Annotated in this window: 77 protein-coding genes, 1 tRNA gene and 5 pseudogenes; 40 read left to right on the forward strand and 43 right to left on the reverse strand. The window is 71.6% G+C overall.

From position 1 onward, the window contains the following. Positions 1-78: 78 nt before the first annotated feature. Positions 79-984 (forward strand): SDR family oxidoreductase, encoded by a 906-nt coding sequence (locus ABVB68_RS11340; RefSeq protein WP_353600793.1) that lies wholly within the window; start codon positions 79-81, stop codon positions 982-984. Positions 985-1,250: 266 nt separating this feature from the next. Here the strand turns inward: ABVB68_RS11340 and ABVB68_RS11345 are convergent, their stop codons facing one another. Together ABVB68_RS11345 and ABVB68_RS11350 are read right to left on the reverse strand one after the other, a co-directional pair. Next, positions 1,251-2,132, reverse strand: coding sequence for a hypothetical protein (locus tag ABVB68_RS11345; protein WP_353600794.1), 882 nt, complete (start codon positions 2,130-2,132; stop codon positions 1,251-1,253). Positions 2,133-2,190: 58 nt separating this feature from the next. Continuing rightward, positions 2,191-2,604: pseudogene (locus tag ABVB68_RS11350) on the reverse strand (beta-galactosidase); the annotation flags it as partial. Positions 2,605-2,713: 109 nt separating this feature from the next. Here ABVB68_RS11350 and ABVB68_RS11355 point away from each other — a divergent pair. From ABVB68_RS11355 to ABVB68_RS11370, 4 genes are all read left to right on the forward strand, one after another. Continuing rightward, on the forward strand, positions 2,714-3,046 hold the full coding sequence (locus tag ABVB68_RS11355) for a chorismate mutase (RefSeq protein WP_353600795.1): 333 nt from the start codon (positions 2,714-2,716) through the stop codon (positions 3,044-3,046). Between the two features lie 107 nt (positions 3,047-3,153). After that, on the forward strand, positions 3,154-5,640 hold the full coding sequence (gene pepN / locus ABVB68_RS11360; RefSeq protein WP_353600796.1) for an aminopeptidase N: 2,487 nt from the start codon (positions 3,154-3,156) through the stop codon (positions 5,638-5,640). Between the two features lie 526 nt (positions 5,641-6,166). Next, positions 6,167-7,528, forward strand: coding sequence for a pyridoxal phosphate-dependent decarboxylase family protein (locus tag ABVB68_RS11365; RefSeq protein ID WP_353600797.1), 1,362 nt, complete (start codon positions 6,167-6,169; stop codon positions 7,526-7,528). Beyond that, positions 7,525-8,937, forward strand: coding sequence for a lysine N(6)-hydroxylase/L-ornithine N(5)-oxygenase family protein (locus ABVB68_RS11370; RefSeq protein WP_353600798.1), 1,413 nt, complete (start codon positions 7,525-7,527; stop codon positions 8,935-8,937). Before ABVB68_RS11365 ends, ABVB68_RS11370 begins: the two co-directional genes overlap by 4 nt. Before the next feature lie 32 nt (positions 8,938-8,969). On the opposite strand, the gene ABVB68_RS11375 is transcribed toward ABVB68_RS11370, so the two are convergent. Then, positions 8,970-10,775, reverse strand: a complete 1,806-nt coding sequence (locus ABVB68_RS11375; protein WP_353600799.1) for a bifunctional metallophosphatase/5'-nucleotidase — start codon at positions 10,773-10,775, stop codon at positions 8,970-8,972. Positions 10,776-10,981: 206 nt separating this feature from the next. On the opposite strand from ABVB68_RS11375, the gene pyk reads away from it, so the two are divergent. Next, entirely contained in the window at positions 10,982-12,418 is a 1,437-nt protein-coding gene (gene pyk / locus ABVB68_RS11380; RefSeq protein ID WP_353600800.1) for a pyruvate kinase, read from the forward strand. Positions 12,419-12,434: 16 nt separating this feature from the next. Here pyk and ABVB68_RS11385 read toward each other — a convergent pair whose 3' ends face one another. Both ABVB68_RS11385 and ABVB68_RS11390 read right to left on the reverse strand, forming a co-directional pair. After that, complete coding sequence (locus ABVB68_RS11385; RefSeq protein WP_353600875.1) at positions 12,435-13,232, reverse strand: helix-turn-helix domain-containing protein; 798 nt, start codon at positions 13,230-13,232, stop codon at positions 12,435-12,437. Between the two features lie 75 nt (positions 13,233-13,307). Further along, positions 13,308-13,382, reverse strand: a tRNA-Leu gene (locus ABVB68_RS11390). A 99-nt stretch (positions 13,383-13,481) separates the two neighbouring features. Between ABVB68_RS11390 and ABVB68_RS11395 the strand changes: the two genes are divergently transcribed. After that, positions 13,482-14,138, forward strand: coding sequence for an ANTAR domain-containing response regulator (locus tag ABVB68_RS11395; RefSeq protein WP_353600801.1), 657 nt, complete (start codon positions 13,482-13,484; stop codon positions 14,136-14,138). A 129-nt stretch (positions 14,139-14,267) separates the two neighbouring features. Here the strand turns inward: ABVB68_RS11395 and ABVB68_RS11400 are convergent, their stop codons facing one another. The 8 genes from ABVB68_RS11400 to ABVB68_RS11435 form a co-directional block, all read right to left on the reverse strand. Further along, positions 14,268-14,984, reverse strand: a complete 717-nt coding sequence (locus ABVB68_RS11400) for an ABC transporter ATP-binding protein (RefSeq protein WP_353600802.1) — start codon at positions 14,982-14,984, stop codon at positions 14,268-14,270. Then, positions 14,981-15,892, reverse strand: coding sequence for an ABC transporter ATP-binding protein (locus ABVB68_RS11405; RefSeq protein ID WP_353600803.1), 912 nt, complete (start codon positions 15,890-15,892; stop codon positions 14,981-14,983). Before ABVB68_RS11405 ends, ABVB68_RS11400 begins: the two co-directional genes overlap by 4 nt. 3 nt (positions 15,893-15,895) lie before the next feature. After that, positions 15,896-17,728: a branched-chain amino acid ABC transporter permease gene (locus ABVB68_RS11410; protein ID WP_353600804.1), complete on the reverse strand. Its 1,833-nt coding sequence runs from the start codon at positions 17,726-17,728 to the stop codon at positions 15,896-15,898. A gap of 5 nt (positions 17,729-17,733) precedes the next feature. After that, on the reverse strand, positions 17,734-18,666 hold the full coding sequence (locus ABVB68_RS11415) for a branched-chain amino acid ABC transporter permease (RefSeq protein ID WP_353600805.1): 933 nt from the start codon (positions 18,664-18,666) through the stop codon (positions 17,734-17,736). Between the two features lie 111 nt (positions 18,667-18,777). Beyond that, complete coding sequence (locus ABVB68_RS11420) at positions 18,778-20,013, reverse strand: branched-chain amino acid ABC transporter substrate-binding protein (protein WP_353600806.1); 1,236 nt, start codon at positions 20,011-20,013, stop codon at positions 18,778-18,780. 273 nt (positions 20,014-20,286) lie between these two features. Further along, positions 20,287-20,949 carry a Tat pathway signal sequence domain protein gene (locus ABVB68_RS11425; RefSeq protein WP_353600807.1) on the reverse strand — a complete coding sequence of 221 codons (663 nt, stop codon included), beginning with the start codon at positions 20,947-20,949 and terminating at the stop codon, positions 20,287-20,289. Positions 20,950-21,818: 869 nt separating this feature from the next. After that, positions 21,819-22,310 (reverse strand): PaaI family thioesterase, encoded by a 492-nt coding sequence (locus ABVB68_RS11430; RefSeq protein ID WP_353600808.1) that lies wholly within the window; start codon positions 22,308-22,310, stop codon positions 21,819-21,821. A gap of 46 nt (positions 22,311-22,356) precedes the next feature. Beyond that, complete coding sequence (locus ABVB68_RS11435) at positions 22,357-24,756, reverse strand: FdhF/YdeP family oxidoreductase (RefSeq protein ID WP_503006074.1); 2,400 nt, start codon at positions 24,754-24,756, stop codon at positions 22,357-22,359. A 230-nt stretch (positions 24,757-24,986) separates the two neighbouring features. On the opposite strand from ABVB68_RS11435, the gene polA reads away from it, so the two are divergent. Beyond that, complete coding sequence (gene polA / locus ABVB68_RS11440; protein ID WP_353600809.1) at positions 24,987-27,713, forward strand: DNA polymerase I; 2,727 nt, start codon at positions 24,987-24,989, stop codon at positions 27,711-27,713. 836 nt (positions 27,714-28,549) lie between these two features. On the opposite strand, the gene ABVB68_RS11445 is transcribed toward polA, so the two are convergent. Continuing rightward, on the reverse strand, positions 28,550-29,428 hold the full coding sequence (locus ABVB68_RS11445) for a DUF4184 family protein (RefSeq protein ID WP_353600810.1): 879 nt from the start codon (positions 29,426-29,428) through the stop codon (positions 28,550-28,552). Between the two features lie 314 nt (positions 29,429-29,742). Here ABVB68_RS11445 and ABVB68_RS11450 point away from each other — a divergent pair, with 314 nt between their 5' ends. The 3 genes from ABVB68_RS11450 (at position 29,743) to pgfA (ending at position 32,912) form a co-directional block, all read left to right on the forward strand. Further along, the gene (locus tag ABVB68_RS11450; RefSeq protein WP_353600811.1) at positions 29,743-31,494 is read left to right on the forward strand and encodes a lytic transglycosylase domain-containing protein; all 1,752 of its coding nucleotides are present in this window, start codon (positions 29,743-29,745) and stop codon (positions 31,492-31,494) included. Positions 31,495-31,757: 263 nt separating this feature from the next. After that, positions 31,758-31,892 carry an SPW_0924 family protein gene (locus tag ABVB68_RS11455; protein ID WP_353600812.1) on the forward strand — a complete coding sequence of 45 codons (135 nt, stop codon included), beginning with the start codon at positions 31,758-31,760 and terminating at the stop codon, positions 31,890-31,892. A 27-nt stretch (positions 31,893-31,919) separates the two neighbouring features. Next, positions 31,920-32,912 (forward strand): cell envelope lipid trafficking protein PgfA, encoded by a 993-nt coding sequence (gene pgfA, locus ABVB68_RS11460; RefSeq protein WP_353600813.1) that lies wholly within the window; start codon positions 31,920-31,922, stop codon positions 32,910-32,912. Here pgfA and hrpB read toward each other — a convergent pair. Next, on the reverse strand, positions 32,902-35,427 hold the full coding sequence (gene hrpB, locus ABVB68_RS11465; protein WP_353600814.1) for an ATP-dependent helicase HrpB: 2,526 nt from the start codon (positions 35,425-35,427) through the stop codon (positions 32,902-32,904). The genes pgfA and hrpB overlap by 11 nt on opposite strands. Before the next feature lie 298 nt (positions 35,428-35,725). Then, entirely contained in the window at positions 35,726-36,700 is a 975-nt protein-coding gene (locus ABVB68_RS11470; RefSeq protein WP_353600815.1) for a class I SAM-dependent methyltransferase, read from the reverse strand. 228 nt (positions 36,701-36,928) lie between these two features. On the opposite strand from ABVB68_RS11470, the gene rpsA reads away from it, so the two are divergent. Beyond that, positions 36,929-38,422: a 30S ribosomal protein S1 gene (gene rpsA, locus ABVB68_RS11475; RefSeq protein ID WP_353600816.1), complete on the forward strand. Its 1,494-nt coding sequence runs from the start codon at positions 36,929-36,931 to the stop codon at positions 38,420-38,422. Between the two features lie 299 nt (positions 38,423-38,721). Here the strand turns inward: rpsA and ABVB68_RS11480 are convergent, their stop codons facing one another. After that, complete coding sequence (locus ABVB68_RS11480; RefSeq protein ID WP_353600817.1) at positions 38,722-39,681, reverse strand: right-handed parallel beta-helix repeat-containing protein; 960 nt, start codon at positions 39,679-39,681, stop codon at positions 38,722-38,724. Between the two features lie 289 nt (positions 39,682-39,970). On the opposite strand from ABVB68_RS11480, the gene ABVB68_RS11485 reads away from it, so the two are divergent. The 3 genes from ABVB68_RS11485 (at position 39,971) to ABVB68_RS11495 (ending at position 42,220) form a co-directional block, all read left to right on the forward strand. Then, on the forward strand, positions 39,971-40,909 hold the full coding sequence (locus ABVB68_RS11485) for a PAC2 family protein (protein ID WP_353600818.1): 939 nt from the start codon (positions 39,971-39,973) through the stop codon (positions 40,907-40,909). Between the two features lie 166 nt (positions 40,910-41,075). Further along, positions 41,076-41,789, forward strand: a complete 714-nt coding sequence (coaE, locus tag ABVB68_RS11490) for a dephospho-CoA kinase (RefSeq protein ID WP_353600819.1) — start codon at positions 41,076-41,078, stop codon at positions 41,787-41,789. Between the two features lie 50 nt (positions 41,790-41,839). Continuing rightward, positions 41,840-42,220: a tetratricopeptide repeat protein gene (locus ABVB68_RS11495; RefSeq protein ID WP_353600820.1), complete on the forward strand. Its 381-nt coding sequence runs from the start codon at positions 41,840-41,842 to the stop codon at positions 42,218-42,220. 250 nt (positions 42,221-42,470) lie between these two features. Here ABVB68_RS11495 and ABVB68_RS11500 read toward each other — a convergent pair whose 3' ends face one another. Further along, on the reverse strand, positions 42,471-42,797 hold the full coding sequence (locus tag ABVB68_RS11500) for a DUF6343 family protein (RefSeq protein ID WP_353600821.1): 327 nt from the start codon (positions 42,795-42,797) through the stop codon (positions 42,471-42,473). A gap of 310 nt (positions 42,798-43,107) precedes the next feature. Here ABVB68_RS11500 and ABVB68_RS11505 point away from each other — a divergent pair, with 310 nt between their 5' ends. Next, a complete protein-coding gene (locus ABVB68_RS11505; protein ID WP_353600876.1) occupies positions 43,108-44,019 on the forward strand; it encodes an acyltransferase domain-containing protein in 912 nt (303 codons plus the stop codon). 74 nt (positions 44,020-44,093) lie between these two features. Continuing rightward, positions 44,094-44,774: a class I SAM-dependent methyltransferase gene (locus ABVB68_RS11510; protein WP_353600822.1), complete on the forward strand. Its 681-nt coding sequence runs from the start codon at positions 44,094-44,096 to the stop codon at positions 44,772-44,774. A gap of 349 nt (positions 44,775-45,123) precedes the next feature. On the opposite strand, the gene ABVB68_RS11515 is transcribed toward ABVB68_RS11510, so the two are convergent. Further along, positions 45,124-45,954, reverse strand: coding sequence for an RNA-binding S4 domain-containing protein (locus ABVB68_RS11515; RefSeq protein WP_353600823.1), 831 nt, complete (start codon positions 45,952-45,954; stop codon positions 45,124-45,126). A gap of 583 nt (positions 45,955-46,537) precedes the next feature. Between ABVB68_RS11515 and ABVB68_RS11520 the strand changes: the two genes are divergently transcribed. Next, complete coding sequence (locus ABVB68_RS11520; RefSeq protein ID WP_353600824.1) at positions 46,538-47,287, forward strand: uracil-DNA glycosylase; 750 nt, start codon at positions 46,538-46,540, stop codon at positions 47,285-47,287. 120 nt (positions 47,288-47,407) lie between these two features. Here ABVB68_RS11520 and ABVB68_RS11525 read toward each other — a convergent pair whose 3' ends face one another. Together ABVB68_RS11525 and ABVB68_RS11530 are read right to left on the reverse strand one after the other, a co-directional pair. Next, positions 47,408-47,863, reverse strand: coding sequence for a GNAT family N-acetyltransferase (locus tag ABVB68_RS11525; protein ID WP_353600825.1), 456 nt, complete (start codon positions 47,861-47,863; stop codon positions 47,408-47,410). Beyond that, positions 47,860-48,012, reverse strand: coding sequence for a hypothetical protein (locus tag ABVB68_RS11530; RefSeq protein WP_353600826.1), 153 nt, complete (start codon positions 48,010-48,012; stop codon positions 47,860-47,862). Before ABVB68_RS11530 ends, ABVB68_RS11525 begins: the two co-directional genes overlap by 4 nt. Positions 48,013-48,688: 676 nt before the next feature. Between ABVB68_RS11530 and ABVB68_RS11535 the strand changes: the two genes are divergently transcribed. The 5 genes and pseudogenes from ABVB68_RS11535 to ABVB68_RS11555 all read left to right on the forward strand — a co-directional run bounded on the left by ABVB68_RS11535 (position 48,689) and on the right by ABVB68_RS11555 (position 53,976). Continuing rightward, a complete protein-coding gene (locus ABVB68_RS11535) occupies positions 48,689-50,863 on the forward strand; it encodes an FUSC family protein (RefSeq protein WP_503006077.1) in 2,175 nt (724 codons plus the stop codon). Positions 50,864-51,029: 166 nt separating this feature from the next. Next, positions 51,030-51,440, forward strand: a pseudogene (locus ABVB68_RS11540) (integrase core domain-containing protein); the annotation flags it as partial. A 10-nt stretch (positions 51,441-51,450) separates the two neighbouring features. Then, positions 51,451-52,617, forward strand: coding sequence for a cytochrome P450 family protein (locus tag ABVB68_RS11545; RefSeq protein WP_353600828.1), 1,167 nt, complete (start codon positions 51,451-51,453; stop codon positions 52,615-52,617). Positions 52,618-52,980: 363 nt separating this feature from the next. After that, positions 52,981-53,622, forward strand: a complete 642-nt coding sequence (locus tag ABVB68_RS11550) for a DUF899 domain-containing protein (protein WP_353600829.1) — start codon at positions 52,981-52,983, stop codon at positions 53,620-53,622. Between the two features lie 177 nt (positions 53,623-53,799). Next, positions 53,800-53,976 carry a DUF8839 family protein gene (locus ABVB68_RS11555; RefSeq protein ID WP_353600830.1) on the forward strand — a complete coding sequence of 59 codons (177 nt, stop codon included), beginning with the start codon at positions 53,800-53,802 and terminating at the stop codon, positions 53,974-53,976. Positions 53,977-54,064: 88 nt separating this feature from the next. Here the strand turns inward: ABVB68_RS11555 and ABVB68_RS11560 are convergent, their stop codons facing one another. The 3 genes and pseudogenes from ABVB68_RS11560 to ABVB68_RS11570 all read right to left on the reverse strand — a co-directional run. Further along, complete coding sequence (locus ABVB68_RS11560) at positions 54,065-56,017, reverse strand: ABC transporter ATP-binding protein (RefSeq protein ID WP_353600831.1); 1,953 nt, start codon at positions 56,015-56,017, stop codon at positions 54,065-54,067. A 133-nt stretch (positions 56,018-56,150) separates the two neighbouring features. Beyond that, the gene (locus tag ABVB68_RS11565) at positions 56,151-56,549 is read right to left on the reverse strand and encodes a hypothetical protein (RefSeq protein ID WP_503006078.1); all 399 of its coding nucleotides are present in this window, start codon (positions 56,547-56,549) and stop codon (positions 56,151-56,153) included. 377 nt (positions 56,550-56,926) lie between these two features. After that, a pseudogene (locus ABVB68_RS11570) lies at positions 56,927-57,571 on the reverse strand (ATP-binding protein); the annotation flags it as partial. A gap of 185 nt (positions 57,572-57,756) precedes the next feature. Between ABVB68_RS11570 and ABVB68_RS11575 the strand changes: the two are divergent. Next, entirely contained in the window at positions 57,757-58,617 is an 861-nt protein-coding gene (locus ABVB68_RS11575) for a Sco1979 family transcriptional regulator (RefSeq protein ID WP_353600833.1), read from the forward strand. Further along, on the forward strand, positions 58,618-58,872 hold the full coding sequence (locus tag ABVB68_RS11580; protein ID WP_353600834.1) for a DUF397 domain-containing protein: 255 nt from the start codon (positions 58,618-58,620) through the stop codon (positions 58,870-58,872). It begins immediately after the preceding gene. Between the two features lie 197 nt (positions 58,873-59,069). Here the strand turns inward: ABVB68_RS11580 and ABVB68_RS11585 are convergent, their stop codons facing one another. Together ABVB68_RS11585 and ABVB68_RS11590 are read right to left on the reverse strand one after the other, a co-directional pair. Then, entirely contained in the window at positions 59,070-60,557 is a 1,488-nt protein-coding gene (locus tag ABVB68_RS11585; RefSeq protein WP_353600835.1) for a glutamate synthase subunit beta, read from the reverse strand. 172 nt (positions 60,558-60,729) lie between these two features. Next, entirely contained in the window at positions 60,730-61,443 is a 714-nt protein-coding gene (locus ABVB68_RS11590) for a DUF2293 domain-containing protein (RefSeq protein ID WP_353600836.1), read from the reverse strand. Between the two features lie 136 nt (positions 61,444-61,579). Here ABVB68_RS11590 and ABVB68_RS11595 point away from each other — a divergent pair, with 136 nt between their 5' ends. Next, a complete protein-coding gene (locus ABVB68_RS11595) occupies positions 61,580-62,212 on the forward strand; it encodes a nucleoside/nucleotide kinase family protein (RefSeq protein ID WP_353600837.1) in 633 nt (210 codons plus the stop codon). 51 nt (positions 62,213-62,263) lie between these two features. On the opposite strand, the gene ABVB68_RS11600 is transcribed toward ABVB68_RS11595, so the two are convergent. Beyond that, on the reverse strand, positions 62,264-63,391 hold the full coding sequence (locus ABVB68_RS11600) for a magnesium and cobalt transport protein CorA (protein WP_353600838.1): 1,128 nt from the start codon (positions 63,389-63,391) through the stop codon (positions 62,264-62,266). Positions 63,392-63,588: 197 nt separating this feature from the next. On the opposite strand from ABVB68_RS11600, the gene ABVB68_RS11605 reads away from it, so the two are divergent. Continuing rightward, positions 63,589-64,383, forward strand: a complete 795-nt coding sequence (locus tag ABVB68_RS11605; RefSeq protein WP_353600839.1) for a methyltransferase domain-containing protein — start codon at positions 63,589-63,591, stop codon at positions 64,381-64,383. A gap of 308 nt (positions 64,384-64,691) precedes the next feature. On the opposite strand, the gene ABVB68_RS11610 is transcribed toward ABVB68_RS11605, so the two are convergent. Next, entirely contained in the window at positions 64,692-65,666 is a 975-nt protein-coding gene (locus ABVB68_RS11610; RefSeq protein ID WP_353600840.1) for a carbohydrate kinase family protein, read from the reverse strand. Then, entirely contained in the window at positions 65,651-66,559 is a 909-nt protein-coding gene (locus tag ABVB68_RS11615) for a pseudouridine-5'-phosphate glycosidase (protein WP_353600841.1), read from the reverse strand. The genes ABVB68_RS11610 and ABVB68_RS11615 overlap by 16 nt, the downstream gene beginning before the upstream one ends. 97 nt (positions 66,560-66,656) lie before the next feature. On the opposite strand from ABVB68_RS11615, the gene ABVB68_RS11620 reads away from it, so the two are divergent. Further along, positions 66,657-67,088, forward strand: coding sequence for a VOC family protein (locus ABVB68_RS11620; RefSeq protein WP_353600842.1), 432 nt, complete (start codon positions 66,657-66,659; stop codon positions 67,086-67,088). Positions 67,089-67,103: 15 nt separating this feature from the next. On the opposite strand, the gene ABVB68_RS11625 is transcribed toward ABVB68_RS11620, so the two are convergent. Both ABVB68_RS11625 and ABVB68_RS11630 read right to left on the reverse strand, forming a co-directional pair. Further along, positions 67,104-67,658 carry a methylated-DNA--[protein]-cysteine S-methyltransferase gene (locus tag ABVB68_RS11625; protein WP_353600843.1) on the reverse strand — a complete coding sequence of 185 codons (555 nt, stop codon included), beginning with the start codon at positions 67,656-67,658 and terminating at the stop codon, positions 67,104-67,106. Between the two features lie 41 nt (positions 67,659-67,699). Continuing rightward, positions 67,700-68,581, reverse strand: coding sequence for a glycerophosphodiester phosphodiesterase (locus ABVB68_RS11630; RefSeq protein ID WP_353600844.1), 882 nt, complete (start codon positions 68,579-68,581; stop codon positions 67,700-67,702). Between the two features lie 279 nt (positions 68,582-68,860). Here ABVB68_RS11630 and ABVB68_RS11635 point away from each other — a divergent pair, with 279 nt between their 5' ends. From ABVB68_RS11635 to ABVB68_RS11660, 6 genes are all read left to right on the forward strand, one after another. Next, a complete protein-coding gene (locus ABVB68_RS11635) occupies positions 68,861-69,739 on the forward strand; it encodes an MHYT domain-containing protein (protein WP_353600845.1) in 879 nt (292 codons plus the stop codon). Positions 69,740-69,779: 40 nt separating this feature from the next. After that, positions 69,780-71,927 (forward strand): excinuclease ABC subunit UvrB, encoded by a 2,148-nt coding sequence (gene uvrB / locus ABVB68_RS11640; protein WP_353600846.1) that lies wholly within the window; start codon positions 69,780-69,782, stop codon positions 71,925-71,927. A 157-nt stretch (positions 71,928-72,084) separates the two neighbouring features. Then, positions 72,085-72,663: a TerD family protein gene (locus ABVB68_RS11645; protein ID WP_353600847.1), complete on the forward strand. Its 579-nt coding sequence runs from the start codon at positions 72,085-72,087 to the stop codon at positions 72,661-72,663. 67 nt (positions 72,664-72,730) lie between these two features. Continuing rightward, the gene (locus ABVB68_RS11650; protein ID WP_353600848.1) at positions 72,731-74,776 is read left to right on the forward strand and encodes a TerD family protein; all 2,046 of its coding nucleotides are present in this window, start codon (positions 72,731-72,733) and stop codon (positions 74,774-74,776) included. A 235-nt stretch (positions 74,777-75,011) separates the two neighbouring features. Further along, positions 75,012-75,998, forward strand: coding sequence for a TerC family protein (locus ABVB68_RS11655; RefSeq protein ID WP_503006079.1), 987 nt, complete (start codon positions 75,012-75,014; stop codon positions 75,996-75,998). Positions 75,999-76,114: 116 nt separating this feature from the next. Continuing rightward, positions 76,115-77,215 (forward strand): calcium:cation antiporter, encoded by a 1,101-nt coding sequence (locus ABVB68_RS11660; protein WP_353600849.1) that lies wholly within the window; start codon positions 76,115-76,117, stop codon positions 77,213-77,215. A 115-nt stretch (positions 77,216-77,330) separates the two neighbouring features. Here ABVB68_RS11660 and ABVB68_RS11665 read toward each other — a convergent pair whose 3' ends face one another. Beyond that, entirely contained in the window at positions 77,331-78,602 is a 1,272-nt protein-coding gene (locus tag ABVB68_RS11665; RefSeq protein ID WP_353600850.1) for an MFS transporter, read from the reverse strand. A gap of 209 nt (positions 78,603-78,811) precedes the next feature. Between ABVB68_RS11665 and aroQ the strand changes: the two genes are divergently transcribed. Continuing rightward, positions 78,812-79,285: a type II 3-dehydroquinate dehydratase gene (gene aroQ / locus ABVB68_RS11670; protein ID WP_353600851.1), complete on the forward strand. Its 474-nt coding sequence runs from the start codon at positions 78,812-78,814 to the stop codon at positions 79,283-79,285. Positions 79,286-79,294: 9 nt separating this feature from the next. Here the strand turns inward: aroQ and ABVB68_RS11675 are convergent, their stop codons facing one another. The 8 genes from ABVB68_RS11675 to ABVB68_RS11710 form a co-directional block, all read right to left on the reverse strand. Beyond that, positions 79,295-80,047: an amino acid ABC transporter ATP-binding protein gene (locus tag ABVB68_RS11675; RefSeq protein WP_353600852.1), complete on the reverse strand. Its 753-nt coding sequence runs from the start codon at positions 80,045-80,047 to the stop codon at positions 79,295-79,297. Next, entirely contained in the window at positions 80,044-80,979 is a 936-nt protein-coding gene (locus ABVB68_RS11680) for an amino acid ABC transporter permease (protein ID WP_353600853.1), read from the reverse strand. Before ABVB68_RS11680 ends, ABVB68_RS11675 begins: the two co-directional genes overlap by 4 nt. Continuing rightward, on the reverse strand, positions 80,976-81,857 hold the full coding sequence (locus tag ABVB68_RS11685) for an ABC transporter substrate-binding protein (RefSeq protein WP_353600854.1): 882 nt from the start codon (positions 81,855-81,857) through the stop codon (positions 80,976-80,978). Before ABVB68_RS11685 ends, ABVB68_RS11680 begins: the two co-directional genes overlap by 4 nt. Before the next feature lie 244 nt (positions 81,858-82,101). Continuing rightward, positions 82,102-83,223 (reverse strand): ABC transporter ATP-binding protein, encoded by a 1,122-nt coding sequence (locus tag ABVB68_RS11690; RefSeq protein WP_353600855.1) that lies wholly within the window; start codon positions 83,221-83,223, stop codon positions 82,102-82,104. A 4-nt stretch (positions 83,224-83,227) separates the two neighbouring features. Further along, positions 83,228-84,064, reverse strand: coding sequence for an ABC transporter permease (locus ABVB68_RS11695; RefSeq protein WP_353600856.1), 837 nt, complete (start codon positions 84,062-84,064; stop codon positions 83,228-83,230). Beyond that, positions 84,051-84,920, reverse strand: a complete 870-nt coding sequence (locus ABVB68_RS11700; protein WP_353600857.1) for an ABC transporter permease — start codon at positions 84,918-84,920, stop codon at positions 84,051-84,053. The genes ABVB68_RS11695 and ABVB68_RS11700 overlap by 14 nt, the downstream gene beginning before the upstream one ends. Positions 84,921-84,922: 2 nt before the next feature. Further along, a complete protein-coding gene (locus tag ABVB68_RS11705) occupies positions 84,923-86,008 on the reverse strand; it encodes an extracellular solute-binding protein (protein ID WP_353600858.1) in 1,086 nt (361 codons plus the stop codon). A gap of 387 nt (positions 86,009-86,395) precedes the next feature. Next, positions 86,396-88,069, reverse strand: a complete 1,674-nt coding sequence (locus ABVB68_RS11710; RefSeq protein WP_353600859.1) for a PucR family transcriptional regulator — start codon at positions 88,067-88,069, stop codon at positions 86,396-86,398. Positions 88,070-88,429: 360 nt separating this feature from the next. Between ABVB68_RS11710 and ABVB68_RS11715 the strand changes: the two genes are divergently transcribed. From ABVB68_RS11715 to ABVB68_RS11730, 4 genes and pseudogenes are all read left to right on the forward strand, one after another. Further along, entirely contained in the window at positions 88,430-89,896 is a 1,467-nt protein-coding gene (locus tag ABVB68_RS11715; RefSeq protein WP_353600860.1) for a sodium:solute symporter family protein, read from the forward strand. Positions 89,897-89,964: 68 nt separating this feature from the next. Next, positions 89,965-90,099 (forward strand): annotated as a pseudogene (locus ABVB68_RS11720) (agmatinase); the annotation flags it as partial. Then, complete coding sequence (locus ABVB68_RS11725; RefSeq protein ID WP_353600861.1) at positions 90,096-91,727, forward strand: thiamine pyrophosphate-binding protein; 1,632 nt, start codon at positions 90,096-90,098, stop codon at positions 91,725-91,727. The pseudogene ABVB68_RS11720 and the gene ABVB68_RS11725, both read left to right, overlap by 4 nt. A 138-nt stretch (positions 91,728-91,865) precedes the next feature. After that, a complete protein-coding gene (locus tag ABVB68_RS11730) occupies positions 91,866-93,317 on the forward strand; it encodes a gamma-aminobutyraldehyde dehydrogenase (RefSeq protein WP_353600862.1) in 1,452 nt (483 codons plus the stop codon). A gap of 206 nt (positions 93,318-93,523) precedes the next feature. On the opposite strand, the pseudogene ABVB68_RS11735 reads toward ABVB68_RS11730, so the two are convergent. From ABVB68_RS11735 to ABVB68_RS11745, 3 genes and pseudogenes are all read right to left on the reverse strand, one after another. Continuing rightward, a pseudogene (locus ABVB68_RS11735) lies at positions 93,524-93,636 on the reverse strand (IS5/IS1182 family transposase); the annotation flags it as partial. Between the two features lie 82 nt (positions 93,637-93,718). Continuing rightward, a complete protein-coding gene (locus tag ABVB68_RS11740) occupies positions 93,719-94,375 on the reverse strand; it encodes an MBL fold metallo-hydrolase (protein ID WP_353600863.1) in 657 nt (218 codons plus the stop codon). Positions 94,376-94,471: 96 nt separating this feature from the next. Continuing rightward, on the reverse strand, positions 94,472-95,158 hold the full coding sequence (locus tag ABVB68_RS11745) for a maleylpyruvate isomerase family mycothiol-dependent enzyme (protein ID WP_353600864.1): 687 nt from the start codon (positions 95,156-95,158) through the stop codon (positions 94,472-94,474). A gap of 226 nt (positions 95,159-95,384) precedes the next feature. Between ABVB68_RS11745 and uvrA the strand changes: the two genes are divergently transcribed. Next, positions 95,385-98,411: an excinuclease ABC subunit UvrA gene (uvrA, locus tag ABVB68_RS11750; protein WP_353600866.1), complete on the forward strand. Its 3,027-nt coding sequence runs from the start codon at positions 95,385-95,387 to the stop codon at positions 98,409-98,411. Positions 98,412-98,612 lie beyond the last annotated feature (201 nt).

Here is a 98,612-nt window from a genome sequence, read left to right on the forward strand (position 1 = left end):
AGGGGAGCTGACCGGTGTCTGTCCGCCCCGCCGTGGGGGGAGCCGACAAGTGTCCGATCGCCCGTCAAGGGAGCTGAGATGAGCGGAATCTGCGACGGCCGGGTGGTCGTCGTCACCGGAGCCGGCCGTGGGCTCGGGCGCGCCCACGCCCTCGCCTTCGCCGCCGAGGGGGCACGGGTCGTCGTCAACGATCTCGGTGTCGCGCTGGACGGCGCACCGGGCGCGGAGAACCCCGCGGACGCCGTCGCGGCCGAGATCGTCGCCCTCGGCGGTGAGGCGGTCGCGCACGGCGGTGACATCGCCACCGGGGAGGGTGCCGCGTCCTTGATCCGGGCCGCCGTGGAGGGGTACGGCCGGCTCGACACCCTCGTCAGCAACGCCGGCTTCCTGCGCGACCGGATGCTGGTCAACCTCGACGAACACGACTGGGACGCGGTGATCCGCGTCCACCTCAAGGGCCACTTCCTGCCCCTGAAGCACGCGGCCGCGCACTGGCGGGCCGAGACCAAGGCGCGGCGCACCCCGGCGGCCCGGGTCGTCCACACCAGCAGCGGGGCCGGTCTGCTGGGCTCGGTCGGGCAGGGCAACTACAGCGCGGCCAAGGCCGGGATCCTCGGCCTCACCCTGGTCGCGGCGGCCGAACTGGCCCGCTACGGCGTGCAGGTCAACGCCGTCGCCCCCGCCGCGCGTACGCGCATGACGGAACGGGCCTTCGCCGGCACGATGGCGGCGCCGGCCGCCGGATTCGACGCCATGGCACCCGAGAACGTCTCCCCGCTCGTGGTCTGGCTCGGCTCGGCCGCCAGCGCCGGCGTGACCGGGCGGGTGTTCGAGGCGGAGGGCGGCCGGATCACCGTCATGGAGGGCTGGCGGCCCGGCCCCACCGCCGGCAAGGGAACACGGTGGTCACCCGCCGAGGCGGGGGAGGCGGCCCGGGAACTGCTGGCGGCCGCGGAGCCTCCCGGCGCGGTCTACGGCGCCTGACCCGGACTGCTTCGGCCGCCGGTATCCGAACCTGCTTCGGCCGCCGGTGCCCGACTCCCCTTCGGCCACCGGTGGCCGGGTCCGCCTCGGCTTCCGCGACCGGTGGCCGGGTCCGCCTCCGCCGTCGGTGTCCGAGGCCGCCGCCGTGCCCGGTGTCGGAAGCCGGCTTGCGCCACCGGTCCCCCGGTCCACCTGTGCCGTCAGTACCCGAGTCCGCCTCTGCCGCCGGTGCACGGGCCGGCCGGCCGGAGGATGCGGGCCGGAAGCTAGGTGTCGCACTCCAGTACCGTGCGGCACAGCCCGCACCGCGCGCGCACGCGTCCCCGTACCGGCACCCTGATCCGCTGGTGGCAGGTCGGGCAGGGGAAAGAGACACGGAGGTCGCCGGAGGGGCCGGGAGCGAAGGCGTAGGGGGCCGCCGGCCGGCCGTCGGACGCGTGCCGCCGGTCGTGGGCGTAGCGGCGCCGGCCCGCCCGGCCGGCCGCGGTCAGCGGCGGCTGCCGCTCGTCCTGCCGGGCCTTGGCCAAGCCCATGGTGTAGGCGGTGTAGGCCTGCGGGCTGGTGAACCAGACGGAGGGGTCCTCGTCGAAGAGCAGCGCCCGTTTGGCCAGGACGTAGCCGAACTCCTCCGGGGTGAGGTAGCCGAACTTCTGCGAGGAGACCTCGTCCTGCCGGAAGGCGTCCAGCAGCAGCCAGCCCGCGCCGAGGTAGGTCGTCACCGTGTCGGTGAGGATCTCGTTCGCCGCCGTGCCGGGGAAGGCCAGGTCCAGGCGGTGCAGATAGACGTGGGCGACCTCGTGGGCGAGCGCCGCGCCGATGTCGCGGCGATGGCTGCGGAACCGGTCGTTCAGCTCGACGAAGTACTCGGGGCCCGCCGTCAGTTCGACGTTCGCCGCATGGGTCATCTCCCGGAAGCCGACGACGAGCCGCGCATCCGGCAGCCGGAAGTGCCGCACGATCTCGCGGGCCACCCGCTGCGCGCCCAGATGCAGGTCGTCGGTGTCGCAGAACGCCACGTCGGCCGGGGCGAGGCTGGTCGCGAACGTCAGGACCGTGTCGCAGGACAGGCGCTTGTAGAGCGCGGTGACGGCCGCCCGCACCGTCTCCAGGTGCGGGTAGCCGTGCTCGACGGGTTTGCCGTTCGCCACGAACGCACCCCCTGAGACGTCGAAACCCCTCTCCACTGTAAGCGGGGGACGCGGCCGGTCACAGGGGCAGCAGCCGGGGTCCCGGCCCGTCCGGGCCGGTCCGCTCCAGCTCCAGCAGCCACAGCTCGTTCGCGCCCTCCCGCAGCACCGGCCCGGGGACGTACAGGGACTGCTGGGGACCGGCCGACCAGTAGCGGCCCAGGCCGAAGCCGTTGATCCAGGCGAAGCCGCGCGTCCAGCCGGGCAGTGCGAGCCGGGCGTCCCCGGACGCGCCGACGGCGAGCGTGCCCCGGTACAGCCCCGGTGCGCCCTCCTCGGGCAGCGCGCCGAAGGGCACCCGGGCCACACCCCCGGCGAAGGCGTCCAGGTCCAGTCCACGCGCGCGTACGCCGTGCAGGTACTGCCGCTCCTGCAGGATGCCCCCGGTGATGCCCTTCGCCTCGCCGGAGCGCGCGCCCAGCAGGGCCGCGCCGTCCCCGGTGGCTGGAGCGACCGCGTCCCCGACCCCGGCGACCCGCCTGTCATCCACTCTCCGGACACCCCCGTAGCCGGCTCCCGGCGACCCCCTAGGGTGGACCCCCATGACCACCAGCAACACCGGCAGCGGTGACGTGGCCCCCGAGGTCCGCCAGGAACTGGACCGGCTGCGCGACAGCATCGACAACATCGACGCGGCCGTCGTCCACATGCTCGCCGAACGCTTCAAGGCCACCCAGCAGGTCGGCAGGCTCAAGGCGGTGCACCAGCTGCCGCCCGCCGACCCGGCGCGCGAGGCCCGGCAGATCGAGCGGCTGCGCCGGCTCGCCGAGAGCGCCAAGCTCGACCCGGCGTTCGCCGAGAAGTTCCTGACCTTCATCATCGGCGAGGTGATCCGCCACCACGAGCGCATCGCGGAGGACACCAACGGGCACTGAGCCGCCGCGCAACAGGACGATGAGCGTGGAAGTGGGGCGGGACGGACAAAAGGCGTGTACCGATCCGCCCCTGTGCCCTGCCGGTCCCATCAGGCAGCATGGCCTGCATGTCCGTACTCACGCGCGATGAGGCGCAGCACCGAGCACAGTTCCTCGACGTCCACCGCTACACGGTCGAACTGGACCTCACCACCGGTGAGGAGACCTTCGGCTCCCGCACCGTCATCCGGTTCACCGCACGGTCCGACGGGGACACGTTCGTCGAGCTGAAGCCCGTCGAACTGCGCGGGGTCACGCTCGACGGGCAGCCCCTCGACCCGGAGACGCTGGACGAGGGCCGGCTGCCGCTGCGGAACCTCACCGCGGGCGAGCACGAACTGCGCGTCGACGCGGTCATGCGCTACTCCCGCACCGGCGAGGGCATGCACCGCTTCACCGACCCCAGCGACGGCGAGACGTACGTGTACTCGCAGATGTTCATGGACGACGTCCAGCGCATCTTCGCCGCCTTCGACCAGCCGGACCTGAAGGCCGTCTTCGAGGTCTCCGTGAAGGCGCCCGACGGCTGGACCGTCCTCGCCAACGGCATCACCGAGCGGCAGGGCGACGGCGTGTGGCAGGCCGCGGCCACCCCGCTGATCTCCACCTACCTCGTCGCCGTCGCCGCCGGCCCCTGGCACTCGGTGCGGTCCGAACACCGCGGACTGCCCTTCGCCCTGCACTGCCGCCGCTCGCTCGCGCCGTACCTCGACGCCGACGCCGACGAGATCCTCGACATCACGCGCGCGTGCTTCGACCGCTACCACGAGACGTTCGAGGAGCCGTACCCCTTCGACTCCTACGACCAGGCGTTCGTCCCCGAGTTCAACGCCGGCGCCATGGAGAACCCCGGCCTGGTCACCTTCCGCGACGACTTCGTCTACCGCTCCGCCGTCACCGACACCGAGCGGCAGACCCGCGCCATGGTCATCGCGCACGAGATGGCCCACATGTGGTTCGGCGACCTCGTCACCCTCAAGTGGTGGGACGATATCTGGCTGAACGAGTCCTTCGCCGAGTACATGGGCTACCGGACCACCGCGGAGGCCACCCGGTTCACCGGCCCCTGGACCGAGTTCGGCGTCACCCGCAAGGCCTGGGGCTACGACGCCGACCAGCGGCCCACCACCCACCCGGTCGCCCCCGAGAACGTCGACGACACGGCCTCCGCGCTGCTCAACTTCGACGGCATCTCCTACGCCAAGGGCGCCTCCGCGCTGCGCCAGCTGGCCACCTGGCTCGGCGAGAAGGACTTCCTCGCCGGGATCAACACCCACTTCGCCCGGCACAAGTTCGGCAACGCCACCCTCGCCGACTTCATCGACTCCCTCGCCTCGGCCACCGACCGGGACGTGCACGCCTGGGCGGACGCCTGGCTGCGCACCACCGGCGTCGACACCCTCACGCCCGTGATCTCCGCCGACGCGGGCGCCTGCACCCTGACCGTCGACCGCGCGGGCAGCCGGCCGCACCGCCTCGTCGCCGGACTGTACGACCACGACATCACCGACGAGGGCCGGCTGGTGCTGCGCGAGCGCCTGGATCTCGACGTCCCGCACACCGCCCCGCAGCCCGTCGGCAAGCGCCCCGCCCTGCTGCTGCTCAACGACGGCGACCTGACGTACGCCAAGGTCCGCTTCGACGACGGCTCCTTCGAGGCGATCCGCACCGCCCTGTCCGGCCTGCCCGACCCGCTCAACCGGGCGGTCGTCTGGAACGCCCTCAGGGACGCCGTGCGCGACGGCGAACTCCCGCCCGCCGCCTACCTGGAGACGGCCCGCGCCCATCTGCCGCGCGAGACCGACCTGGCCGTCGTCCAGGGCGTCCTCGCCTTCGCCTCCGGGCACATCGCCGACCAGTACCTGCGCGCCGAGGAGCGCCCGGCCGCCCTGGCCACGCTCACCTCCCTCTGCCGCGATCTGCTGCGGCGCACCGAGGACGGCGACAACCCCGGCCTGCGCCTGATCGCCGTACGGCATCTGATCGGCGTGGCCGCCCACCCCGACGCCATCGCCGCCTGGCTCGCCGACGGCACGGTCCCCGGCGGGCCGGAACTCGACCCCGAACTGCGCTGGCGCATCCTCGGCCGGCTCGCCGTGCTCGGCGCCACCGACGAGGCCGCCATCGCCGCCGAACTGGAGCGCGACCCGAGCGCCACCGGCCAGGAGGGCGCCGCCCGCTGCCGTGCCGCCCTGCCCGACCCGGAGACCAAGCGGGCCGCCTGGGAGGCCATGTTCGCCGGCGACGAGCTGTCCAACTACCTCTTCACGGCCACCGCCCAGGGCTTCTGGCAGCCCGAACAGGCCGAGCTGGTACGGGAGTACGTGCCGCGCTACTACGCGGACGCCGTCGCCGTGGCCGCCCGCCGGGGCCCCGCCATCGGGGTCGCCGCAGGCCGCTGGGCCTTCCCGTCCCACGCCGTGGACGGCGAGAACCTGCGCCTTGGCGAGGCCTGCGTGCGCGAGGCGGACCTCACTCCGGCCCTGCGCCGCACCCTCGCCGACCGCCTCGACGACCTGTCCCGCGCTCTGCGCGTACGCGACGAACAGGCGTAGAGCGGAGCCCGGCAGGACGGGACGGGGGGAGGGGAGGGGAGGGGAGGGGACGAGGGGACGGGGGGAGGTGAAGAGGGGCCGCGGGTGCAGGGCGCTCGCGGCACCTACGCCTGACGGCCGGCCCCGTCCCGCCCGCCAACGTCCCGCCCGGCCCGGTCCCGTCCGCCAACCTCCCGCCCGGCCCCGTCCGCCAACCTCCCGCCCGGCCCCGTCCGCCAACCTCCTGCCCGGCCCCGTCCCGTCCGTCAACGTCCTGCCCGGCCCCCGCCGCGGCCTGCCCCGCCCCGCCCCGGGCCGGTCCGGCCCGCCGCGCGCGGCCGTCCGGGCAGGGCAGGTTTTCCGTCGGCACGGGCGGGTACCGCTGGGATCCAACACGTTTTCCCCGTACGGCAGTACCCACTTTCGGGTACTGATCCCCGCTCTTTCGGGACGCGAGGGCCGCTTCCCGTACAAGCTGGAAGTCCCCGGACGGAAACGTGCGTACAAGCAGCCTCCGGCACCGTCCTCGCGCCCCGGAGGAGAGCCCATGAGCACGCAGCCGCCCCTCGCCTCGGGACCGGACGGCCCGGACGCCCTGCGGCCGCTGCTCGGTACCGTCCTCGACGCGCTCGCGGCCGGCGGCCGGGCGCGCGGCGGACCGCTGCCCGCCGGCGGACCGGAGGCCGTGGCCGCGCGCGTCGCCGACACCGTCGGGGACGTCCTGCCGGACGACGGCGACCCCGGCGCCCTGCAAGCCCTGGTGCAGGTCCTCGCCGAGGGCGCCGCCGACCCCGCCGACCCGCTGTGCGCGGCCCATCTGCACTGCCCGCCGCTCGCCGTCGCCACCGCCGCCGACCTCGCCGCGAGCGCCCTCAACCCCTCCATGGACTCCTGGGACCAGGCCCCGGCCGCCGCCGCCCTCGAGGCCGTGGTCACCCGCGCCCTCGCCCACGCGGCCGGCCTCGCCGACGCCCTGGTCACCACCGGCGGCACCGAGTCCAACCAGCTCGCCCTGCTGCTCGCGCGGGAGACCCAGGGCGCCGGCGTCCGGCTGGTCTGCGGCGCCAACGCCCACCACTCCCTGCCACGTGCCGCATGGTTGCTCGGCCTGCCCGACCCGGTCGTCGTCCCGGCGCCGCGCGGCATCCTCGATCCGGCCGCCCTGCACGAGACCCTCACTGCCGCACCCGGCCCCCTGCTGGTCGCCGCCACCGCGGGCACCACCGACGCCGGCCTCATCGACCCGCTGCCCGAGATCGCCGGGCTGTGCGCCGCCCACGGCGCGCGCCTGCACGTCGACGCCGCCTACGGCGCGGGCCTTCTCTTCAGCGACCGGCACCACGACCGGCTCGCCGGACTCGAGGCGGCCCACACCGTCACCCTCGACCTGCACAAGCTCGGCTGGCAGCCGGTCGCCGCCGGCCTCCTCGCCGTCGCCCGCCCGCGGGAACTCGCCGTACTGAACCAGCGCGCCGACTATCTCAACGCCGACGACGACACCGAGGCCGGACTCCCCGATCTGCTCGGCCGCTCCCTGCGCACCAGCCGCCGCCCCGACATCCTCAAGATCGCGGTCACCCTGAAGACCGTGGGACGCCGCGGCCTCGGCGCCCTCGTCGACCAGGTCTGCGCCCGCGCCCGGGAATTCGCCGCGCTGGTCCGGGACCACCCCGACTTCGAGCTGTACGCCCCGCCCGTCATCAGCACGGTGCTCTTCCGGCCCGCCGCGGCCGACGACGCCGCCGTGGCCGCCGTACGCCGCAGGCTGCTGCACGAGGGCCGGGCCGTCCTCGGCCGCGCCCGGCTGGACGGCCGCCTCTGGCTCAAGGCCACCCTCCTCAACCCCCAGGCCGGGCCGGACGACCTGGCCCAGCTCCTGAAACTCGCAGAAGGAACCACCCCCACATGACCATCCCCCCACGCCACGAGCCCGCATCCCCACGCGACCTGGTCGGCATCGGCATCGGACCGTGCAACCTCTCCCTCGCCGCCCTCGCCCACCCGCTCGCCGAACTCGACGCCGTCTTCTACGAGCAGCGCCCCGGCTTCGACTGGCACCCGGGCCTGCTCATCGACGGGGCCACCGTCCAGGTGCCCTTCCTCGCCGACCTGGTGACCCTCGCCGACCCCACCAGCGCCTGGACCTTCCTGAACTACCTCAGGGCCCGTGACCGGCTCTTCCCCTTCTACTTCTCCGAGCACTTCCACATCCAGCGCGCCGAGTACGACGCCTACTGCCGCTGGGTCGCGCAGAGCCTGCCGGGGCTGCACTTCCGCCATCAGGTCGACGCCGTCCGCTGGAATCCCGAGCGGGACGTGTTCGAGGTCGACTTCACCCAGCTCGACGCCGACGGCGAGGCCGAGGCCCTGGGCCGCACCTACACCAACAACATCGTCCTCGGAGTCGGCACCGTCCCCCATGTGCCCGACCCGCTGCGGCCCCTCGTGGACATGCCCGGTGTGCCCGTCCTGCACGCCGCCGACTACCTGGCCCACCGCGACACCGTCCTCGCCGCCGGGCACGTGACCGTCGTCGGCTCCGGGCAGACCGGTGCCGAGATCTTCCTCGACCTGCTGCGCCACCGCCCCGCCGGCCGTGAGCAGCTGCACTGGATCGGCCGCACGGAGGCGTTCGCCCCGATGGAGTACTCCAAGCTCGGCCTGGAGCACTTCACACCCGACTACACCCGCTACTTCCACGCCCTCGCCGAACCGGTCCGCGACCGGCTGGTCTCCGCCCAGTGGCAGCTGCACAAGGGCATCGACGCCGGCACGCTCGCGGCGATCCACGACGAGCTGTACCGGCGCACCCTGGACGGCGGCTGGCCCGACGCCGTCCTCACCCCCGGTGTCAGTGTCCGCACGGCCGGCCGGGTCGCCACCACCCACGTGGAACTGCATCTGGACCACCTCCAGCAGGGCAGCCGCTCCCGGCTCACCACCGGCGCGGTCGTCCTCGCCACCGGCTACCGGGAGCGCCCCCTCGGCCGCATCCTCGCCGGGCTCGACCCCTATCTGCGCCGCGACAGCAGCGACCGGCCCCGCATCGACGAGAACTTCCGGCTGGTCCTCGACCCGTCGGTCACCGGTTCGGTGTACGTCCAGAACGCCGAGCTGCACACCCACGGCGTCGGCGCCCCCGACCTCGGCCTCGCCGCCTGGCGCAGCGCCACCATCCTGAACTCGCTCACCGGGAAGGACCCCTACCCGCTGCCGGTCCGGACGGCCTTCACCACCTTCGGGCTGGAAGACGACCGGTCCCGGATGCCACAGGCCCGGCAGGTGCAACGGCTGACCCCGCTCGTCGAAGGCAGGTGACGAACGGGGCCGGTGAACGGGGCGGAGCGGCTCTAGAACACGGGGGTGCCGTTCCGCGTGAGCTTCCAGTCCACCGAGGCGAAGTCCTTCGGGTCGAGGACGCCCTTGGCGGTCACCCACTCCGCGATCCTGGTGCGGATCTCCGTCGACTCCGACCACAGCTCCTTCGCCGTGGCGACGTGCGGGAACGCGCCGCCGCCGTTGGCCCGGTAGTTGTTCACCGCGAGCACGAACTGCCGGGTGTCGTCGAGCGGAACCCCGCCGAAGGACAGGTTCCGGATCCGCGAACCGGCCGGCTGGGCGATGTCGATGTCGTACGTCAGGCCCGAGACGTAGTCGTAGTTGTAGTCCGGGCGGCCGCCCGCGTTGGTCAGCTTCTCGACGTCCACCGGCGCACCCTCGGGCGTCTGCGCGTAGTACTCCGCCGAGTACTCCAGGTACGCGCGCACCTGGGCGCCCGTCAGCAACTTGGCGACCAGCGTGTTGTCGTAGACGTACAGGCTCGACAGGTCCCGGACGGTCACGTCGCCTGCCGGGATCTGGGAGGTCCGGGAGAACGGCGAGGCCTGGGCGATCACCGGCAGCGAGGCGTACTCGGTGCCCGCGAGTGCCGCCTTGACCACGTCCTCCTGGACCTTGGTGATCAGGTCGATGATCGGGGCGTCCTTGTAGCGGGCCTCGACGGTGGTCAGCGTCTCGGTCGCCCTGCCCACGACCTGGTTGACGTACGCGACGACCTTCCGGTGCTCGTCGGTGAGCAGCTTGGTGATCCTCGGGTCGTCGGCGACCGTGTTGGAGTTGCGCAGCGAGGCGGAGACCGACTCCACCTCCCACTTCCCCCTGGCGAAGACCAGCTCGATGTCGAAGAGGGTGAGCCGCTCGGCGTAGCACAGCGGCTCGGAGAGCACGACCGTCCTGCCGGTCTGGTCGTTGACGACCTTCAACTCCGGGATCTCCACGTGCGCGTGGCCGACCAGGATCGCGTCGATGCCGGGGACCTGCCTGGCGACGTTCACCGCCGCGTTCTCCACGTACGGCACCTGGTCACCGTACGACGACGTGCCCGACGTACCCGAGTGCGCGGAGACCACCACCACGTCGGCGCCCATCGACCTGAGCCTCGGCACCCACTTCGCGGCCTGCTCCTCCAGGCCCTCGAACTTCAGCTTGCCCTGCACATAGGCCTTGTCCCAGATGGCGATGCCGGGGTTGGTCAGGCCGAGCACGGCGACCTTGACCGGCTTGGCGCCGGGCACGTGGAACGTCTTGAAGAAGTAGGGCGGGAAGGCCGGCCTGAGCGTCCGGGCGTCGACCGCGTTGGCGCCGAGCAGCGGGAAGTCCAGCTGGTCCTCGAACCTGCGCAGGGTCTCGATGCCGTAGTTGAACTCGTGGTTGCCGAGCGCCGCCGCGTCGTACCCGATCGCGTTCATCGCCTGCGCCATCGGGTGCACCGGGCCGCCCTTGGCGGTGATCGGGTCGACCTTGGCGTAGTAGTACGCCAGCGGGGTGCCCTGGATGGTGTCACCGGCGTCCAGCAGCAGCGTGTTGCAGCGGCCCTTCTCCTTGCGCACCTGGTCGACCAGGGTGGAGATCCGCGCCAGGCCCAACGCGTTGCCGGCCTTGTCGGAGTACTCGGCGTCCTTGAAGTAGTCCCAGTTGAAGACGTTGCCGTGCAGGTCGGTCGTGCCCATCACGGTCAGGGAGTACCGCTTCGCGTGGTGTCCCGGCCGCTCGGGCTCCGCAGCCTCGGCCGCCGGAGCCGCCGCCGCGCCGGCGACCGCCACCCCCGCCCCGGTGGCGGCGGACTTCTTCAGGAACTTCCGGCGGTTCAACGGCATCTCTCTGTCTCCTCGGTGCTGATTGACGACGCGCGTAGATTCTGACCTGAGCATGACCCGATGCGCCAGGCTCCGAGGGCAGAAATTCGCTCATCGGAGCGATGGGTCGCACAATTCAACACTTGTCAATAAGGCTTCACGTAAAGGTTGTTGAGTCGACATGCGACCCGGATTCTCTACCGACGGGTAAGGCCTAGGCTCGAACCATGCGCCGAGCAAAGATCGTTTGTACATTGGGGCCCGCCACCGACTCGTACGACCAGATCAAGGCACTGGTCGAGGCCGGAATGGACGTCGCCCGCTTCAACCTCAGCCACGGCACGCACGCCGAACACGAGGAGCGTTACCAGCGGGTGCGGAAAGCCGCCGACGAGACCGGCCGCAGCGTCGGAGTCCTCGCCGATCTTCAAGGCCCGAAGATCCGCCTCGAACGCTTCGCCGAAGGACCGGTACTCCTTGAACGCGGCGACACCTTCACCATCACCGTGGAAGAGGGCGCCGAAGGCGACCGGCACGGGTGCGGCACCACCTACGCCGGTCTCGCCGCCGACGTCACCCCCGGCGAACGCGTCCTCGTCGACGACGGCAAGGTCTGCCTGGAGGTGACCGCCGTCGACGGCCCCCGCGTCCACACCCGGGTGGTCGAGGGCGGCATGGTCTCCGACCACAAGGGCCTGAACCTCCCCGGTGTCGCCGTCTCGGTCCCCGCCCTGTCCAAGAAGGACGAGGACGACCTGCGCTGGGCGCTGCGCACCGGCTTCGACGTCGTCGCCCTCTCCTTCGTGCGCAGCGGCGACGACGTCAGGGACGTGCACCGGATCATGGCCGAGGAGGGCCGCCGCCTCCCGCTGATCGCCAAGGTCGAGAAGCCGCAGGCGGTCCAGAACATCGACGGCATCGTGGCCGCCTTCGACGGCATCATGGTCGCGCGCGGCGACCTGGGCGTGGAGATGCCGCTGGAGCAGGTCCCGATCGTCCAGAAGCGCGCCATCAAGCTCGCCAAGCGCAACGCCAAGCCGGTCATCGTGGCCACCCAGATGCTGGACTCGATGATCGAGAACTCGCGCCCGACCCGCGCCGAGGCCTCCGACGTGGCCAACGCCGTCATCGACGGCACGGACGCGGTGATGCTCTCCGGTGAGACCAGCGTCGGCAAGCACCCGATCGAGACCGTGCGCACCATGGCGAAGATCGTCGAGGCGGCCGAGGAGGACATCCTGGCGGGGGGCCTGCCGCCGCTGACCGAGCGGAACAAGCCGCGCACCCAGGGCGGCGCGGTCGCCCGGGCCGCCGCCGAGATGGGCGACTTCCTCGGCGCGAAGTTCCTGGTGGCGTTCACCCAGTCGGGAGACACGGCCCGCCGGCTCTCCCGCTACCGCTCGCCGATCCCGCTGCTGGCGTTCACCCCCGAGCCGGCCACCCGCTCCCAGCTCAGCCTCACCTGGGGCGCCGAGACCTTCCTCGGCCCGCACGTGGACTCCACGGACGCCATGGTCGACCAGGTCGACGAACTGCTGCTGAAGTACGGCCGCTGCGCCAAGGGGGACATCGTGGTGATCACGGCCGGCTCTCCGCCCGGGGTCTCCGGTTCGACCAACATGGTCCGCGTCCACCACATCGGCGAGGACGACAGCCCGAAGTGACGGCCGGCGGACCTTTTCAGTGCTTGGGGCCGACGTGGGTGTCCATGAGGGCCACGTCGGCCTTTCGGGCGACGGAGATGGTGAACGGGACGCCGCCGCGGGTGCAGTGCGTCCACTCGACACCGAGCCGGTCGAGGGTGTCGGTGTAAAGGGCCCGGATGTCGTCGGACTTGTTGGTGAAGAAGTACCGCGGATACTCGTACCGCTTCCGCTCACCGGCGACGAGGCGCGTCGTCCAGTTGGTGATGCGGCAGCCGTCGGAGTGGATGAGACCGCGGACGAAGTCCCAGGGGTGGGCGTCGACGACGGCTTGCTGCCAGGCTTCGAGGACGATCGCACGCTCGTGCTTCTTGCCGGGGCCGTGCTGGGGGAAGAGGCAGGGCCAGTGTTTGCTGGTGCTGGTGACCACGACACAACCCTCTCTCCGGACGCGGGAGGCGCTGTTCTCGGGGCGCACCGCGCGAAGTGCCTCCTCACACGCATCGATGATCCCCGGCCACGCGGCGTCCAAGGTGACGCGCATGAAATAGACGCCTCTGTGATGAGCGCTGATGCAGCCGTCACCGAGGTACAGCCCGAGAAGGTAGGCATAAGCGGCAGGGTCCTCAGGCGGAGAGGGGACCTCTTGGCAGCGGGGACAGGGCCTACCGACGCGATGGACGGGCTCGACGCGTGTCTGCCACGAGCGGATCGCGTAGCGGGATATCCCCGTCTCCCTGCTCACGGAGCTGAGACTGCGCCCCTGTGCCACCAGCGAGAGTGCTCGCTTGCGCGTGCCGATGTCGTGACCACTCTGGGTGGCTGACTCGCGCAACGCGCAGCAAAAAGCGGAGAACCACACGAACGTGATCCTCCGCTTAGATGAGCGACCTTTGAATCAAAGGAAAAGTGCCCCGGGTCGGACTCGAACCGACACTGTATGGGTTTTGAATCCATTGCCTGCTGCCAATTGGGCTACCGGGGCTCGCAGAATCAAAGGTTTCCCTGACCCTCCGCGCGTACACCATACCGTAGCTAGGTAGGCTCTTGTCAGCAGTACCCCTGCCCTGAACGAGGAGCCCCCGTGACCGCCGAGTCGCCCCAGCCCGTAGACGCGCCCGACGACGACAAGTCGCACGTGCCTCCGCTGACGACCCGTGTCGTCATCGCCGAGGACGAGGCCCTGATCCGGCTCGACCTCAAAGAGATGCTCGAGGAGGAGGGGTACACCGTCGTCGGCGAGGCCGGGGACGGTGAGCAGGCCGTCGAGCTGGCCCGTGAGCACAAGCCGGACCTGGTCATCCTGGACGTGAAGATGCCCAAGCTCGACGGCATCTCCGCGGCCGAGAAGATCGCCGAGGAGTCCATCGCCCCGGTCCTGATGCTCACCGCCTTCTCGCAGCGCGACCTGGTGGAGCGGGCCCGGGACGCCGGTGCCATGGCCTACCTGGTCAAGCCGTTCAGCAAGAGCGACGTCGTCCCGGCGATCGAGATGGCCGTCTCCCGCTTCACCGAGCTGAAGCAGCTGGAGCAGGAGGTCGCCGACCTCACCCTGCGGCTGGAGACCCGCAAGCTGGTCGACCGCGCCAAGTCCGTCCTGCAGACCGAGTACGGCCTGACCGAGCCGGCCGCCTTCCGCTGGATCCAGAAGACCTCCATGGACCGCCGCATGTCGATGCAGCAGGTCGCCGAGGCCGTCATCGCGGACAGCGAGGAGAAGAAGACCGGCAAGAAGGACTGAGCCCCGCACGCCGGGCACTCCCGCGGTGCCGGGCAGGGCGATCGGCTGCGTGCCGAGCACGTGCACGACGAGGCCCGCGCCCCGGAGAAGAGGGCGCGGGCCTCGCCGCGGTCCGGCCGGCGGGACCGGTCAGTCCTCGCCGAGATAGGCCTTGCGCACGGACTCGTCGTGCAGCAGGTCCTGCCCCGTGCCGGACAGCACGATGGAGCCCACCTCCATGACATGGCCCTGGTCGGCCAGCGAGAGCGCCGCCTGGGCGTTCTGCTCGACCAGCAGGATGGTGGTGCCCTGGGACTTCAGCTCGGCGATCGTCGCCATGATCTTCTGCATCATGATCGGTGACAGGCCCATGGACGGCTCGTCCAGCATCAGCAGCTTCGGCTGGGACATCAGGGCGCGGCCCATCGCCAGCATCTGCTGCTCACCGCCCGAGAGGGTGCCCGCGGCCTGCTTCCTGCGCTCCCCGAGGATGGGGAAGAGGTCGTAGGCGCGCTGGATGTCCTTCTCGATGCCCGGCTTGTCGTTGCGCAGGAACGCGCCGAGGCGCAGGTTGTCCTCGATGGTCATGCGCGGGAAGATGTGCCGCCCCTCGGGGGAGTGGGCGAGGCCCAGCGCGACCACGTCGTGGGCCGGGATCTTCTTCAGCGACCTGCCGTTGAACCGGATCTGCCCGCCGACCGGCTTGAGCAGACCGGACAGCGTGCGCAGCGTGGTGGTCTTGCCGGCGCCGTTGGTGCCGATGAGGGTGACCACCTGACCGGCCTCGACCTTGAAGGAGATGCCCTTGACGGCCTCGATCTTGCCGTAGGCGACCCGCAGGTCCTCCACTTCGAGCAGTGCGGTCATCGGTCGTTCTCCTTGCCGGGCGCGGCGTCCGTCGTGGTCTCGGCGTGCGCCTCGGCCGCCTCGACCTCGGCGACCTCCTCGTCGCCGGGAGCGTCCTCGTAGGGCTCGCCGAGGTAGGCGGCGACGACGCGTTCGTCGCCCTGCACGGTCGCGCTGTCGCCCTCGACGAGCTTCTCGCCCTGCACCAGGACGGCGACGCGGTCACAGAGGTTGAAGATGAAGCGCATGTCGTGCTCGATGACGAGTACGGCGATGCCCCGGTCCCGGATGGCGAAGACCAGTTCCTCGGTGGCCCGGGTCTCCTGCGGGTTCATGCCGGCGGTCGGCTCGTCCAGGAGCAGCAGGCCGGGCTCGCTCGCCATCGCCCGGGCGATCTCCAGCTTGCGCTGCTCGCCGTAGGGCAGGTTGCGGGCCAGGTGCTCCGCCTTGTTCTCCAGGCCGACGAACTCCAGGAGTTCCATGGCCCGCGCCCGGGAGGCGGCCTCGGCCCGGTGGAAGCCCGGGCCGCGCAGCAGGGCGGACCACAGGCCCTCTCTGGTGCGGGTGTGACGGCCGACGAGCACGTTCTCCAGGACCGTCATGTTGGCGAACAGACGGATGTTCTGGAAGGTCCGGGCGACGCCGGCCGCGGTGACCTTGAAGGATTTCGGCGGCAGGAGGGCGCCCTTGTAGCGGACCTCGCCCTCGGTGGGGATGTACAGGCCGGTCAGGCAGTTGAAGAAGGTCGTCTTGCCGGCGCCGTTGGGGCCGATCAGGCCGACGATCTCGCCGCTGTTGACCGTGAGGTCGACATTGCGTACGGCGGTCAGGCCGCCGAAGCGCATGGTGACGCCGCGGGCGTCGAGCACGACCTCTTCGGGTGCGGAGGCGCCGGGGGCGGCGTCCTTGATGGTGGTGTCGGTGGTCATCGGTCAGGCCCCTGCCTTGCTGAGGACGGCGGGCGCTTCGGCCTCTTCGTGGAATTCGAGTTGGCGGCGCCGGTTGGGGATGATGCCCTCGGGGCGGAAGCGCATCAGCAGCACGAGCGCGACGCCGAAGGCGAAGAGCTGGTAGTCGCCCAGGAACTGGAGCTTGGCCGGGATCAGGTAGAGCAGGGCCGCGCCGACCAGCGGGCCGGCGATCGTGCCCATGCCGCCGAGGACCACGGCGGCCAGCAGGAAGGCCGAGTTGGGCGGGACGACGTGGGCGAACTGGTACTGCTCCGGCGTCACGGTGTAGGTGACGTGGGCCTGCACGGAGCCGGCGAGGCCGGCCAGGCAGGCGCCGAGCGCGAACGCGATGAGCTTGACGCGGAACCCGTTGATGCCCATGGCCAGCGCGGCGGTCTCGTCCTCGCGGATGGCGATCCAGGCGCGGCCGATGCGGGAGTCGCTGCTGCGCCGGAACACCACGACGACCAGCAGCGTGACGAGCAGCATCAGCAGGAAGTAGTTCGCGAACCGGCCGATGGTGGCGCCGAACAGCTGGTGCTCCTGGCCGAAGTCGAACCCGAGGATGTCGAGGTTCGGGATGGAGGAGATGCCGTTGGAGCCGTTGGTGACGTCCGGGCCGGACGTGCCGTCCATGTTGAGGACGGTGATGCGGAAGATCTCACCGAAGCCGAGGGTGACGATGGCCAGGTAGTCGCCGCGCAGCCGCAGGGTCGGGGCGCCGATGAGGACGCCGAACACCATGGCGACGACCGCGCCGAGCACCGCGGAGGCCCAGAACGGCCAGTGCACGTGCAGGGGCGAGGACGGCGAGCCGGAGACCAGGGCCGCGGTGTAGGCGCCGACACCGAGGAAGGCGACGTAACCGAGGTCGAGGAGGCCGGCGAGGCCGACGACGATGTTCAGGCCGAGGGCGACCGTGGCGAAGATCAGGATGTAGACGCCGATCGTCGCGTACTGGTCGTCGGACTGGGTGAACGGGAAGGCGGCCGCGGCGACGAAGGCGCCGGTCATGGTGATGACGCGGTGGCGGGCGGTGATCTCCGAGACCCGGGCCACGAGCCCGGCCTTGGCGATGGCGCCGAAGCCGCAGCCTGCGGTGATGAGGAAGCCGACGAACAGCTCGTCGTACTCGGTGCCGATGCCGTAGGTGAAGACGATCAGGCCGAGGGCCATGACCGCGGCGATGACGAGGATGTCGGCGTACGCGGGCAGCTTGGCGGCCGGAGCCGGGGTGCGGGAGGCGAAGGCCGCCTTGAAGACGTTCCAGTTGTGCCGCCGGCTGTGGCGGAACTGCTCCCAGGCGGTGTCGTCCGGGTCGATGGGATCCGGGGCCGGCCGCTCGAAGGGCAGGGCCAGCGCGCCGATCAGGGCCGCCAGCGTGGTGAGGGCGACGACGAAGCCGCCGGGCTCCAGGTTCACCACGCCGCCGAGCCTGGCGGCGATCGCGATGACCGTGAACCAGGCGGTGGCGAAGGTGCCGAGCGCGGACAGCTTGAGCGCGCCGTCGGCGCTGCCCGGGGTGAGCCATCCGAGGCCCTTGACGCCGTAGGAGGAGAGGCCGAGGAGGGCGGTGAGGACACCGCCGATGAGGACGAGGACCTGCAGGCCGCCCGGGTAGCCGTAGACGGTGAGGTCGCCGGGGAACCTGGCGGTCCAGGTCCAGGCGAGGAACGTCGAGACGACGGTGAGCGCGCTGCCGCCGGTGGCGAGGGCCCGCCCGAGCGGGGCGGGGAGGCCGATGAGACCGGACTGCGCGGCCGTGGGGGCGTCCGGGGTCTCCGGGGTCTCGGATGCGGTGGTCTGTGTGGTCATCGGTGTCACGCCCTGTCCGCCACGCGCTCGCCGAGCAGGCCCTGTGGCCTGAACAGCAGCACGAGGATGAGGAGTACGAACGCCCAGACGTCTGCCCAGGACTGGCTGCCGAACTTGTCCATGCCGGGGATGTCCGCGATGTAGGCGGTGGACAGTGCCTCGGCGACTCCGAGGACGAGGCCGCCGAGCATGGCGCCGTAGATGTTGCCGATGCCGCCGAGGACGGCCGCGGTGAAGGCCTTCAGGCCGAGGATGAAGCCCATGCGGAAGTCGATCTGGCCGTACTTCAGGCCGTAGGCGACCGAGCCGACGGCGGCGAAGGTGGCGCCGAGGGCGAAGGCGACCACGATGATGCGGTCGGTGTTGACGCCCATCAGCTTCGCGGTGTCCGGGTCCTGGGCGGTGGCCTGCATGCCGCGTCCGGTGCGGGTGCGCATCACGAAGTAGGCGAGGAAGGCCATGGAGAGGGGGGCGGCGGCGACCAGGAAGACGTCACCGGTCTGGACGGTGACGTTGCCGATCTCGAAGGGGCCGCCCGGGATGCTCGGGAAGGTGCGGGCGGACTTGGCCCCGGGGTACCAGGCCCACACCGCCTGCTGGAGCGCGAGGGAGAGGCCGATGGCGGTGATCAGGGGCGCGAGGCGGGGCGCGGTGCGCAGCGGACGGTAGGCGAACCGTTCCGCCCCCACGGCGATGGTGACGGCGACCACGATGGCGCCGACGAGCATGAGCGGCAGGGCCACCCACATCGAGGTGCCGTCGGGAAGGACGTACGCGTAGACCGTGAGCGCACCGAAGGCTCCGGTCATGAATATCTCGCCGTGGGCGAAGTTGATGAGCTGGACGATGCCGTAGACCATTGTGTAGCCGATGGCGACCAGCCCGTACATGGATCCTAGTAGCAGGCCGTTGACCAGCTGCTGCGGCAGTTCGTTCACCGCATGTCCTCCGAGACTTTCGGACGTTCGACGGATGAGGCCGGATGCGAGTCCGCGCGGGACGCCAGTGGAACAGCGCCCCGCGCGGCTCTGGTGGTGCGGGTGTGTGGGTCAGCTGCCGTTGTAGGTGCCGGACTCCACGGCCTTCCAGGCGGTGCCCGTGACGGAGTAGACGGTGAGCTGCTTGTTGGTCGCGTCACCGAACTCGTCGAAGGAGACCTTGCCGGTCACACCGTCGAAGGAGACGTTCTGCATGGCCTCGGTGACCTTCGCGCGGGCGTCGTCCGGCAGCTTGCCGCCGTTGCCGTCCACGACCTTCTTGACGGCCTCGATGATCGACCAGGCCGAGTCGTAGGAGTAACCGCCGTACGCGGCGTAGGCCTCCTTGTAGCCGGCCGCCTTGTAGTTGGCGACGAACTCCTTGGCGGAGGGCAGGGTCTCGACCGGGGCGCCGACCGAGGTGGCCAGGTCGCCGCCGCCCGAGGCGCCGGCCAGCTTGATGAAGTCGTCGGCGTAGATGCCGTCGCCGCCGACCAGCGGCACCTTGGCGCCGGCGGCCTTGATCTGCTTGCTGAGCGGTCCGGCCTGCGGGTACTCGCCGCCGTAGTAGACCACCTGGGCGCCGGAGTTCTTCACCTTGGTGGCGACGGCGGAGAAGTCCTTGGTGTCGGGGTTGATGTGCTCGGTGCCCACCACCTTGCCGCCGAGCTTCTTGAACTCCTCGGTGAAGGTGGCGGCGAGACCGGCGCCGTAGGTCTTCTTGTCGTCGATGACGAAGACCTTGGTCTTCTTGGCCTTGTTGTAGACGTACTGGGCGGCGAACGGGCCCTGGATGGCGTCCGTGGTCGCGGTGCGGAAGTACGACTTGTACTGCCGGGCCTTCGACTTCTGCCAGTTGTCGCCCTGCGTCAGCGCGGGGTTGGTGTTGGCCGGCGACACCTGGACCAGCTTGGCGTCGTCGAAGACCTTCTGCATCGACTGGGCCACGGAGGAGTTCAGCGGGCCCACGACGCCGAGGACGTCCTTGTTGCCGACGAACTTGGTGGCGTTGGCCTGGCCGGAGGAGGGCTGCGCCTGGTCGTCGGTGGCTTCGACCTTGAAGGTGACGCCCTTGACGTAGTTCTTCTTGTTGGCCTGCCTGGCCGCGAGGTCCACCGAGTTCCGGATGCCCAGGCCGAGCGCGGACAGGTCGCCGGTCAGCGGGGCGTCGATGCCGATGACGACGGTGGTGCCGCCGTTGCCGGAGTCCGAGCCCTTGTCGCCGCTGTCGCGCGAGCCGCAGGCGGTGAGGGTGAGCGCTCCCGACGCCAGAGCGGCGGTGATGGCGATGAGCGAACGTTGACGCACGATCAGTCCTTTCCCCTGGACGACCGCATCCCCGTGGAGACGGTCGAGCCGCGCGCCTGGCCGAAGTGTGACGGGCCGGAGTGAGAATCCGACGGCGCGGTGACTGGCCGTGACTCTAAGCGTGTGCAGGGAACGTGGAGGAGAGTCTGACCGATGCTGTGACGCTCTTGTTATGACACGAGGTAATGCAGAGCGGTACGGCGTGGGGGGAACGGCGGAATTCCGGCCGTTTCGCCCTGTCCGCATGGTGAGAACTCGCAGGACCCACCTTGATCAGTCCAGGCGTCTCAAGGGTTTTGGTGATGACGTAACACTGTTGCTGCAGGCGACTTTCAGGGCCTGGGAGAGGTGCTGTGCGTAGCGGGAACCGAGGATGAAACTGTGATTCTGTATTGCGCGCGTATTACGCAGAGTTACGTCCAGGAAAGGAAGTCCGGCGTCCATCGGTACTTTCCGGCATTGCGTCACGTGCATCGTCACGGTGATCCTCCGGGCCGTACCCGCTCTCGTCCGGAAGGGCGCCGGGGGGTCCGTCGTCAGGGTCAGCCCCGCGTACGGCTGGGTCACGCCGGTCACGGTGACCGGCGGCCCCGACTCCACGTTCAGCAGCACCTCGAAGCTGAAGCTCCGGGGCGGGGCGCCCGCCGCGGTGGTCCGGCCGGCGAGGTACGTCACGCCCACCGCCTGTGCCGGGTACGGCACTTCGGCCGGGGGAGTCGGGTCGTGCGGCGGCTGCCGCGGCCGGGTGGCGAAGAGATACCCACCGCCGCCGAGCAGAACGGCCAGCGCGAGGAGGGCGCGGGCGGCGCGCCGGTGCCGCCGGTACCACGAGACGAGCGCCGTACGCGTGCGTCCGGCCGAACGAGCGTTCCGCGCAGCCGGGTTGTCCCGGGCGCCGGTGCCCTCGCCGGGCTCCACGGGGCCGATGCCGCTCATCGCCAGGGGGCTCCGTTCATCGCCGGGGACTTCCGCTCATCGCCGGGGACTTCCGCTCATCGCCATGGATCTCCGCCGGGGGCGCCGTGACGGTAGCGCTCGGTACACGCCCGGCGCGCCTGACGGCCGATCAACTCCTCCGCCGCCGCCGTCCCTTGGCGCCGTTTCACGTCCCGCGCCGCGTCCACGACGCTCCGGAGGATCTCGTATTGCCCATTGGACAGCCCTGTCGACTGGTAGTCGCCGTAGGTGCCGCTGTCGAGCACCTCGCGCGACCAGTGCGCGACGAGCCTTGTGCACAGACCGACGTCGGACGCCGGGGAGCCGGAACGTGGTGACCCGGCCGCCGGCGAACTGGCCGACGGTGACCCGGACGTCGCTGCCCCGGCCGTCGGCGAAGTGACCGTCGGCGAAGTGACCGTCGGTGATCCGGACGTCGGTGATCCGGAGGCCGGGGTGTGTGCGGGGGCGGCGTGCGGTGGGCCGCCGGACCGGTCGCAGCCCGTCGCGCACAGCAGCGCCGGCAGCGCGAGTCCGGCCGCCAGCACTCCCGCCCCCGCCCGGGGGCCGCCTCGCCGTCCCATGTGCCGAAGCTAAGGGGAGGGGCGGCGAGGGGCAACGGCCGGGCGGGGAGCAGTAGGCGGAGCGCGGTGGGGGCAACGGCCCGGCCGGGCGGGGCCGGGGCGCGGTGGGGGGCAACGCCCCTGCCGGGTGGGGCCGGGGCGCGGAGTGGGGGGCGGTGCCGTGGCGCGATGTGTGTGTGGGGCGACGGACGGCCGGGGGTGACGGCCGGCCGGGGCATCGGGCCCGTGGGGGCAGTGGCCGGAGCCTGAGCCCGGCGGGAAGACGACGCCCCGGTGGGGGTCGGGTCAGCCGCCGACGGGGCGCGCGTGGGCCTCGTCGCCCGGCTTCACGTCCCGCAACAGGCAGGTCAGCCGGGCGGTGCACACCCGGCGGTCCTCCTCGTCCGTGATCACGATCTCGTACGTCGCCGTCGAGCGGCCCCGGTGCACGGGCGTGGCCACACCGGTCACCAGGCCGGAACGGGCCCCGCGGTGGTGGGTGCAGTTCAGGTCCACACCGACCGCGATCTTCGAGCTGCCGCCGTGGAGCATGGAGCCGACCGAGCCGAGCGTCTCCGCCAGCACCGCCGACGCGCCCCCGTGCAGCAGGCCGTACGGCTGGGTGTTGCCCTCCACCGGCATGGTCCCGACGACCTTCTCCGCCGAGGCCTCCAGGATCTCGACACCCATTCGCGTGCCGAGGTGTCCCGCCGAGAACAGGGCCGGCAGATCCACACCGAGCGCCGCGTACTCGTCGATGATCTCCTGCGGGAACTCCACTCGCTGCTGCTCGCCCATCGGCCGGCTCCGTTCGTCGTGCACGTGTCCTTGGCTGAGCAAACGCTCAGTCGGTCGCCGATTGTTCCAGACGGTCGCCGGCGCGGTCCCGGGCCGGGTCCCCGTCCTGGTCCTCGGCGCCGTCCCGGACGTCTTCCCGGGCGCCGCCACCGGCATGTGCCCGGGCGTCGTCCCGGACGCGCGTCTCGAGGCGTACGACGACGGACTTGCTGGCCGGGGTGTTGCTGGTGTCGGCGGTGGCGTCCAGCGGGACGAGCACGTTCGTCTCGGGGTAGTAGGCCGCCGCGCAGCGGCGCGCCGTCGGATAGAGCACGACCCGGAAACCGGGCGCCCGCCGCTCCACCCCGTCCCTCCACTCGCTCACCAGATCCACGTACGACCCCTCTTCCACCCCGAGTGCGCGCGCGTCGTCCGCATTGACCAGCACCACCCGGCGCCCGCCCGTGATGCCCCGGTAGCGGTCGTCGAGCCCGTAGATCGTGGTGTTGTACTGGTCGTGCGAGCGCAGCGTCTGCAGCAGCAGCCGGCCCTCGGGCAGCGCGGGGTACTCCACCGGCGCCGCCGTGAAGTTCGCCTTGCCCGTGGCGGTCGGGAAGCGGCGCTCGTCGCGCGGGGCGTGCGGCAGCGTGAAGCCACCCGGCCGGGCCACGCGCGCGTTGAAGTCCTGGAAGCCGGGGACCACGCGCGCGATGCGGTCGCGGATCGTCCCGTAGTCCTTCTCGAACTCCTCCCACGGCACGACGCTCTTCTCGCCGAGCACCCGGCGCGCGAGGCCGCAGATGATGGCCGGCTCGGACTTGAGCCGGGGACCCGCCGGGGCGAGGCGCCCGCGCGAGGCGTGCACCATGCCCATGGAGTCCTCCACCGTCACGAACTGCTCACCACTGCCCTGCAGATCGCGTTCCGTCCGCCCCAGCGTCGGCAGGATCAGCGCCCGCGCGCCCGTGACGACGTGCGAGCGGTTCAGCTTGGTCGACACGTGCACGGTCAGCCGGGCGCGCCGCATCGCCGCCTCGGTCACCTCGGTGTCCGGGGACGCCGACACGAAGTTGCCGCCCATCGCGAAGAACACCTTCGCCTCGCCGTCCCGCAGCGCGCGGATGGCCCGGACCACGTCGAAGCCGTGCTCGCGCGGCGGCGCGAACCCGAACTCCTTCTCCAGCGCGTCCAGGAAGGCCGGCGCCGGCCGCTCGAAGATGCCCATCGTGCGGTCGCCCTGCACGTTGGAGTGGCCGCGCACCGGACACACGCCCGCGCCCGGACGGCCGATGTTGCCGCGCAGCAGCAGGAAGTTGACCACCTCGCGGATGGTCGGCACCGAGTGCTTGTGCTGGGTGAGGCCCATGGCCCAGCAGACGATGGTCCGCTTCGACGCGAGGACCATGCCGAGGGCCTCCTCGATCTCCGCACGCGTGAGACCGGTGGCCGCGAGCGTCCCGGCCCAGTCGGCGGCCCGGGCGGCCTCGGCGAACTCCTCGTACCCGTGGGTGTGTTCGCGGACGAACTCCTCGTCGACCGCGCCCTCCGTCTCCAGGATCAGCTTGTTCAGGAGACGGAACAGCGCCTGGTCGCCGCCGATGCGGATCTGCAGGAACAGATCGGTGAGCGCGGCACCCCGGAGCATGCCCTGCGCGGTCTGCGGGTTCTTGAAGCGCTCCAGGCCCGCCTCGGGCAGCGGGTTGACGCTGATGACCCGCGCGCCGTTCGCCTTCGCCTTCTCCAGTGCGGAGAGCATGCGCGGGTGGTTCGTCCCCGGGTTCTGCCCGGCGACGATGATCAGATCGGCCTGGTACAGGTCCTCCAGCAGGACGCTGCCCTTCCCGATGCCGATGGTCTCGGTCAGTGCCGAGCCCGACGACTCGTGGCACATGTTCGAGCAGTCCGGCAGGTTGTTCGTGCCCAGCTCGCGCGCGAAGAGCTGGTACAGGAACGCCGCCTCGTTGCTGGTGCGGCCCGAGGTGTAGAAGACGGCCTCGTCGGGGGAGCCGAGGGCGTCGATCTCCTCGGCGATGATGTCGAAGGCGCGCTCCCAGCCGACCGGCTCGTAGTGCTCGCCCCCTTCGGGGAGGTACATGGGGTGCGTGAGCCGCCCCTGCTGGCCCAGCCAGTAGCCGCTTCTGGTGGCCAGGTCCGCGACGGAGTGCGCGGCGAAGAACTCGGGTGTCACCCGGCGCAGGGTGGCCTCCTCGGCGACCGCCTTCGCGCCGTTCTCGCAGAACTCCGCCGTGTGCCGGTGTTCCGGCTCGGGCCAGGCGCAGCCCGGGCAGTCGAAACCGTTCTTCTGGTTCACCCGCAGCAGGGTCAGCGCGGTGCGCTTCACGCCCATCTGCTGCTGGGCGATGCGCAGGGTGTGCCCGATGGCCGGCAGTCCCGCGGCCGCGTGCTTCGGCTCCGCGACCTGCGGTGCGTCCTGGACCGGATCACCCTTGGGCGGCTTCGTCGCCATCGCACGCTCCCCTTCGACTGCGTGTGAGATGTACCTCGACCGTGTGTGTGAAGTACGCCGCCGATCCTCCCACGACGACCGACGACGCCGCCGCCCCCCTTCGCCGCTGCCGCCGTGCCCGTCCTCTCCCCTCCCCTGGGCGGCTGCCCGGGGCGGAGACCGCCGTCCCGGTCGCGGCCGCCGGGGGCGAGCGGCCCGCGGTGTCAGTGCGGCGTGGCAGGATCGGGGGCGTGGCGAAGACAGCATCGAAGAAGACCGACAAGACCCCCGGCGGGACCCGTCCGCGGCTGATGCTCATGGACGGGCACTCGCTGGCCTACCGCGCGTTCTTCGCGCTGCCCGCGGAGAACTTCACGACCGCGACCGGCCAGCCGACGAACGCGATCTACGGTTTCGCGTCGATGCTGGCCAACACCCTGCGTGACGAGGAGCCCACGCACTTCGCGGTGGCCTTCGACGTCTCGCGCAAGACCTGGCGCTCCGAGCAGTTCACGGAGTACAAGGCGAACCGCTCCAAGACGCCGGACGAGTTCAAGGGCCAGGTCGAGCTGATCGGCGAGCTGCTCGACGCGATGCACGCCCCGCGCTTCGCCGTCGCGGGCTTCGAGGCGGACGACGTGATCGCCACGCTCGCCACCCAGGCCGAGGCCGCGGGCTTCGAGGTGCTGATCGTCACCGGTGACCGCGACTCCTTCCAGCTGGTCAGCGAGCACACCACCGTGCTCTACCCCACGAAGGGCGTCTCGGAGCTGACCCGGTTCACCCCGGAGAAGGTTTTCGAGAAGTACGGCTTGACGCCCGCGCAGTACCCGGACTTCGCGGCCCTGCGCGGCGACCCGTCCGACAACCTCCCCGGCATCCCGGGCGTCGGTGAGAAGACCGCCGCGAAGTGGATCAACCAGTTCGGCTCGTTCGCGGAGCTGGTCGAGCGGGTCGACGAGGTCAAGGGCAAGGCCGGGCAGAACCTCCGCGACCACCTGGAGTCGGTCAAGCTCAACCGCGTCCTCACCGAGCTGGAGCGCCAGGTCGAGCTGGAGCGGACGGTCGCCGACCTGGAGCGGTCCCCGTACGACCGCAAGGCCGTCGCGATGATCCTGGACACCCTGGAGATCCGCAATCCGTCCCTGCGCGAGCGCCTCTTCGCCGTCGATCCCGGTGGGGAGGAGGCCGAGAGCACTCCGGTCGCCACGGACGGCGTGGAGATCGACGGCACGATCCTGCGCACCGGCGAGCTGGCCCCCTGGCTGGCCGGGCACGGCGACCAGGGCCTGGGCGTGGCCACCGTCGACACCTGGGCGCTGGGCGCCGGCTCGGTCGCCGAGGTCGCCCTGGCGGCGCCCGGGGGAGCGGCCGCCTGGTTCGACCCCGCCGAGCTGGACGAGGCCGACGAGAACGCGTTCAGGGCCTGGCTGGCCGACGCCGACCGCCCCAAGGTGTTCCACAACGCCAAGGGCGCCATGCGCGTCTTCGCCGAGCACGGCTGGAGCATCGAGGGCGTTCGCATGGACACCGCGCTCGCCGCCTACCTGGTCAAGCCGGGCCGCCGCTCCTTCGACCTGGACGCGCTGTCGCTGGAGTACCTGCACCGCGAGCTGGGCCCCGCCGCCGCGGCCGACGGCCAGCTGGCGTTCGGCGCGGACGAGGGCGCCGAGGCCGAGGCCCTGATGATCCAGGCCCGCACCGTCCTGGACCTCGGCGAGGTCTTCACGGACCGCCTCGAGGAGGTGGGCGCCGCGGATCTGCTGCGGGACATGGAACTGCCGACCTCCGCCCTGCTCGCCGGCATGGAGCGGCAGGGCATCGCGGCCGACCGCGCGCACCTCGAAGCGATGGAGCAGACGTTCGCGGGCGCCGTGCAGCAGGCCGTGAAGGAGGCGCACGCGGCGGCCGGCCACGAGTTCAACCTGGGCTCGCCCAAGCAGCTCCAGGAGGTCCTCTTCGGCGAGCTGGCCCTGCCCAAGACCAAGAAGACCAAGACCGGCTACACGACCGACGCCGACGCGCTGGCCTGGCTCGCCGCCCAGACCGACAACGAACTTCCGGTGATCATGCTCAGGCACCGGGAGCAGGCGAAGCTGCGCGTCACCGTCGAGGGCCTGATCAAGACCATCGCGGGTGACGGCCGTATCCACACCACCTTCAACCAGACGGTGGCCGCGACCGGCCGGCTCTCCTCCACGGACCCGAACCTGCAGAACATCCCGGTCCGCACCGACGAGGGCCGGGCGATCCGCCGCGGCTTCGTCGTCGGTGAGGGCTTCGAGTCCCTGATGACCGCCGACTACAGCCAGATCGAGCTGCGCGTGATGGCCCACCTCTCGGAGGACGAGGGCCTGATCCGGGCGTTCACCTCCGGCGAGGACCTGCACACCACGGCCGCCTCCCAGGTCTTCGGCGTCGAGCCCACCGCGGTGGACGCGGAGATGCGCCGCAAGATCAAGGCCATGTCCTACGGCCTGGCGTACGGTCTGTCGGCGTTCGGCCTCTCCCAGCAGCTGAACATCGAGGCGGCGGAGGCGCGTGCCCTCATGGACGCGTACTTCGAGCGCTTCGGCGGGGTCCGCGACTACCTGCGCCGAGCGGTCGACGAGGCCCGGGCGACGGGCTACACGGCGACGCTCTTCGGGCGCCGCCGCTACCTGCCCGACCTCAACAGCGACAACCGGCAGCGCCGGGAGGCGGCCGAGCGCATGGCCCTCAACGCGCCCATCCAGGGCACGGCGGCCGACATCGTCAAGATCGCCATGCTCAAGGTGGGCGACGCGCTGCGGGCGGCGGGCCTCAAGTCCCGCATGCTCCTGCAGGTCCACGACGAAATCGTCCTGGAGATCGCACCCGGCGAGCGGGCGGCCACCGAGGAGATCGTCCGCCGCGAGATGACGAACGCCGTCCAGCTCCGCGCCCCCCTGGACGTCTCGGTGGGTGTGGGCCCGGACTGGGAATCCGCAGCGCACTAGCCCGCGTCGCGTCAGCGGGGGTGCCCTGCGCCCGGCACCCCCGCTCCCGGCACGCTGCCGCACCCCACGGCGCCCCGGCACGGCCGCATCCCGCGACGCCCGGCTTCCGGCAGCGTGTCTCACGGCGTCCCCGCCTCCGGCGCCGCGTCGGCGCCGCGTCGCATCCCATGGCGCCCGGCTTCGGCGAGCGGGTCCCCACTGCATTCCGCTCCCGGCACCGTGCCGCGCCCCAGGGCCCCGACTCCCGGCCCCTGGCTCCCGCCCCCGTGTCTCACCCCCGCGGCGCCCCGTCCCCCCACCACCACCGGCGCAACCGACCGCCCACGGCCCCTGGCTACTTCCGCCCCCGTGTCTCAGCCCACGGCGCCCCGCCCTCGCCCCGTCCCCCCACCAGCGCAACCGACTGCCCCCGGGCAATCAAGTCGGCGGAACCCCCGGAGGGGCCGTCACTCACGTGGCCCCCGCCAAAACGCCCCCCGGCCCCCGGAGGCGCAAAACTGCGGGCATGGGTATACGCATGCTTCACCGCCGGACGCCCGAGGCAGCCCCCCGGGTCTGGGCGGACACCGCTTCCGTGCAGGCCCTGCCTGCCTCGCCGGTCCCGGCCCTCGCGGCCGACGCAAGCACCGCCCGCATCCCGGCCGATCTGGCCACGACCGTCCGCAGGGCCGCCGACCGTCTCCGGCGCGGATTCGCCGGTCTGACCGCCCGCGCGGGCCACGTCCCGGACTGGCGCGCATGGATGGACCTGGCCCGCGGCTACCTCGACCTCGCGCTCACCCTGACCCCGAGGTCGCGCCGCCCCCGGCACACCGTCACCGTCTTCGTCGCGTCCCTCACCGAGAGACCGGCCGCCCCCGGCTCGCCCCGACCGGGCCACCGGCGCCCACCGCAGTCTCAGAGCCGTCCGGAACCGGGCCCGGACGCCACACCCTGACGCCGACGGCGTACAGCAGCAGCCCCAGAACTCCTCCGGCGCCCACTCCGAAGCACAGGGTGGGCAGCAGCTCCCACGGCCGCCCCGGCGCGCCCTGCCGCCCCGACCACCCCGCGACCCGCTGCACCGCCCCGGCCAGCACACAGCCGCCGATCACCGCCAGCGCCCACCACCGGTCCCGCACGGACAGCGCCGGCACTCCGGCCGGTTCCCCGCCGGGCGTCCGGCGCAACGCTCGCACCAGGAAGAACACGATCACCACGGCACCCACCGCGGACGAGCCGTACTGCAGCCACGAGTACAGCGGCACGCCCGCCGGACGGTCCCGCCCGATGGCCGGAATCAGCCGCGTCCCCCACCGGTCGTGGTGGGTGAACGCGTCCCACACCACATGGGTCAGCGCGCCCAGCACCGCCGAGACGTACCACCACCCCACCGCGGCGCCCCGCACGCGCGCGTGCGGGGCGCCACAGCGCAGCAGACTGGCCGGCCGCCCCTGCCGGGCGCGCGGCAGCAGTGCCACGGACGGTTCCCGCACGAGCAGCCACAGGCCCGTCAGCGCCCAGGCGATGAGGACGTCCACCGTGGCGACGCCGGCGAACGAGTGGGTGAACGCGCCGAATTCCATGGCACCCGGCACAAGACTCGCCGCGTAGAAGGTCAGATCGGGCGCGAAGGAACCGGCGACGAGCACCACGGGCACCAGCCGGCCGCGGCGGCTTCCGTCACCCCGGATCGTCGGCAGCACGGCCGCCGCGTGGCTGAGAGTGAACGGCAACGGGGCCTCCGTCAGGTCGTCGGCCAGGGCGCCGGAACGGTGATCACGCCCGTCCAGTATGCGCGACCGAGCTCGGACAGCCCGCGCCCCAACGAAAGTTGGCCAACCGGTGAAAACCGGGCGTGGGCCTGCCCGCGCAAAGCAAGTTGTCGTAGGGTCACCTGGGTCACCGTGCCGGGCGTACGGCCGAACGCGCTTCGCACTTGCGGCAAAAGCGGCACAGGGGCAACCACAGCACCGGTTCGACCGTCACACCAGGGCGAGGCAGACAGACGGAGAGGGCGCCCCGGGCGTCCACGGGAGGGGTTCACTCTATGGCGGCGCATTTCGGCAGGCGGCTGCGCAAGGGAGCGGCGACCACCGCCGTGGCCGCGGTGGCGGTCGCGGCTCTCTCCGCGTCCCAGGCTCCGGGAGCGACCGGCGAGGACCAGGGCAGACACGAAGCGGCCGGCGCCGCCACGCCCGCACCCGACACGGCCACCGGCGGCGACGCCACCGGCAGCTCGCCGTACTACACGGACCTGCCGCCGCTGAACAGCCCCAACCCCAGCCCCTCGTCGGCCATCGGCACCCCCGTCTCCCGGGGCGAGGCCGAGGCCGGTATCCCCGCGACGGTCCTCGACGCCTACAAGAAGGCCGAGACCGAACTGCGCGCCGCCAAGCCCGGCTGCAACCTGCCCTGGCAGCTGCTCGCCGCCATCGGCAAGGTCGAGTCGGGCCAGGCCCGCGGCGGCCGGGTCGACGCGAACGGCACCACGCTGGGCCGGATCCTCGGGCCGCAGCTCGACGGCAACGGCTTCGCCCTCATCCCGGACACCGACCACGGCGCGTACGACGGCAACAGCCGGTACGACCAGGCCGTCGGCCCCCTCCAGTTCATCCCGTCCACCTGGGCCTGGGCGGGCCGCGACGGAAACGCCGACGGCAAGAAGGACCCGAACAACGTCTACGACGCCGCCCTGGCCGCCGGCCACTATCTGTGCCGCAACGACTGGGACATGTCCACCGACCACGGGCTGCACAGCGCGATCCTCAGCTACAACAACTCCCAGGACTACCTGAACCTGGTCCTGAACTGGCTGCAGTACTACCGCAAGGGCTCCCACTCCGTACCCGACGGCACCGGCACCGTGCCGTCCCACCGCAGCGACCACGGCGACCGGGGCACCCGGCCCGGCCGCACCCCGACGCCCTCGGAGCCGCCGAGGACCACGCCTCACTCCGAGCCGCGCCCGAACCCCGGGCACCCCGGCGGCGGAGGCGAGAGTCCGCGCCCGACCCCGCCGAAGCCCCCCACGCCGACGCCGCCCGTCCCGCCGACGCCGCCGCCGACGAACACCGACATCGTGGACCACCTCGAGGACGCCGGCACGGCCGACCTCACGACGATGGCCGGCCACGCCTTCACCGAGCGGATCGGCACCCGCGCCGAGACCAAGGCCGGCAAGTCCGTCGGCAAGGTCAGGGTGAGGTTCACCATCACCGGGGACACCGACGCCACCTTCACCGGCGGCGAGACCGTCGCCACGGTCGCCACGGACGCCAAGGGCCTCGCTCTCGCCCCGGCGCTCCAGGCCGGCGAGAAGACCGGCGACTTCAAGGTGACCGCGGCCGTCGTGGGGCGTCCGGTCAAGGGCGTCGACTACACGGCCACGGTCACCGCGCGCGCCGCCGACACCCTGGTCCGCACCGGCGACACCCCGCTGACCTGCGCCCCGGGTGCCGAGTTCGCCGACCAGGTGGAGGTCAAGGCGACCTACAAGGCCGCCGTGGCGGACAAGGTCGCGGCCACCGCCACCCTGATCAAGTCCGCCACCGACGCCACCGAGAACGACAAGGGCCCCTACTTCAAGGACGCCGACGGCAAGCCCGTACGCACGCTCACGGGCCTCCTGACCGACGACAAGGGCCTGCTGAAGCTGCCGAAGCTGTACGCGGACGACACCTCCGGCACCTTCCTGCTCCGCATCACCACCACGGGCGGCGCGACGCTCACCGTGGAGCTGAAGGTGGCCGTCCCCGCCGCACCCTCGGACAGCCCGTCCCCGAGCGGGTCCGCCTCCTAGGGGCCCACGCGCCACGACAGGGCGCCCTTCCCGCTCCGGCGGGGAGGGCGCCCTCGTTCGTGCGTGCAGCGCTGTTCTCATCTCGCCCTGCCGTTGCTACCGTGCCGGACCTGACGGCCCATCAGACTTCGGGCGGCCCATCAGGACTCCCGCGGCCCCGCAGGGGTGCCCGGCGGCCTTCACGGACCCCGGTGGCCCGTAGGGCGTGCCCGACGAGCCGTCAGAGTGCAGCCAGGACACCGACCGTCCGCCGGGAGGCCCGCATGCGCGCCCTGATCGCCGCCGCGACCGGTCTCGCCCTCGCGCTCGCCCTGGTTCTCACGATCAGCGCGACGGGCTCACCGTCGGGCCGGACGTCCCCCGAGCCGCTGCTGACGACGGTGCCCTCGCACCCGTAGCCGCACCCGTCCGGCAAGGAGGCCGCGATGCGCCGCAAGGCAAGCCTGATCCTGCTCGCCTGTGCCGTGTTCTGCGCGGCCCTGGCCCCGCTGCTGCGCTGGTACGCCTTTCCCCGCCTGGCCCGCATCCCCGCGAACCAGTACCAGGACATGGTCCTGGTGGCCAAGGGCGCCACCCTCCTCGACTACGGCACCATGCGGGCGGAAAAGGTCTCCCAGGTCACCATCGTGCAGACCCTCAAGGGCGACGTGGAGGCCGCGCGGAGCATCGAGCGGACGGCGGGGCGGCCGGTCGTCGTCTGGGACGGCCTGTCCTACGTCCAGGGCCCCGACGGCAGGATGGTCTCCCGCGTCCCGGAGCGCTACATCTTCGACGCCCACAGCCAGGACCCCGTCCACGCGACCGGTGAGTCCGTCGACGGCGATCCGGTCCGGCGCGACGGCATCGAGTTCAAGTGGCCCTTCCTCACCCGGAAACGGGACTACCGGTACTTCGACGCGCAGACCCGCACCACCAGCCCCATCCACTACAAGGGCACCCGGACCTTCCGTGGTCTGAAGGTCTACTACTTCGAGCAGACCGTCCCCTGGACCGAAGTCCCGATGCCCAAGACCATGCCCGTCCGGGGTATCACGCCGGAATCGGTCGCCAGGACGGGCACCACCCGCTGGTACACCACCGTCCGGAGGTTCTGGGTGGAACCGGTCACCGGCGCCCCCGTCTACGGCGAGGAGAGCCACCGGGAGGAACTGCGCGGCGGCACCCTGCTCGGCGGCCGCCCCAAGGTCACCGCCTTCGCCGGACACGTGAAGATGCGCGAGGACTACATCGAGCACACGGTCGCCCTCGTCAGGCACAACCGCACCCTGGTCCTGGCGCTCACCTCCTACGCACCCCGCGGCTCCCTGGCCCTCGGCCCGCTGCTCCTCGCGCTCTCCCTCTGGCTGGAGGCCCGCTCCCGCCGCCCACGGGACCCCGCGCCCACGCGGCCGCAGGAGCCGGAGCCGGTCAGCGCCTGAGCCGCGCGTTGGTGTGACGCGTGGGCTCGGCGGTCGCCGGGTTCTCCGGCCAGGGGTGCTTCGGATAGCGCCCGCGCAGCTCCGCCCGTACGCCCTTGTAGCCGCCCGCCCAGAAGGAGGCGAGGTCGGCCGTCACGGCGGCGGGACGTCCGGCGGGGGAGAGCAGATGCACCAGCAGCGGCACCCCCGCCACCGCTGGCGTCCGCCGCAGCCCGAACATCTCCTGCAACTTGACCGCGAGGACCGGCCGCTCGGGGTCCCCGTAGTCGATCCGGATCCTGGACCCGCTGGGCACGGTGATCCGCTCCGGCGCCAGCTCGTCCAGCCGCGCCGCATCCCCGCTCGCCCAGGGCAGCAGCCGCGCGAGCGCCTGTCCGGCGTCGATCCGGGCCAGGTCGGCCCGCCGCCGGGCCCTGCTCAGCTCCGGCTCCAGCCACTCCTCCACGCGCGCGTGCAGCGCCTCGTCCGACACGTCGGGCCACGGCTCGCCGAGGTGCGCGCGCAGGAACGCCAGCCGCTGCCGCAGTGCCCGCGCGTCCTGGGACCAGCGCAGCAGCCCGAACCCTTCCTGGCGCAGCCCTTCGAGCAGGGCGGCCCGTACGAGGGCCGGGTCGGCACGTTCGAGAGGCTGTACGGCCAGTTCCACCGCGCCCAGCCGTGCCACCCGCCGGGCCACGACCTCCCCGTCGGACCAGTGCACCTCGTCCGCCTCCGCCAGGAGCGCCCCGGCCGCGGCCCGCGCGACGTCCTCGCGCACCGCGGCCCCGAGCCGCACGCGCGCGTGCCCCTTCCCGGCGGGCCGGTCGGCGACGGCGACGACGATCCACGGCGCCCCGCGCAGCGCCGACCCGTCCGCCACCTCGGCCCGGGTGCCGGACGCCATGAGATACGAGCCACCGTCGAACCTTGCGACCCGCTCCGGAAAGGCGAGAGCCGCGACGGTCCCGGCGAGCTCGTCGTCCCCGGTGAGCGGTCCGCCCCGGGCGCTCTCTCCCGGCCGGGGCCGCGGGGCGGGCGCACGGGAAGGCTCCGACGCCACGGCCCGCAGCCGCCGCACCTCGGCGGCCCACCGCGCCGCGTAGGCGTCACCCCCACGCCGTGCGCGGCGCAGGGCACCGGCCAGATCGTCGCCGTACTCCCGAGGCACCTCCTCGGAGAGCAGAGCGACGACCGGGGCCCCGTCGCCGGCCGTGTCCAGCAGAGCCCGCCCCAGCCGGGGGTGCACCCCCAGCCGGGCCAGCCGTGCGCCGACCTCCGTAGGCCGCCCGGCGGCGTCCACCGCTCCCACGGCGGACAGCACGTCCCGGGCCGCCGCCATCGCCCCGCCCGGCGGAGGATCGAGCAAGGCGAGGCCGGAGGCGTCAGGATCGCCCCAGCAGGCGGCCTGGAGGGCGAACGCGGTCAGGTCGGCCACCTTGATCTCCGGCGCCGGAAACGCCGGCAGACGGACGTCCTCGGCCTCGGTCCAGCACCGGTACACCACGCCGGGCGCCTCACGCCCGGCCCGCCCCGCCCGCTGCCGCCCGGCCGCCCGTGACGCCCGTACGGTCGTGAGGCCGCTCAGCCCCCGCGCGTGATCCACCCGGGGCTCACGCGCGAGCCCCGCGTCCACCACCACCCGGACCCCGGGCACGGTCAGCGACGACTCCGCCACGGACGTGGCCAGCACCACCCGGCGCCGTGCACCGGGCGCGAGCACCGCGTCCTGCACGGCCGCCGGCGCCCGCCCGTGCACCTGGAGCACGTCGACCTCACCGAGATCCCCGAGCCCGCCGGCCACCCGCGCGATCTCGCCCACACCGGGCAGGAAGCACAGCACGTCGCCCTCCCGCTCGGACAGCGCCCGCCGTACCACCGACGCCACGTGCGCGAGCAGTGCGGGATCGACGCGCATGCCGTGCGGCGGACGTACCGGGCGGGCCGGAGCGGCCCACACCACCTCCACCGGATGCGCGATGCCCGCGGCCTCGACCACCGGTGCCCCGCCCAGCAGCCGCGCCCACCCCTGCGCGTCGGTGGTCGCCGACGCGGCCACCAGCCGCAGCTCCGGACGCAGCGCCTGCCGTACGTCCCACAGGAACGCGGCCACCGTGTCGGCGTCCAGATGCCGTTCGTGGCATTCGTCGAGGACGACGGCGTCGACGCCGGCCAGCTCCTGGTCGCGCTGCAGCCGCTGCAGCAGCACCCCGGTCGTGACGACCTCCACGCGCGTGTGGCGGCCCACCACGCGCTCGCCGCGCACCGTGAAGCCCACGCTCTCGCCGGGCTTCTCGCCCAGCAGCCAGGCCATCCGCCGGGCCGCCGCCCGCGCCGCGATCCGCCGCGGCTCGGCCACCACGACCCGCCGCGCGGGCCCGCCCCCGACGAGCCCCGCCAGTACCAGCGGCACCAGCGTCGTCTTGCCGGTGCCCGGCGGCGCCACGAGCACCGCCGTGCCGCCCGTCTCCAGGGCGTCGGTCAGGGCGGGCAGGGCGGAGCGCACGGGCAGCGCGTCCAGGGCGTCGTAGCGGATCACCCACCTAGTGTCGTACGGCGCCGGGAACGACCCCACGCGCGCGTACCCGGGGCGCCCGCAGCCGGGGCGGTGCAGAGGCGCGCGTGCGCACATGCACGGGCGTGGGCCCACGGCCGCGAGCACGCCCCGCGCGGCAAGCAGCACACGTGCGCAGGCGGGCGCGGGGACGCGCGCAGGCGAGCGCATACGCGCGCGGGGGCACAACGGACAGGCCGGCGCATACGCACGCGGACACACACGCAGGGCGGCGCGTACGCACGCGGGCGCGCACGCACGCGGCGACAGATGACGAAGCGTGTCAGTCCCGCTCGCACACGAAGATCGCCGTTCCCGGGATCAGATTGCCGCGCAGCGGTGACCAGCCGCCCCACTCGGAGCTGTTCCAGGACGGCCACTCCGGCTCCACCAGGTCCACCAGACGGAAGCCCGAGGCCACGACGTCCCGCACCCGGTCGCCGACCGTCCTGTGGTGTTCCACGTAGACCGCGCGGCCCTCCTCGTCCTGCTCGACGTAGGGCGTGCGGTCGAAGTAGGAGGAGGACACCGACAGGCCCTCCGGACCCGGCTCGTCCGGGAACGCCCAGCGGATCGGATGCGTCACCGAGAAGACGAACCGGCGGCCCGGCCGCAGCACCCGCCGCACCTCGCGCAGCACCAGCCGCGGGTCGGCCACGAACGGCAGCGCTCCGTACGCGGAGCACGCGAGGTCGAAGGAGGCGTCCGCGAAGGGCAGGGCGCCGGCGTCGGCGCAGACGAGGGGAAACGATCCGCCGATCCGCAGCGAGTGCTGCAGCTGGCGGTGCGAGAGGTCGAGGGCCACCGGGCGGGCCCCCTGGCCGGCCAGCCACCGCGAGCACTGCGCCGCACCGGCGCCGATCTCCAGGACGTCCTTGCCCTTCAGGTCCTCAGGCGGGCCCAGCAGCTCGGCCTCCACCTCGTCCAGGCCCTCCGGGCCCCAGACGAAGCGGTCGTCCCCGAGGAACGTGCCGTGATCGATCTGGTACTCGTCCGCGTTGCGGTCCCACCAGCGCCGGTTCGCCCGGGCACTCTCCGCGACCCCCGCGTCACGCCGGGTCGCCTCCGGGTCGGGGTCTTCGGGACCGCCGGTCTCGTACGTCTCCGGCTCTTGGATGATCGGCTCCCTCGTCGTACTCTTCCGTCCAAGCCGCAGGGGGTGGTCGCGGAAGCGCTGCCACAGGCCCTGCGTGGCCTCCTGGGACGTTTCTTCTGCCGGGAATGCGGGGATCCGCCCCGGGTGTGCGCCTTCGCGCATTGACCCTTCCCGGCTGCCCCCGTATGCTACAAGTTGCGCTGCGGGCCTGCGCACCTCAGACGTAGCAGGCTGCGCTCGCATCTGTTGTATGTCCCCTCGGTTGTCGAGGCGTCACCGGTTGAGTTTTTGGGTGACGCTTCCTTGGCTGTCCGGCTTCTTCAGAGCGATACGGGCTCCCGGCGTAGCAGTACCTACGACTTCAATGTCCGTACCGGAGCCCTTTCCCACATGACGAGCAGCACCGAGACCACCGCAACCACCCCGCAGGTAGCGGTCAACGACATCGGTAACGAGGAAGCCTTCCTCGCCGCGATCGACGAGACGATCAAGTACTTCAACGACGGCGACATCGTCGACGGCGTCATCGTGAAGGTCGACCGGGACGAGGTCCTGCTCGACATCGGTTACAAGACCGAAGGCGTTATCCCGAGCCGCGAACTCTCGATCAAGCACGACGTCGACCCCAACGAGGTCGTCGCCGTCGGTGACGAGATCGAAGCCCTTGTTCTCCAGAAGGAGGACAAGGAAGGCCGCCTGATCCTCTCGAAGAAGCGCGCCCAGTACGAGCGTGCCTGGGGCACCATCGAGAAGATCAAGGAAGAGGACGGGATCGTCACCGGCACCGTCATCGAGGTCGTCAAGGGTGGTCTCATCCTCGACATCGGCCTCCGCGGCTTCCTCCCGGCCTCCCTGGTCGAGATGCGTCGTGTTCGCGACCTCCAGCCCTACGTGGGCAAGGAGCTCGAGGCCAAGATCATCGAGCTGGACAAGAACCGCAACAACGTGGTCCTGTCCCGCCGTGCCTGGCTGGAGCAGACCCAGTCCGAGGTCCGCCAGACGTTCCTCACGACCCTCCAGAAGGGTCAGGTCCGTTCCGGCGTCGTCTCCTCGATCGTCAACTTCGGTGCCTTCGTGGACCTGGGTGGCGTCGACGGTCTGGTCCACGTCTCCGAGCTTTCCTGGAAGCACATCGACCACCCGTCCGAGGTTGTCGAGGTCGGCCAGGAAGTCACCGTCGAGGTCCTCGACGTCGACATGGACCGCGAGCGTGTCTCCCTGTCGCTGAAGGCGACCCAGGAAGACCCGTGGCAGCAGTTCGCCCGCACCCACCAGATCGGCCAGGTCGTGCCCGGTAAGGTCACGAAGCTGGTTCCGTTCGGTGCGTTCGTCCGCGTGGACGAGGGCATCGAGGGTCTGGTCCACATCTCCGAGCTGGCCGAGCGCCACGTGGAGATCCCGGAGCAGGTCGTCCAGGTCAACGACGAGATCTTCGTCAAGGTCATCGACATCGACCTCGAGCGTCGTCGCATCAGCCTCTCGCTGAAGCAGGCCAACGAGTCCTTCGGTTCCGACCCGGCCTCGGTCGAGTTCGACCCGACCCTCTACGGCATGGCCGCGTCCTACGACGACCAGGGCAACTACATCTACCCCGAGGGCTTCGACCCCGAGACCAACGACTGGCTCGAGGGCTACGAGACCCAGCGCGAGGCGTGGGAGCACCAGTACGCCGAGGCGCAGACCCGCTTCGAGCAGCACCAGCAGCAGGTCATCAAGTCCCGCGAGGCCGACGCCGCTGCTGTCGCCGAGGGCGGCGAGGCTGCCGCTCCGGCCGCGTCGGGTGGCGGTTCGTACTCCTCCGAGGGTGCGGACACCTCCGGTGCGCTGGCCTCGGACGAGGCGCTGGCCGCGCTTCGCGAGAAGCTGGCCGGTGGGCAGAGCTGAACGCTGCCGCTGAGGCTTAGCCGGTAGTCGGAGGGGCCGCACCCTGCAGGGTGCGGCCCCTCTCGTCTGCCCGGGTCCGCTCCTGCGCACGAGCTCAGGCCGCGTCGCCGGCCGGGCCCGGGTGCGTCATGCCCGGCCGTCGTCGCCGGGCCCGGGTTCGTCCTGGCCGGCCGCGCAGCGCCCATCGCCCCGCGCTCCTCAGGGGGGCGCGTGGCTCCCCGCGCCTCTCAGCGGGTCGCGTGGCTCCCGCACTTCAGGGGGGTCGCGCTCCCCGCGCTCCTCAGGGGCTCCCGCTCCCCTCAGGGGGGCACGGTGATGTTGGTCAGGGCCTTGCCGTCGGTCACCGTGTTGGAGCTGTAGACCGTCGTCCCGCAGCCGGTGCCGTAGTTGGTGACGTCGATCGCCAGCCGGGTCGAACCGGTCGCGCCCGTCAAAGTCGACTTGTTGCCCTTGAAGACCGTCCCGCAGCCCCAGCCGGACTGCTGGGTGTGGGTCTGGTAGCCGTCGTTCGTGGTGTTCTTGCCGGTGTTGTCCTGGACGAGGACGTCGTTGCCCTTCACGTCGACCCAGGAGTCGTCGTAGTTGGCGCCGGTCAGCCCGCTGCCGTCGAAGGTGTTCCCGATGATCCGCGCGCCGGTCGTCCCCTCCTTGATGTCGACGTTCTCGCCGCCCACGCCCGGGCCGATCGTGTTCCCCAGGATCTGGACGCGGTCGCTCTTGTCGGAGAGGGTGTTCGCGGTCCCCACGTACACGCCCTCGCCCATGCCCCTGCCGTCGCGCCCGGTGTCGTATATCCGCGAGTTCCTGATCACGCCGTCCGTGCTCGAGTCGCGGAAGTGCACGCCCTCCATGTCCAGCCCGTGCACCGTGACGCCGTCCACGACCACACCCTTGGCCGCGTCGATCACGATGCCCTTCTGCCCGCCGGTCACGGTCAGCCCGCTGACCGTCCAGTAGGAGGCGCCGTTCAGATGGAGGCCGTAGCCGCCCCCCGCGGTGAGCACGGCCTTCGGGGAGCCGGTGAGGGTGATGCGAGCCGTCGCGGCCGCCGGCGCGCCCGCCTTGAAGTTGCCGGTGTACGTGCCGTCCGCCAGGTGGATCGTGTCTCCCGGCTTCGCGTTGCCGAGTGCGGCCTTGAGCTGTGCCGCGGTGCCGACCTCGATGGTGGAGGCCGCGGCGGTGGGGCCGGCGGACAGGAGGAGGCCGCCGGTGGCGGCGGTCGCGGCGAGCAGGGAGGTGAGCAGCGTGCGCGTGCGCATGGGGGGTGCCTTCCTGTCGTACGGGCGAAGTCTCATGCGAAGTCTCGTGAGGGATCTCGCACGGGGTCTGGTGCGACGTTCCCCTCCGGCGTTCTCGTGCGAAGTCCGATGCGGAGTCTCATGCATGAATAGCAGATGCATACGTGAACGTCGCTTTCCCGCGAAGGTACGGACCAGTTGACGGGTCGTCAAGGGGTGCGGCAGGAGTTGCCTGATCAGGGGTCCGGGACGGGAATGCCCGCGCCCCAGGGCGCGTTGTCCATGACGGATATGAGGAGGAGCGGTCACAGTGCTTGATCCGCAGGGTTTGTACGCATGGGAGCCGAAGGGCCTCGCCGTTGTCGACATGGCGCTCGCCCAGGAGTCGGCCGGCCTTGTCATGCTCTACCACTTCGACGGATACATCGACGCGGGTGAGACCGGCGACCAGATCGCCGAGCGCCTGCTCGACTCACTGCCCCACCAGGTCGTGGCCCGTTTCGACCACGACCGGCTCGTCGACTACCGGGCCCGCAGGCCCCTGCTGACCTTCAAGCGCGACCGCTGGGAGGACTACGAGGTGCCGGCCATCGAGGTGCACCTCGTCCAGGACGCCACGGGCGCCCCCTTCCTGCTGCTGTCCGGTCCCGAGCCGGACGTGGAATGGGAGCGGTTCGCGGCCGCCGTCCGCCAGATCGTGGAGCGGCTGGGGGTCCGGCTGTCCGTGAACTTCCACGGCATCCCCATGGGCGTCCCGCACTCCCGCCCCGTGGGCCTGACCCCGCACGGCAACCGCACCGACCTCGTCCCCGGCCACCGCAGCCCCTTCGAGGAGGCCCAGGTGCCCGGCAGCGCCGAGTCACTGATCGAGTACCGCCTGATGGAGGCCGGACACGACGTCCTGGGCGTCGCCGCGCACGTCCCGCACTACATCGCCCGTTCCCCGTACCCGGACGCCGCCCTGACCGTCCTGGAGGCCATCACGGCCGCCACCGGACTGGTCCTGCCCGGTGTCGCGCACGCCCTGCGCGCGGACGCGCACCGCACGCAGACGGAGATCGACCGGCAGATCCAGGAGGGCGACGAGGAGCTGACCGCCCTCATCCAGGGTCTCGAGCACCAGTACGACGCGGCGGCGGGAGCTGAGAGCCGCGGCAACATGCTGGCCGAGCCGGTGGAGATCCCCTCGGCCGACGAGATCGGGCAGGAGTTCGAACGCTTTCTGGCCGAACGCGAAGGGGAAAACTAGCCGAACGCCAAGGCGGCAACCAGCCGGACGCGAAGGCGACAACCAGGGGCCGCGTGCCGGACCGGGGCAGCACGGGGGTGGACGGCTCTCCCGACGGAAGCTTAGGCCTGAACTGCCGCAGCCCCCGCACAGTGGGCCGCGGCAGTTCAGGCCTAAGCTTTCGTTCATGCTGAAAGTGGGCCTGACCGGCGGTATCGGTGCCGGCAAGAGCGAGGTGTCGCGGCTGCTCGTGGAGCACGGGGCCGTGCTGATCGACGCGGACCGCATCGCGCGCGAGGTGGTGGCGCCCGGTACTCCCGGCCTCGCGGCCGTGGTCGACGCCTTCGGCAAGGAGATCCTCGCCGCCGACGGCAGCCTGGACCGGCCACGGCTCGGCTCGGTGGTCTTCGCCGACCCCGACAGGCTCGCCGTCCTCAACTCGATCGTGCACCCCCTGGTGGGTGCCCGATCCCGCGAGCTGGAGGCCACCGCGGCCGACGACGCCGTCGTGATCCACGACGTTCCGCTCCTCACCGAGAACGGCCTCGCACCGCTCTACGACGTCGTGATCGTCGTGGACGCGAGCCCCGTCACCCAGCTCGACCGCCTGGTCCGGCTGCGCGGGATGACCGAGGAGGACGCACGCGCGCGTATGGCCGCGCAGGCGACCCGCGAGCAGCGCCGGGAGATCGCGGACCTCGTGATCGACAACGACGTGCCGCTCGACGCCCTGAGGAAACGCGTCACCGAAGTGTGGGACGAGCTGGTGCGACGGGCACGCGGGGGCGAGAAGGCGGTCGGCGGCGGTCCCGAGGGTGGCGGCGGCAACGGCGATTCCGTAGGCGGTCGCGGCGCGGAGGGCGGCGGCGAAGGCGCTCCCGTGGGCGGCGGCGCGGAATAACGGGTACGCGTGCGGGCGTTGAACCGGCGTAGTGAGGGAAGGACTCTGCCGTGCCCGAGATCAGCGGTTCCGCCGGACGTACTCCGGAGACGCATGTCATCGACTTCCGTGCCGCCGAACACCTGCTCAACGCACGGGACCCGCGGGGCGCGGTGAAGCTGCTCGACGGAGTCATCGCCGCGTACCCGGAGAACACGGCCGCCCGGCTGCTCCGCGCGCGTGCCTTCTTCGCCGCGGCGCAACTACGGCCCGCCGAGCTGGAGTTCACCATCGTGCTGGAGCGCGAACCGGACAACGCGTTCGCGCACTTCGCGCTCGCCCGCACCTATGAGCGCCAGGGCCGTCCGGATCAGGCCAAGCGCCACTTCCGGCTGGCCGCCGCGCTCGACCCGAACCCGGAGTACCTGAAGGCGGCCCACTTCGACGACTGAGCGGCGCCACTTCGACGACTGGGCGGCGCCACTTCGACGACTGGGCGGCGCCACTTCGACGACTGGGCGGCGCCACATCGACGACTGGGCGGCGCCACGTGGCGTTTCGGCGAGCGACCTGGGGGTGCTGCACCGACCTGCGGCGCGTGCTTCGGCGGGTGGCGGTGCGTGCACCGACTCCGTGAGCTAGGGCGGGCGTCCTGGTCGCGGACGCGGACGCCCGGTTGTGGAGTTGTGGGCAGGGGCCTCGTCACGGATGCCGGTGCCTGGGCGGTCCCGGGAGCGGGGGCCCGTCCTCCGGGGGCGGGTACGGCGGCGATTCGTCGTCCAGCGGCTGGTACGGCGGTACGTCGTGACCCGGCTGGTAGTGCGGACCCTGCCGCATGTGCCTGAGGATCATGACCATGTCCACGGTGACGACCAGCCACAGCACTCCGCAGGCCGCCGCCCATCCGGGGCGCCCGGCGAGAGCGAACGCCGCCGTGCCGAAGACCGCCCAGACCAGCCCCCACACGCTCAGCCAGAACCGCACGCGCAGCGCACTGCGCGCGGTCACCGGCTCACTGCCCGTACGCATCGGATCATCACTCCTCCTTGCAAAGTACTCTTCGACGACGAGGTGCATCAACGCGTGCCGGTGACGGTTGCCGGGGCCGGGCGCCGGGACGGTTTCAGGGACCGCCGCCGAACGTCGCGCGAGGGACGCCGGGGCCGAACGACGGGAGCGATCGCCGGGGCCGAGCGGCGGGCCCGAACGACGAGGCCCAGCGGCGAGGCCGAACGACGGGGCCGCTCGGTGCTCGGCGCCGGGTGTCCGGTTCCGGGATGGCCGACGCCGGCGGGCGCGGGTGCCGTGGACCATGCCGTACGTCGAAGGGGGACCCGTAGTGCTGCCGGACGCCGACGACCTGCCCGACCTGCTCCTTGACCTGGCCGTGCCGCACGAGGACATCAACGACCTGATCGCACTGCGTGCCAGGGTGGCCGGTGATCCGGGCACGATGAGGCTTCTGGAAGCGTGCGTCGAGGAACTGTTCCGGGGCCTGGACGAGCTGGGGCGCACCCCCGAACTGGGCGAGTTGTTCGACGCGGCGCCGGCCGAACTCACCGACACCTTTCCGCTCTACGTCTTCCTCGCCGCGCACCCGCACACCCTCGCCCACCACCGGGAACGCGGAATCCCCGCCGACGTCTCCCGGCGCACTCTGGCCGACCTGGGCCGTCACATCGCGGTGCACCGTCGGCGGCACGGCAGGGCCGGGGTCCGGTCGCGGCGCTGGCTGGTCCGCCACTTCCGGGGCGAGCTGTACCAACTCGGGCGGCTGCAGTTCGAGCGGTCCCGGATCGGGCGGCGCACGGCGCCGGCACTCGCCGCCGCCGGACTGGATGCGGCGCCGGGCGAACCCTGCCTGACCCTGCACATCCCCGATTACCACGGCCGGCTGACCCCGTCCGCCTGCGACCGCTCCCTGGCGCTGGCCCGCGAGTTCTTCGCCCTGCACTTTCCCGAGGAGCACCCTCGCGCCGTGCTGTGCCATTCCTGGCTGCTCGACCCGCAGTTGAGGTCCTACCTGCCCGCGGACTCCAACATCGTCCGCTTCCAGGACAGGTTCCGTATCGCCCGCGAGGACATCGAACCGGCCGACACCGAGCCCGTCCAGTTCGTCTTCGGCACGCCGGACCTGCCGGTGGCCGAACTGCCCCGCCGCACCTCGGTGGAACGCGCGGTGGGGGACCACCTGCGGTCGGGCGGCCACTGGTACATCGGGCACGGCTGGTTCCCGTTCCAGACGGGATGACTCGAACGAGTGAACCACGGCCGAACGGGAACGGGACTGCGGCGCTGGGCCGTTGACCGGGCATGACGGTCGAAATGCGTGAGGGATACGAGGGCACGGGCCCCGGTGCGATCACCCCGGACGGCTGCGCGGTCGAGCTGTACGAGCGGCTGCCGGTGGGCGACGAGCCGGACATCATCGCCGCGGCGGTACCGGCCGGGGCGCACATCCTGGAGCTGGGCAGCGGAGTGGGCCGGGTGACGCACCCCCTGGTGGAGCGCGGCTTCACGGTCACGGCGGTCGACGAGTCCGCCGACATGCTGGCCCGGGTCCACGGGGCGCGCACGATATGCGGCGCCGTCGAGGACCTGCACCTCGGTGAGAAGTTCGACGTGGTGATGCTCGCGTCGTTCCTCGTTCACAGCGGTGACGAGCAGGTGCGCAGGGGAATGCTGCGCACCTGCGCGGAGCATGTGGCGGAGGACGGCTGCGTGCTCCTCCAGCGGGAGGGCGAGGACTATCACACGAACGTCCCCAGAGAACGGGTCGATCCCAGCGGTTTCACCGTGCGGATCGTGTCGGCGGAGCCTGTCGGAGACGGGGTGGACTCGGTCCTGGCCGAGTATGTGTTCCCGGACGTGGTCTGGACCCAGAGATTCCTGTCCCGGCCCCTGACGAAGGAACAGTTCGAATCGGCACTGGCGGAGGCGGGACTGGAGGTGGACGCCTATCTCACACCGGACGAGATGTGGGTGAGGGCGGTACCGACGAGGTAGGCGACCGCGGCGCCCGTCGTGGGCGCGAAGAGATCACGCGGAGTGGTGGGCGACGGAAACCGCGCTCGGACCCTGCTCGCACCCGCCCAGCCGGTCCGGACGCGGCTGGGCGGACTCCGCCGGGCCGGGCTCCGCGGCTCCCGCGGAGGGCGATGAGGAGGCGTGGGGGACACCGCCGGACGGCCTCGGTGAAGCAACCGGACCGCTTCACCGGGCGCCGGCGCGGCCCTGAGGTCAACGCCCGCCGGATCGCCCCTCAGACCCCGCGCACCATTCGTTCCGCCGGACCCCGGCGCACCATTCGTTCCGCCCGCGGGTGCCTCCCGGTTCCGTAGGACCCGCGGGTGCCTCATGTTCCGCCCGACCCGCGGGTGCCTTCCGTCCCGCCGGACCCGGGTCTGTTTCCTCTTCCACCGGCCCTCGGGGAGCTGCCCCGCCCAGCGGAGCCACCGGGACCGGCTGAACCGCGGGAGCCACCCGAACCGCGGGAACCACCCCGCCCACCTGATCGATCTGCTCCACCCGACTTGGCTGCACCGTCTGACTTCGCTGCGCTGCCCGGCGCCCCTTGGGGCCCGGTGCCGCCTCGGCCGACAAGGCCGCCGGGACCGCCGAGCCCGGCGAAGCCGAACCCTCCGGTGCCGGCCGCACCGCCGAGGCTGCGGAGGCGTTCGATTTCGCGGCGGTCCCGCTTGGTGGGGCGGCCGGCGCCCCGATCGCGGATACCGGCTGGGGCGACGGCCTCGCGGGGCGGCGGCGGAGGGGAGTTGTCGATGTAGCACTGGGCGGCCACGGGGGCCCCGACCCGTTTGCGGATCAGGCGCTTGACGATCACGATCCGTTCGCGGCCCTCGTTCCGCAGACGCACCTCGTCGCCGATGCGCACGGAGTATGCGGGCTTCACCCGCTCGCCGTTCACGTGCACATGTCCGCCACGGCAGGCGGCGGCGCCCAGGGAACGCGTCTTGATCAGGCGTACGGCCCATATCCAGCTGTCGATGCGGACCGTTTCGCCGTTGGCCGGCCCCGCGGCCTCGGCGGCGGCCAGCGCAGCGGCGATCCCGGGATCGAGCGGTTGGCCGGCCGAGGCGCCGGTGCCCTCGGCACCCCGGGCGGGGTTCGTCTCGTCCGGCTCGCCGGTGCCATGGTTCAGGTTCTCGTCCGCGTCCTCGGCAACCATGCTCCGACCCTAACGCTCCGGGGCGCGGGCCCCGGCCGGAATTTCCCGGCGCCGCACACAGCGCCGCCGCCCACCGACATCCCGCCCACCCACATACCGCCCTCCTTGCACCTCCTTGCACCCCGGCGTCCTGGCACCCCGTCTCCCGTCCTCCCGGGTCCCCGTCCTCCCGGGTCCCCGTCCTCCCGGGCCTCCCGTCCTCCCGGGTCCCCACCCTCCCGGGCCCCCGTCCTCGCGGTCTCCCGGGCCCCCGTCGTCCCGGTCTCCCGGGCCCCGTCGTCCTGGTCTCCCGGCCCCCGGTCCTCCCGTCTCCCGTCTCCCGTCCTCCCCGCACCGCATCCCGGAACAGCCACCCTCACCCCTTCCCACTCCCACCCCCGTCCGCTCGCACCCTGCGCCCTCGGACCGCCCCGGGCGGCTGGTCCGGACCCGGCGTTCACGGCTGGACCAGACCCGGCCGCCCGGCGTTCACGGCTGGACCAGACCCCCCTGACGCGTCCTGAGCCCCTCACCTCGTCGCATTCGTCGGCCGGTCTCCCATGGAGCGCATCGGCTCGTGCAGGTCGGGGCATACGGTGGCGGTATGGACGACAGCAGCGCCCTCGCCCGGCTCGATCGGCGCGTCGCGGGCTGCCGGGCCTGTCCTCGGCTGGTCGAGTGGCGTGAGGAGGTGGCCCGAACGAAGCGGGCCGCGTTCGCGGACTGGACGTACTGGGGCCGGCCCGTACCCGGCTTCGGACCGGCCGACGCCCGGCTGGTGATCGTCGGGCTGGCCCCCGCCGCGCACGGCGGCAATCGCACCGGACGGATGTTCACCGGTGACCGGTCCGGAGACGTGCTCTACCAGGCGTTGTACGACGTGGGGCTCGCCTCGCGGCCCACTTCCGTGAGTATCGACGACGGCCTGGAGCTGTACGGCGTCCGTGTCACCGCCCCCGTGCACTGCGCCCCGCCCGCCAACAAGCCGACGCCCGGCGAACGCGACACCTGCCGCCCCTGGCTGCTCCAGGAGCTGAAGCTGCTGCGCCCGACGTTGCGAGCCGCGGTCGTCCTGGGTGCCTTCGGCTGGCAGGCGGCGTTGCCCGCGTTCGCGGAGGCGGGCTGGACCGTGCCCCGCCCCCGCCCGGCCTTCGCCCACGGCACCCGGGTCGCCCTGAAGGCCGCCGGCGGCTCGGACACCTCGGCCGGTTCGCAGGCCTCGGCCGCCTCGGGGGGCCTGGACGTGTTCGGCTGCTTTCACGTCAGCCAGCGCAACACCTTCACCGGCCGGCTCACCACCGAGATGCTGCGTGACGTACTGCGCACGGCGGCAGACGCGGCCGGCCTGGCGTAGGCCGCACGGCAGCCGAACCGCAGCCGCACCAGCCCCCGGCCGCACCGCACCAGCCCCCCAGCCGCACCGCACCAGCACCCCGGCTGGACCCGGCCCCGAAGGCGGATTCCGCCGGGGCCCTCAGGGTCGCCAGACGTAGCGCACGTCCGGCTCCCGCTCCTCGTTGCCGCTGCCGTCGGTGAACTCGACGGCGGCGAAGCCGTGGCGCTCGTAGAAGCGGTGGGCGGGCTTGTTGACCTGGAAGGTCCACAAGGTCAGTCCGCCCGGGCTGCGGTCCTTGGCCAGTGCGACGAATCGGTCCCCGAGGCCACGCCCCCGCCACCCGGGATCCAGGTACAGCTGCGACAGCATGTCGCCCGCGAGCACCATCAGGCCGACGATCCCGGCCCCGGACGCCTCCGCAACCCAGGTCTCCCGCATGGGCACCACGACGTCCCGGAAGTACTCCCGCACGTCGTCGTCGGTGCGCGGCCGGACCACCGTGGGCAGCGCGGCGGCGAACGAGCGCAGCCAGACGTCTGCGGCGGCACGGGCGTCGGCCGCGACGGCCCGGCGCAGTACGACAGCGTCCGTCACCGGTCGTCGTCCTTCATCGGCACCACGGCCGTCGCCGCGACCTCCACCGGCTGCCCGGCGTACGCAAGACGGGCAACGCCGAGAAGCGCGGGGGCGCGCGAGGAGGTGGGCGGCGGAAAGAACCTCGGTACGGTCAGACGCCGGATCATGGCGGCTCCTCGGTCGGTCGGGGAACAGGGTGTCAACTTGCCGATCCTCCAAGGTCCGTACCGCCGCGCGCACCTCGTTTTCCGACCGCCGTACGCACTTCGTCCTCGACGACCGTACGCACCTCGTTCTCCGACCGCCGTCGTACTTCGTCCTCGACGCCCCTACGCACCTCGTTCCTCGACGCCCCTACGGACCTCGTTCCCCGACGGCCGTACGTACTTCGCTTTCCGACGCGCGGCCCCACCCCAGGGCCCCACTCCCTGTTCCAGGCCGCCCGCCCCTTTCCCGCTCCCCACCCGCCGGAATCAAGTCGCCCCCGGCCGACCCGCCCTCCACGCTCCCTCCCCGCACCCCGACAGGAGGACCGCGTCAACACACCGACGCAGTTGCGGTCCGGAGACGGCGGCCCCCGGAAAACGGGTCGGCAGACGGTGGCCCCGAGAGACAGGACACGACACGTCACGGCGGTATCGAGACGGCGGAGTTGCGTTCATAAAGAAGGCGGCCGCTCAGGGCATCTTTCACCTCCCCGAAACATGATCGTCCCATTTGCCCGGGGAACGCGCCTTACGCTGGACAGCACACCCCACCGCACCACCCCGTGCTTCCCGTGGGGACACCGCCCGGCCACCGTCGTCCGAAGGCGCACCCTGCCCTCGTACGAACAGGAGCCCCGTGTCCCGGCCCGCCGTGCCCCCTTGGCTCGCCCATGCCCTCCGTGCCCAGCGAGGTCCCGTTCCCTGGAGCGCGGTGACCCGGGGCGGGCTAGCCGCCGGGCCGTTGCTGCTCGCCGGTGTGCTCGGCGGACGGACTCCCGACGGGGTGGTCGCCGCGGTCGCCGCGATGCTCGCCGGGATCATCGACCGGCCCGGCAGCCGACGTGCCTCCGTCAAGGGGCTCGGGGTCCCCGCCCTGGCCGGCGCCCTGGGGCTGCTGGTGGGCACGTATGCCGGGCAGGTGCTGACCGCCGTACCGCTGACCCTGGCGCTCACCGTGCTCGGACTGCTCGCCGGAGGCGTCAGCGCGGTCGGGCCCGTCGCCTCCGCGGCGAGCACACAGCTGCTCGTCACCGCCGCCCTCGGAGCCGGGATGCCGGCGGCCGAGAGCGGCTGGCAGCGGGCCCTCGCCTTCCTCGCCGGCGCCGGCTGGCTGATCCTGCTGCGGCTCGTCCTGCCCTCGCCCGGTTCGCTCACCGGGGACTTCCGCTTCGACGGCGAGCGGAAGGCGGTCGCCGACGTGTACGACGCGATCGCGGCCCTCCTCGACGCCGTGGGCGGTACGCGGGCCCCCGACCGGCGGGTCGCGCTGACCGCCGCCCTCGACCACGCCCAGGACGCCCTCGCCGGTCCGCGGCTGCGCCGGTTCGCCGGCTCCGCCGCCGAGCGCCGGCTGCGCGCCCAGTACGCCGCCGCGCTGCCGCTGGCCGAGGCCGCCACCGCCCTGTACTGGGCGGGGGAGCCCGTCGCGGCGCGCGCGGCGGAGGGGCCCCGGCGGCTCGCCGGCGCCGTCCGCGGCAACACGGGTACCGGACCGCTGCCCGCCCCGCAGCGGTCCGAGTCCGCGCTGCGCGCCCTCGACGACGCCCTGCTGCGTGCCGCCGAGGCCTTCGACCGCGGTGAGGACGCCCAGCGCCGGCCGCTCCTTGCCTTCGGCCGCGGTGAGGACGCCCAGTACCGGCCGTTCCTCGCCTTCGGCCGTGGTGAGGACGCCCAGCGCCGGCCGCTCCTTGCCTTCGGCCGCCGTGAGGATGCCCAGCGCCGGCCGTTCCTCGTCTTCGGCCGTGGTGATGACGCCCAGCGCCGGCCGCTCCTGCGCCGCCGCGATCCCCGCGACACCCGGCAGGGACCGCTCCTGAGCCCCCGTAGTCTCCACGGCGCCCGTCACCAGCCGTTCGCCCGCAGCCACGATCTTCGCGAGGCCCGCCACCGGCCGCTCCGGCGGCACCACGACTTCCGCGACGACCGTCACCGGCCGCTCGTCCGCCGGCGTGGTCTCCGTGACGCCGGGAGCGCCGCGTTCGGCGCCGGCGGACGCGAGTACGGACTGCGGGTCGCCCTCTGCTTCGGCGGCAGCGTGGCGATCGCCCAGGCCCTGCACCACACACGCTGGTACGGGCACCACGCCCACTGGTACTGGCTGCCCGCCACCGCCGTCTTCCTGGTCAAGCCCGACCTGGGACCGCTCGCCTCCCGCGTGCTGTGCCGGGCGGCCGGAACCGTGCTGGGCGCCCTGGTCTTCGCGGGTCTCGCCGCGCTGCTGCCCCACCCGGCGGGGCTCATCGCGCTGGTCGCGCTGTGCGGGGCGGCCCTCCCGGTCGCCACCCGGCACTTCGCCGCCCTGACCACCGTGATCACGGTCCTCGTACTCGCCCTGCTGATGACCGGCGGGGAGCCGCAGGCCTCCGTCAGCCGGATCGGCGAGACGCTGCTGGCCTGCGCGCTCGTCCTCGTCGTCGGGCATCTGCCGATGCCGGGGCAGCGCGGTGGCGGGGTGCGGGCCCGGTTGTCCGTGGCCGAGGGTGCCGCGCACGCCTATCTCTTGCACGTCCTCGGCGAGTCCGGCGACCGCACCGAGCGGTGGGGGCTGCGGCGTGCGGCGTACCGGGCCCTTGCCGAGGCCCGTGCCGCCATCGCGGTCGCCGCGGCCGAACTCCCCGCGCTCGCCCGGCACACCGAGGGCACGGACGCCGTCGCGGACGTCCTGGAGCGGCTCGTGGACACCACCACCGCCTGCGCCGTACACCTCGACGACGCCGGACGGCTCACCCCACGGCACGTCCGTCGGCTGCGGGAGGCACTGGGGGAGCTGGAGATGCGGGGTGTACGGGTGCCGTTGCCCCTGGCGGCGTAGAACGCCCGCCGGCCCCGCCGCTCCGCTGGCCCACCGGCTCACCGGCACACCGGTCTTACGCCCCCGGCCCACCTTGCGTCCCCGGGTCCTCCGACGGCACGGTGCTCCTCGTGCTTGCGCCCTCGGGGCCCCGAGGACACGGTGCTCGTCGTGCTGCGCCCCCGGGTCCCGGCCCGCGTACAGCGAGGTTCTGACCGACGAACGCAAAGAAACCGCGGCCTCCTTCTGGCAGCGCGCGAATACCCTCTTCGCCGAGCACGGCATCACCGTCGAGCGCGTCCTCACCGACAACGGCTCCTGCTGCAGATCCCGCCTGTTCGGCCAGACTCTCAGCGCCACCGGCATCGTCCATGAGCGCACGCGCCCCTATCGCCCGCAGACGAGCGGCAAGGTGGAGCGCCTGAATCGCACCCTGCTCGACGAATGGGCATACGTGCGCCCGTACTCCAGCAACGCCGAACGCACCGAAGCCCTGACGGACTTCCTCCACACCTACAACCACCACCGGTGCCACACCGCACTTGACGGCCAACCACGCATCAGCCGCGTCAACAATCCTGCGGGTCACTACAACTAGGCTTCCTGCCATGGACCTTGCGGACGGCCTCCTCGAACGCCCCTACGACGTCTACCGGCGACTGCGCGAAACCGCGCCCGTGCACCGCATCACGGGACCCGACGGCACCCCCGCCTGGCTGGTCACCCGGTACGACGACGTACGGGCCGCCCTCGCCGACCCACGCCTGTCGCTCGACAAGCGGCACGCCACGCCGGGCACCTACAAGGGCTTCTCCCTGCCGCCCGCCCTCGACGCCAACCTCCTCAACATGGATCCGCCGGACCACACCCGCATCCGGCGACTGGTCGGCCGCGCCTTCACCCCGCGCCGGGTCCGGCAACTGCGCGAGCCGATCCGCCGTACCGCCGACCGGCTCCTCGACGCCCTCCCGCCGCACGGCGCAACCGACCTGATCGCCTCCTACGCGGCTCCGCTGCCGATCACCGTCATCTGCGACCTGCTCGGCGTCCCGGAGGAGCACCGGCTGGACTTCCGGATCTGGACGGACACCCTGATCGCCCCCGACCCGGCCCGCCCGCAGGCCGCACGTGAATCCGTGGCCGCCATGCTCGGCTTCTTCACCCGCCTCCTCGCCGCCAAGCGGGCCGAGCCCGCCGACGACCTGCTCTCCGACCTGATCGCCGTACGCGACGAGGGCGACCGGCTGAGCGAGGACGAGCTGATGTCACTGGCCTTCCTCATCCTCTTCGCCGGGTACGAGAACACGGTCCAGCTCATCGGCAACTGCGTGCTCGCTCTGCTCCGGCACCCCGACCAGCTCGCGGAGCTGCGCAAGAGCCCGGAACGGATCCCGGCCGCGGTCGAGGAGTTGATGCGGTACGAGGGTCCCGCCCTGCTCGCCATCCGCCGCTTCGCGATCGAGGACGTGACCATCGCCGGGGTCACCGTCCCGGCCGGCGAGACGGTCTGGGTGTCCCCCTCGTCCGCCGACCGCGACCCCGCCCGGTTCCCCGCCCCCGACCGGCTCGACCTCTCCCGGGACGCCGCCGGCCACCTCGCCCTCGGCCACGGCATCCACTTCTGTCTCGGGGCCCCGCTGGCCCGCGCCGAGACGGAGATCGCCCTGGCGGCCCTGCTCGAACGGCTCCCCGAACTCGCGCTGGGCGAGGGGGAGCTGCGCTGGAGGCCGTCACTGCGCGCGCGGGGCCTGGCGGCGCTGCCGGTGACGTTCTGACCCCCCTGCTGCTCCCACGACCGCCTTCCGGCCGCCCGCCCGACTGCCTTTCGCTTCTCCTTCGACCACTCCGGCTGACCCCGGGGTTGTCTTCCGGCCGCTCCGGCTGACCCCGCCGCTGTTCTCCGGCCGCCGCTCCGGCTGACCCCGGGGTTGTCTTCCGGCCGCTGCTGCGGCTGCTCCGGCTGACCCCGCCGCTGTCTTCCGGCCGCTGCTCCGGCTGACCCCGCGGCCGAGGCGGCCGGAAAGTGGCGGAGGAGCAGCCCTCGGCGAAAGTGTCGAAAAAAAATCTCCGCGGACAGCGATGAGTTCCGTATCCGACGACGGTCACCACCGTGAACCGACCGTCGGACAGGAGGGCCCATGTCGCTACCGGAGATCGTCTCGCGCGAGCGGTGGCGCGCGGCGCGCGCGGAGTTGCTGCGCAAGGAGGAGGCGGTCAGAAGGGCACAGGAGGCACTGGGCGCCGAGCGGCGCGCGCTGCCCATGGTCGAGGTCGACCCGGAGTACCTCTTCGAGGGGGGCGACGGCAAGGCCACTCTCCTGGACCTCTTCGAGGGGCGGTCCCAACTCGTCGTCCACCACTTCATGTTCGCCCCGGAGTGGGAGGCCGGCTGCGCCTGTTGCGCGGCGTTCCTCGACCAGGTCGGCCACCTCGCCCATCTGCGCGCCCGGAACACCTCGTTCGCCGCCGTCTCCCGGGCGCCGTTCACCCGCATTCTGCCGTTCAAGGCGCGGATGGGCTGGGCGGTGCCCTGGTATTCCTCGGGGCACAGCGACTTCAACGCCGACTTCGGGGCCACCGTGGAATCCGGCGGGGAACCGGTCGAGCGGCCGGGTGTCAGCTGTTTCCTGCGCGACCGCGACCGCGTCTTCCACACCTATTCGGTGTACGACGACGCACTGGACGGACTCGGCACCCTCGGCGGGCTCCTCGACCTCACCGCGCTGGGCCGCAGCCCCCTGGGCAGCGACCAGTTGCGCCTTCACGACGAGTACGAATAATTACGGATGGTCACTCGTTCCGAACCGGAAGATGCACTTCGTGTCACCGTGTGAACGGACCCTCACGGTCCGCGCCGAACAGGTGTCGAGAATGTCTCAGTCCCGTCACTGAGCGAGCCCTTTCGCCTTTCCAGAGCGTTAACTCCTTACACGTACGACGCTTTCTGGAGGTGCGAGATGGTGAACGGGCGAACAGTGCTCGAACGCTTTTCCGCCGGTGGCCCGCGGGGATCCTGGCCCGCGGAGGAGTTCGCCCACGCGCGGCGGCTGGAAGGCCTGCCCGCGGAAGTCGTCATGGACCTCGCGACGGACACGTTCCTCGTGATCGTGCGCGGTGCGGACGTCGCCGAGTGATGCGCGGAGCCGGCTCCGGGTGCGCAGGCCGACGCCGTGAGGAGCGCGGCCGCCGGGTGAGATGGAGGGCGGGCGCGGGCCGGCCGGTTCAGGCCGGCTTCGGCGCCGGGATCTTCCGGACCTTCGTCGTGAACTGCTGAGCCTGGAGCGCGTACAGCTCGGCGTAGACCCCGCCCTTCGCCAGCAGTTCGTCCGGAGCGCCGGACTCCACCAGCCGCCCGTGCTCCAGCACGTGCACCAGATCGGCGTGCCGGACCGACGCCAGCCGGTGGGTGATCAGGACGACCGTCTGCCCGCTGCCCGCCAGCGCCCGGATCTTCTCGAACACCTCCAGCTCGGCCCGCGCGTCCAACGCCGCGGTCGGCTCGTCCACGATCAGGATCTGCCCGCGCCGGTACGCGGCGCGGGCGATGCCGAGCCGCTGCCACTGGCCGCCGGACAGCTCGTGCCCGCCGCTGAAGACACGGGCCAGCAGCGTGTCCAGACCGCGCGGCAGATCCGCGACCACCTCCTCGGCCCCCGCCTCGGCGATCGACGCGTTCAGCCGCTCCTCGGTCAGGGGCGCGGAGGACCGGCCGACGGCCACGTTCACCCGGGCGGTGAACGGCCACCTCTTGAAGTCCTGCGCCACCATCGCGATCCGCTCGGCGAGCAGCCGCCGGTCGGCCCGCGCGGCGTCGACCCCGTCCCACAGGATCCGGCCCCGGTCCGGTGTGTACAGGCCCGCGAGCAGCTTGACCAGGGTCGTCTTGCCCGAGCCGTTCTCGCCGACGAGGGCGATGATCTGGCCCAGCGGGAGCGTGAGGGTGACATCGTCCAGGGCGGGCCGGGGCGCATCACCCGGGTAGCCGAACGTGACGTTCTCGAAGCGGATCTCCTTCGGGTCCTCCGGAAGGGCCTCCCCGCCCGCCGGAATGGCCCGCTCGGCCGCCTCCACGTACATCCGCTGCAGGTCGGCCACGAAGAGGGCCTCCTCGTGCAGCTGGTTGACCTCCAGCACCAGCGTGTCCAGGCTCGACGTCCCGGTACGGATCGCCAGCACCGCCGTACCGGCCACGGACAGGGCCATGGCACCGGCCAGCAGCAGCGCACCCAGGGTGGCGTAGGTCGCGAGGGTGGCGAGGCCCGTCCAGGCCGCGGCGATCAGGCCGGTACGGGCGGCGAGCCGGGACAGCCGGGCCTGCTCCGCCTCCGCCGTCTCCGACATCGAACGGAAGTGGCGCAGCAGGAACGGGCCCACCCCGTGCACCCGGATCTCCGGAGCGGCGCCCGGCTCGGTGAGCAGGCTGCTGATCAGCTGGCCGGCCCGGGCATGCTGCACCCAGGTGTGGAACGACTCGTAATGGCGCCGGGCGTTGGTCAACGCGCTCCAGGCGCTGGGCAGGGTCATGGTCGTCAGCAGCGGCAGCAGCGCCGGATGCAGCACGGTCAGCACGCCCGCCGCCGCGACCAGCGAGATCATCGCGTTGATCACCCGGGCGCTGTAGGCGATCATGTGCCGGGCCGACCGGGCGCCGTACTGCGCCGTGTCCAGCAGTTTGTGGAAGGCGTGGTCCTCGATCGCGGCCAGCTCCACATTGGCGGCGCGCTCCAGGTACAGCTCGGTCGCCACCCGCTCCACCTTGGGCTCCAGCCGCCCGGTGGCGTAGACGGAGGCGGCCCGCAGCAGCGCGGCCACCAGCATGACCGCGGCCACGATGACCAGGGCGGGCATGGCCGTGCGCAGCCGCTGCGGGATGTCCGGGCCGGTGAGCAGCCTGCCGAGTGCGCTGTTCACGGCCAGTAGGCTCACCGCCTGGGCGGCGCCCCGGCCCACTTCGGCGGCCAGCACGATCCACGCGGCCCGCGCATCGGCCTGCCGGGCCAGCCGCAGGCTCGACACCAGCATGCCGGGCAGCCGGGACAGCATCGTCCGGAAGCTCAGTTGCAGGAAGGAGTCCGCGTGCTTGTTCCAGCCCGTGTCGTACCGCAGCGGCCCCCCGAACAGCAGCCTTTCCGACTCCGACACCGCGGGCTCGGCCGCCCCCCGCCTCTTGTGCACCGTGACCTCCCGGACCGTGACGGAACGGCCACTATCGCGGAGCCCACAGTGCCTGGGCAGGGCGCGAGCGGACGCACACGGGGGCGCGGAAGGGGCGCGATCCGTGGCCCGTGGGGAGGAGCGGGCGCGGCCGTTACGCCGGTACGGCCCTCGACCAGTCGGGACTGGTCCCCGTCACCCGGCACAGGGCCAGGTAGAGCGGGATGGGCGGGGTGTACGGGACCGTGCCCCCCGGCTGGTGGATCAGCCGCGCGGCACCGGTGACCAGGGCACCGGGCGTGTAGTGGGCGGGGGACGGCCAGGGCAGGGCGTAGTCCGAGTCCGCCGGAACGATCCACCACCAGTGGGTGCCGTCCGCGTACACGCAGCCCAGGCGGGGCAGCCGAGGTGCGACCAGCGGGCCGAGGCGGGCGGGTACGGCGACGGCGTCACAGCCGAGCGGAGCGGTCATGCCCTCCGGCATCGGCAGCCGGCGGGTGGCGTCCGGTGCCGGGCGCCGGCGCTGCAGCCGTACCAGGGTGTCCAGACCGATCGGCCCCTCCGGCCCACCGGAACCACCGCGCCCGTCGCATTCGTTGGGACCGCGGTATCCGTTGCGCCCGCCGTCCGCGCCGAGCCCGCCGTCCGTGTCGTACCGGTTGGGTCCGTCGGTGCCGCTGGTGCGGGTCATGGCTGCTCCCCGGTGAGGTGCTGCTCCGGGGTCCGGCGCAGTGGCTGGGCAGGGGCGCCGAGCAGGGGCTGCTCCGCGGTGCGGCGCCGGTGCGGTTCCGGGGCCGGGTGCGTGGACTGGTCGGGTGTCCGGTGCCGGTGGTGGTCCAGTCCGCCGTGACCGCTGTGACCACGCTGCTCCGGGGCCCGGTGCGGGGACTGGGCCGGGGCGTGGTGCGGAGGCTGGACCGGGGCGTGGTGCCGGTGCTGGTCCGGCGGCCGGCGGCGGGCCTCGGCAGGGTCGTCGTCGCCGGAGTCGTCCGGGCGGCCCGGCTTGGGGCGGGCGCCCCACCCCAGATCGCCGCGCGGCTCCGCGGCGTCCTCGGCCGTGTCGCCGCCGCGGGCCAACTCGGCCCAGACCAGCAGCCCCGGGCCGTGTTCCTGCACACCCCAGGCGTGACTCAAGGCCCCGACGAGGAGCAACCCCCTCCCGTGCTCCTCGTCGGGCCGCTGTGGGGAGGGGTGAGGTTCGCCGGAGGCACAGCCCTCGTCTCGTACGGCTATGCGCACCGTGTCGTCACGGTCGTGCAGTTCGCACACCACACGACCGCTCGCGGTGTGCACGATGGCGTTGGTGACCAGCTCGGATATGACGAGGGCCGCGCTGTCGCAGGTGTCCGCGCACACCGCCCAGCCGGTCAACCGGGCATGCGCAAGGCGTCTCGCCTGGGCGACGGAACCCGGATGTGCGGCCAGCTCGAAGCGGAACCGGCGCTGCGCGGCGGCCCCCTGAGGGGCTGCTCCCGCTGCGGCACCGAGACCGGAACGGTCTGCGGCGGCGTCTGTTCCTAAGGGCGCGGACGGAATCACGCTTGCCACTATCTCCCCGCCGTGAACACTTGGCAAGTGTCACTCTGAAAAATGCAGAGTGCTGTGTGACTCGGTCGGAGGCCGTGGCAGACTGCTCGCAACAGCACTTCGCGCGGCGCCAATTGGGGTCTTCGAAGACCGGACCGGTCTTCGAATGTGTCTTCGAATGGCGCCGTAGGGCTGTCAGGAAACTTTCAGGTGGAGCCGGTGGAGGTGAGAGCGTGAGCGAACCGCGGTCCGCGCCGACCGTGGGCCAGGTGGTCCTCGGTCGGCGCCTGCTGGACCTGCGGGAACGCGCCGGGCTGAAGCGCGAGGAGGCCGCCCGCGTCCTCCGTGTCGCGCCCGCCACCGTCCGCCGCATGGAGATGGCCGAGGTCTCCCTCAAGATCCCGTACCTGCAACTGCTGCTGAAGGCGTACGGGGTTCCGGACGACGAGGCCGAGATCTTCGTCCAACTGGCGGAGGAGGCCAACCGGCCCGGCTGGTGGCAGCGGTTCCACGACATCCTGCCGGGCTGGTTCTCGATGTACGTCAGCCTGGAGGGCGCGGCCAGCCTCATCCGCTCCTACGAGCCGCACTTCGTCCCCGGCCTGCTCCAGACCGAGGACTACGCGCGCGGTGTGCTCAGGTCCGGTGCCATCGGCCAGACGAGCCCGGAAGACATCGAGCGTCATGTCGCGCTGCGCATGCAACGCCAGGAACTGCTCACCCGTCCCGACGCGCCCCGCTTCTGGGCCGTGATGGACGAGACCGCCCTGCGCCGCCCGGTCGGCGGACCGGAGGTGATGCGCGCCCAGATCGACAGGTTGCTCGAGGCCACGAAGCTGCCCCATGTGACGCTCCAGGTCGCCCCGTTCGTCAACGGGCCGCACCCGGGGACCTACGGGCCCTTCGTGCTGTTCCGATTCGCCATGTCGGAACTGCCGGACATGGTCTACAGCGAGTACCTGACCGGCGCCGTCTACCTGGACGCGCGCACCGAGGTGGCGACCCACCTGGAGGTCATGGACCGCATGGCGGCCCAGGCCGCTACGGCACAACGCACGAAGGAGATTCTCCGGGATCTCCGCAAGGAGCTGTGAATGGATCGCATCAAGCCGCGCGCCCGCGTCTACAACGGCATGCCCGCGCGGGATTTGGGCAGCGAGGGGTGGCACAAGCCCTGGAGCGGCGGTAACGGCGGGAACTGCCTGGAGGCGATGAAGCTGGCCGACGGCCGGATCGCGGTGCGCCAGTCGACCGACCCGGACGGGCCGGCGCTGATCTACACCATGGCCGAGATGACCGCGTTCATCGAGGGTGCCAAGGCGGGGGAGGCCGACTTCCTGCTCTCCTGAACGTGCCGACGGCCCGGCCGCCCCGAGCCGACGGACTTGCATATGGCTGGCTTCTCTTGCTCATCTTGATTGCGACTTGCTTCCGACATGACCGATCAACGCGCCGGCCTCCACGACGTGCCGCCTGACGGAACGGGATCCGACGAACACCGGGACCGGCGCCCCGCCCTCACGCCTCGACCGGCCGATTCCTGCCGTCACACCCTCATCGGCCGATCCCTCGGAGAGACCGGCGCCGGCAGTCGTGAACTCCCCGTGAGATACAGGTCGACGGCCGCCGCCACCGCCCGCCCCTCCGCTATCGCCCACACGATGAGCGACTGCCCGCGCGCCGCGTCACCGGCGGCGAACACGCCCGGCACATTGGTCGCGAAGCCGTCGTCCCGGGCGATCGTGCCGCGCGGGTCGAGCGCCAGCCCCAGCTGCTCGATCAGCCCGTCCCCCTGGTCGGGCCCGGAGAACCCGAGCGCGAGCAGCACGAGGTCGACTGGGAGCGTCCGCTCGGTGCCGGGCACCGGCACCCGCCGCTCGTCGACGTCTACGACCCGCAGCGACGTGACGTGCCCGCTGTCGTCCCCGCCGAAGCGGAGCGTGGACGCCGCGAACAACCGCGCGTCCGCGTCCGCCGCCGGTGCCGAACAGAGATCCCGTGCCTCTTCGTGCGCGGCCGACAAGCGGTAGATCTTCGGGTACGTCGGCCACGGCTCGGTGTCCTCGTCGCGCCCGGCACCCGGCTGCGCGTAGATGTCCAGCTGGGTCACGGTCGCCGCCCCCTCGCGCAGCGCCGTCCCCAGACAGTCCGCCCCGGTGTCCCCACCGCCGATGATCACGACGTCCCGGCCGGCCGCCGACAGCGGTGACGCCTCCAGATCCCCCTCCTGCACCCGATTGGCCAGCGGCAGATACTCCATCGCCTGGTGTATCCCTTTCAACTCCCGGCCCGGCACCGGAAGTTCCCGCCACGCCGTCGCCCCGGTGGCGATCACCACGGCGTCGTACCGGGTCCGCAGATCCGCCGCCGGGACATCCCGCCCGACCACCGTCGACGGACGGAACTTGGTCCCCTCGGCCCGCATCTGCTCGATCCGCCGCTCCAGGTGCCGCTTCTCCATCTTGAACTCGGGGATGCCGTACCGCATCAGCCCGCCGATCCGGTCGTCCTTCTCGAACACGGCGACCGTGTGCCCCGCCCGGGTCAGCTGCTGCGCCGCGGCGAGCCCCGTCGGCCCGGAGCCGATGACCGCGACCGCCTTCCCCGAAAGCCGTTCGGGGGGCCGCGCCACGGTGAAGCCCTCCTCCCACGCCCGGTCGGCGATCGCGCATTCGACGTTCTTGATGGTGACGGCCGGCTGGTTGATCGCCAGCACACACCCCGCCTCACAGGGTGCCGGACACAGCCGCCCGGTGAACTCGGGAAAGTTGTTGGTCGCGTGCAGCCGGTCGCTCGCGGCCCGCCAGTCCTCCCGCGAGACCAGGTCGTTCCATTCGGGGATGAGATTGCCCAGGGGACAGGCGTCGTGGCAGAACGGGATGCCGCAGTCCATGCACCGGTCGGCCTGCTTGCTGATGATCGGCAGCAGCGCCCCCGGGACGTACACCTCGTCCCAGTCCCGCACCCGCTCCTCCACCGGCCGCCGTGCCCACTCCTCGCGCGGCGTGTTCATGAACCCCTTGGGATCGGCCATGATCGTCTTCCTCGCGTACGGGCCCCGGGGACACCGGGTGTACGACGGCCGTGCGTCATCGGGCGGCACTCCTCCGGCCACGATACGTCCGCGCCGACAGCCGCGCAGAAGCACGACGGCGCCCAAGATCACGCGAGTGCCGGCACGCGTGCCCGAGCCGGGCGCCACGGACCTAGCAAGCGCGGTCGCCCTCCTCCTCGTCCTCCCCGGCCCGGTGCCACGCCCGGACCACGCCCTCCACGGCCGGCGCTGTCCGGCGCCGCGCCTCGTACCGCGGCACCCCGCTCATCAGCAGCCGGTCGTACGGCGTGTCCACATGCCGTACGGCCGCCACGACCGCGGAGACCACCGCGCTCTCGGACAGCGCCCGCCCGGCCGCGCTGCGCCCGACCCGCCCACTGCCCCGCATCGCCGCGTGCGCCGCGATCGCCCGGGCCCGCTCGGCCGGGCAACCGGGAAACAGGCGGAGGATCTCCGCGGCGAACGCCGCCACGAACCGCTCGTCCTCCACTTCCCGCCGCCGCGCGTCCCGCGCCCTGCGGCGCCGCCGGGCCTCCGCATCCGCCAGGCACTGTTCCTCCGCCCGGGCCAGCGCCGCCTCCTCCACGAGGACGCCCTGCCGTTCGTAGCGGCTCTTTCGCCGGTTGAACCGGACGACCACCACCGACAGCGTGCTGCCCTCCCGGGACCTGCGGGTCAGCGCCGTGTCGCCGCGCGGCAGGAAGACCAGGTGCCCGAGATCGGCGCAGTCCAGGCAGTGCGGTGCCCCGTCCTCCAGCACCAGCAACGACAGCGGACCGCGTCGGCAACCGGCACACCGCTTCGCCCTGAGAGGCTGGATGGCGACAAGCCGACCGGGGGAGGATGGAGTTGCGGGAAGCGCCATACGCGGTACTTTCCCCGCCGCGGCCCACGTCTCCCCTCATCACTCATCGTCCACGGTCCCGGTCCCGGTCCCGGTCCCGGCCCACGCCCTCTCCCTCCTTCCCCTTCCGCCCGGCCCACCCGGCATCATGGGCCGTGTGCGACTCGAAGCGATCACCTGGGACCGGCTCGCCGACCGGCTCGCCGACCGTCTGATCGGCCTGGAGCTGGCCGATGGGGGCGCCTGGCCGCGTGCCGGCTTCGACGGAGCACCGGCCGCCCGTCCCGGAGACCTGGCCGAGCGGGTCGGTCAGGCGCTGCGCGTGCGTGGCCGGCCTTCGCTCGTGATCGGCACCGAGGGATTCCTGCGCCCCGCCTCGCTGCGCCTGGAACACGGCCGGCGGGACGCGGAGTCGTACTACAGCGGATGGTTCGACACCAGCGCCCTGTGGCGCGAGGTCTTCGGCCCGCTCGACCCCGGAGGCAACGGGCGGCTCCTGCCCGACCTGTGGGATCCGGCCACCGACCGGGCCACTCGCACCCCCTACGTCCAACTCCCGCCCGGCGGAATCCTGTTGCTCCATGGCCCGCTCCTGCTGCACCACTGGTTTCCGTTCGACCTGACCGTGCACGTCCTGCTGTCCCCTGGTGCGCTCCGCCGCCGGACCCCCGAGGCCGATCACTGGACGCTCCCCGCCTTCGAGCGCTACGAGTCCGAGGCCGACCCCGCCGGCACGGCGGACGTCCTGGTGCGCGCCGACGACCCTCGCCACCCCGCATGGGGCGGCTGACCCGGGCAGAAGGCCGGTCCAGAGCCCCTGGCGAACCCCTTCTCGTCCGTGTCAGAGCCAGCCGTTGCGCCGGAAGCCCCGGTACAGCGTCAGACACGCCCCCGCCATCACGGTCATGACCAGCGGATAGCCGAAACTCCAGTGCAGCTCCGGCATGTGGTCGAAGTTCATGCCGTAGACCCCGCACACCATCGTCGGTACGGCGATGACCGCGGCCCATGCCGTGATCTTGCGCATGTCCTCGTTCTGGGCGACGGTCACCTGCGCGAGGTGGGCCTGCAGAATGGAGTTGAGCAGTTCGTCGAAGGCGGCGATCTGGTCCTTTGCCCGTATCAGATGGTCGAGCACGTCCCGGAAGTACGCCTGTATCTCCGGGGCCACGACCCGGATGGGCCGGGTGGCCAGGTCCTCCACCGGCCGGCCCAGCGGCACCACCGCCCGCTTCAGTTCCAGCAGTTCCCGCTTCATCTGGTAGATGCGGCCCGGGTCCACCCGTGCACCGATCTCCGAGAACACCGCCGTCTCCACCAGGTCGATGTCGTCCTGCACCGCGTCCGTGACGTTCAGGTAGTCGTCGACGACATGGTCGGCGATCGCGTGCAACACCGCCGCCGGCCCCTTCGCCAGCTGCCGGGGATCCGACTCCAACTCCTCGCGCAGCGGCCCCAGCGAGCCGTGCCGGCCGTGGCGCACCGTGATGACGAAGTCCGCACCGACGAAGGCCATGATCTCGCCGGTGTCCACCACTTCACTGGTCGCCGTCAGCTGTTCGTGCTCCACATAACAGACCGTCTTGAACACCGCGAACAGCGTGTCCCCGTAGTGCTCCAGCTTCGGGCGCTGGTGTGCCTCGACCGCGTCCTCCACGGCCAGCGGATGCAGGTCGAACAACTCCGCGATGCCGCTGAACTCGCGGGCCGTCGGCTCGTGCAGTCCGAGCCAGACGAACCCCTCACCGGTCTTGCGCACGAGCCGCACGGCGTCCACCAGGTCGGCGCACTCGGGCACGCGCACGCCGTCCTGGTACATCACGCAGTCCACCACCGACGAGCCCAGCGGTGACCTGGCGGGATGGCTCAGGTCCACGCGCGGCCGCCGCCGGGCCAGCCGCGCCACCTTGCGCAGGCCACCGACCCCGCCCAGCCCCGTGACCTTCCGCAGATTCCCTGCCATGGACATCTGGATCTCCTCGCGTGGATCTCCTCGCTCGACGCCCTCGCGCCTTGCCCGGCAAGTCTGCCAGTCCGCGACGCAGTGCGGGAAAGCCTGTGGGAACAGCAGGTTCCGCTTGTCCGCCGCCTGTGGAAAACGTTTGGACGAGGGGCGAAGAGGCCGGCCGGCCCGGGGCTGTCAGGCCGACTGGAATCATGCACGGCATGACACGCGACGACGGGTACCTCCTGGACAACCGGCAGAGCGAGGCGGGCCGGCGCTTCGACGCCTTCGCCACCCTCTTCGATCCCACGACCTTCCGGCACATCGAAGGATTCGGCATCCGAGCCGGCTGGCGCTGCTGGGAGGTTGGCGCCGGCGGCACCTCCGTGGTGTCCTGGCTCGCGACGAAGGTGGGGCCGGCCGGCAAGGTCGTCGCCACCGACATCGACACCTCGCGGCTCATGCCCGTGGCCGATCGGCCGGTGGACATCCGCGTCCACGACGTGGGGACCGAGGAACCGCCGGGGGAGGGCTTCGACCTGGTCCACGCCCGCCTCGTCCTGGTCCACGTCCCGGACCGGGAAAGGGCGTTGCGCTCCATGGTGCGGGCGCTGCGGCCCGGCGGACGGCTGCTGATCGAGGACGCCGACCCCGCTCTGCAGCCTCTGATCTGCCCCGACGAGCACGGCCCCGAGCAGCGGCTCGCCAACCGGCTTCGCCGGGGCTTCCGCGAACTGCTCGCCGCGCGCGGGGCTGATCTGTCGTACGGCCGCAAGCTCCCGCGGCTGCTGCGCGAGGCCGGTCTGCGGGAGGTCGCGGCCGACGCATACTTCCCCGTGACCTCGCCCGCCTGTTCGGCGCTGGAGGCCGCGACGGTCCGTCAGATCCGCGACCGGCTCGTCACGGCGGGCCTGGCCACCGAAGAGGAGATCGACCAGCACCTGGCCGACGTCGAGTCCGGCCGCATGGACCTGGCCACGGCGCCGATGATCTCCGCGTGGGGCACAAAGGCGTGACCGACGGCCGGTCACACGCCCGACGGTCCCCGCGGGTCCGTGACAAACCTCGCCGTAACCGTCCGCCCGTCACCGCGGGTCCGTGACAAACCTCGCCGTAACCGTCCGCCCGTCCCCGCGGGTCCGTGACAAACCTCGCCGTAACCGTCCGCCCGTCCCCGCTGCGCCGCCATCCTCCGGCCGGCACAGCCTCGCGTGACCCTCCGGCCCTCCCCGCCCGGCCGTCGCGGCCTCCCCGGCACCGCACAGCTGTCGCTGCCTCTCCGGCACCGCCCGGCCGGCCACCGACGACCCGCCGGTCCCGGCCTTCAAGTCGCCTCCGGTCGCACGAGCGCGGCACCGTCCCGGCCGCCGCCTCCCGGAAGCGGTGGTCTTCCGCCTACGTGCCGTACCGCCTCCGCCCCGGCAAGGCACCCGCGTCGCGCCGCCTCCCGCGGATCCGCGCCGGAGAGCAGGGCGGCGAGGAACGCTCCCGTGAAGGCGTCGCCCGCGCCGGTGGTGTCCCGAGGGGCCGCCGACACGGCCGGAACCCGGGCGTCCACGGTGCCGGAACGCGCCACCAGCGCCCCGTCGGCCCCCGCCTTGGCCACCACCAGCGGAACCAGACGGCTCAACTTGGCCGCCGCGTCCACCGGGTCCGACAACCCCGTCAGCACACAGGCCTCGTCCCGGCTGGGCAGCAGCACGTCCAGCCCCTGCGCGAACGCCAGGAAACGATCCACCCCCAGCTCCACCAGGAAGCCCGCCGACGCGGGATCCAGGCTGACCGGCACACCACGCGCGCGTGCGGCCGCGAGCGCCACCCCGGCGAATGCCCGGCCGGACTCGGAGAACAGCAGATAGCCCGACAGGTGCAACCGGCCGACGCCGTCCAGCAACGCGTCCGACCAGTCGCCGGGTGCGAGCCGCAGCGACGCCCCGCTGTCCGTGAGGAACGTGCGCTCGGCCGCCGCACCCGTGTCGACGAGGCAGATCACCGTCCCGGTCGGCGCCTCCGGGTCGACCACCAGCCGCGGCCGCACTCCCGCCGCCACCAGTTCCCGCTCGTGCCACGCGCCCGCGTCCGCGCCCACCCGCCCCAGCAGCCGTACGTCCGCGCAGCCCGCGTGGGCGGCCCAGCAGGCCACGTTGGCACCCGCGCCGCCCGGCAGTGTCCGGATCACGGCGGCCGTGTCGGTGCCGGCCGCGAGCGGGCCCCGGTGCCGGGCGACCACGTCCGTGACGACGTCCCCGACGACCAGCAGCCCGCCGTGGCGTCGTCCCGCCGTCACCTCCCGGTCCACGCCGCGGCGATCCGTGCCGCCAGCCGCACGTTGCCGCGCACGGCCGCCAGGTTGGCGCTCAGCGAGGCGCCGTCCGTGTGCCGGACCAGGTGGTCCAGCAGGAAGGGGGTCACCGCCTGCCCGGTGATGCCCTGTTCAGCGCAGGCGGCGAGCGCGTCGGCGAGCACGCGTGCGTGCAGCTCGGGATCGAGCTGTTCCGCCTCCGGAACGGGATGGGCGACGATCAGCGCCGACTCCGTACCGCCGAGGGCGTCCTGGGCGCGCATCACCGCGGCCACCTGCTCCGGACTGCTCAGCGTCCAGTCGACCGGGTGGCCCGAGTCCGACAGGTAGAAGCCGGGGAAGCGGTCCGTGCCGTACCCGGCGACGGCCACGCCCAGCGTCTCCAGCCGCTGCAGGGTCGCCGGCACGTCGAGGATCGACTTCACGCCCGCGCACACCACCGTGATCCGGGTGCGGGCCAGCAGCCCGAGGTCGGCCGACTCGTCCTGCGTCACCGTCCACTCCCGGTGCACACCGCCCAGGCCGCCCGTGGCGAACACCCGGACACCCGCCAGCGCGGCCAGCTGCGCCGTCGCCGACACCGTGGTCGCCCCGCTCGCCCCCGCCGCCACGGCGAGCGGCAGGTCACGGTGGCCGAGCTTGCGTATGCCCTCCTCGTTCGCGACCCGTTCCAGCTGCTCCTTGTCGAGACCGACCCGGGGATGCCCGTCGAGCACGGCGACGGTCGCGGGGACGGCCCCCTCGCGCCGCACCGCCTCCTCCAGCTCCAGCGCCACCTGCAGGTTGCGCGGGCGAGGCAGGCCGTGCGCGATGATCGTGGACTCCAGGGCCACCACCGGCCGCCGCGCGGCGATCGCCTCCCGGACTTCCTCCGACACCACCAGCACCATGTGCGCCTCCTGTCCGTCGGTCCTTCCTCATCTCTGGCGGGCGCCGGCCGCCGTTAAACGCTTGCGTTCCGTGGGGGAGGCCCACCAGCCTGATCGCATGACGAGCATGAGCACGCGCCTCGACCACGTGGTCCTGTGGGTGGCCGACCCCGTCGCCGCCGCCCGCTTCTACGAGGACGCCGTCGGTCTGGAACCCATCAGGGTCGCCGAGTTCACGGAGGGAAAGGTGACGTTCCCCTCCGTACGCGTCAACGAGGAGACGATTCTGGACCTGGCCCCGCACACCGCCGCGAAACTCATGGGGATGCTGCCGGGTTCGGCCGGCAGCGCTGGCCACCCCGTCAACCATGTCTGCCTGTCGCTGCCGTCCAGCGCCTTCGACGCACTGCGTGCCCGCCTTCAGGAACACGGCGTCCCGGTGACCGACATCGGCCACGACTCGTTCGGCGCCCGCGGCGAGGCCAGGCGCAGCTTCTACTTCCAGGACCCCGACGGCAATGTCTTCGAGGCCCGGCACTACGACGAGTAACCCGCCCGGCCCGGGTCAGAACAGGGGCTCGGGCAGCACACCCTCCAGCGCGAGCAGCTTCCGCTTGGTCTCCAGTCCGCCGCCGAACCCGCCTATACCGCCGTCTCGCTCCACCACCCGGTGGCAGGGCACGACCAGCGGCAGCGGATTGGCGCCCATCGCCGCGCCCACCGCCTGCGCACCACCGGGCTGCCCGACCCGCCCGGCCAGATCGCCGTACCCCACGACGCTGCCGTACGGCACTCCCGACGCCAGCTCGCGCAGCACCTGCCGGTTGAACCCGGAGATCAGCGACCAGTCCAGCCGCAGGTCGAAGTCGTGCCGCTCGCCGGCGAAGTACGCCCGCAGCTGGTCCGCCGCCTCGGCCAGCAGGGGCGCGTCCGGGTCCCGCACGGGCTCGCCGCCCAGCCGGGCCGCCAGCCGCTCCAGCGCCCGGTCGCGCACGGCGTCCGTGGCGTGGAAGACGACGTTGACCAGGCCGTCGGCGGTCGCCGCCAGCATCAGAGGGCCGATGTCACTGTCGATCACGGCCCAGACGACCCGCTGCTCACCCTGCCCGGAGCTGTCCATGCGCCCACCGTACGACCCGCCACTGACAACGACGGTCCGGCTCAGCCCGAGCCCAGCGCCGACCGCACCACGTCGGGCTTGTTGCTGATGATGCCGTCGACGCCGTAACCGGCCACCCTGCGGGCGGTGGTCGCGTCGTTCACCGTCCATGTGAACACGCCGAGCGGCCTGCCGTGCGGTCCCGCCAAGGCGTGCACCGACGCGACGTACTCCCGGGACAGCGAGTCGTACGAGGGGTTGATCAGGTCGACGGACCGGGCGTAGCGATGCAGTTGCGCGACGGTGGGCTTGCCGAGGTAGGCGGTGGTCACCGCGGGCTTCAGGTCGTGGACCTTCCGCACGCTGTCGGCGCTGAAGCTCTGCACGACGAGCCGGCCGAGGTGGCCGCGATCCAGCCAGCCCTCGTTGCCGAGCAGCTTCAGGGTCTGCTGCTCGATGCCCGGGTACAGCTCCGGGTTCTTGATCTCCAGCAGGAGCTTTTCGCGATTGTGGTCGACCCGGCGCATGTACTGCGTCAGTGTCGGCACGCGCGTGCCCGCGTAGGCGGGGGAGTACCAGCTGCCCGCGTCCAGCCGGGCAATCTCGGCGGCGGTGAAGTCCTTCACCTTCCACGGCGCCCGGCCGGGGAAGAGGGCCTTCACGTTCGTCGTGCGCTGCAGGCTGTCGTCGTGGATGACGACCAGTTCCCCGTCCCTGGTGCGCTGGACGTCGTTCTCGACCCAGGTCAGACCCAGCTGGGCCGCCTTGTCGATCGAGGCGAGCGTGTTCTCGGGGGCGTAGCCGGAGGCTCCCCGGTGGGCGATCACCGTGGGCCGGCCGACGTCGCCCGCCTCGCCGGCCCCGGCGCCGGAGGCAGGGCTCAGCAGGGGCGCCGCGGTCCCCAGGACCGCGGCGGCCGTGGCGACGACCACGCGCGTGTGCATGCAGACTCCTCGCGTCGAGCGAACACCGACAGCAACAGAGTGACAGCAGTACGTCACCGACGCGCCGGGTGCACGAGGAACACACAGTGCAGGCAGATGTCCGAATCCGCTCACCGGTGCCGCACAAGTGGGGCAAGGGCGTGTTTCTTTGCCGGAAAATCGTTCGACCATTCCGGTGGGGGTCATACTCTCTGCCACAACCCTGACCGCCCGCGCGGTCCTGGGACGGGGCATTCAGCAGGTATTCCGGGACGCAAGAGGGCGGAAGGGCAGCCGCGCATGCAAGGCACGGTCGACGGATTCAGCTACGGGGCCGTCACCCCGGTGGTGGCCTACCTCATGGCCTGCGTCGGCAGCGCCCTCGGCCTGCGCTGCACCAGCCGCTCCCTGCTGGCCACGCACCCCCGGCGACCTGCCTGGCTGGCCCTCGGCACCGCCGCGATCGGCTCCGGCATATGGACGATGCACTTCGTCGCGATGATGGGCTTCACCATCGAGGAGACGTCGATCCACTACGACCAGCCGATCACGTACGCGAGCCTCGCCGTCGCCATCGTCATGGTCGGCGTGGGGATCTTCATAGTCGGCTACCGGGGGGCCACCGGCACCGCCCTGTTCACCGGCGGCACGATCACCGGGCTGGGCGTCGCCTCGATGCACTACCTCGGCATGGCCGGGATGCGTTTCCACGGCCGGTTCACCTACGACACCCTCACCGTCGCCGCATCCGTCGTCATAGCGGTCGTGGCGGCCACCGCCGCCCTGTGGGCCGCGGGACGCGTCCGGGGCGTCCTGTGGAGCGTGGGCGCGAGCCTCGTCATGGCACTCGCGGTCAGCGGCATGCACTACACCGGCATGCTCGCGCTCAGCGTCCAGCTCGACGGCACCCCCCACGCGGCCGGGAGCGGCCCGCAGGCGTCCGTGCTCGTGCCGATGCTGATCGGCCCGCTCGCCTTCCTGCTCCTCGCGGGCGCCGTCGTGATCTTCGATCCGCTGATGGTCGCGGGCCGTCCGGACCTCGCGCCGGTCGAGCACAAGCCCGGTGTCCCGGCCGCCGCCGTCGCCTCCCACCCGGACCGCCGTCCCGTCCGCGACCAGGGCCTCGTCCCGGTCAGCCAGACCGCTCACCACCGCTCCCGCACCCCGCAGAACCGCTGATCCCGGCTGGTTGTCAGTGGAGGGTCGTACGGTTGATGCCATGCGGCCCGTTTCCCACATCGAACGTACGGTGGCGCCCTTCGAGGTCGTCAGCTCCTACCAGCCCAGCGGCGACCAGCCGGCGGCCATCGCCGACCTGGCCAGGCGCGTCGAAGCCGGCGAGAAGGACGTCGTCCTGCTCGGCGCGACCGGCACCGGCAAGTCCGCCACCACGGCCTGGATGATCGAAAAGCTTCAGCGCCCCACGCTCGTGATGGCGCCGAACAAGACGCTGGCCGCCCAGCTGGCCAACGAGTTCCGCGAGCTCCTGCCGAACAACGCGGTCGAGTACTTCGTCTCGTACTACGACTACTACCAGCCCGAGGCCTACGTCCCGCAGTCGGACACCTACATCGAGAAGGACTCCTCGATCAACGAGGAGGTCGAGCGCCTGCGCCACTCGGCGACGAACTCGCTGCTCACCCGCCGCGACGTCGTGGTGGTCGCCTCGGTGTCCTGCATCTACGGCCTCGGCACCCCGCAGGAGTACGTGGACCGCATGGTCCCCCTCCGGGTCGGCGACGAGATCGACCGGGACGAGCTGCTGCGCCGCTTCGTGGACATCCAGTACACGCGCAACGACATGGCGTTCACCCGGGGCACCTTCCGGGTCCGCGGCGACACCATCGAGATCTTCCCGGTCTACGAGGAGCTGGCCGTCCGCATCCAGATGTTCGGCGACGAGATCGAGTCGCTCTCCACACTGCACCCGCTCACCGGCGAGATCATCAGCGACGACGAGCACCTGTACGTCTTCCCCGCCTCGCACTACGTCGCCGGCCCCGAGCGCATGGAGCGTGCCGTCAACGACATCGAGAAGGAGCTGGTGGAGCGGCTGACCGAGCTGGAGAAGCAGGGCAAGCTCCTGGAGGCCCAGCGCCTGCGGATGCGCACCACGTACGACATCGAGATGCTCCGCCAGATCGGCAGCTGCTCCGGCGTGGAGAACTACTCGATGCACTTCGACGGTCGCCTGCCCGGCTCCCCGCCCAACACCCTGCTGGACTACTTCCCGGACGACTTCCTCCTCGTCATCGACGAGTCGCACGTCACCGTCCCGCAGATCGGCGCCATGTACGAGGGCGACGCCTCCCGCAAGCGCACCCTCGTCGACCACGGCTTCCGCCTGCCGTCCGCCCTGGACAACCGGCCGCTGAAGTGGGAGGAGTTCCAGAAGCGCATCGGGCAGACCGTCTACCTCTCGGCCACCCCGGGCGCCTACGAGCTCTCCCGGTCCGACGGCTTCGTGGAGCAGATCATCCGCCCGACCGGCCTGATCGACCCGGAGGTCGTGGTCAAGCCCACCGAGGGGCAGATCGACGACCTGGTGCACGAGATCCGCAAGCGCACCGAGAAGGACGAGCGCGTCCTGGTCACCACGCTGACCAAGAAGATGGCCGAGGACCTCACCGACTACTTCCTGGAGCTCGGCATCCAGGTGCGCTACCTGCACAGCGACGTCGACACCCTGCGCCGCGTCGAACTGCTGCGTGAGCTGCGCGCCGGCGAGTACGACGTCCTGGTCGGCATCAACCTCCTGCGTGAGGGGCTCGACCTGCCCGAGGTGTCCCTGGTGGCGATCCTGGACGCGGACAAGGAAGGTTTCCTGCGGTCGGGGACCTCGCTGATCCAGACGATCGGCCGCGCCGCGCGCAACGTCTCCGGTCAGGTCCACATGTACGCCGACAAGATCACTCCCGCGATGGAGAAGGCCATCGACGAGACCAACCGCCGCCGGGAGAAGCAGATCGCCTACAACACGGCCAACGGCATCGACCCGCAGCCGCTGCGTAAGAAGATCAACGACATCGTCGCGCAGATCGCCCGCGAGGAGGTCGACACCGAACAGCTCCTCGGCTCCGGCTATCGCCAGTCGAAGGACGGCAAGGGCGCCAAGGCACCCGTTCCGTCGCTCGGCGACAAGGCTGCCAAGGGTGCGAAGGCCGGCAAGGGGGCCAAGGGCGCGAAGGGAAAGAGGGTGCCCACGGACCGCCCGGCGGCCGAACTCGCCGAGCAGATCGAGGAGATGACCGAGCGTATGCGTGCCGCCGCCGCGGAGCTGCAGTTCGAGATCGCCGCCCGGCTGCGCGACGAGGTCTCCGAGATGAAGAAGGAACTGCGCCAGATGCGCGAGGCGGGAATTGCCTGAACCCGCCTCCACCCTGCCGGATCCCGGTCTCTGCGCGAAGTGTTGCAACACCGACACAAAGCGCGGGCCGGGGTTCGGCACTGTCGGTGCCCCTGCGTAGGGTTCTGGACAACCGCGCAGTGCGCGGCAACAGGGGACGTCGAGAGGGGAACCAGCCGTGTCCGTCAACTTGACCAAGGGTCAGGCCATCAGTCTGGAGAAGAACGACGGGGCCAGCCTGACCGCGGTCCGCATGGGACTCGGCTGGCAGGCGGCGAAGCGGCGCGGCCTGTTCGGCTCCCGCACGCGCGAGATCGACCTGGACGCCTCGGCCGTCCTCTTCGCCGAGAAGCAGCCGGTCGACGTGGTCTTCTTCCGTCACCTGGTGAGCGACGACGGTTCCGTGCGTCACACCGGCGACAACCTGGTGGGCGGCGTCGGGCAGGGCGGCGACGACGAGGCGATCCTGGTGGACCTGCAGCGTGTCCCGGTGCACATCGACCAGATCGTCTTCACCGTGAACTCCTTCACGGGACAGACCTTCCAGGAGGTGGAGAACGCGTTCTGCCGCCTCGTGGACGAGACCAACGGCCAGGAACTGGCCCGCTACACACTGGCCGGCGGCGGCCAGTACACCGCCCAGATCATGGCCAAGGTGCACCGGGCGGGCTCCAGCTGGACGATGACCGCCCTGGGAACCCCGGCCAACGGCCGCACCTTCCAGGACCTGATGCCGTCGATCCTCCCGCACCTGTAGGACGGGAGCCGCACCGCCCGCCCCCCGAGGGCGGGCGCACGACGACACGACACGGGGGGCGACGGCGATGACGGCCGAACTTGTGCGGGGTCAGAACCACCCGCTGTCCCAGGTCCGGCTCACGATCCGGATCTCGGCCGGAGTGCCGGTCCTGGCCGGTGCCGCACTCGGCGACGAGAACGGCACCGTGCCCGGCCCCCAGTGGGTGGCCCATCCCGGAGGCCCCGCACTGCCCGGTGTCGAGGTGTCCGGGCGGTCGACGGCCGAACACCGCCTAGCCGTCGACCTGGCGGCCCTTCCCGAGGCCGTGCACCGCGTCGACGTGTTCCTCGCCCTGCCCACCGGGACCGCCGGACCACCCCGGTTCGGCGGCGCGCCCGCCCCGCACACCACGGTGGAGGGCCCCGACGGCACCCAGCTGGCCTGCTACACCCTCACCGGCCTGGACGCCGAGACCGCAGTGATCGCCCTGGAGCTCTACCGCCGGCAGGGCGCCTGGAAGGTCCGTGCGATGGGCCAGGGCTACGCGGGCGGCCTCCCGGATTTCTTCACCGATCGGGGGCTGCGCGAGGCCGTGTCGCTCGCCGCCACCGTCCAGCAGGCGGCGGCCCACGGCCCGGCCCGCGCCATCCCGGCACCGTCCCCGACGGCCGCCCCGCAGGACGCCTCGGCACCCCAGGACCTCTCCGTGCCGGGAACGGCCGATCCGGTGCCCCCGTACGACGCGCAGCCTCCCTGCGATGCGCAGCCCTCGTACGATCCGCAGCCCCCGTACGACGCACAGCCTCCCTGCGATGCGCAGCCCTCCTACGATGCGCGGCCCCCGTCCCGCGACGGCGGCACTCCGTACGAGGTCCGGGCCTCCGGCGCCGAACCCTGGGCGCAGAGCCCGGGCGGCCCGATCGACTACACCCACCCCCGCCGCCACAGCGCACCGCCCACGCCACCGCCCCCGGCGGTTCCGGCGACCGAGGGGCGGCCCGCCCAGCCCGTCGCGGGCGACGCGGTGGGCTGGTCGATGGAGGAACGGCTGTACAACCAGGTGTGGGGCATGTTCGAGGACCTGGCCCGGAGCACGGCCGCCTACCGCAGCGCCGTCGACTTCGCCGACTCCCGCCTGGAGAAGGAGGTCGACCAGGCCCTCGCCGACCCGCGAGGCCGGCTCGGCACCTCGGGGGATGCGGCGCGGGAGGCCGCCTACGCCCGCCGGACCCAGTTGGCCGACCAGGCACGCGTGGCCTTCGACCGCGACCTGGCCCAGCTCACCGCCGAGTCGGAGGTGGTCGAGCCCGCGCTCCCGCCCGCGTACGCGGGCTGGGACAGCCCCGTCTGGCACGGCTACCGCCTGCCCGCCGAGCCGCCGATCGCCTTGCGCCTCGGGGAACTGCACCTCCCCGAAAGCGCGCCGCTGCGCATCCCGATGCTCGTCAGGCTGCCGCTGGAGCGGGGCCTGTGGATCGACAGCGGTCCGACGGCAGCGCTCGACGACTCCTTCACGGACCCGGTCGAGCTGCGCCAGCTGGCCGGGGAAGCGGCCGTCGCACTCGCCGCCCGGCTGCTCGCCGTGCATCCGGCGGGGGAGTTCGCCGTGCACGTCGTCGACCCGGCCGGCGCCGGGGCCGCGGCGCTTCAGCCGCTGACGGGAGCCGGAGTGCTCGCCGCTCCGCCGGCGAGGGGCGCGGCAGGAGTCACGGAGGTGCTGGAGAGGCTCACCCGACGCGTCGATCTGGTGCAGATGGCGGTGCGTGCCGGCGTGGCGGGATCGCTGCCGGCCGACGTCGACACCGTGCGACGGCTCCTGATCGTCAACGACTTCCCGCACGGATTCGACGAGCGGGCGGTGACCCGCCTGCGTTACCTCGCCGACGAGGGCCCGGCGGTCGGCGTGCACCTGCTGATGATCGCCGACCGTGACGACGCGGCCGCCTACGGCCCCTTGCTCGACCCGCTGTGGCGTTCGCTGATGCGACTCACCCCCGTGTCCGACGACCATATGGCCGATCCCTGGGTCGGCCATGCCTGGACATACGAGCCCTCGCTCGTGCCGGCCGGCAGCCACATCGTCCGGCAGGTGCTCGCCGAAGTGGCGAGAGCACAGACCAAGCACAGGTAAAGGGCCGCCAAGCAGGCTATTTGGTCGTTCCTTTACTCATCTCTTTACCAATCCTTGGTGATTGGGGTACTGTTTTCCGTGCGGAGGGGAGTACTCCCTGATTGCGGCGCACCCGTCAGTACGGACCGTTTCCGGTTCCGGGGCGCCGGCCCCGAGCGGGTGGAAGAGACCTCCGGCAGCGACGACGCTGAAAGTGTTTGCCGTGACGAATGCCGGAGGAGCAGTGGAAGTCACCATGGGCCTGTGGGTCCTGACCATCGTGGGTCTCGCGGCCCTGATCGCCGTCGACTTCTTCATCGGGCGCAAGCCCCATGACGTGTCGATCAAGGAAGCGGGAATCTGGACCGTCGTCTGGATCGCCCTGGCCGGACTCTTCGGGCTCGGGCTCCTCGTCTTCGGAGGTGGGCAGCCGGCCGGTGAGTTCTTCGCCGGCTTCATCACCGAGAAGTCGCTGAGCGTCGACAACCTGTTCGTCTTCGTCCTGATCATGGCGAAGTTCGCGGTACCCACGCAGTACCAGCAGCGTGTACTGCTCGTCGGCGTGCTCATAGCCCTGGTCCTGCGAGCGGTCTTCATCGCCGCGGGAGCCGCGATCATCGCCAGCTTCTCCTGGGTGTTCTTCCTCTTCGGCGCCTTTCTGATCTGGACCGCCTGGAAACTCGTCCAGGAGGCCCGCGCCGACCACGAGGACGAGGAGTACGAGGAGAACAAGCTGCTGAAGGCCGCCGAGCGCAAGTTCGGCGTGGCCGACCGGTACCACGGCACCAAGCTGTGGATCGAGCAGAACGGCAAGCGGGTCATGACCCCGATGCTGGTCGTGATGCTCGCCATCGGCACCACGGACGTACTCTTCGCCCTGGACTCCATCCCCGCGATCTTCGGCCTGACCCAGGACCCGTACATCGTCTTCACCGCCAACGCCTTCGCCCTGATGGGGCTGCGTCAGCTGTACTTCCTCATCGGTGGCCTGCTGGAGAAGCTGGTCCACCTCTCGTACGGCCTGTCGATCATCCTCGGCTTCATCGGCGTCAAGCTGGTGCTGCACGCGCTCCACGAGTCCGGCGTCCACGTCCCCGAGATCAGCATCCCGGTCTCGCTCGGAGTGATCTGCGCCGTCCTGATCGTCACCACGATCACCAGCCTGGCGGCCACCAGGAAGCAGGCGGCCGCCGAGGCGGCGGGCGGCGACGGGGCCACCCCGAAGAACAGCATCGACGCCTGACCGTGCCGGACGCCCAGGAGGCGGGACCCGGACCGCCGGGTTCCGCGCCGGAAGGATGAAGTGGTATCCGAAAAGAACGGAATGCGAACCCCGTACGTCTCTGCGACCATCGCGGCATGATCACTCGGCTGCGGTCGCTCACCCGGCGATGGACGACGCTCGTGCCGGTGCTCGCGGTGGTCCTGCTGGCCTTCACCTGGGGCCGGGACCTGCCGGGCGCGGTCGTCGCCCTGGTGACGCTGGTGCTCGCCGGTTCCGTTCTCGCGGCCGTGCACCACGCCGAGGTGGTGGCCCACCGGGTCGGTGAGCCCTTCGGCTCCCTGGTGCTGGCCATCGCCGTCACGATCATCGAGGTGGCTCTGATCGTGACCCTCATGGCCGACGGCGGGGACAAGAGTTCCACGCTCGCCCGGGACACCGTCTTCGCCGCCGTGATGATCACCTGCAACGGCATCGTCGGACTCTGTCTGCTCGTCGCCTCACTGCGGCACGGCACCGCGGTCTTCAACCCGGAAGGCACCGGCGCCGCCCTGGCCACCGTGGCGACGCTGGCCACGCTCAGCCTCGTGCTGCCGACCTTCACCACCAGCAAGCCCGGACCCGAGTTCTCCACCGTCCAGTTGACGTTCGCGGCGGTGTCCTCACTGATCCTCTACGGCCTGTTCGTGGCCACCCAGACCGTGCGCCACCGGGACTACTTCCTGCCGATCACCCGGCAGGGCGACGTCATCACCGCCGACGAGCACGCCCAGCCCCCGTCCGCGCGCACCGCCCGGATCAGCCTCGGCCTGCTCGGGCTGGCCCTCATCGGCGTGGTCGGCCTGGCGAAGAGCGTGTCGCCCACCATCGAGTCCGGCGTGAAGGCGGCGGGCCTGAACCAGGCCGTCGTCGGCGTGGTCATCGCCCTGCTCGTCCTGCTTCCCGAGACGATCGCCGCGCTGCGCTCGGCCCGCCGCGACCGGGTGCAGACCAGCCTCAACCTCGCGCTCGGCTCGGCGATGGCCAGCATCGGGCTGACCGTCCCGGCCGTGGCCCTCGCCTCCGTCTGGCTGGCGGGGCCGCTCGTCCTCGGCCTGGGCTCGACCCACATGCTGCTGCTGGCGCTCACCGTCGTCGTCAGCTCCCTGACGGTCGTGCCGGGCCGGGCCACCCCCCTGCAGGGCGGTGTCCACCTGGTGCTGTTCGCGGCCTACCTGGAACTGGCCATCAACCCGTAACCCGCAACCGCCCACCCGGCGATCCGTGGCGGGCGACCCCAGCCGGTCACCACCTGGCCCGTCGTTCCGGTGCCGGAACCGCCCGGCCGGACGCCACGGACGATGCCGTCGCCGGTCACCCCGTGGCGGGCTCCACCGACGGCAGGGGGACCGGCCGCGTCTCCGGCAGGAGCGCGAAGCAACCCAGACTGAGCAGAGCGACGCCCGTCAGATAGCCGGCGACACCCCACGGGACGCGCCCGCCCTGTTCCGCGAGTGCCGTGGCGACGATCGGAGTGAGGGCACCGCCGAAGACTCCGCCGAGGTTGTAGCCGACCGCCGCACCCGTGCAGCGCACCCGCGCCTCGTACAGCTCCGGCAAGTAGGCGGCGATCACCGAGAACATGGTGGCGAAGGCGAGCAGCGCACCCAGGATCCCGAGGAACATCAGCAGCGGCTCGCCGGTGGCGAGCAGCGCGACCATGGGGAACATCCACAGGGCGCAGGCGGCACATCCCGCCAGACACATCGGCCGGCGCCCGTAGCGGTCGCCGAGCACGGCCATGAGGGGAATGAGCGCCGCCTTCACCACCACCGCGGCCATGACGCAGGTCAGCATCACCGTCCGGCTCACTCCGAGCCGCTCGGTGGCGTACGCCAGCGACCAGGTGGTCACCGTGTAGAACACCGCGTACCCGGCGGCCAGCGCCCCGCCGGTCAGCAGGACCAGCCGCCCGTGGTGCCGCACGACTTCGACGAGAGGCACGCGCACGTGGTCGTCGATCTCCAGGAACCGGGGACTCTCGGTGAGCGAAGAGCGCAGCCACAACCCGGTCAGGGCCAGCGCTCCGGCTGCCCAGAAGGGCACGCGCCACCCCCAGCGCGCGAACTCCGCCTCCGACAGCGCCGCCGACAGCGCGAGCATCACCCCGTTGGCGAGCACGAAGCCGACCGCGGGCCCCACCTGCGGGAAACACGACCACAGGGCACGCCGTCCCGGAGGGGCGTGCTCGGCCGTCAGCAGCACGGCCCCGCCCCATTCCCCGCCGAGCCCCAGGCCCTGCAGGAACCGCAGGACGAGCAGCAGCACGGGCGCCGCGACGCCGATCGTGCCGTACGGCGGCAGGCAGCCGACCGCGACCGTCGAGGCACCGGTCAGCAGCAGCGAGATCACGAGCACCGGCCGCCGTCCGCGCCGGTCGCCGAGGTGCCCGAACACAGCCGCACCCAGCGGCCGGGCCACGAAACCCACCCCGAACGTCGCGAACGCCGCCAGCGTCCCCGCGAGCGGGGAGAACGTCGGGAAGAACAGCGGCCCGAGGACCAGGGCGGCCGCCGTCCCGTAGACGAAGAAGTCGTAGAACTCGATCGCGGTCCCGGCCAGGGAGGCGGCTGCGAGCCGCGGCATGGACGGTGCGCTCACTGCGCGTACATCGTGCATGCCGGGTCAACTACCCGGAGTGATCGCCGGTTACGGGGGCGTGCGGTGGTGATCGACTTCTGCGGAGCGTGCGCCAGCGGGGCGGCGCGCGCGGCCCGCGGCCCGCTCCGGCCGGCGTGATAGACCGGGGACGAGCAGCGGTCGTGACGCACCGCCCCGAACGGACCGGAGGAACCGTGCCCCGCACCCTGGCCAACGCCCCGATCATGATCCTCAACGGGCCCAACCTCAACCTGCTCGGCCGGCGCCAGCCCGAGATCTACGGCAAGGACACGCTGGCCGACGTGGAGGCGATGTGCGCCAAGGCGGCGGCCGCGCACGGCGGCACGGTGGACTTCCGGCAGTCCAACCACGAGGGCGAACTGGTCGACTGGATCCACGAGGCGCGCCTGGGCCACTGCGGCATCGTCATCAACCCGGCCGCCTACTCGCACACGTCGGTCGCGATTCTGGACGCACTCAACACCTGTGAGGGAATGCCGGTGCTGGAGGTGCACATCTCCAACATCCACCAGCGCGAGTCGTTCCGGCACCACTCCTACGTCTCGCTGCGCGCCGACGGCGTGATCGCGGGCTGCGGAGTGCAGGGCTACGTGTTCGGGGTGGAGCGGGTCGCCGCGCTGGTGGGCGCGGCGCAGGCCGACGCGTAGCCCCGGCCCCTACAGGCGGCCGGCCTCCACGACGCGCCGCAGGAAGCGCCGTGTGCGCTCCTGCCGCGGGTCGCCGAAGACCTGCTCCGCGGTGCCACGCTCCAGCACCACGCCACCGTCCAGAAAGCAGACCTGGTCGGCGACGTCCCGGGCGAACCCCATCTCGTGCGTCGCCAGCACCATGGTCATGCCCTCGTCCTTCAGGCCCCGGACCATCTCCAGCACCTCGCCCACCAGTTCGGGGTCGAGCGCGGCCGTGATCTCGTCCAGCAGCAACAGCCGCGGTCGTACGGCAAGAGCCCGGACGATCGCCACACGCTGCTGCTGGCCGCCGCTGAGCCGGTCCGGATAGGCGTCCGCCTTGCCGGCCAGGCCGAGCCGCTCCAGCAGTTCCCGGGCCCGCTCCTCGGCGTCCGCGCGCGAGACGCCGTGCACCCGGCGCGGGGCGAGCGTGATGTTGTCGAGCACGGTCATGTGCGGGAAGAGGTTGTACGCCTGGAAGACCACGCCGATCCGGCGCCGTACCGCGTCCTGGTCGACGCGGGGATCGGTGATCTCTTCGCCGTCCAGCCAGATCGCGCCGTCGTCGATCTCCTCCAGAAGGTTGGCGCAGCGCAACAGCGTGGACTTGCCCGAGCCGGAGGCACCGATCAGCGCGGTCACCGTGTGCGGGGCGACCGACAGATCGACGTCCCGCAGCACGACGGAGCCGCCGAAGGTCTTGCGGACCGATTCCAGGCGAAGGACGGGCGCGTCGCTCATAGGGATCCTCCCTGGGCCCGCCGCCGGTCCATCCGGGCGGTCACCCAGTCCGTGAAGCGGGTCATCGGGATGGTCAGCGCCACGAACACCAGTCCCGCGACGATGTACGGCGTGTAGTTGAGACTGCGGCCCACGATGATGTCGGCCGCCCGTACGGCGTCCACCGCGCCGCCGATCGACACCAGACCGGTGTCCTTCTGCAGCGACACCAGGTCGTTCAGCAGCGGCGGCACCTGGCGGCGTACCGCCTGCGGCAGCACGACGTGGCGCAGGGCCTGCCGGTTGGACAGCCCCAGTGATCGTGCCGCCGCCCGCTGGGAGGGGTGGACGGACTCGATGCCGGCCCGGAACACCTCCGCAACGTAGGCCGAGTACGTCAGCGTCAGCGCCGTACCGCCCAGCAGAACCGGATCGACCGTGACGCCCTGCAGGCGCAGCGCGGGTACGCCCAGGACCACGATCATCAGGTTGATGATCAGCGGCAGTCCGCGGAAGAAGTCGGTGTACGCCGCCGCCAGCACCCGCAGCGGGAAGAACACCGGCCCGCGCAGCGTCCGCGCGACGGCGATCAGCATCCCCAGGACCAGGACGGCGGCGCCGCAGACCAGGAGCAGGCGGACGTTCAGCCACAGCCCTTCGAGGACCTTGGGCAGCGCCTCGCGCGCGTACCGGGCGCTGAAGAACGTCTCCCTGGTGCGCGGCCAGCCCGGCGCGTGGACGACGACCAGGTAGAGCACGGCGGCGGTGGCCAGGGTGGACAGTGACGCGACGGCCGTGGCGCGGCGGGCACGCGCGCGTCGGTGACGTTCGCGCTCCAGGCGCCGCTCGGAGGGTACGTAACCGTGGTCGGCGGCGTCCTCGCCGGCGCCGCTCGCCGGGTCGCGCCTGTCGTCCGCTCCCTCCGGAGCCGACTCGCCCTCGGTGACCGTCACTTGAGCACCGGTGCGTCGACGGCGTCGGAGAGCCACCGCTTCTCGAACCTCGCCAGGGTGCCGTCCTTGCGCAGGGTGTCGACGGCTCCGGTCACGCACGAGGTCAGCGAACTGCCCTTGTCCAGCACGAGCCCGAACTGCTCGGGCGTGCCGCCCCGGTTCTCGAACTGGCCGACGATCCTCGCGTCCGTCACCTCGGCCGCGGTGATGTAGAACGCGGTCGGCAGGTCGGTGACGACGGCGTCCACCTGGCCGTTCTTCAGGGCCGACTTGGCCTGGTCGTTCTTGGCGTAGACGGCGGCCTCCCGCTTCGGCTTCACCACGTCGTTGATGTAGTCGAGGCTCGTCGTGCCCACCTGCGCGCCGAGCTTGAGGTCCCGCAGGTCCGCAATGCTCGTCGCCTTGGCGGCCTTGCCGCCCTTGAGCGCGATGACGGCCTGGCGCACGTCGTAGTAGCCGGAGGAGAAGTCCACGGCCTTCCTGCGCTCGGCGCTGACCGACACCTGGTTGATGTCGAAGTCGAAGGTCTTCACGCCGGGGGCGAACGCCTTGTTGAACGGCACGCGCTGCCACACGACCGCGCTCTCGCCGTACCCCAGCCGCTTCGCCACGGCGTATGCGACCGCCGACTCGAATCCCTTGCCGTTGGCGGGCTTGTCGTCCTTGAACCACGGCTCGTACGCCGGCTCGTCGGTCGCGATCGTCAGCTTGCCGGGCGTCCTGGTGGTCAACCCGCCCCGGTCGCAGCTCTTCGCGGCCGTTCCGGACGGGGCGGCCGACGCCTTGTCCTCGGGTTGCGGAGCACAGCCGACGGCGGTGGCGAGCAGGACCAGGGCGGCGGCTACCGCGCGGCGCGGGGCGCGGGGGGCAGGATGCATGGCGGGAGAGTGGCAGCGAACGCCCCGTCTGTCCAGGTCACCATGGTGTTTGTCCGCATGGTGGGAACGGGTGTTGCGGCCGCGTGAATTCCGGCCGGGCGCTGCGTCCCGGCTGGGCCGCCGGCCGCGGGATCTCCGTCGGGTCCGGGGTGTGGTGGCGCCGTGGCGGTGCCCTGACCCAGCTTTTGGTGGTCGGGGCCCGCCACGAGGGTGCTGATGAGCTGAGGTGGTGGCTGTCCGGTGGTCAGGAGTCGAGGACGAGCAACTGGGCCTCGTCCTGGTTCCAGCCGACACACACGTCGTCACCGGCGGCACGGGAGGTACGTCGGCCTGCGGAGAGTTCGCGCAAGAGGAGGTCCTGCCCTCCTGCGTGAACGCGGTGGCGGATGGTCGCACCGAGGTTGGTGGAGGACACGAGGCGGCCCGTCGCGCTGTTCTCCGGCCGGCCTTCGGGGAGGAACGCCAGGTGTTCGGGGCGGATGGACACGGCGTACCGATCGCCGAGGGCTCCGAGGTCGCGTACCCGGCCTGTGCCGAGAGCGCCGAGGTCGACGACCGCCGTGTCGCCGTTCCGTTCCACCACGCTGCAGGGGAGGAGGTTGGTGTCGCCGAGGAAGTTGGCCACCCAGTCGTTCACGGGGTGGGTGTACACGTCTTCCGGCGGGCCCTGCTGCACGATCCTGCCGTCGCGCATCACGACGATTCGGTCGGACATGGACATCGCCTCGTCCTGATCGTGGGTGACGAACAGGACTGAGATGCCGAGGGAGCGCTGGATGGTCTTGATCTCCTCCTGCATCTGCTCGCGGAGCCGTTTGTCCAGTGCCGCCATCGGCTCGTCCAGCAGGAGAGCGGACGGGTTGAAGACCAGGGCGCGGGCAAGGGCGACGCGCTGCTGTTGTCCGCCCGACAGTTCCCGGGGGCGGCGGTCGCCGAGCTTCGTGAGTCCGACGCGGTCGAGCGCCTCCTCGGCCCTGCGGCGGCGTTCGGCCGGGCGGACACGGCGCATCCGCAGCGGGAACTCGACGTTCTCGCGGGCGCTCATGTGCGGGAAGAGCGCGTAACTCTGGAACACGATGCCCAGGTTGCGGTCCTTGGGCGGGAGGGTGTCGACCGGTCGGCCGTTGATGAGGACCGTGCCGGACGTGAGGTCCTCGAAGCCGGCGACCATCATCATGGTGGTGGTCTTGCCGGAGCCGCTCGGTCCCAGGAGGGTCACGAACTCGCCGGGGTGGACGGTCAAATCGAGGTCGTCGACTGCTGTGACGTCGCCGTACGTTCTGCGTACGCCGCGCAGTTCGATGGAACCGTCTTCTGCGAGGCCGGCGGCGGGGGCGGCGGGCTGCGGTGGGGCTGAGGTGGTCATGAGCTCACCCTGTCTGGTCGGCGGCCGCGGTGGTCAGCGGCAGCATCTGGGTGGTGGAACGGCGGCGGAGTGTGAACAGGACCTGCACCAGCAGCCCGAGTGTGGCGACGGTGACGAGCATGGCGGAGGAGACCGCGATCTTCGGTGTCAGGTTGTACTGGATGTCCGTGAACATCTTGACGGGGAGCGTCGTGGCAGCCGGAGACTGCAGGAACAGGGCGATCACGGTCTCGTCGATGGAGACGGAGAAGGCGAAGAGCGCTCCTGCGATGAGGCCGGGCCGGATGACGGGCAGGTAGACGAAGCGGCCGACCGATGGCCATCCCGCCCCGAGGCTTCGAGCGGAGCGGACCAGAGCCGGGTTGAGCCCGGACAGACTGGCGCGGACGGTGAGGAAGGCGTAGGGCGTGGCGATGACCGCGTGGGCCAGGCCAATGGGAAGGATCGTGCCGACCATTCCGGCGGAGGTGAAGAACTGGTAGAACGCCAGGGCGAGGACGATGGCTGGGACGATCATGGGGGCGAGGATCACCCCGGTGACGGCGGCCCGCCCGCGGAAGTTCCGACCGTGCAGCGCCACAGCGGCGGTACCGCCCAGGAGCACGGCGAGGGCCACTGCGATCCCAGCGGCCTGCAGGCTTGCGGCCACCGCGGACGTCCAGGCCGGATCGGCGAGGAATCCGGTGACCGCGTCGAGGGAGACGTGGTCGGGCGGGAAGGTGATGTACCGGCTCTGGTTGAACGCCATCGGCACCACGATCAGCGTGGGTACGACGAGGAAGACGAAGACCGGAACGGCCGTCAGCAGTGCGGGCGAGAATCGAGGTCTAGTCGACGTCATGTGCGCCTCCCGCGCGAAGGATCCGCTGGTAGACGGCGACGAGGACGCTCACCATGGCGGTCAGTAGGAGCGCGAGGGCGGACGCGCCGGCGAAGTCGGTCAGCTGCCGTGCGTAGAAGTCGATCTCGTTGGCGATCATCATGTCCCCGGGACCGCCGAGGACGACCGGAGTGATGAAGAAGCCGGTGCTGATGATGAATACCAGGAGCCCGGCGGCGGAGACACCCGGCACCGTCAGCGGCAGGATGACCCGGCGGAAGATCGAGGACTCGCTTGCGCCGAGGGAACGCGCCGCCAGCTCCAGCCGGTTGTCGATCGCGGTCAGCGCCGCGAAGATCGGGAACACGGCGTAGGGAAGCAGGTAGTGCACCATTCCGACCACGACGGCGAACCGGTTGTGCAGGAGCGCCAACGGGTGATCGGCGAGGCCCAGCGCCTGCAGGGCGCCGTTCACCAGTCCGTTGTCCTGCAGGAGGACCGCCCACGCGAAGTTCTTCACCAGGACTCCGGTCCAGAACGGCAGGAGCACCAGGGCGAAGAGGACGACCCGAACGAGCGGCCCGCGGCGCCAGATCACGATGGCCAGCAGGTATCCGAGGACGATCGTCGCGAGCGTGGACAGCGCGCTGATCTCGAGGGTGTTCTCCAGGGACTTGATCACCAGCGGGTCCTTCAGGACTCGCTGGTATGCCTGGCTGTGCATGCTGGAGGCGATGAGCCGGCCCAGCGGAGTGAGGAAGAGAACCGCGTCGAACACGGCTGTCGGCGCCAGGAGGAGCAGCCATCCCGCCCGGATACGGGGTCTGCGGGCCTGGGCGCTCGGGGCCCGCGAGGGTGCCGCTGTGGCGAGAGACATCGTCAGCTACCCGCCTGCCACAGCTCGAACGCCTGTTCCGTCTTCTTGAGATGCTCGGCCCACCAGCGGTCGTCACGGACCAGGATGCTGTCCGCCAGCTTGGGGCTGGTGGGAAGGCTGTCTGCGACATCGGCCGGCAGCTTCGCGAGCGCGGCGGTGTTTGCCAGCGTGAGGTTCGTCGTCGTGTCGAAGTCGGCGCCCGCGTCCGCGTCGTTGCTCATGAAGTCCATCAGCCGGAACGCGGCCTCCTTGTTCCGCGCGCCCTTGGGGACCACGAAGTAGTCGCCTGCCAGCACGCCGTTCCTTGAGGAGAAGTTCAGCTTCGCGCCGTCCTTGCGAGCGGCGCTGATGCGGTTGTTGAAGCTCGTCGACAGCGCGACCTCACCCGAGGTGAGTTGCTGGATCGGTTCCTGGTTGGCGGTGTGGTAGATGAGCCGGTCGCGGCCGGGGTGCTGCGCGAGGTAGCGCAGGGCGGCGTCCACGTCGAGCGGGTAGATCTTGTCGAAGGGGACGCCCTCCGCCAGGCGCGCGGCCTCCAGGACCGAGCTGTCCGACAGCTGCCCGTACACGGACCGCTTGGTGCGGAACCGTCCCTGGTCGAAGAACTGCGCCCAGTCGGTGGGCGCGGAGGCGTCGGGGATGTGCGTCTGATCCCAGGCCATCACGAACAGGAAGCTCAGGTACTTGATGCCGTACTCGGCCTTCGCGTAGGCAGGCAGGCCCTTGTCGCTGATGATGCCGTAGTCGAACTTCTCCAGCAGCCCCTCTTCGACGGCCTGGACGTACTCGGGGGCGGTGAGCTCCACGAGGTCCCACTGCACGTCACCGGACTGGACCTGCGACTTGAGCGCGGCCAAGCTGGTGTTGGCCAGCAGTGTCGGCAGGATTCCCGTCTTCTTCTTGAACGGTGTCAGGATGGTCTTCGTCAGCTGGTCGTTGTAGGAGCCGCCGTAGGACGTGACCGTCACAGTCGTGTTGGCCTTGGCGCTGCTGGAGGACTTGGTGCTGCAGGCGGTGAGGAGACTGCCCGCGAACGGGGCGCCGAGCGCGGTGACGGCCCCTGCCCGCAGGAATGACCGACGGTTCATGGGTGTTGTCGTCTGCTCGTTCATCTTGGCATGGCCTCTCTTGGGCTTCGCGCATGCGGGATCGGGCGATGACGGCCGTCGCCGGCAAAGGGGGAATCCGCGTTGCGAGGTGGGGTCCGCAGTACAGCGGCTCCTCGCGCGGCCGTATTCGGCCGCCGGGGCGCACTGCGGATTTCGCCCGGCCTAGGCGCCGCGGACCCTGGATCCTGAGTGATCACCGGTCCGTGCGGGCTGGTCAGCGCCGCCGGGTGCCGCAACCATAGGGCCGTGTTGCATAGGCGTCAACGATTGTTTTCTGGCAGGCATACTCGCGGCGTCGACCGCCCGGCGAGCCGCCAGTGCGGCCCGCCAGTGCGGCCCGCCAGGCCGCGCCGGTGTCGCGTCAGCTCACTGCGTCCTGCCGCCCGGCTCGTCCCGGCCCGGCAGCCAGCGCAGCGCGAACCACAGCTCCATGCGCACATCCGCGTCCTGGAGGTCGGCGTCCAGCAGCCTGCCGAGCCGCATGATGCGCTGACGCGCCGTGTTGCGATGCAGGCCGAGCGCGACCGCCGTACGGTCCCAGCTGCAGTTCAGGGACAACCAGGTCCGCAGGGTCTCCAGCAGCACCTCGGCACCTGGTGCGCCGGCGTCGGCCAGCGGTGCGAACCGCGCCCGAGCCAGCGCCCGCGCCCCGTCCGGCGCGACCAGCGCGTGCAGGCTCAACTCGTCGCCGCGATCGCGCACCACCCTGCTCCCGGTGCCCAGCGCCCGCCGCAGGGCGCGCTCGGCGCGGGCGGCGGCGAGCGGAAGCTCGGCGGTGGTCGCCGGCGAGCTGACACCCAACGTCCAACCGAGCCGCGCGGGGGCGTCGCCCGCCGTCGAGCCCGGTTCCCCGTCCCCGAACCCACCCTTGACCAGCGGAACCGCGGCACGCAGCGAGTCCCCGTCGACCTCCAGGAACGGTGTGCCCAGCGCCGTGCCCAGCGCCGCGACATGGACCGCGTCCGAGGACGACTGCGCCCGCCGGGCAGCCGTGGCAGCCCGGCGCCCATGGACCACGACCCAACGTTGCGACCGCCCCTCGGTGGCAGGATGCAGCAGCGCGGCGACCTCGGCCGCATCCGCGCCGAACAGCAGCCGAACCAGCGCCGCCGCACTGCGCGTGTCCCCGCCCAGCGCACGCCGCGGGCCGGTCAGGAGCGACAACAGCACCACGGCCACACCGGTCACCGATCGTTCCACGGCGGACAGTTGCGCAGGGGAAGCGAGGCCCAGCACCAGGGGGCTGCCCGTGTCACCGCCCGGCAGGGTGTGCGCGAAGAGCTGCCTTCCGCCCTGGTGCTCAGTGTCCGAACCGGGCGTACGGACCGCCTGCGGGTGCTTCGCAGTCGGTCGCCGACGCTCGCTCAAACGGAGAGCGAGATCGCGCAGCCGCTGCGGCGCCGGCTCGGCGGGGCGCAGGCCGGCACCGAAAAGCTCCTCGCCCTCACCGTCCAGGAGCGCCACCCACGCGCCGAGGTGGGACGCCAACTGCCGTAGCACCGCCTCCACCGCGTCGGGCCGGGCCGCCGCCGAGGCCAGCGCGGCCTGCGCCTGCGACATGCGCCGAAGGTCCCTGCTGCGCACCTCGGCCATGGCCAGGTGCACGGCCTGACCGACGGCCACGAACGGAGTCTGCGGAGGCACCCGCAGCAGACGCAGCCCGTGCCGGTCGCACGCAGCGACGAGCTCGGCGGGCACCTCGTCGTAGACCGGAGCGACCCCGAAACCCAGGGCCGCCACGTCGGCCGCCACCAGCCTCGTCACGTAGGCGTCGATGTCCTGTGCGACGGCTCCCAGGTGCCGGCCCGCCGTGAGCAGCAGCTCGCCACCGAGGAGGTACGCGGTCGGGTCCTCCCACTCGGTGGTGTGGACCATCGCGACCGGCCGGTCCTCGACCGGTCCGGCCACGTGCCGCAGCCCCAGCTCGGCGTGTGCGAGCACAGCGCTCAGTGGCACGGTGATCTGCGGAACCTGACCGGACAGCGATGGCGGCACCGCAGGCGTGGAACGGCCGCTCGGCTCCTGCTCGGCTTCCGACATCGTTCTCCCTCCTCGCTCGGGAAGGGGCTGGCCGCCTCCCCGGTCCGAGTGTGCCTGCCGCCTGGACCCCAGTGTGCGGGACGTCCAGTGCAACACCGAGAACGAGGCGAAACGCACACTTCCACGGGTCTGTGCACCCGGCCTAGTTTCGTACCGCGAGCCGGTACACGCCGCCCGCCACCGGATTCCTGAGTGTCCGGTGGTGCCAACCCGCCCGCCACCGGACTCCTGAGTGTCCGGTGGTGCCAACCCGCCCGCCGCCCTACGTCCCGGGCCCCACCTTCCGCTGTCGCGCCATCCGCGAGGCCGCGCCCTCAGCACCGACCCCAACGGGTGGGGTCGAACGGATCGGAGAATCACATGGCCGTCGACTACGTCGTGATGATCGGCTACCTGTTGGGCATCATCGGCGTCGGCTGGTGGGGCAAGAGACGCGCCCGGTCCAAGAGTGACTTCCTGGTCGCCGGGCGCCGTCTGGGCCCCCTGATGTACACCGGCACCATGGCGGCCGTCGTCCTCGGCGGCGCCTCCACCATCGGCGGCGTCCGGCTCGGCTACACCTACGGTCTCTCCGGCGCCTGGATGGTCTTCGCGATCGGTCTCGGCCTGCTGGCGCTCAGCGTCTTCTTCTCGGCCCGGATCGCCAGGCTGCGGGTCTACACCGTCGCCGAGATGCTCTCGCTGCGATACGGCGACGCCGCCAGCGTCATCTCCGGCGTGGTGATGTGGGTCTACACCCTGATGCTCGCGGTGACCTCCACCATCGCGTACGCCACCGTCTTCGATGTGCTCTTCGACGTGCCACGCTGGGTGGCCGTGCTGATCGGCGGAACCATCGTGGTCGGCTACTCGGCGCTGGGCGGCATGTGGTCGATCACACTGACCGACATGGTGCAGTTCGTGGTCAAGTCGATAGGCGTGCTCCTGCTCCTGCTGCCGATCGCCGTCGTCAAGGCCGGAGGCTTCGGCGCGATGGCCGACAAGCTGCCCGACGGCTACCTCTCGTTCGGCTCGATCGGAGGCCAGTCGATCCTCACCTTCGTACTCATCTACACCTTCGGAATGCTGATCGGCCAGGACATCTGGCAGCGCGTGTTCACCGCCCGTACCGACAAGGTCGCCTCCTGGGGCGGCACCGTGGCCGGCGCCTACTGCCTGGTCTACGCCCTCGCCGGCGCCGTCATCGGGATGGCCACCAAGGCGCTGTACCCGGAGCTGCCGGGTGCTGACAGCGCCTTCGCGACCATCGTCAAGAGCGCTCTGCCCACCGGTGCGCGCGGCCTGGTGCTGGCCGCCGCGCTGTCCGCGATGATGTCCACCGCCAGCGGTGCCCTGATCGCCTCCGCCACCGTCGCCCACAACGACATCTGGGCCCGGCTGCGGGCACGCCTCGGACGGGAGGAGCCGGAGGCCGCCGGGCACGACGAGGTGAGCTCCAACCGGCTGGCGATCATCGTCCTGGGAGCGGTCTCGATCGGCCTGGCCTGCCTGTTGGACGACGTGCTCGCGGCACTGACCGTCGCCTACAACCTGCTCGTCGGCGGCCTCCTTGTGCCGATCCTCGGCGGTCTGCTCTGGCGGCGCGGCAATGTTCAGGGCGCACTCGCCTCCATGATCGCCGGCGGTGTCACCGTCACCGTCCTCATGATCATCAAGGGCACCCTGGCCAACGAGCCGATCTACTACGGCCTCGGCGTCAGCCTCTGCGCCTACCTGGTGGTGAGCCTGGTCACCCGGCCTACGCACGACCGGATCCTGGAGAACTGGCGCGACCGCCTCGCAGGCCGCGCCCCGGTCGAGGCGGAGCAGGCGACCGCGGCGGCCTGACCCCGTCCGGCTCCGGCCTCCCCGCCGGATCGCCCCCGCGCGGGCCGGTGTCCCGCACCCCCGCCCCGGCCGATCTCGTCGAGGTCGCATCGGCGTACGACCACGCCGCAATCACCGCCGTCGCCGCCTCTCACACCGCCGACGAACCCACCATCATCATGTCCCGGCACACCGCCGCGACCCGCGACAAGGACAGCACGTGAGCCACACCCGCAACGGCGGCGACCTCGTCGTCGAGTCCCTCACCAACCTCGGTGCCGAGACCGTTTTCGGCCTCCCCGGTCAGCACGCACTCGGCCTTTTCGACGCCCTGCGCCGCTCCCCGCTGCGCTACGTCGGGCTGCGGGTGGAGAACAATGCCGGCTTCGCCGCCGACGGCTACGCCCGCATCGCGGACACCGCAGCCCCGCTGTTCCTCTCCACCGGGCCCGGCGCGCTCACCTCACTCGCCGCCCTCCAGGAGGCGGCCGCCGCCTCCGCCCCCGTGCTCGCCGTCTCCAGCCAGATCCCCTCCGCCGGACTCGGCGGCCGCCGTCGCGGCTATCTGCACGAACTCGCCGACCAGCAGGCCAGTTTCCGCGACATCGTGAAGTCCGTGCACACCGCTCGCACCGCCTCCCAGATTCCCTCCGCGCTCGCCGCCGCCTGGCAGTCGGCGCTCACCGTGCCGTACGGGCCTGTCTGGGTCGAGATCCCGCAGGACATCCTGCTCGCCCCCACCACCGTCCCCCGGGTCACCGGGCTGCGCGCCGAACCGCGCCCGCTCGCCCCCCGTACTGAACTCGTCGCCGAGGCAGCCAGGCTGCTCGCCGTTGCCGAGCGCCCGGTGATCCTCGCCGGCGGCGGTGTTGTCCGGGCCGGTGCCGACCGTGAACTGCTGTGCCTGGCAGAGAAGTTGGGTGCGCCGGTGGCCAGCACCTTCGGCGCCAAGGGCGCCTTCCCGTGGGAACATCCGCTCTCGTTGCAGTCCTGGCTCGAGGACCGGCACACCACCGACCTCCTGGAGGACGCAGACGTCGTGCTGGTGGTCGGCTCCGGGCTCGGCGAACTCTCCAGCAACTACCACACCTTCGCCCCGCGCGGCCGGATGATCCAGATCGAGGCGGACCTCGGCAAGCTGGAGTCCAACCACCCCGCCCTCGGCATCCACGCCGACGCCCGGCTCACCCTCACGGCCCTCATCGACTCCCTCCCGGCCGGGGAGCACGACGGCCGCGGCGAGGCGGCCGCCGCCGATGTGCTCAAGCGGGTCCGCGAGAGGATCGGCGGCCAGGGCCTTGAGCTGGAACAGCAGGTGCTGGCCTCGGTGCGGGCCGCGCTGCCCGACGACTCGCCGGCGTTCTTCGACATGACCATCCTCGGCTACTGGGCGTGGTCCGCCTGGGACGCCCGCCGCCCCGGCGCCATGCACTCCGCGCAAGGCGCCGGCGGCCTCGGCTACGGCTTCCCGGCCGCCCTGGGCGCCGCGGTGGCCCGCGACGGCGCAGGCCCGGTACTCGCCGTCTCCGGTGACGGCGGTGCGCTGTACTCCATCGCCGAACTCGCCACCGCCCGCCAGCACAACCTTGACGTCACCTGGCTCATCGTGGACGACGGCGGTTACGGCATCCTCCGCGAATACATGACCGGCGCGTTCGGTGAGGCCACCGCCACCGAACTGGCACGACCGGACTTCGTCCGCCTCGCCGAGTCGTTCGGCGTGCCCGCCACCGCCACGACTCCCGAGGCCCTGAGCGCCGACCTGACGGTCGCCCTCGCGACCCCCGGCCCGAGCGTTGTCGTGCTCCCGGCTCTCCTGCGGATGTTCGCCCCGACCCACCTGGAGTCCTGAGGCCGCACACCGCTGCCGCACCGGCATCCCAGCAGCCGGACAGCGGCCGTCGCACCGAACAACGCACCGCCTCACCCAGCCCGGCCCCGTCAGTCCCCTTCCCGTGCCACCCCGCCCACACCACATCAAGGAGAGCGTATGAGCGAGCTCAGCACACTGCGCAACTACATCGACGGCGCGTTCACCGATGCGGCCGACGGGCGGACCACCCTGGTCATCGACCCTGCAACGGGCGATGCGTACGCCACCGCGCCGCTGTCCGCGGCCCCCGACGTCGAGCGCGCGATGGACGCTGCCGCAGCCGCCTTCGGACAGTGGCGGGACACCACCCCCGCCCAACGCCAGCTCGTCCTGCTGAAGATCGCCGACGCGGTCGAGGCGCGGGCCGACGAGCTCGTCGATGCCGAGTGCCGCGACACCGGCAAGCCGAAGAGGATCACGGCCACCGAGGAGATCGGCCCGATGGTGGACCACATCCGCTTCTTCGCCGGTGCGGCCCGCCTGCTGGAGGGCAAGGCCGCCGGCGAGTACATGGACGGTATGACCTCGATCATCCGTCGCGAGCCGGTGGGCGTCTGCGCCCAGGTCGCGCCGTGGAATTACCCGATGATGACCGCGGTCTGGAAGTTCGCCCCGGCCATCGCCGCGGGCAACACCGTCGTCCTCAAGCCCTCGGACACGACCCCTGCCTCAACCGTTCTGCTTGCCGAGATCGTCGGCGAGGTGCTGGCCGGCATGGGACTGCCGGCCGGCATCCTCAACGTGATCTGCGGCGACCGGGAGACCGGCAGACTCATGGTCGAGCACACGACTCCGGCGATGGCGTCCATCACCGGCTCGGTGCGTGCGGGAATCCAGGTCGCCGAGTCCGCGTCCAAGGACGTCAAGCGCGTCCACCTGGAACTGGGCGGCAAGGCCCCGGTCGTGGTCTTCGAGGACGCCGACATCGCCGAGGCGGTGGAGGGCATCTCGGCTGCGGGCTTCTTCAACGCCGGCCAGGACTGCACCGCGGCCACACGTGTGCTGGTGCACGAGTCCATCCACGACGCGTTCGTGGAGGCGCTTGCCAAGGCCGCGTCCGACACCAGAACCGGCGGCATCGACGACGAGGACGCGTTCTACGGCCCGCTGAACAATGCCGACCAGCTGCGGCAGGTTACCGGCTTCATCGAGCGCCTCCCCGGCCACGCCAGGGTCGAGACCGGTGGCCACAGGGTCGGCGAAGTCGGCTACTTCTACGCCCCGACCGTCGTCTCCGGCCTGAACCAGGACGACGAGATCATTCAGAACGAGGTCTTCGGCCCGGTCATCACCGTGCAGCAGTTCTCCGACGAGGACCAGGCCGTCGAGTACGCCAACGGGGTGGAGTTCGCGCTCGCCTCGTCCGTCTGGACGAAGGACCACGCCCGCGCCATGCGGATGTCCCGGCGCCTCGACTTCGGCTGCGTGTGGATCAACACACACATCCCGCTGGTCGCCGAGATGCCGCACGGCGGCTTCAAGAAGTCCGGCTACGGCAAGGACCTCTCCTCGTACGGCTTCGAGGACTACACCCGCATCAAGCACGTCATGACCGCGATCGGCGGCTGACCTGTGCACCTCGGCGGATCCGAGCCGCTCCGGGGGGGCCGGAGTCCCCGTGGGGATGACGCACGACCCGCCGGAGTTCGAGGCGCACGCGGTCGCGTCGTGCCGCCTGTGTCCGGGAGCGCCACGGTCAACGGGGCGCCGTCGACCCAGGCGTCCACCCGGCCGTGGGCGCCTGGGCCCAGGGCCCGTCGCCCTCTCGAGGCGGGGAGTCGTCTGCAGCAGCAGGTAGCTGCGGCCAGGCCGAGAAAGGCCACGTAGTTGCGGGGATTGCGTGCGTAGCGGTGGTCGAGTCGTCGTAGCCGGTCAGCCAGGACATCGTTCACCAGGCGGAGGCGGGCGGCCGCGAGGATTCTGGACCTTCCGGACCGCTCAATGCGGGCCTGGGCGCGTAGCGATCCGGGTTACCAGCCTCGTGCGCGCCACTCTGCAAGGTGGGGCCGCTCCGTGCCGAGAGTGGTGTCGTTGCCGTGGCCCGGATAGACCCAGGTCTCGTCCGGCAGGACGTCGAAGATCTTCGTCTCCACGTCATGGATCAGGCTGGCGAACGCCTTCGGGTCCTTGCGGGTGTTGCCGACGCCGCCCGGGAAGAGGCAGTCGCCGGTGAAGGCGTGCGGATGGCCGTGCGGGTCGTCGTAGACCAGCGCGATCGAGCCCGGGGTGTGCCCGACCAGGTGGCGCGCGGTGAGTTCCACGTGTCCCACCCTGATGACGTCGCCGTCGTCGACGAGGACATCGGTCGGCACGGGGATGCCGGGCGCGTCCTCGCGGCCGGCGTAGGTACGCGCGCCGGTGCCGGCGACGACCGCGGCGAGCGCCTGCCAGTGGTCGCCGTGCTGGTGCGTGGTGACGACGGACGCGATGCCGTCGTCACCGATCATGCCGAGGAGCGTGGCCGCCTCGGCGGCGGCGTCGATCAACAGCTGCTCGTCGGTGGCCCGGCAGCGCAGCAGATAAGCGTTGTTGTCCATCGGGCCGACCGCGATCTTGGTGATCATCAGGTCTTTGAGCTCGTGCACGTCCGCCGGTCCGCCGACCTTGACCTCTCCCGTGTACATCATGCCGGTCAGCCTATAGCGGCGCGGCCCCGGCGGAACGCGGTCCGGCGACAGCCGTGCCGTCCGCCGCGTCACAGCGGCGGCCGTGACGCCGTGGCGTCACAGCGGCGGCAGCTTCGGGAGCGCCCCGCCCCGCAGCTCCAGGGCCGCACCGTCGCGGCGCCCGGAGAGCCACCCCACCACGTCCGCCGGCCGGCCGGTGACCGTCACCTCGGGTTCGTCCGCGGTCCGGCCGGTGCGCCACGTGTGCGTGCCGTCCGTGACGAGGACCGCCGGAACGTCGCGGTGCCCCGAGAACCGCCGTGCGAGGAAGTCGGTCTCCCGGCGCGTGAACTCCTCCGGAAGATCCTCCAGCTCGTATCCCAGCCCGAGGTCCACGTGATGCAGCTCCACCTCGGCCCACCGCCGGAACGGCACCCCGGACGCGGAGTCGGTGACCCCGTTGCGCAGCTCCACGGTGCGCGTCCAGTCCGCCGGAGCGTCCCCCGCCGACTGGAGGCGGGCGGCGCTCTCCCGAAGATCGGCGAGCTGCACGTCGAGCGGGCGCGCGGCGTCGCGCTCGATGTCCGCGTCCCGGGCCTCGGCGCTCTCGTACATGGGACGGCCCTCCAGGACGTTCACCAGAGCGTCCGCGTTCCGGGCGAGGTGGGCGAGGACATGCCCCCGGCTCCAGCCGGGCAGCCGTGACGGCTCGGCGAGTGAGACGTTGTCCACGGTGGCGACTGCGCCCAGGAGTGCTTCGGTCGCTTCACGTACACATGCCAGGTCATGAGCGTGATCAATCATGCCGCTGACCCTAGCCGGGCCACACCTTCGGGTGAAGGTGGTGAACCTCGGCCGCAAATCGAATGCCCGTGCTATATCGTCGACAGCGGCGTCGGGAATTCCTTGATGGCCTGAAGCCGTTATGCAACCGGGCAATCCGACCGGCGTTGTCAGAGGCTCCCCCTAGTCTGAAGAAGCGCGGGGGCCCCGCCCCCTGTCGCTTCTCTCAAGAAAGGTGCGGACCGGCGTGGCCGACCGTCTCATCGTCCGTGGCGCGCGCGAGCACAATCTCAAGAATGTCTCGCTCGACCTGCCTCGTGACTCGCTCATCGTCTTCACGGGTCTGTCCGGGTCGGGCAAGTCCTCCCTGGCCTTCGACACGATCTTCGCCGAGGGCCAGCGCCGCTACGTGGAGTCACTCTCCTCGTACGCCCGGCAGTTCCTCGGTCAGATGGACAAGCCGGACGTCGACTTCATCGAGGGCCTGTCCCCGGCGGTCTCCATCGACCAGAAGTCGACCTCGCGCAACCCGCGCTCGACCGTCGGCACCATCACCGAGGTCTACGACTACCTGCGTCTGCTCTTCGCGCGCATCGGCAAGCCGCACTGCCCCGAGTGCGGCCGCCCGATCACGCGCCAGTCGCCGCAGGCCATCGTCGACAGGGTCCTGGAGCTTCCGGAGGGAAGCCGCTTCCAGGTGCTCTCGCCGCTGGTGCGCGAGCGCAAGGGCGAGTTCGTCGACCTCTTCGCCGACCTGCAGACCAAGGGGTACTCCCGCGCGCGTGTGGACGGCCGGACCGTCCAGCTCTCCGAACCGCCGACGCTGAAGAAGCAGGAGAAGCACACCATCGAGGTGGTCGTGGACCGCCTCACGGTGAAGGACTCCGCCAAGCGCCGTCTCACCGACTCCGTGGAGACCGCCCTCGGGCTGTCCGGCGGCATGGTCGTGCTCGACTTCGTCGACCTCGCCGAGGACGACCCCGAGCGCGAGCGCATGTACTCGGAGCACCTCTACTGCCCGTACGACGACCTCTCCTTCGAGGAGCTGGAGCCCCGCTCCTTCTCCTTCAACTCGCCCTTCGGCGCCTGCCCCGAGTGCACCGGCATCGGCACGCGCATGGAGGTCGACCCCGAGCTGATCGTTCCGGACCCGGACAAGTCCCTGGACGAGGGCGCCATCCACCCCTGGTCGCACGGGCACACCAAGGACTACTTCAGCCGCCTGATCGGCGCCCTCGCCGACGCGCTCGGCTTCCGCACGGACATCCCCTTCGCGGGCCTGCCGCAGCGCGCCAAGAAGGCACTGCTGCACGGTCACAAGACCCAGATCGAGGTGCGGTACCGCAACCGGTACGGCCGCGAGCGCGTGTACACCACGCCCTTCGAGGGCGCGGTGCCGTTCGTCAAGCGCCGGCACAGCGAGGCCGAGAGCGACGCCAGCCGCGAGCGCTTCGAGGGCTACATGCGCGAGGTGCCCTGCCCCTCCTGTGAGGGCACGCGACTGAAGCCGATCGTCCTCGCGGTCACGATCATGGAGAAGTCGATCGCCGAGGTCGCCGCCATGTCGATCAGCGACTGCGCGGACTTCCTGGGCAAGCTGAAGCTGAACGCCCGCGACAAGAAGATCGCTGAGCGAGTGCTGAAGGAGGTCAACGAGCGGCTGCGCTTCCTGGTCGACGTCGGCCTGGACTACCTCTCGCTGAACCGCGCGGCCGGCACCCTCTCCGGCGGCGAGGCCCAGCGCATCCGCCTGGCCACCCAGATCGGCTCCGGCCTGGTCGGCGTCCTGTACGTGCTGGACGAGCCGTCCATCGGCCTGCACCAGCGGGACAACCACCGGCTGATCGAGACCCTGGTCCGGCTGCGCGACATGGGTAACACGCTCATCGTCGTGGAGCACGACGAGGACACCATCAAGGTCGCCGACTGGGTCGTCGACATCGGTCCCGGCGCCGGCGAGCACGGCGGCAAGGTCGTGCACAGCGGCTCCCTGAAGGAACTGCTCGCCAACACCGAGTCGCAGACCGGTGCCTACCTCTCGGGCCGCAAGGCCATCCCGCTCCCGGACGTGCGCCGGCCCCACGACCCGTCGCGGCGGCTCACCGTGCACGGCGCCCGTGAGAACAACCTGCAGGACATCGACGTGTCCTTCCCGCTGGGTGTGTTCACGGCCGTCACGGGCGTGTCCGGATCCGGCAAGTCGACGCTGGTCAACGACATCCTCTACACGCACCTGGCCCGCGAGCTGAACGGCGCGCGCAGCGTCCCCGGACGTCACACGCGCGTGGACGGCGACGACCTGGTCGACAAGGTCGTCCACGTCGACCAGTCGCCGATCGGCCGCACCCCGCGGTCCAACCCGGCGACGTACACGGGTGTCTTCGACCACGTCCGCAAGCTGTTCGCCGAGACCACCGAGGCGAAGGTCCGGGGCTACCTGCCCGGCCGCTTCTCCTTCAACGTCAAGGGCGGCCGCTGCGAGAACTGCGCGGGCGACGGCACGATCAAGATCGAGATGAACTTCCTCCCGGACGTCTACGTCCCGTGCGAGGTCTGCCACGGCGCCCGGTACAACCGGGAGACCCTGGACGTCCACTACAAGGGCAAGTCCATCGCCGATGTGCTGAACATGCCGATCGAGGAGGCCACCGAGTTCTTCGAGGCCGTCCCGGCCATCTCCCGGCACCTGCGGACGCTCAAGGACGTCGGCCTCGGCTACGTCCGCCTCGGCCAGTCCGCGACCACCCTGTCCGGTGGTGAGGCGCAGCGGGTGAAGCTCGCCAGCGAACTGCAGAAGCGATCCACCGGACGCACGGTCTACGTTCTGGACGAGCCGACCACCGGTCTGCACTTCGAGGACATCAGCAAGCTGCTGACCGTCCTCGGCGGCCTGGTCGACAAGGGCAACACGGTGATCGTCATCGAGCACAACCTCGACGTGATCAAGACCGCCGACTGGGTCGTGGACATGGGCCCCGAGGGCGGCGCCGGCGGTGGCCTGGTGGTCGCCGAGGGCACCCCCGAGGAGGTGGCCGGGGTTCCGGCGAGCCACACCGGCAAGTTCCTGCGCGAGATCCTCGGCGCCGACCGCATCAGCGACGCGGAGCCCGTGAAGGCCCCGCGCGCCAGGACGGCCGGGAAGACGGCCGCCGCCAGGTCGGCGGCGAAGAGGACCGTGACGGCCAAGGCCGACGGCACGGCGACGAAGAAGGCCGCCGCGGCCACCAAGAAGGCGACGCCCGCGAAGAAGACGACGCGGGCCCGCAAGGCCTGAGGCGACCGGACCGGCCGCCCGGCCGGCCGTCACCCGCCACAGGCTCGGCCCGGGCCTCGTCCGTTGACGGAGGAAGCCCGGCGCCTGACACAACATCAAGAGATCGGCGCCCCGCGGGAACTGTCCGCGGGGCGCCGCTCGTTCAACAGCCAGCCAGCCAGCCAGCCAGCCAGCCAGCCAGCCAGCCAGCCAGCCAGCCAG

This window comes from Streptomyces sp. NPDC096012, assembly GCF_040426375.1.
GTDB lineage: Bacteria > Actinomycetota > Actinomycetes > Streptomycetales > Streptomycetaceae > Streptomyces.

Bases quoted from the DNA above. Each gene is read 5' to 3' on its own strand.
- ABVB68_RS11340 (WP_353600793.1), top strand. From the start codon at position 79: ATGAGCGGAATCTGCGACGGCCGGGTGGTCGTCGTCACCGGAGCCGGC.
- ABVB68_RS11355 (WP_353600795.1), top strand. From the start codon at position 2,714: ATGACCACCAGCAACACCGGCAGCGGTGACGTGGCCCCCGAGGTCCGC.
- pepN (WP_353600796.1), top strand. From the start codon at position 3,154: ATGTCCGTACTCACGCGCGATGAGGCGCAGCACCGAGCACAGTTCCTC.
- ABVB68_RS11365 (WP_353600797.1), top strand. From the start codon at position 6,167: ATGAGCACGCAGCCGCCCCTCGCCTCGGGACCGGACGGCCCGGACGCC.
- ABVB68_RS11370 (WP_353600798.1), top strand. From the start codon at position 7,525: ATGACCATCCCCCCACGCCACGAGCCCGCATCCCCACGCGACCTGGTC.
- ABVB68_RS11375 (WP_353600799.1), bottom strand. From the start codon at position 10,775: ATGCCGTTGAACCGCCGGAAGTTCCTGAAGAAGTCCGCCGCCACCGGG.
- pyk (WP_353600800.1), top strand. From the start codon at position 10,982: ATGCGCCGAGCAAAGATCGTTTGTACATTGGGGCCCGCCACCGACTCG.
- ABVB68_RS11400 (WP_353600802.1), bottom strand. From the start codon at position 14,984: ATGACCGCACTGCTCGAAGTGGAGGACCTGCGGGTCGCCTACGGCAAG.
- ABVB68_RS11405 (WP_353600803.1), bottom strand. From the start codon at position 15,892: ATGACCACCGACACCACCATCAAGGACGCCGCCCCCGGCGCCTCCGCA.
- ABVB68_RS11410 (WP_353600804.1), bottom strand. From the start codon at position 17,728: ATGACCACACAGACCACCGCATCCGAGACCCCGGAGACCCCGGACGCC.
- ABVB68_RS11425 (WP_353600807.1), bottom strand. From the start codon at position 20,949: ATGAGCGGCATCGGCCCCGTGGAGCCCGGCGAGGGCACCGGCGCCCGG.
- ABVB68_RS11430 (WP_353600808.1), bottom strand. From the start codon at position 22,310: ATGGGCGAGCAGCAGCGAGTGGAGTTCCCGCAGGAGATCATCGACGAG.
- ABVB68_RS11435 (WP_503006074.1), bottom strand. From the start codon at position 24,756: ATGGCGACGAAGCCGCCCAAGGGTGATCCGGTCCAGGACGCACCGCAG.
- ABVB68_RS11450 (WP_353600811.1), top strand. From the start codon at position 29,743: ATGGCGGCGCATTTCGGCAGGCGGCTGCGCAAGGGAGCGGCGACCACC.
- ABVB68_RS11455 (WP_353600812.1), top strand. From the start codon at position 31,758: ATGCGCGCCCTGATCGCCGCCGCGACCGGTCTCGCCCTCGCGCTCGCC.
- pgfA (WP_353600813.1), top strand. From the start codon at position 31,920: ATGCGCCGCAAGGCAAGCCTGATCCTGCTCGCCTGTGCCGTGTTCTGC.
- ABVB68_RS11470 (WP_353600815.1), bottom strand. From the start codon at position 36,700: ATGCGCGAAGGCGCACACCCGGGGCGGATCCCCGCATTCCCGGCAGAA.
- rpsA (WP_353600816.1), top strand. From the start codon at position 36,929: ATGACGAGCAGCACCGAGACCACCGCAACCACCCCGCAGGTAGCGGTC.
- ABVB68_RS11480 (WP_353600817.1), bottom strand. From the start codon at position 39,681: ATGCGCACGCGCACGCTGCTCACCTCCCTGCTCGCCGCGACCGCCGCC.
- coaE (WP_353600819.1), top strand. From the start codon at position 41,076: ATGCTGAAAGTGGGCCTGACCGGCGGTATCGGTGCCGGCAAGAGCGAG.
- ABVB68_RS11500 (WP_353600821.1), bottom strand. From the start codon at position 42,797: ATGCGTACGGGCAGTGAGCCGGTGACCGCGCGCAGTGCGCTGCGCGTG.
- ABVB68_RS11510 (WP_353600822.1), top strand. From the start codon at position 44,094: ATGCGTGAGGGATACGAGGGCACGGGCCCCGGTGCGATCACCCCGGAC.
- ABVB68_RS11515 (WP_353600823.1), bottom strand. From the start codon at position 45,954: ATGGTTGCCGAGGACGCGGACGAGAACCTGAACCATGGCACCGGCGAG.
- ABVB68_RS11520 (WP_353600824.1), top strand. From the start codon at position 46,538: ATGGACGACAGCAGCGCCCTCGCCCGGCTCGATCGGCGCGTCGCGGGC.
- ABVB68_RS11530 (WP_353600826.1), bottom strand. From the start codon at position 48,012: ATGATCCGGCGTCTGACCGTACCGAGGTTCTTTCCGCCGCCCACCTCC.
- ABVB68_RS11545 (WP_353600828.1), top strand. From the start codon at position 51,451: ATGGACCTTGCGGACGGCCTCCTCGAACGCCCCTACGACGTCTACCGG.
- ABVB68_RS11550 (WP_353600829.1), top strand. From the start codon at position 52,981: ATGTCGCTACCGGAGATCGTCTCGCGCGAGCGGTGGCGCGCGGCGCGC.
- ABVB68_RS11555 (WP_353600830.1), top strand. From the start codon at position 53,800: ATGGTGAACGGGCGAACAGTGCTCGAACGCTTTTCCGCCGGTGGCCCG.
- ABVB68_RS11580 (WP_353600834.1), top strand. From the start codon at position 58,618: ATGGATCGCATCAAGCCGCGCGCCCGCGTCTACAACGGCATGCCCGCG.
- ABVB68_RS11585 (WP_353600835.1), bottom strand. From the start codon at position 60,557: ATGGCCGATCCCAAGGGGTTCATGAACACGCCGCGCGAGGAGTGGGCA.
- ABVB68_RS11590 (WP_353600836.1), bottom strand. From the start codon at position 61,443: ATGGCGCTTCCCGCAACTCCATCCTCCCCCGGTCGGCTTGTCGCCATC.
- ABVB68_RS11600 (WP_353600838.1), bottom strand. From the start codon at position 63,391: ATGTCCATGGCAGGGAATCTGCGGAAGGTCACGGGGCTGGGCGGGGTC.
- ABVB68_RS11605 (WP_353600839.1), top strand. From the start codon at position 63,589: ATGACACGCGACGACGGGTACCTCCTGGACAACCGGCAGAGCGAGGCG.
- ABVB68_RS11615 (WP_353600841.1), bottom strand. From the start codon at position 66,559: ATGGTGCTGGTGGTGTCGGAGGAAGTCCGGGAGGCGATCGCCGCGCGG.
- ABVB68_RS11620 (WP_353600842.1), top strand. From the start codon at position 66,657: ATGACGAGCATGAGCACGCGCCTCGACCACGTGGTCCTGTGGGTGGCC.
- ABVB68_RS11625 (WP_353600843.1), bottom strand. From the start codon at position 67,658: ATGGACAGCTCCGGGCAGGGTGAGCAGCGGGTCGTCTGGGCCGTGATC.
- ABVB68_RS11630 (WP_353600844.1), bottom strand. From the start codon at position 68,581: ATGCACACGCGCGTGGTCGTCGCCACGGCCGCCGCGGTCCTGGGGACC.
- ABVB68_RS11635 (WP_353600845.1), top strand. From the start codon at position 68,861: ATGCAAGGCACGGTCGACGGATTCAGCTACGGGGCCGTCACCCCGGTG.
- uvrB (WP_353600846.1), top strand. From the start codon at position 69,780: ATGCGGCCCGTTTCCCACATCGAACGTACGGTGGCGCCCTTCGAGGTC.
- ABVB68_RS11650 (WP_353600848.1), top strand. From the start codon at position 72,731: ATGACGGCCGAACTTGTGCGGGGTCAGAACCACCCGCTGTCCCAGGTC.
- ABVB68_RS11655 (WP_503006079.1), top strand. From the start codon at position 75,012: ATGGGCCTGTGGGTCCTGACCATCGTGGGTCTCGCGGCCCTGATCGCC.
- ABVB68_RS11660 (WP_353600849.1), top strand. From the start codon at position 76,115: ATGATCACTCGGCTGCGGTCGCTCACCCGGCGATGGACGACGCTCGTG.
- ABVB68_RS11665 (WP_353600850.1), bottom strand. From the start codon at position 78,602: ATGCCGCGGCTCGCAGCCGCCTCCCTGGCCGGGACCGCGATCGAGTTC.
- ABVB68_RS11675 (WP_353600852.1), bottom strand. From the start codon at position 80,047: ATGAGCGACGCGCCCGTCCTTCGCCTGGAATCGGTCCGCAAGACCTTC.
- ABVB68_RS11685 (WP_353600854.1), bottom strand. From the start codon at position 81,857: ATGCATCCTGCCCCCCGCGCCCCGCGCCGCGCGGTAGCCGCCGCCCTG.
- ABVB68_RS11690 (WP_353600855.1), bottom strand. From the start codon at position 83,223: ATGACCACCTCAGCCCCACCGCAGCCCGCCGCCCCCGCCGCCGGCCTC.
- ABVB68_RS11695 (WP_353600856.1), bottom strand. From the start codon at position 84,064: ATGACGTCGACTAGACCTCGATTCTCGCCCGCACTGCTGACGGCCGTT.
- ABVB68_RS11700 (WP_353600857.1), bottom strand. From the start codon at position 84,920: ATGTCTCTCGCCACAGCGGCACCCTCGCGGGCCCCGAGCGCCCAGGCC.
- ABVB68_RS11705 (WP_353600858.1), bottom strand. From the start codon at position 86,008: ATGAACCGTCGGTCATTCCTGCGGGCAGGGGCCGTCACCGCGCTCGGC.
- ABVB68_RS11710 (WP_353600859.1), bottom strand. From the start codon at position 88,069: ATGTCGGAAGCCGAGCAGGAGCCGAGCGGCCGTTCCACGCCTGCGGTG.
- ABVB68_RS11715 (WP_353600860.1), top strand. From the start codon at position 88,430: ATGGCCGTCGACTACGTCGTGATGATCGGCTACCTGTTGGGCATCATC.
- ABVB68_RS11730 (WP_353600862.1), top strand. From the start codon at position 91,866: ATGAGCGAGCTCAGCACACTGCGCAACTACATCGACGGCGCGTTCACC.
- ABVB68_RS11740 (WP_353600863.1), bottom strand. From the start codon at position 94,375: ATGATGTACACGGGAGAGGTCAAGGTCGGCGGACCGGCGGACGTGCAC.
- ABVB68_RS11745 (WP_353600864.1), bottom strand. From the start codon at position 95,158: ATGATTGATCACGCTCATGACCTGGCATGTGTACGTGAAGCGACCGAA.